Below are 112,928 nucleotides of genomic sequence, written 5' to 3'. Positions count from 1 at the left end.
GCCCTGGCCCGGGATCTGCGCCGGGATCCCATGTGGTTGCGCAAGCGCCTGTCCGAGTCCGTGATGAACCGTGCGGTGCGCCATGCCGTCGACGAGTACGGGCACCAGAAGTTCACCCTGGTCACCCGGGAGAGCACGGATCCGCACACGGCCCAGTTCCAGGCGGTGGACGCCACGGCCGCCGGTCAGCCGATCTACGCCCCGCAGAACGGGCAGAACGGGCACACCAGCCGGAGTCGGAAGAAGGAGAGCAACCCGTCCTGACCGAGCTGCCGGACCGGGGCACCGGACCGGCCCAGCACTTCCACGCACCACTCCGGCCGCCGAGACCGCTCGGCGGCCGGAGTCATGCCCGGAGCACGAAATCCGCTATTGGCTACCATGGAGTCATGTCCTCCTCCGATCCCAGACCCCTGATCGCGTCCGATGCCTCGAAGGAGCAGACCACGACCGACGGCGTGACCCCCGGCGGAGTCCAGTCCGTCGACCGCGCCATCACGGTGCTCGAGGTCCTCGCCCGCACCGGCGGCTCGACGGTGACCGAGGTGGCCGCGGAGCTGGGCGTGCACAAGTCCACGGCGTCCCGGCTGCTCGGCGCGCTGGAGCTCCGGGGCCTGGTGCACCACCCGAGCGACGGCAGCCGGTACGAGCTCGGCTTCGGCATCCTGCGGCTGGCCCACGCGATCCCCGGCCGTCTGAGCGTGGTCGCCGAGGCACGCGACGAGATCCGCCGCCTCGCGAGAACCCACTCCGAGACGGTCAACCTGGCGGTCCTGCGCGAGGGGCAAGCCGTCAACGTGGACCAGGAGATCGGGCCGTCCTCGCTCGGGACCCACGACTGGATCGGCAGCCTCACCCCCCTGCACGCCACGTCCAGCGGCAAGGTGCTGCTGGCCGGCCTGCCGTCCGACGAGCGAGCCCGTATCCTCCGCGCCCAGGGAATGCCCACGCTCACCGCCCGCACGATCACGTCGCGGAAGCAGCTGGAGCGGCAGCTGATCGATGTGGCCGCACGGGGCTACGCCACCGTGTGCGAGGAGTTCGAGATCGGGCTGAACGCGGTCGCCGTGCCGGTGCGCGACCATCTCGGCTCGGTCATCGCCTCGATCAGCGTCTCGGGTCCGGCCTTCCGGTTCACCGAGGAGAAGATGGCCGAGCTCGTCGAGGACCTCAAGCAGGCGGGCGAACGGGTCAGCAGGCGCATGGGATACGTCCCCGTCGACAACCCCGAGTAGGAGGGCCCGCGTCGCGGAGGATCGTGACGATCTGGCCGCGTTGTCCTGCATCACGCGTGGTGAGCGGCCCGCCCGTGCTTCCCCGGACGTCGTCGACGCCCGGGCCGCCGGCGGGCCGGAACCCGTCCACGGCGAGGAGGCCATGGCGTGGCTGCGGCTGCGCGACGGGGCCGCGCCTCGCACCGCGGAACCGCTGCGGGGATCCGGTGCCGAGCGGATCGCCCGGCACCGGATCCCCGTTCCGTCCACGTGGTCGACGAGTTCCCCATGACCCTCACCGGGACGGTCCGCGAGGTGGAGACGCGGGAGGCCCCGGTGCGGATGCTGGATCCGGAGGGCCGGCCCTGCCGCCGTCAGCGGGCCGCGGCGGGACCGCTCACCGGGTAGTCGAGCACCACGGCCCCGCCCGTGGCGTAGTTGGCCACGTCCGCGCCGACGGCGGCGCCCTCCGGCGAGGCCAGGGCCTCGCCCATGGCCTCGGCGTCCGCGAAGTCGGCCTCGAACACCGCGAAATACGGGGAGCCGCCGGTGGCGGCCTTGACGTCCACGCTGTAGCGCCAGTCCAGCAGCCCGGGCAGTTGCTGCACCAGGGGAAGGTGGGTGGACTCGTAGTAGCTCACGAATGCCGCCCGGTCCTCGGGCTCGGGGTAGAGAACGATCATCTTGTGCACGGGGAGGGCCTCTCGGGTCACGGGGTGGCTGCAGTGCCACCGCCTGACCAGTGACCCTAGGCCATCCCGGGCCGCGAGGGGTCGGTGCGCGCCGGTCGCCCGCCGGCTGCCGAGGGCGTTCCGAAGCCGCCGGTCGCCCGCCGGCTGCCCGCCGGCTGCCGAGGGCGTTCCGGAGCCGCCGGTCGCCTGCCGGTTGCCGAGGGCGTTCCGGGGCCCGCCGGTCTCGTCCCGGCCGCGTGGCCACCGGTCCCCCGCGCGTTTCCGGGCTCAGGCGCGGAACGGGGCGATCATCGCCCGGACCTGCCGGTGCTCCTCCGTCGCGGCGTGCGCCTCGGCCGCCGCGGGGGAGGGGAGGTCGTGGGCGGAGCCGAGGACCACCGTGCGGTCGGTGATGCCGTTGGGCGCGTCCGCCCCGGTCTCTACCGGCCCCAAGCCGTGCATGACGAGCGGGGAGCATGACGGTGGGCGGCGGGACGTCGGCGTCGGTCAGCGAGGTCGTCAGCCGCACGTCGCCCTGCCAGCCGTCGGCGTCGTGCAGCCGGGACGCGTCGGTGAGGTCCATGGCGACGGAGCGCACCGCGGACGAGCTCGCCCGGCACGGCTCCGAGCACCGCGATCCACGCCGGCCGGGACACCGACGGCAACGGCCCGCGCGGCGGCGGCGTTTCCTCGTTGCCGGACGCGCATCCGGCATGGGGGCGACGACGACGAGGTCAGGCTCTGGGCGGTGTCGGGGCGGATCGGTACGCTCGGGGTCACGGCCCCGGCCCGGGCCCCTCGAGTGGGCGGGAGAACGACCATGGACCTGAACGACGCACGGATCCTCGTGGTGGGCGCGACCGGCGTCCTGGGACAGCGGCTGTGCGAGCGGCTGGGCGAGCACACCGGCAATCTCGTGGTGACGGGCCGCTCGGCCGCGGACGCGGAGCAGCTGCGCGCCCGGCTGGGGGCACGCGCCGCGCACGCCCTGGACCTCGTGGACCACGACGAGGCCGCCGCGGTGGTGCGCACGGCGGCGGAGGAGCTCGGCGGGTTCGACGCCGTGGTGATCGCGACGGGCGTCGCCGCGTTCGGCCCCGCTGCCGAGGAGGACGAGGCGGTCGTGGAGGAGCTGTTCGAGGTCAACGCCCTCGGTCCGATGGCCGTGATCCGCGCCGCGCTGCCGCACCTCGTGGACGGCGGCGCGGTGGCGGTGCTCACCGGGGTGGTCGCGGAGCTGCCACTGGCCGGGATGGGCGCCTACGCCGCGAGCAAGGCAGCCATGGCCTCGTGGCTGGGCTCCCTCCGGCGGGAGCTGCGGCCCCGCCGGATCGCCGTGGTGGACGCCCGCCTGCCCCACATGGACACCGGGCTCGTGGACCGGGCGCTGGCCGGGCTCCCGCCCGCGCTGCCTCCCGGCCACAACATCGACGACGTCATCGCAGCCCTGGAGCGCGGCCTCGAGCGCGGGGCCCGCGAGGTCCGGATCGACTGACCCACCCGGACCACCCGCCCCGTCACCCCTCCCCAGCACTTCCTCCCCATCACCTCCTGCTCATCGCCCAGTCCCCACCCCTCGGTCGTCCATGCCCCCGCCACCGCCGAGTCCCCATCACTCGGCCGTCCATGCCTTCCACCGCCGACTCCCCCACCATCCCCAGGCCCCCACCGCCGAGTCCCCCACGTGGCGGCCCAGTCCCCCACCTCATGCCAATCCCCCCAGAACGATCGAGGGGAATTGGCGCCTCATGGGGACTCGGCGCGTCGAGCCCACAGGGCTGGGGGACTCGGCGCATGAGGGGCCGGGACGGGAGGGGGGGGCGGCGGCGCCAGGTCACAGGAGCAGGCGCGGCCAGTGCCTGGTGTCCCGCAGGAGCTGCCGGTCGTGGGTGGTCAGCACCACTGCGGCGGCCGTCGCCGCGAGCGCCTCGGTGAGCTCGTCCACCAGGGCCATCGAGAGGTGGTTCGTGGGCTCGTCCAGCAGCAGCAGGTGCGGCCGGGCGGCGAGCACCCGGGCGAGGTCCAGCCGCCGCCGCTGGCCGGCCGAGAGCTCGGCCGCCGGGCGCTGCCGGTCCCGGGCGTCGAGCAGCCCGAGCTCGGAGAGGGGCAGCACCTCGGCCTCGGCCAGCCGGCCGGCGAGCACGAGCCGGACCAGCTCCTGCTCGTACACCTCCTGGGCGGGACGGGGATCGGGCCGCGGGCCGTCCTGGGCGAACAGGCCGATGCGCAGCCCGGGGGCGGCCGCACGGGAGCCGGCGTCGGGAACCAGGCCGCCGGCGAGGACCTGCAGCAGGGTGGACTTGCCGGCCCCGTTGGGACCACGGACCACCAGCCGGTCCCCGGAGCCCAGCGCCACGTCCACGGGCCGGGGCAGCCGCCCCGCCACCGCGATGCCCTGCGCCCGCACCAGCTCGGCGCCGGGCAGGGCGGGCAGCTCGGGCACGGACAGCACCAGGGGTGGCTCGGGGACGTCCACCCGGTGCCGGTCGAGGTCCTCCTGCCGGCGGTGCACCGAGCGCACCAGGCCGGGGGCCCGGGTGGCGCGGGTGTGCTTGCCCGTGCCCTTCTCCGGCCGCCACCCGTCGACCAGCCGGGACCGGGCGCGGGCGAGGTCGTCGCTGAGCCGGGCGTGCTCGGCCAGCTGCTCCTGGTGCTCGCGCAGCCACCGGGACCGCTCGGCCGTGCGCCCCGCCCGCCAGCCGGCCAGTCCGCCGCCGTACCAGCGCGGGCGGCCGTCCCGGCTGGGGTCGAGGTCCAAAACGGTGTCCACCACCTGGCCCAGCAGCTTGCGGTCGTGGCTGACCAGGACCACGCCGCCGCGGAACTCGCGCAGCGCCGCGCCCAGGTGCGCCAGCCCCGCGGCGTCGAGGTGGTTGGTGGGCTCGTCGAGCAGCAGGAGGTCGTGGACGGTGCCCAGCAGGCAGGCCAGGCGCACGCGGTAGCGCTGGCCCACGGACAGGGTGGCGAGCACCCGGGAGCGGTCGGTCACCGCCCCCAGGGCCTGGAGGGCGAGGTCCACCCGCCGGTCGGCGTCCCAGGCGTCGAGGGCCTGGGCGTCCGTCAGGGCCCGGGCGTAGGCCTCGTCGGCGCCGGGGGCTCCGGCGGCCAGGGCGCGGGACGCGTCCTGCACCTCGGCCACCGCGGCGTGCTCGGCGGCGAGCTCGGAATCGAGCAGGTCGCCCACGGTGGCCTCGGCGGGCACGGGCAGCTCCTGGTCCACCACCGCCAGCGTCCCGGTGCGGCGCACCGTGCCGGCGTCCGGGGCGAGGGCGCCGGAGAGCACGCCGAGCAGGGAGGTCTTGCCGCGGCCGTTCTCCCCCACCACCCCCAGCCGGGTGGTGGGGGTGACGGTGAGGTCGAGCCCGTCGAGCACGAGCCGGGGGCCGCGGCGCAGGCGGACGCCCGCGGCGACCAGCTGGGCCTGCTCGCCCGCGGGCAGGGGAGGACGGTGGGCGGGGGTCGTGGACATGCTTCCTCCAGGCTGCGGAGCCGCGCGGCCGGACGGGCCGGGCTCCTCGGGACGGGACGGGTGGGCAGGAAGGGGACCCGCCGCGGCACGTGCGGCGGCGGGTGCGCGGGACCCGTCAGCGGAAGAAGTGGTGATGCATGGTGGAGCCAGGATAGACCCGGATCAGTTCCGCGGCGAGGCCGCCGACCCGTCGCGGAGCACCCCGGCCGTCAGCGCCGCGACGAGGGCGAAGACCGGCACCACCACGAGGGCGGCCCGCAGCCCCACGGCGTCGGAGAGCATCCCGATGGCCGGGGACAGGCTCAGGAAGCTGATCCGCATCAGCCAGCTGACCAGCGCCAGGCCCGTCCCGGTGCGCAGTCCCGGGATGTCGTCGGCGGCGTGGAAGGCGGCGGGCACGAGGGTCGCACAGCCGAAGCCGGCCACCGCGAAGCCGGCCACCGCCACGGCCGGGACGGGGGCGAGCACCACCAGGAGCAGGCCGAGCGCGCTGAGGGCGGCGCCGGCCCGGGCCACGGCGACCCGGCCCCAGCGGTCGGTCAGGGGGTCCCCGAGCACCCGGCCCACGAACTGGGCAGCCATCAGCGCCACCAGGCCCAGCCCGGCGGTGGCCAGCGGGGCGCCCAGCTCGGCGTTGAGGTAGACCGCCGACCAGTTCATCCCCGCGTCCTCCACCATGACCCCCGCCATCGCGATCAGGGCCACGGGCAGGAGGCTGACGACGACGATGCGCCCGGCCGACCGGTGCCCGGCCCCGGCCCGCCGCCGCTCCGGCGCGGTGCCCGCCGGGTCCCCGGGCTCCGGCACCGCAGGGTCGGCCACCGTGCGCAGGGCCGTGCCCTCGGCCGGGGTCAGCGCGGAGCGCAGCGCCACCAGGGCGACCACGCTCCACACGAGCCCGCTCACCGGGAGGTGCCACCCGAGCGGGACGCCGAGGGCGAGCGCCGCGGCGCCCATCAGCCCGCCGAGCACCGCGCCCAGGCTCCAGAGGGCGTGCAGGGAGTTGATGACCGAGCGGCCCCGGGCCCGCTGCACCTCCATCCCCTGGGCGTTCTGGGCGGTGTCCACGTGGGCGTCCAGCGCCCCGCCCAGGAACATGGCCGCGAGGAACACGACCACCCCGGCCTGCGTGCCGGCGCCCAGCCCGGCGCCGGCCCCGGCGGCGGCCAGGCACACGGCGAGCAGCACGGTGCCCAGCGCCGCGACGTGCCCGGAGCCGAAGCGGCGGATGGCCCGGGCCGGGAGAGCGCCCACCAGGATCGCCCCGAGCGGGAACGCCACCACGAGGAACCCGTACAGGGTGTTGGAGAGGCCGAACGCCTCCTTGACCTCCGGCAGGCGGGGCAGGAGGTTCGCGTAGAGGGCGCCGTTGGTGAGGAAGAAGGCGGACACCGCGATCCGGGCGCGCCGGACCCGTGCGGGGTCGAAGGTGGTGGTCTGCAGGGTCACGCCCTGAACTCTATGGGGTGCCCGCCCCGGTGCGGACGCCATCCGGCCGGAAAGCCTTCTACCGTGGACCCATGAGCACCCCACCCATCATCAGCGCCCGGGGGCTGAGCAAGAGCTTCCGCGGGCCCGGCGGCCGGATCGTCGACGCGGTGCGCGACCTGACCATGGACGTGGCGCCCGGAACGCTGACCGCGTTCCTCGGGCCCAACGGTGCGGGCAAGTCCACGTCCCTGCGCATGCTCACCACGCTGCTGCGGCCCACCGGCGGCACCGCCACCGTGTGCGGGTTCGACATCGCCCGGCAGCCGGCCGAGGTGCGCGCGCGCATCGGCTACATCGGGCAGAAGAACGGGGCCGGGCAGTACCAGCGGGTGGGCGACGAGCTGCTCAGCCAGGGCGCGCTCTACGGGCTGGGCCGGGCGGAGACGCGGCGCCGCGCGGACGAGCTCGTGGAGGCGCTCGGCCTCGGGGAGCTCGTGCGCCGGCCCACGATGAAGCTCTCCGGCGGCCAGCGCCGGCGCGTGGACATCGCCCTGGGCCTGATCCCCGGCCCCCAGCTCCTCTTCCTCGACGAGCCCACGACCGGGCTGGACCCGCAGTCCCGGGCGAACCTTTGGGAGCACATCCTCGAGCTGCGCCGGCGCTACGGATCGACCCTGTTCCTCACGACCCACTACCTGGACGAGGCGGACCAGTTCGCCGAGCGGGTCATGGTCGTGGACCGGGGCCGGATCATCGCCGACGACACCGCGTCCCGGCTCAAGAGCGACCTCGCCGGCGACCGGATCACCCTGACCGTGGACGCCGCCCCGGACGCGGCGGCGGCGGCGGTCCGGGCCGCGGCCCGCGCCGCCGGGGCCGCCGGGGCCGCCGCCGAGCCGGAGGCGGCCGCGACCGGGGAGGGCACGCGCGTCGTCGTCGCCGTCGAGCACGGCGAGCGCGTGCTGCCGGGCCTGCTGCGCGAACTCGACCGCAGCGGCCACCCGGCGCGGACCGCGGAGCTGGCCCGCCCGACCCTCGACGACGTCTTCCTGCGGCTCACCGGCCGGAGCCTGCGCGAGCAGGACCCGAGCCCGTCCGAGGCCGGCCCGGCCGCCGAGGCCCCGAGCGTGGGAGCGGCCCCGTGACCACCGTCCCGCCTCCTCGCAAGGCGCCCGGCGCCCAGGCCCGCCCGGCCGGTGTGCTGCACGACTCCGTCAGCGTCTTCGTGCGCGAGCTGCGCCCGGTGGTCCGCGACCCCTTCAGCCTGGTGTTCTCGCTCGTGCAGCCGCTGATGTTCCTGGCCCTCTTCGGCCCGCTCCTGGGCGGGATGACCGGGCTGCCCCTCGACCAGGCGTTCCAGTGGTTCGTGCCGGGCATCGTGGTGATGATCGCGCTGTTCGGCACCGCCATGACCGGGTCGAACCTGCTGTTCGAGATCCAGTCCGGGGCGCACGAGCGGATGCTGGTGGCCCCGGTGTCCCGCTCGTCCCTCATGGTGGGGCGGGCGTGCAAGGAGATGGTGCCGCTGGTCCTGCAGGCCCTGGTGCTCTCCGGGGTGGCCGCGCTCGCCGGCTTCCGCCCGTCCCCGCCCGGCATGGTGGTGGGCCTGGCGATCCTCGCGGTCTTCGGGGTGGGGCTGGGCGCGCTGAGCTACGCCCTGGCCATCGTCTCGCGGAACCGGGACTGGATGTTCTGGACCGTGCAGCAGGGACTGCTGTTCCCGCTCATGCTGCTCTCCGGGATGCTCCTGCCCCTCGAGGCCGGCCCGCGCTGGATGCAGGCGCTCTCCCGGTTCAACCCCCTCACCTACATGGTCGACGCCGAGCGGGCCCTGTTCAACGGCCGGTTCGGCGACCCCTCCGTCGCGGCCGGCGCGCTCGCGGCGGCCGCACTGGCCGCCCTGGGGCTGGCCGTGGGGATCCGCGCGATGCGCCACAGCGTCTGAGACCCGGCGTCCGCACGCCGGGGCGCTCCCCCGGCGCCGCTCACAGCCACTTCTTCCACTTGAACACCCCGTAGAGCACCAGGCCCATGCCGAGCATGGCCAGCAGCGCGAACGGATAGCCCAGCGGCCACGCGAGCTCCGGCATGTGCTCGAAGTTCATGCCGTACACCGTGCCCACCAGGGTGGGGGCGAAGAGGATGGCCGCCCAGGAGGAGATCCGCTTGACCTCCTCGCTCTGCGCCAGGGCGGACTCGGTGAGCCGCTGCATCTCGTCGTTCTGCCGCTGGCCCACGAGGGTGGCGTGCACCGTGAGGGCGTTCTGCAGCAGCGCCCGGAACGAGTCGGCGCGGTCCGCGGCGCGGATGGCGTGGTCCTGCACGTCCCGCAGCCGGGTCTGCAGCTCCGCGTCCAGGCCGTACTTCTCGGAGCCGCGCTGCAGGGCGTCGAGCATGTGCACCAGCGGGTGCACGGCGCGCTGGAACTCGATCACCTCGCGGGAGAGCTCGTAGATGCGGCGGGAGACGTCCTGGTCCGCGGCGAAGATCTCGTCCTCGATCTCGTCGATGTCGTTCTCCAGCCCCGCGAGGACGGGCAGGTAGCGGTCGACCACCTCGTCGAGGATCCCGTACAGCACCGCCTGCGGGCCCATCCGCAGCAGCTCCGGCGAGGTCTCCAGCCGGTGGCGCACCGCGGCCAGGTCGGGGGACTCGGCGTGCCGGACGGTGACCACGAAGTCGGCGCCCACGAAGACGTGCAGCTCCCCGAACTCGACCTTCTCCACGTCGTCCAGGTACCGGGCCGGGCGCAGCACCACGAAGAGGGTGTCCCCGAAGCGCTCCAGCTTGGCGCGCTGGTGGCCCTTGAGGGCGTCCTCGACGGCGAGGGGGTGCAGGCCGAACTCCTGGGCCACGGACTGCACCTCGGCGGTCCCGGGGCGGTAGAGTCCGATCCACGCCATGCCGCCGCGGGCGCGCAGGGCCGCGTAGGTCTCGTCGAGGTCGCGCGGGCTGGAGGTCCGCACCCCGCTCACGTACACCGCGTTGTCCACCAGCGTCACCGCGCACCACCTTCCGTCCGTCCCGGGTCCCGCCCCATCATGGCAGGACCCGGCGTCAGCCCTTCACCGCGCCGCCGGTCAGCCCGGAGACGATGTAGCGCTGCAGGAACAGGAACAGCACGACCACCGGGATCGCCGCCAGGATCGCCCCGGCGGTGAACACGCCCCAGTTCTCCCCGAACTGCACGGAGACGAACTGGTAGAGCCCCACGGCCAGCGTGTACTTCTCCGGGTCCTGCAGCACGATCTGGGCGAGCAGGAAGTCCGAGAAGGACGCGATGAAGGACAGCATCCCGACCACCACGAGGATGGGGGTGACCAGCGGCAGGATCATGGTCCAGTAGATCTGGGCGTGGGAGGCGCCGTCGAGCTCCGCAGCCTCGTCCAGGTCCTTGGGGATCGTGTTGAAGAAGCCGTACATGAGGAACGTGTTGGCCCCCAGCGCCCCGCCCAGGTAGACGGCCACCAGGCCCAGCCGGGAGTTCAGGCCCAGGACCGGGTAGACCTCGGAGATCGCGAACAGCAGCAGGAAGATCGCCACGAACGCCAGCAGCTGCGGGAACATCTGGATCACCAGCAGGGCCAGCAGCCCGCCCCGGCGGGAGCGGAAGCGGAAGCGGGAGAACGCGTAGGCCGCGGCCGCGCCCATCAGCACCGTGCCCGCGGCCGTGCTGACCGAGACGAACAGCGAGTTGCCGAACCAGGTCAGGTAGGGGTTCTGCGGGTCGCTGAGCAGGTCGGCGTAGTTGGCCCCCGTGAGGTCCGAGAACAGCTGGTTGGACCCCAGCAGGGACCCCGAGGCGGACAGCGACGCGGAGAAGGCGTAGACCAGCGGGAAGAGGGCGAAGACGCACGCGGCGATGGCGGCCAGGTGCTTCCACCCGCCGCGGGCGAAGCGCCGGCCCGCCGAGGGCCGCCGGCGCGGGGACGTGGTGGGAGTCGTGGGGGTGGACATGTCAGCTGATCTCCTCGAGAGCCTTGCTGCGGCGGAACGTCAGCGCGGAGACGACGGCCACCATGATGAAGATGAGGATGGACAGGGCCGAGGCCAGACCGTAGTCGTTGGTGCCGCCGGCGAACGCGATCTTGTAGACGAACGAGATGAGGATGTCCGTGGCGCCCACCCCGGTGGTGGACTCCAGGTCCTGCGGGCCGCCGCCGGTGAGCAGGTAGACCACGTTGAAGTTGTTGAAGTTCATGGCGAAGGACGCGATGAGCAGCGGGCCCACGGCCACCATGAGCATCGGCAGGGTGATCGAGCCGAACTGGCGCACCGGGCCGGCCCCGTCCATCTCGGCCGACTCGTAGAGCTCCCCGGGGATGGCCTGCAGGGCCCCGGTGGTCACGAGGAACATGTACGGGAAGCCCAGCCAGAGGTTGACCAGCAGCAGCGAGAGCTTGGCCAGCCAGGGGTTCTCCAGCCAGGGCACCCCCGTCCCGCCCAGCAGGACCTCGTTGACGAAGCCGAAGTCCGTGTTGAGCAGGCCCGCCCAGATGAGGATGGACAGGAACGCGGGGAAGGCGTAGGGCAGGAAGACGACGGCGCGGTAGACGTTGCGGAACCTCAGCCTCTCGTCGTTGAACAGGATCGCCAGCAGCAGGCCCAGGAAGAAAGTCAGCGCCACCGACAGGACGGCGAAGGCGAAGGTCCACAGGGTCACGGCGACGAACGGTCCGCCCAGGACGGCCGGGTCGAAGATCGCCCCGAAGTTGTCCAGGCCCACGAACACCCGCCAGCCGGGGCGCAGGACCTCGCCGTCGGGGCCGGCGAACGCGCCCTCGCCGTTGTCGGCGTAGACGGTGCCGTCCGCGGCGACCATCGCGTCGGCGGCCTCGTCGTAGGCGAGCGTGGGCTCGTAGGCGTAGGCGGTGCGGCCGTCGTCGGTGCGCAGCGCACCGTCCTCGGCCTGCCCGCTCACCGGGACCCGCAGCTCCCCGAGCTCGTCCTGGGCGCCGACGACCTCCGCGTAGGAGAGGACCTCGTAGCCGGGCGCCTCGACGACGCGCCCCTCCGTGACCGCGGCCCCCTCGAGCGGGGCCAGCGGCCGGTCCGCAGCACCCACGAGCACCCGGTCGTCCTGCACGGCGGCCAGCGCCAGCCCGTCCGGGCCCTCGAGCACCGTGACGGCGTACGCCTCGGAGCCCTCGACCCGCTGCTCGTACGTGGTGGTGAGCTGGGTGATCGCCGCGTCCTTGGTGGCGTTGTGCCCGTCCCCGTAGTTCGTGAACGCCGTGGCGGCGGTGTAGACCAGCACGAAGACCTGGAAGACCAGCAGGAAGGCCAGGCCGGGGAACAGGTACTTGGCGGGCAGCAGCCTGCGGGCCGGCAGGAAGTACACGAGGTCGGCGGCGAGGAGGGCCGCGGCGAGGAACACCAGGATGCCCCAGCTGCCGACGGCCCAGGCCGCCAGGATGCCGAAGAGGCCGAAGGCGTTGATCAGCGCCATCAGGACCAGCTTGACCACGAAGCCCGGGCCGAACCCCCGGGAGTGGGCGTGCCGGCGCTCGCGGGGGGCACCGGGCGCGGTGTCCCCGTCGGCCGTCCCGGAGGTGGCCGTCCCGTCCCGGGTGGTGGTGCTCGTGCTCATGAGATCTGTCCTTCGATGTTGTCGATCATGCGGTCCCACAGCTCCACGGGATCCCCGCGGCCGTCCACGACGGCGTTCTCGGTGGTGCCCCAGAAGCTCCACACGGCGCCCATCTCGGGAATGGCCGGCATGGGCAGGCCCGACTCGGCGATCCGCGCGTAGGCCGAGCGCAGCGGATCACCCTGCATCCGGTCCACGGCCACCTGGCTGGCCGGCGGCCGTCCCGTGCTCTCGTACAGGGCCGTCTGGGCCTCGGGGCGGGTGAGGTAGTTGGCGGCGAAGTCCTGGGCGGCGACCGGGTTGGCGGCGTGGGCGTTGACGAAGAACGCCTGGACGCCCACGAACGGGCGGGACTGCTCGTCCCCGGCCGGGGGCACGGGCAGGACGCTCACGTCCATCCCGGCGGCCTCGACGTCGGTCAGCTCCCACGGCCCGCCCAGATGGAAGGCGGACTCCCCGGTGAGGAAGGACTCCTTGGCGATGTCCGGGCTCATGGACGTGCGCAGGTCCCCGCTCCGCCCGAGGTCCTGCAGGTAGCGGGCGAAGGCGTGCCCGTCCGGGCCGCCCATGGTGAGGGTGCCGGTGTACTCCCCCTCCTCGGTGCGCTCGAACACCTCGGCGCCGAAGGAGGTCTGCAGGGCGTACAGGTGGTAGGGATCCCCGGCCTCCGCGGACTGGCTGACCGTGAACGGGTACTCGATGCCCTGCTCGTCCATGAGCCGGTGGCCGACGGCCCGCAGCTCGTCGAAGCTCGCCGGGTCCTCGGTGGTGAGCTCGTTGTTGCGCAGCAGGGCCACGTTCTCGATCGCGTAGGGCACCCCGTAGCTGACGCCGTCGTAGACCACGGCGTCGCGGGCGTTCGCCGAGAAGTCCGCGGCGCGCTCGCCCAGCTCCACCGGGACCACCACGCCGTTGGAGGCCAGCTGGCCGAGGTTGTCGTGCGGGGAGACGATGATGTCCGGGGCCTGCCCCGTGGGCGCCTGGGAGATGAAGTTGGAGATCGCCTGCGCGTTGACCTCCCGCTGGACGAACTCCACCTCCACCCCGGAGTCCGCGGTGAAGTCCGCGGCGATCTCGCGCAGGGCCGGGATCTCGTCGTCGCCGGCCTGGATCCTGATGCTGCCGGGCCCGCCGGCCAGACCGGCGACTCCGGCCGTGGGCGCGGAGGAGCACCCTGCGAGCAGGAGCACGGCCGCGGCCGCGACGGCCGTCCGGGGGATGCGTTTCATGGTGGGGGTTCCTCGGGGTCGGGCGCGATCGGGGCGTCCGGTCGGCGGCGGGGCGGCGCGGGCCGGGAGCTGCCGGTCACCGGGGCTCCGGTGCGACGCCCGCACCGCGCTGAGTGAGACAGGTCACTACTGTAAGCGCTACCATTATCCCTGTCCACAGCGCTTGTTCGGCGGATTGGTCAGGGCGGAACGCGTGCAAGCGTTTCCACAACGGCGGTCCTGTCCGTAAGATGCCGCACATGCTGACGACCTCCGGCACACTGCCGTCCCTGCGCCTCACCCCTCTCCACGACCGCGACCGGGAGCCGAGGTGGTGGCGCTCCTCGGTGATCTACCAGGTGTACCCGCGCTCCTTCCGGGACCTCGACGGGGACGGTCTCGGCGACCTCGCCGGCATCACCGCCGAGCTGGGACAGCTGGCCGAGCTCGACATCGACGCCCTGTGGCTCTCGCCCTTCTACCCGTCCCCGCAGCGCGACGGCGGCTACGACGTGAGCGACTACTGCGACGTCGACCCCGCCCTCGGGACCCTGGCCGACTTCGACGCCCTGGTGGCCGCGGCGGACGAGCTGTCCGTGAAGGTGATCGTCGACCTGGTCCCCAACCACTGCTCCACCGAGCACGTGCTGTTCCAGCGGGCCCTCGCGGCGGGGCCGGGCAGCCCCGAGCGCGGCCTGTTCGTCTTCCGGGACGGCCGGGGACCGTCCGGGGAGCTGCCCCCGAACAACTGGCAGTCCCACTTCGGGGGCCCCGCCTGGACCCGGGTGACGGAGCCCGGCGGAGCCCCCGGCCAGTGGTACCTGCACCTGTTCGACTCCTCCCAGCCGGACTTCGACTGGGACAACGAGCAGGTCCGGCAGGAGTTCGAGCGGATCCTGCGCTTCTGGCTCGACCGTGGAGTGGCCGGCTTCCGGGTGGACGTGGCCCACGCGCTGATCAAGGCGAAGGGGCTGCCCGACTGGGGCGGGCGCGCCGACGGCGGCAGCGTCCCCGGCTACCCCTTCACCGACGCCCCGATGTTCGGCCAGCCGCAGATCCACGACATCTACCGCCGCTGGCGCGAGGTGCTGGCGGAGTACGACGGCGAGCGGATCCTCTGCGCCGAGGCCAGTGTGGAGCCGCTGACCCGACTGGCCGACTGGGTGCGCCCGGACCAGATGCACCAGACCTTCAACTTCTCCTACCTGGCCGCGCCCTGGGACGCGGCGGAGCTGCGGCGGATCATCACCTCCTCCCTCGAGGCGTTCGACGCCGTCGGGGCCCCCTCCACCTGGGTGCTGTCCAACCACGACGTGGTGCGCCACGCGACCCGTCTCGGCCTGGGCGCGAACCCCGCCCGGCCCGGCGACGGCATCGGCCCCGAGGACGAGCAGCCGGACCACGTCCGCGGAGCCCGGCGGGCGGACGCCGCCTCCCTGCTCATGCTCGGGCTGCCGGGCGGCGTCTACCTGTACCAGGGGGAGGAGCTCGGGCTGCCGGACCACACGGGCCTGCCCGCCGAGGTCCGCCAGGACCCCACCTACCACCGCACCGGCGGGGCGCGGCTCGGCCGCGACGGCTGCCGGGTGCCGCTGCCGTGGACCCGCTCCGGCGCGTCTCTCGGCTACAGTGCCAACGGCAGGTCCTGGCTCCCGCAGCCCCCGGGCTGGGCGGAGCTCTCGCGCGAGGCGCAGCGGGAGGACCCGGCCTCCACGCTGTCCCTCTACCGCGCCGCCCTGGCGCTGCGGCGGGCGCACGGGCTCGGATCGGGCTCGCTCGCCTGGGTGGAGGACCTCGGCGGGCCGGGCTGCCTGGGCCTGGTCAACAACGACGTCCTGGTGCTGCTGAACACCGGTGACGCCGCGGTGGAGCTGCCGGACCTGCCGGTGCTGCTGCGCAGCCGTCCCGGGACGTCCGCGCCCCACGTCCTGAACCCGGAGGAGTGCATATGGCTGCAGACGGAGGACCACGGCACGACGGGTCCGTGAGCCCACCGCGGCTCCAGGACGTCGCCGCCAGGGCCGGGGTGTCCACGGCCACGGTCTCCCGCGCCCTCAGCGGCAAGGGCCACGTGTCCTCCCGGGCCCGGGCACGGGTGCAGCAGGCCGCCCACGAGCTGGGCTTCGTGGTGTCCTACCACGCCTCCAGCCTGGCCAGCGGGCGCAGCCGCAACATCGGGGTGGTGCTGCCCTACGTGGACCGGTGGTACTTCTCCACCGTGCTCGAGGGCGTGGCCGGGGCGCTCATGGAGGCCGGCTACGACCTGTCCCTCTACAACTTCGAGGGCGACCGCTACCGGGAGACGGTGCTGACCGACTTCCTGCTGCGCAAGCGGCTCGACGCCGCCGTGGCGATCTCCCTGCATCTGAACCCGGCCGAGACGCAGCAGCTGCTCGCCGCCGGGATCCCCGTGCTCGGGGTGGGCGGGCCCCTGGTGGGCGCGCCCACCATCAGCATCGACGACCACGACGTCGGGCGCCGTGCGACCGAGCACCTGATTGCGCTCGGCCACCGCCGGATCGCCCACCTCGGCGGCGCCGAGGAGTTCGGCAGCCACTTCCCCATGTCCAGCGACCGCCGCGCCGGCTGGGAGGGGGCCATGGCCGCCGCCGGGCTGGCGGTCGGCCCGGCCTGGTCGGTCGTCTCGGACTACACCTTCACCGACGCCTACCAGCGGGCCAAGAACCTGCTGGCGGACCCGGCCGACCGCCCCACCGCGATCTTCGCGGCCTCCGACGAGATGGCCGCCGGGGCGGTCCTGGCGGCGCGCGACCTCGGCCTGACCGTGCCCGGGGAGCTGTCCGTGATCGGCGTCGACGCCCACCCCATCGGGGAGGCCTTCGGCCTGACCACCATCGACCAGCACGCCCGGGAGCAGGGGGTGCACGCCGTCGAGCGGCTGCTGGAGCACCTGGCCGGGACGAACCACGAGCCGGTCCACGAGGTGCTCCCGGCGCACTTCGTGGTGCGCTCCTCCACCGGGCCGGTCCCCGGCTCCGCCGGTCGTTCCTGACCTCGGCCGGACAACGCCCCCGCCGGGCCCGCCCGGCGGGGGCGTTGTCCGGTGGGCGGGCCCGGCGGGGGCGGTCAGGCCACCGTGAACGTCCGCTCGTGCCACCCGGAGGCCCCGTCCGGGGCCGGCGGGGCCTGCTCGGCGGTCTGGACGGTCCCGTCCCGGTCCACCGCCCGCACCCGCGCGGTGTGCCGGCCGCCGGGCAGCTCGGTGCGCAGCACCCACTGCCGCCACGTGTCGTCGGAGGGCACCTCGCCCAGGTCGGCCTCCTGCCACGGGCCCTCGTCCACGCTGACCTGCACGGCGGCGATCCCGGTGTCCTGGGCCCAGGCCGTGCCGGCGAGGACGACCTCTCCGGCGTCCACGCGGCCCCCGTCCCGGGGCACCTCGATCCGGGAGGCGGTCTTGATCGGCCCGCGCGCCGACCAGCCGCGGGGGGTCCAGTAGCCCTCGTCGCGGTCGAAGCGGGTGACCTTCAGGTCCACCAGCCACTTGGTGGCGGACACGTAGCCGTAGAGCCCGGAGACGACCATGCGCACCGGGTAGCCGTGCTCGAACGGCAGCGGCTCCCCGTTCATGGTCACGGCCAACAGGGAGTCCCGGCCCGGGTCCAGCAGCGCCTCGAGCGGGGTCCCGGCGGTGAAGCCGTCCTGGGACGTCGAGAGCACCATGTCGGCGCCCGGCTGCACGCCGGCCTCGGCGAGCAGCTCCCGGATGGGCACGCCCGTCCACACCGCGTTGCCCACCAGGTCCCCGCCCACGGGGTTGGACACGCACGCCAGCGTCACGGCGCGCTCGAGCAGCGCCCGGCCGGTGAGGTCCTCGAAGCGCAGCGTCAGCTCCCGGTCGACCATGCCGTGGATCCGCAGCTCCCACTCGGCCACGTCGATCCGCGGGACGGCCAGGGCGGTGTCGATGCGGTAGAAGTCCTCGGCCGGGGTCAGCCACGGCTCCACCCCCTCGATCCCGAGGTCCGTGCCGGCGGGGATCGTCTCCCGCACCGCCGGGGCGGGGATCCGCAGCATCTCCCGCGCCGCGGGCACCCGGGAGGCCGCGGCGGAGGCCCAGCGCCCGGCCACCCCGGCGGCGGCACCCAGCACGGCCACGGCCGCGGAGACCCGGACGAAGCCCCGCCGGTCGAGGCCGCCCCGGGTGTCCTCCGGCGCCTCGGCCCGGCGGGTGAGCACCGTGAGGAACAGCGCCCCGGCGGCCGTGCCGACGACGACGGGGACCGCGTCCGCGACGCCCGCCCCGGCCCGGGTGAGCACCGCCAGCAGGCCGACGAGCCCCAGCACGCCGAGCAGCACGGAGCCCATCGGGCGGTTGGCGCGCTGGGCGGCCCCGAGACCGGCGCCGATCGCCACGAGGCCGGCGGCCATGACGAGCAGGAGCACAAGCTTGTCCGCGGTGCCGAACAGGGCGATCGCCGCGTCCTTCACGGGGGCGGGGACGGCGTCCACGATCACCCCGCCCACGGCGGTGAGCGGCGCGCCGACCGGCCCGGTGACCCAGGCCAGCAGCTCCGCCAGCCCCACGGCGAGGGCCGTCGCGGCGACACCGGCCAGGACCCACGGGCCGGCGCCGGCGGAGCGCCGTCGTTCCGGTCCGGCGTCCGTGCGGGGGGAGGTGGTGGTCATGGGCCCAGGGTCTCAGCCGGGCCTGTGCCCCGCCTGGGCGAGCGCCGCCGCGAACCGTTCGAGGGCCGGCTCGCCCACCACGTCCCCCGGCAGCAGCGGGACCTGCAGCAGCGGGAGGTCCGGCAGCGCCTCGCGCAGGGCGGCCACGTGCGTCTCCTCGAGGGCGCGGCGCTCGGCGAGGAAGGCCCCGGCGTCGGCCGGGGAGCGCTTGTTGACCACCAGCGCCCCCACGTGCACCCCGGCGCGGACCAGCTGCCCGTGCAGCTCGACCGTCTCCAGCACGGGCAGCCGCTCGGCGGCCAGCACGATCACGAAGGCGCAGCGCCGGGGATCCACCAGGACCTCGCGCAACGCCTCGAAGCGGGCGCGCCGGCGCAGCAGGATGCGCCGGATCTCGAGGTCGCGCTCCTCCCGGGGGTCCCGGGGGCGCTCGGTGCCCACGATGCTCTCGGCCGCCTCGTCCCGGTCCTCGAGCCCGCGCAGCGCGGCGCCGAACCGCTCCGCCCGGGCCCGGCGCCGCAGCAGGCCCTCGGTCCAGGCGGACATGATCTCCGGCAGGGCCATGAGGCGGGCGGTGTGCCCGGAGGGCGCGGTGTCGAAGACCACGAGGTCGTAGTCCTCCAGGCCCGTCTCCACCAGCTGGGCGACCCGCTCCAGGACCGCGGACTCGTGGGTGCCGGGCGAGTCGCGGGCGAGCCGCATGTGCTTGTCGACCTCCCCGGCGAGGTGCTCGGGCATGAGCCGGCGGACGGTGGCGCCCACGGCGGCGAGGTGGGCCTCGGTGGTGGCGAGCGGGTCCACCTCGATCCCGTCGAGGTGGCCGCCGCCGGGAACCCGGACCAGCGGGGTGATCCGGTCCCCCACCGGGCGCTCCCAGAGGTGGCCGAGGTTGTGCGCGGGGTCGGTCGAGACCACGAGCACCCGCCGGCCCGACCGGGCCTGGGCGAGGGCCGTGGCGGAAGCGACGGCGGTCTTGCCGACGCCGCCCTTGCCGCCCACGAACAGGACCCGGCGGGCCGCGGCGAGCTCTAGCAGCATGAGATGTGCTCCAGGGGCGAGCGCTCCATGCCCATCCGCCGGTGCCAGTCGTGGAACCGGTCGTAGACCACGGGGAGCAGCTCCACGGTGTAGTAGCTGGCGGGGTTGGGCACCCCGAGGGCCTCGGAGAGCACCAGCATCATGAACAGGTCCTCCTCGTCGCGCTGGGCGCGGGCGAAGGTCCGGCGGTAGGGGGCCGCGTAGAACTCGCGCAGGCCCGCCCCGAGGCGGGCCCGCGCGGTGCGCCACCGCTGCGGGAGCGTCACCGGCTCACAGGGAGCGGTCCCGCCCGGCCGCGCTGGGCAGCGGCTCCTCGTCGAGCTCCGGCGGATTCTTCCGGGCGTGGGACATCGCGATCGCGGACTCGAAGATCACCCACACGGCCGCGATCAGGATGACGATGTCGAGCACGAGCAGGAACCAGTTCTCCGCGGCCCAGAACTGCCCCAGCTGCACGATCAGCGCGTAGACGGACATCACGAGCAGGAACACCAGCGGCACCAGGACGGGCAGGACCGGGCGGCCCTTGCGCAGCAGGATCACCGCGATCATGGACAGCGTCAGGCCGGCCAGCAGCTGGTTCGAGGTCCCGAACAGCGGCCAGATGAGCATGCCGCCCGAGCCGTCCGCGCCGGCGCTGAAGGTCAGCCCCATGGCCACCGCGAGGACGATGAGGGTGGCGACCACCTTGCCGATGGTGACGCCCATGATGTGCCCGGCCTCCTGCACCACGAAGCGCTGCAGGCGGATGCCGGTGTCCATGGTCGTGGCCGCGAAGAGCACGGCCATCGTCGCGAGGATGGTCGCGCTCAGCGACGGGGGGATGCCGAGGCCGGAGTTCACGACCGAGGCGCCGCCCTGGACGAACGCGGCCACGCCGCCCTGGCCGAACGCGCTGTACACGGCCTCCCAGTCGGCGATCGTGCGGAAGCCGGCGGTCGTGGCGATGATCGCGCCCAGCGCCAGGAGGCCCTCGCCGACGGCGCCGAAGTAGCCGACGAAGCGGGCGTCCGTCTCCTTGTCCAGCTGCTTGGAGGACGTCCCCGAGGCCACGATGCCGTGGAACCCGGAGATCGCCCCGCACGCGATGGTCACGAACAGCAGCGGCACGATGCTCGGGGTGCCCGCGGGCACGGACTCGTTGAAGGCCGGGGCCACCACGGTCGGGGCGGAGATCAGCACCGCGCCGTAGAGGATGCCCAGGGCGATGAACAGCTGCAGGCCGTTGATGTAGTCGCGGGGCTGCAGGAGCATCCAGACGGGCAGCACGGACGCGATGCCCGCGTAGACGAAGAGCACCACGATCCAGAACGCGTTGGCCGGCAGGCCCAGGACCGTCTCCGGCAGGACCACCGGGAAGCGGTCGCCGAGCAGGATGAGGGCGTAGAGGGCCACGACGCCCACCACGGACACGACGGCGAGGTTCCACTTGTAGCGGTAGACCGCCTGGCCGATGAGCAGCGCCACGACGATGGCGCCCCACGTGGGGATCACCGCGGTGGGCGTGCCGACCAGCAGGTTGGAGATCACCACGGCGAACGCGGCGTTGACCATGAGCAGCACGAGGAAGATCACGACCAGGAACAGGTTCCGTCCCCGGTGGCCGATGTACTTCCCGGACAGCGACCCGATGGACCTGCCCTGGTGCCGGTTGGACGCCCACAGGGCGCCGAGGTCGTGGACGCCGGCGAAGAAGACGGTGCCGAGCGTCACCCAGAGGAAGGCGGGCACCCATCCCCAGATCACCGCGATGGCCGGGCCGACGATGGGCGCGGCACCGGCCACGGAGGTGAAGTGGTGGCCCCACAGCACGTACTTGTTGGTGGGGACGTAGTCGACGCCGTCGCCCAGCTCGTGGGCGGGGGTGACGAAGGAGTCCTGGAGCTTGTAGATCCGGCGGGCGACGAACTTCGAGTAGAGGAGGTACCCGAGGATCATCATGGCCACGCCGACGACGGCGAGGACGATGGAATTCATCTCGATCCCAATCTGTGCGGAGGCGGGGTGGATGTCTGCTGGGTCACAATCCTACCGCCGCCCCGTCACTCCTCCGGGACCGGGCCCTGTCCGGGTGCCATGAGCGCGAAGGACTCCCGGTCCGGGCCCGCCACCACCGCGAGCCGCCCGTAGGCGAAGTCGAAGGGCTCCTCCACGACCGATCCGCCGGCGGCTCGAACGCGGTCGGCGGCCGCGTCGACGCCCTCCACCTGGAAGCACACGGACCACACCGAGGGCGCGTCCTGCGCGGCGGGGTCCGTCCCGCCGATCCCGCCCGCCGGGCGGTCCCCTCGCGGCACCGTGAAGGTGGCGTAGGGGACGCCGTCCCCGCCGGTCTCCTCGTAGTGGTAGCCGAACACCGCTGCGTAGAAGTCGCGGGCGGTGCGGTGGTCGGGCGTCGTGAGGTCGCACCACACCACGGCGCCGGGGACGTCGACGGCCTCGAAGCCGATGTGCTCACCGGACTGCCACATCCCGAAGACGGCTCCGGCGGGGTCCCGCCAGACGCCCATCCGGCCGAGCGGGCCGATGTCCGTGGGCCCCCTCAGCTGCGTGCCCCCGGCGTCCAGGACCCGCTGCGCGCCCAGCTCGATCCGGTCCGCGGCGAGGTACACCTGCCACACGGGGGGCGCACCGGCCCGGTCCGGGTCCGCGGGGGACAGCCCGGCCACGCGGGCCCCGTCCACGAGGGCGTTGCAGTAGCCGCCGTGCTCGGGCCGCGGGTCGTCGTACTGCCAGCCGAGGACCTGCCGGTAGAACTCCTGCGTCCGGGCGAGGTCGGAGGCCACGAGGTCCGTCCAGCAGGGCGTTCCCGCAGGCCACGGTTCGGTGTGCTGCGTCATCACGGGCTCCTTCCGACACGGTCAGGGTACGCCGGGCCCCGCGCCCCCCGACCGCCCCGCCCGAGGATCGTTATCCACCCGTCCCCGTCCCTCCCCCCTCACTCCGAGGCGCGAGGTTGCGGACCTCGGGGCCGGGGTCCGGGGGTCCGCGGACGGGGTCAGGGGCATGATGGGAGCGGACCGTCGTCGCCGAACGCCCGGGAGGCCTCCCATGACCACGCTGCACGACTTCACCGCCACCACCCTGGACGGGCGCGATCAGCCGCTGTCCGCCTACGCCGGGAAGGTGGTGCTCGTGGTCAACACGGCGAGCCGGTGCGGGTTCACACCGCAGTACGAGGGCCTCGAGCAGCTGTGGCGCAACTTCAAGCAGGAGGGCTTCGTGGTGCTCGGCTTCCCCTGCGACCAGTTCGGCCACCAGGAACCGGGCACCGAGGAGGAGATCGCCGACTTCTGCAGCCGCAACTACGGCGTCACGTTCCCGATGTTCGCGAAGGTCGACGTCAACGGCCCCGGCGCCCACCCGCTGTGGGCCTGGCTGCGGGAAGAGCGCAACGGGGTCCTGGGCGACGCCATCAAGTGGAACTTCACCAAGTTCCTGGTGGGCCGGGACGGCCGGGTGCTCCGCCGCTTCGCCCCGCGGACCGCACCGGCCCAGCTGGCCGGCAGCATCGAGTCCGCCCTGGCCCACGACGAGGCGCCCGGCCACGCCGGGTGAGCGCGCGGCTCAGGCGGCCGCCATCTCCCGGAGCACTGCGGACAGGGCGGCCAGGCCCCGCTCCAGCTCCTCCTCCGTGATCACCAGCGGCGGGCTCAGCCGCACGGTCGCGCCGTGCGTGTCCTTGGCGATCACCCCGTGCGCCACCAGCCGCTCGCAGCACTCGCGGCCGGTGCCCAGGCGCGGGTCGATGTCGATCCCGGCCCACAGTCCGCGCCCGCGCACGGCGGTGAGGCCCAGCGGCGCGAGCTCGGTGAGACCGGCGTGCAGCCTCTCCCCCAGCTCCCGCGCCGCCCGCTGGGGCTCCCCGGTGGACAGCAGCCCGACGACGGCGCGGCCGACGGCGCCGGCCAGCGGGTTGCCGCCGAAGGTGCTGCCGTGCTGGCCCGGCCGCAGCACCGACAGGACCTCGGCGCGCCCCACGACCGCGGAGACCGGCAGGACGCCCCCGCCCAGGGCCTTGCCCAGCAGGTACAGGTCCGCCTCCACGCCCTCGTGCTCGCAGGCCAGCGTCCGGCCCGTGCGGCCCAGCCCGGACTGGATCTCGTCGGCGACGAGCAGGACGCCGCGCTCGGCGGTGCACCGCCGGACGCCCGCCAGGTAGCCCGGCGGCGGCACGATCACCCCGGCCTCGCCCTGGATCGGCTCCAGCAGCACCGCCACGGTGTCGTCCGTGAGCGCGGCCTCGAGCGCGGCGAGGTCCCCGAAGGGCACGGTGTCGAAGCCCGGGGTGTAGGGGCCGTAGTCGCGGTGCGCGTCGGCGTCGTCGGAGAAGCTGACGACCGTGGTGGTGCGGCCGTGGAAGTTGCCCGCCGCCACGACGATCCGTGCCCGGCCCGGGGCCACCCCCTTGCGCTCGTAGCCCCACTTCCGGGCGACCTTGATCGCCGACTCGACGGCCTCGGCGCCGGTGTTCATCGGCAGCATCATGTCCTGGCCGAGCAGCTCGCACAGCTCCCGGGCGAAGGGCCCGAGCTGGTCGTTGTGCACGGCACGGCTGGTCAGCGTCACCCGCTCCAGCTGGGCCCGGGCGGCCGCCAGGACCGCCGGGTGGCCGTGCCCGAGGTTCAGCGCCGAATAGCCGGCGAGGAAGTCCAGGTACTCCCGGCCCTCCACGTCCGTGAGGGTGGCACCGTGCGCCCGGGCGACGACGACCTCCAGCGGGGAGTAGGTGCGGGCCGTGTACCGCTCGGCCGCGGCCGCGAGCTGCTGCGAGGCGGTCGCCCGGCCGGCGACGTGGACGGGGGCGTGGTTCATGGGGGTGTCTCCCGATCGCGTCCTGGTGTTTCCTTGAGCATGTGCGCTCCGGTCCGCCGGGACAACCCCCGCGCCGGGTCCTCCGGGCCCACCCCGGGGCGCGCTTCGCCGATCCGACCGCCAGGAGGAACCGTGCTCGCCGACTTCGCCCCCCAGGACGTCCCCGTCCCCGACGGCGTGGTCCACGCCCGCACGGGCGGCGACGGCCCGCCCGTGCTGCTGCTGCACGGCTTCCCGCAGACGCACGCGATGTGGCACGCCCTGGCCCCCGTGCTCGCCGAGGAGTTCACCGTGGTCGCCGCCGACCTGCGCGGCTACGGCCGCTCCTGGACGGACAGCGAGGACTTCACCTTCCGGGCGATGGCCGCCGACCAGGTCCGGCTCATGCGCGCCCTGGGGCACGACCGGTTCCACGTCGTCGGGCACGACCGTGGCGCCCGGACCGCCCACCGCATGGCCTTCGACGCCCCCGAGGCGGTGCTCTCGGTCGCCCTGCTCGACATTCTGCCCACGCTGGAGGTGTGGCGGTCGATGGACGCCTGGCTGGTGCAGAAGTACTACCACTGGGCCTTCCTCGCCCAGGGCGGCGGACTGCCGCAGACGCTGATCGGCCACGACCCCGTCCACTTCGTGCGCGCGACGCTGCAGGGCCTCAGCGGCACCGAGGTCGGGTTCCACCCCGCCGCGCTCGCCGCCTACGAGGAGGCCGCGCGCGACCCGTCCGTGGTCGACGCCTGGTGCCGCGACTACCGCGCCGCGGCCGGACCGGACGTGGAGATCGACCGGGCCGACGAGGACGCCCGGCTCGAGCTCCCCGCGCTGGTCCTGTGGGGCGCCCGCGGCCGGGTGGGCGCCCGGGAGGACCCGCTCGAGCTGTGGCGGCGGCACTTCCCCCGGGCCGCGGGCCGGGCCGTGGACGCCGGCCACTTCCTCGCCGAGGAGCGCCCGGAGGAGGTCACAGCCGCGGTCCTGGCGCACCTGCGCGCCGCGGAGGCGCAGCCGGGCCCCCGGCACGGCTGAGCGTGGCGGGGGCCCGGTGATGCCGGTGCGGGCGTGCGGTCAGTCGTTCTCGTACTTGGTGATCGCCTCGACCTTGGCCGCCGAGGCGCTGGCCGGGTCGAAGACGTAGCCGATCCACTCCTTGGCCAGGCGCCGGGCCAGCTCGAGGCCGACGACCCGCTGGCCCATGCACAGCACCTGGGCGTTGTTGGAGAGCACCGAGCGCTCCACCGAGTAGGAGTCGTGGGCGGTCACCGCCCGGATGCCCGGGACCTTGTTCGCCGAGATCGCCACGCCCAGGCCCGTGCCGCAGATCAGCAGCGCCCGGTCGGCCTCCCCGGAGGCGACCTTCCGGGCCGCCTCCACGGCCACGTGCGGGTAGTCGGTGTTCTCGGTCTTCGAGACCCCGACGTCCACCACGCTCTCCACGCGGTCGTCGGCCTCCAGGTCCCGGCGCAGGGCCTCCTTGTAGTCGAATCCGGCGTCGTCGCCGCCGATCACGATCCGCAGCTTCTGCTCGCTCATGGGGTGCTCCTTCATCTCGTCGTTCACTGTCCGATGGTCTTTTCCCGGGTGCGGTGGTCCGTGGGTCCGGGTGGTCCGTGGGTGCGGGTGCCGGAGGGGCCTCAGCGGCCCGCGGCGATCTCCAGCAGCCGCAGATAACCCTCCAGCTGCCAGGCGGTGCGGCCGACGAACAGGCCGTCCACGCCGGGAATGCCCAGCAGGTCGGCGGCGTTGTCCAGGTTCACCGACCCGCCGTAGAGCAGGCCCTGCACGCGTGACCCCCAGGCCGCCGCGAGGGCGGCGAAGGGCTCGGCCAGCTCCGCGGTGGTGGCCGGGCGGCCGTGCTCACCGATCGCCCAGACGGGTTCGTAGGCGATCAGCACCCGGGCCAGCTGGTCCTCGGCCAGGCCCTCCAGGGCCCGGCCGACCTGCTCGAGGATGTGCGCCCCGGAACCGCCCGCGGCCTGCACGTGCGCCGGTTCGCCCACGCACAGCAGGGGCACCAGTCCGTGGCGCAGGGTCGCGGCGACCTTGGCCCGGACGGTCTCGTCCGTCTCGGCGAAGTGCTCGCGCCGCTCGGAGTGGCCGATCTCCACGATCCGGGCCCCGGCGTCGGCGACCTGCGGCACGGAGACCTCCCCGGTCCAGGCCCCGGCGTCCTCCCAGTGGGCGTTCTGCGCCCCCACCAGCACCCGGGGCTCCTCGGCCAGGACCTGGGCCACCGCGCCGATCGCGGTGGCCGGCGGGATCACGAAGGGCTGCACGCCCCCCAGTTCCCGTCCGGCCAGGGCCTCGGCCAGGCCCTGGGCCCAGTCGGTGGCCTCGGCCAGGGTCTTGTTCATCTTCCAGCTGGTGCCGACCCACACCGTCACGGCCGCCCCCCTACCGTGCGTCCGGGCCCTGGGCGAGGAAATCGCCCAGGGCGTCCATGAGCACGGAGAAGGACAGCGCGCCGGGGTCCGGGGTGCCCAGGCTCTTGTCCCCGAGCACCTTCGAGCGCCCGCGGCGGGCGGTGATCTCCGCGGTGGCCTCGGCCGCCTGACGGGCCACCGCGGCAGCCTGCTTCACCGCGCCGGCCAGATCGGAGGAGGCCTCGAACTCCTCCAGCAGCCGCGCCCGGAACGGCAGGGCGGCGTCGACCATGGTCTTGTCCCCCGGCTGGGCCCCGCCCAGCCGCACGATCGCGTCGATCCCGGCCACGAGAGCGGCCACCACTTCCTCGGCTCCGGCGCCGGCGGAGTCGTCGAAGGCCCCGCCGGCGGCGGTCAGTGCCGCGCCCCACAGCGCCCCGGAGGTGCCGCCGGCCTCCTCGGCCCAGGCGTCACCGGCACGCACCAGGACCGTACGGGCCCCGGCGCCGGCCTCCGCGGCGGCCCGGGCGGCGGCGGCCGCGCCCCGGGTGCCGTAGGCCATGCCCTGGCCGTGGTCGCCGTCGCCGGCGATGGCGTCCAGGCGGCCGAAGTCCTCCTCGTGCTCGGCCGCGGTGGCCTCCAGCACCTGCAGCGCCGTCAGGATCCGCCCGGTGACCTCCTGGGACTCCGGCGCGGCGGCCGGCACGTCCTCCTGCCCCGGGGTGTGCACCCCGGTGCGCGCCGGCCGGTCGGCCGTGTCCGGCGCGCCGCGGCGGAAGGCCGGGGTGTCGGCCGGGGCCAGCCAGTACCGCTCCAGCTCCTCGTCCAGGAACACCACGGTCAGCGACAGCCCGGCCATGTCGAGACTGGTGACGTGCTCGCCGACCTCCGGGGCCACCACGGTCAGCCCCTGGCCGGCCAGCCGCTCGGCCACCCGGCCGTAGACCACGAACAGCTCCTCGTACTTGACCGTGCCCAGCCCGTTGACCAGCACGGCCACCCGGCCCTCGTAGCCGTCCTGCCCGCGCGCCGGCTCCTCCGCCAGCACGCCGTCGACCAGCAGGTCGGCGATCTCGTCGGCCGTGCCCATCGGCACCTCGCGCACTCCCGGCTCCCCGTGGATGCCCAGCCCGATCGCCATCTCCCCGGCCGGCACGTGGAACAGCGCCTCCCCGGCCCCGGGCAGGGTGCAGCCCTCGAAGGCCACCCCGAAGGAGCGCGTCGCGTCGTTGGCCTTCCACGCCACCCGCTCGGCCTCGTCCAGGTCGGCCCCGGCCTCGATCGCCGCACCGGCGATCTTGAACACCATCAGGTCCCCGGCGATCCCGCGCCGTTCCCGGTGCGCCTCGGCCGGGCCGGAGGCGATGTCGTCGGAGACCCGCACGATGCGCACGTCCACGCCCTCGGCGCGCAGCTTCTCGGCCGCCTGCCCGAAGTGCAGCACGTCCCCGGCGTAGTTGCCGAAGCCCAGCACCACGCCGCCGCCGTTCTCCGCCGAGCGTGCCACGGAGTACACCTGGGAGGCCGAGGGCGAGGAGAAGATGTTGCCGCACGGCGCGCCGTGGCCCATCCCCGGGCCCACCCACCCGGCGAAGGCCGGATAGTGCCCCGAGCCCCCGCCGATCACCAGCGCCGGCTGGCCCTCCGGGGTGTCGGTCGAGCGCACCACCCCGCCGTGGGCCAGGGCCACGTGCTCGGGATGAGCCGCCGCATAGCCCCGCAGCGCGTCGGACGCGAACTCCGCAGGATCGTTCACAAGAAAAGTCATCGTTCCAGCCTCGGTGGTCTCGGTGGGTCGGGGGCGGGACGGCCGCGTTCGACGTCGGGCGCCGCCGTCCCGCTCGGGGATCTCGGTACGGTGCGGCCGGCTCAGCCGGCGGGGGCGGACGCGCCGCCCTGCTGGGCGGTCTCCTCGTCGACCGGGCTGGGGCCCAGGTCCTCGAGCAGCCGGCCCATGGCCACGTAGGCCTTGTTGCGGTAGGCGACGAGGTCGTTCGAGCGTTCGGCGGGGATCTGCAGGAACCCGGCGCCGGACTTCGTGCCGAGCTTGCCGGCGTCGACGAGGTCCTGCAGGACCTTGGGCGTGGCGAAGCGCTCGGGGAACGAGGTCTGCAGGGAGGCGTAGCAGAAGGAGTAGACGTCCAGTCCCGCCATGTCCGCGATCGCGAAGGGGCCGAAGAACGGGAGGCGGAAGCCGAAGGTGGTGCGCACCAGCGTGTCGACGTCCTCGGCCGTGGCGATGCCCTCCTCGACCACCTGGGCGGCCTCGTGGAACAGGGCGTACTGCAGGCGGTTGAGGACGAAGCCCGTGACGTCCTTGACCACCGCCGCCTTCTTGCCGGTCAGCTCGACGATCTCCTTGGCCGCCTCGACCGTCTCGGGCGCGGTGGTCTCGTGGGGGATGACCTCCACGCCGGGGATGAAGGGCGCCGGGTTCGAGAAGTGCACGCCCAGGAAGCGGCCCGGGTGCTCGACGACCTCGGCGAGCTGGGCGATGGAGATGGTGGAGGTGTTGGAGCCGATCACGGCGTCCGCCGGGGCGGCGTCGCTGATCCGGCGCAGCGTGGCGTGCTTGATCTCGAGCTTCTCCGGCACGGCCTCCTCCACGTAGGAGGCGTCCGCGACGGCCTCCTCGATGCTGGGGGCGGCCCACAGGTTCTCGCGCAGGCGCTCGACCGCGTCCGCCGGGAAGAGCCCGTCCGCGACGAACTGCTCCGCCTCCCCGAGGAGCCGCTCGAGGTTCCCCTCGGCGATCTCCTGGGAGATGTCGGCGAGCGCGACCCGGGCTCCGCCGAGGGCCAGCACCTGGGCGATGCCCCCGCCCATGTATCCCGAGCCGACAACCGCTACTGAACGCTGAGCCATGATCCCCATCTCCTCCGGTGTGCACGTGTTCCGTCTGTGGACACGGCGGCGCCGGAGCGCGGATCGGGAGCGACCTCGGACACCGACTCAGGCCATACCGTGTTTCCTATAGGATCCACGGACGCAGATGTGGTGTCAACCACACCGCGGCGGGAGGGCAGGTCGGAACGTGGCTCAGGCGCTCTCGTCCCGGAGGTCGCGGTCGGCGCGCTCGTACTCGCTGATCGCCCGCTCCCGCACCCCGCAGATGTGCCCGGCCATGGCGATCCGGGCCGCCGCGGCGTCACCCCGGCGCAGCGCCGTGAGGATCCGCGCGTGCTCCTCGATGGCGCTGCGCGCGTCCTGCACGCCCAGGCCGCTGAACAGCCGGAACCGGTGCACGTGCCCGCCGAGGGACTCGTAGGCGCCCAGGACGAACTTGTTGTTCGCCTGCTCCGCGATGAGCCGGTGGAAGCGCTCGTCGGCCTCCCAGTAGGAGCGGTAGTCGGAGAAGTGGGGGCCGTTCGGCGCGCCCCGGAGGTCGTCGATGGAGCGCTCGAGGGCCTCCAGGAACGGCCGGTCCGCGTGGCCGCAGGCGAGTTCGGCGTTGTAGGGCTCGATGAGCAGCCGTGCGTCCATGAGGTCCAGCAGCTCCTCGTGGGTCAGCAGGGGCGCCACGCGGTAGCCGCGCAGCGCGGCCCGGACCACCAGGCTCGTGGACTCCAGCCGCGCCAGGGCCTCCCGGACCGGCGTGGGGGAAACGCCCAGCTCGCGCGCCGTGCCGTCGATGCTGATCGGATCCCCGGACTTCAGCTCCCCGTCCATCAGGCGCGCGAGGATCTCCTTGTACACCTGGTCCGCCAGGATGCTGCGCTGCACCCACGCTCCGCCCGGAACGTCGTTCGTCATGTCGATGCCCTCGCTCACTTCTGCCCTGACAGGAATTGTCCCACGCCCCACCCGGGCCGGCTCCACACCGCCCTCTCGACGACGGCCGGAGGAGGCTGGACACCGGAACAATATCCTATAGGGTATTGGCCAACGGCTCCTCGGATGTGGTCCACGCCACAGTGCAGAAGTGGCCGGCCCCGCGTCCCGATCAAAGGTGACTCAGCTATGCACATCCTCCTTCCCGCCGCCACGGCGGATGCACTCGTCCTGGCGGAGAGGCCCACCTGGGCGCTCATCGCCATCGCGGTCGTGGCCATCGCCGCGCTGCTCTTCCTGATCATCAAGCTGCGCATGCACGCGTTCTTCGCCCTCATCATCATCAGCGTCCTCACGGGACTGGCGGCCGGCATCGGCGTGGGCGACGTCATGGCGGTGGTCATCGCCGGCTTCAGCACCACGGTGGGCAACGTGGCCCTGCTGGTGGGCTTCGGCGCGGTCCTCGGCCGCCTGGTCGAGGTCTCCGGCGGCGCCCAGGTGCTCGCCGACGCGATGCTCCGCCGTTTCGGGGAGAAGCGGGCCCCGCTGGCCCTGGCGGTCGCCTCCCTCTTCTACGCGTTCCCGATCTTCCTCGACGCCGGCTTCATCGTGATGCTGCCGATCATCTACACGGTCGCCCGCCGCCTGGGCGGCTCCTTCATGCTCTACGTGCTGCCCTCGATCGGCGCCTTCCTGATGATGCACGCCCTCACCCCGCCGCACCCCGGTCCCACGGCCGCGGCTACGGTGATGGGCGCCGACGTCGGCATGGTGGTGCTGATCGCCCTGCTGGTGGGCCTGCCCACCTGGTACCTGGCCGGCTACCGGCTCGGCCTGGCCCTCGCCAAGCGCTATCCGGACATGCCCGTGCCGAACCTCCTCGGCGAGGTGGACCTGGACGAGGACACCCCCCGGCCGGGGTTCTGGACCATCATCTTCGTCCTCCTGCTGCCGCTCGTGCTCATCTTCTTCAACACCCTGTTCACCACGCTCGAGGCGAGCGGGGCCGTGGGCGAGGACAACGTCCTGTTCCGCCTCTCCCGGCTCATCGGCAACACCCCGATCGCCCTGCTCATCGCCACGCTGTTCGCGATGTACCTGCTCTACCTGCGCCCGCGCCGCGGCCGGGGCAGCATCGGCGGGGCCCTGGAGGACCTGGTCGACAACGCCCTGGCTCCGGTCTGCTCGATCATCCTGATCACCGGCGCCGGCGGCGCCTTCGGCCGTGTCCTCACCGAGACGGGCATCGGCGCCACCATCGCCGAGGGGCTCGACGCCCTGGGCCTCCCGGTCATCCTGGCCGGCTTCCTCGTGGCGATCGCCTTCCGCGTGGCCCAGGGCTCGGCGACTGTGGCCGCCACCACCGCGGGCTCCATCATGGCCCCGGCCGTGGCCGAGCTGGGCCTGTCCGGGATCGCGCTGGCCGCCATCGTGGTCGCCATCGCGGCGGGGTCCATCACGTTCTCGCACGTGAACGACTCGGGCTTCTGGCTGATCGGCAAGTTCTGCGGCTTCGACACCGTGACCACGCTCAAGACGTGGTCGGTGATCGGCACCGCGATCGGCTTCATGGCCTTCGCCCTCGCGTGGATCGTCTACGCCCTGGCCGCCTGATCCCTGCGGCCCGCACGCCCCTCCCCCGACATCCCCCCTGACATCGCAGGAGCACCCATGACGCACGGACAGTTTCCCGCACGACGCACGGCCGTCGTCACCGGCGCCGGAGCCGTCCGCGGCATCGGCCGCCACGTCGCCCGCCGGATGGCGCAGGAGGGCTGGGCCCTGGCGGTGCTCGACGTCGACGCCGACGGCGTCCGGTCCTTCGCCGACGAGCTCGCCGGGCGGACGGCGCAGCCCGTGCGCGGCATCGCGGTCGACGTGGCCGACCCGGACTCGGTCGACGCGGCGTTCGAGGAGATCGACGCGCATCTTCCGCCGGTGCTCGCCGAGGTGAACCTGGCCGGCATCGCCAGCCCGCACACGCTCTTCGAGCTGACGAAGGACGTGTGGACCCGTGTGCTGGACGTGAACGCCACGGGCACGCTGCTCATGATGCAGGCCGCGGCACGCCGCATGATCGAGGGCGGGCACGGCGGGCGGATCGTCAACACGTCCTCGATCACCGCCTACGACGGCGGTGGGACCTTCTCGAAGACCGGCTACGCCGCGGCGAAGGCTGCCGTCCTCGGCCTCACCCGGGGCGGTGCCCGGGAGCTCGGCGGGCACGGGATCACCTGCAACGCCATCGTCCCCGGGCCCATCGACACCGACATCATGGGCGGCACGCTCACGGACGAGCGCAGGGCCGCCATGTCGGCGGCCGTGCCCGCCGGACGCGTCGGGCGGCCCGAGGAGGTCGCCGCGCTGGTCAACTTCCTCACCAGTCACGAGGCCGGCTTCGTCAACGGCGCGTCCTACTTCGTGGACGGCGGCAAACACATGGTCTGAGCCCGCACCCCGCACGTCCTTCCGGCGCCCCGTGCGCCACCGACACCACCCACCAAGGAGAGCACCATGCCGCACACCCCGGAGAACTGGCCCATCGGGGCCGCCCTGCTGAACTTCACGGGCACCACTGCCGACGGCCGCGACCGCACCGCCGCCGGTCCCGAGGCCTGGAAGCAGACCCTGCGCGAGGTCCGCCTCGCCGGCTTCGACCACGTCGACCTCACCGACTCCTGGGTCCGCCCCGGCGACCTCGACACCGACGGCCGCCGGCGGCTGCTGGAGACGGCCCGGTCCTACGACCTCGCCTTCAGCGACATCGCGGTGACCCGCAAGAGCGTGATCACCCCGGACGAGGAGCAGGCGCAGCGGAACATCGCCTACACCAAGCGCACCATCGACGCGGCCGTGGACCTCGAGGCGCCCATGGTCTGCGTGGGCCTGCACGACCCGTTCACCGAGGCGCAGAAGGACGCCACCTGGTTCTGGCTGGCGCCGGGCGCCGAGGACGAGGACACCGCGGAGAACCGGGCGAAGGCGGCCGAGCGCTTCCGCGAGCTCGGCGAGTACGCCGGGGAGCGGGGGGTCGGCCTGTCCCTGGAGATGTACGAGGGCACCTTCCTGGGCACCGCCGACAGCTCGGTGGAGCTCGTCACCGCCGTGGACCTGCCCAACGTGGGCCTGTGCCCCGACATCGGCAACATCGTCCGCCTGCACCGCGAGGTGGAGGACTGGCGCGAGATGCTCACCAAGATGCTGCCGCACGCCAACTACTGGCAGCTGAAGAACTACTTCCGGGACCACGATCCCGCCACCGGGTCCTACGCCTCCGCCCCGGCGCCGCTGGCCCTGGGCTACATCGACTACCGCGAGGCCATCGGCATGGCGCTCGAGGCCGGCTTCGACGGCCCCATGTGCGTGGAGCACTACGGGGGCGACGGGCTCAGCGTGACGGCCATGAACCGGGACTACATCCGCGGCATCCTGGCCGCCAAGCTCCCGGAGGACTGACTCCCGCGGAGCCGGCCACGCCGGGGATGGCGCCGTTGGGGCGCCATCCCCGGCTCCGTCGTTCCGGTCGCCCGTCGCCGCGGCGCCCGCGCTGATCGTTCAGCCGACTTACCTTTTCGGGTCCCAACCCGTAACGTGGAACCGATACGGCCCCGCCGTGCACGCCGGCAGGCGTGCCGAGGGCCGCCCCGGACCGTCCCCGGCACCCCGGGACGGACCCGGGTCCGGACTAGGGAAGGAGCACCAGCATGCGCAAGATCCTCTTCATGGTCGGCACCGCCGTCTTCAGCCGCGTCATGGCGAAGCGGCGCGAGAACAAGGGCGGCCGCCGCTAGACGGCCGTGCCCGCCGCCCGCGGCCCCGGCAGGGAGCGCGGGCGGCAACGACGGACGGGCCCGCCCGGCATGATGCCGGGCGGGCCCGTCCGTCGTTGCGCTCCGCTACTTCAGCGCGTTGGAGGCCCGCCGCTTGTTGAAGACGTCGAAGCCGACGGCGAGCAGCAGCACCAGGCCCTTGATGAACTGCTGGTAGTCGATGCCCACGCCCATGAGCGACATGCCGTTGTTGAGCACGCCCATGATCAGCCCGCCGGTGATGGCGCCGATGATGGTGCCCACGCCGCCGGTCACGGCGGCGCCGCCGATGAACGCCGCGGCGATCGCGTCCAGCTCGAACAGGTTGCCGGCACCGGGGCCGGCGGAGTTCAGGCGGCCGGTGAACACGAGGCCCGCCAGCGCGGCCAGCACCCCCATGTTGACGAACAGCAGGAAGTCCACGCGCTTGGTGTTGACGCCCGAGAGCTGGGCCGCCTGCAGGTTGCCGCCGCGGGCGTAGACGTGCCGGCCGAAGACGGTCCGGTTCATGACCGCGCTGTAGGCGACCACGAGCACCCCGAGCACCACGAGCACGATCGGGGTGCCGCCGCGGGAGCTGGCGAGCAGGAAGGTCAGGCCCAGGACGACGACGACGCCGAAGACCAGCCGGGTGAGGAACCAGGCGCGGGGCTCGTCGTCCAGGCCGAGCTTGGCCCGGGTGGCCCGGCCGCGCAGCTGGCTGACGACCAGCAGGGCGGTGGCGAACAGGCCGAGGCCCACCGTGGTCCAGTCCAGGATGTTGGTCTCGGGCGGGAACAGGCCCGGGAAGAGGGACCCGCCGCCGAGCTGGCGGTACTCCGAGGGGAACCCGGTGATGCGCTGGTTCTCGAGCACGATCTGGGTCAGGCCGCGGAAGACGAGCATGCCCGCGAGGGTGACGATGAAGGCCGGGATGCCGATGTAGGCCACCCAGAACCCCTGCCAGGCCCCCACGAGGGCGCCGACCGCGAGGGACGCCACGAGGGCCACCCACCACGGCAGGCTCCAGTCCCGGATCATGATCCCGGACATGGCACCCACGAACGCGGCCACGGAGCCCACCGAGAGGTCGATGTGGCCGGCCACGATGATCATGACCATCCCGATGGCCAGCAGCAGGATGTAGCTGTTCTGGACGATGATGTTGGAGACGTTGTCCGGCTGGAGCAGGGCTCCGCCCGTGAGCACCTGGAACAGCGTCACGATGACCAGCAGGGCCAGGAAGATGCCGATCTGGCGCAGCCGGCTGGTGAGGAAGCGCCCGGCGTCGGCCACGGTCGAGGGCTTCTTCGGGCCCCTGGTGCTGAGGACCCGGTCCTCGTCGGCGAGGGTGGAAACCATGGTCAGTCCTTCTCCTTGGTCATGTGCTGCATGAGTCGTTCGGGGGTGGCCTCGGCGATGGGGACCTCGGCGGTGATCCGGCCCTCGGCGAGCGTGTAGATGCGGTCGCAGATCCCCAGGAGCTCCGGCAGCTCGGAGGAGATCACGAGGACGGCTTTGCCCTGCGCGGCCAGCTGGTTGATGATCGTGTAGATCTCGTACTTCGCGCCCACGTCGATGCCGCGCGTCGGCTCGTCGAGGATCAGTACGTCCGGGTCGGCGAACATCCACTTGGACAGCACGACCTTCTGCTGGTTGCCGCCGGAGAGCTTGCCGGTGACGGCCGCCACGGACGGCGCCTTGATGTTCATGCTCTTCCGGTAGTCCTGGGCGACCAGCGTCTCGCGGCCGCCGTCCACCCAGCCCGCGGAGGCCAGCTTGGGCAGGGCGGCGGCGGAGATGTTCCGCTTGATGTCGTCGATCAGGTTGAGCCCGTAGCGCTTGCGGTCCTCCGTGGCGTAGGCGATCCCGTGCCGGATGGCCTCCTGGACGGTCCGGCAGGTGATCTCCTGGCCGTTCTTGTACAGGGTCCCGGTGATGCCGGACCCGTAGCTGCGCCCGAAGATGCTCATCGCCAGCTCGGTCCGCCCGGCGCCCATGAGCCCGGCGATCCCGACGATCTCGCCGGCCCGGACGGACAGGTGCGCGTCGTCCACGACCACCCGGGAGTGCTCCTGGGGGTGGTGCACCGTCCAGTGCTCCACGCGCAGCACCTCCTCCCCGATCGCGGGGGTCCGCTCCGGGTACCGGTTGGTGAGCTCGCGGCCGACCATGCCCTTGATGATCCGGTCCTCGGTGACCGAGCCGTCGTGCAGGCTGAGGGTCTCGATGGTCCGGCCGTCGCGCAGGATGGTCACGGAGTCCGCGATCGCCCGGATCTCGTTGAGCTTGTGGCTGATGATGATGCAGGTGATCCCGTCCTCCCGCAGCCCGCGGACGAGGCCGAGCAGGTGCGCGGAGTCCTCGTCGTTGAGCGCGGCGGTGGGCTCGTCGAGGATCAGCAGCTTCACGTCCTTGGACAGCGCCTTGGCGATCTCCACGAGCTGCTGCTTGCCCACCCCGATGTCCCCGGCCCGGGTGACGGGGTTCAGGTCCAGGCCCACGCGCCGGAGCAGCTCGGAGGCCCGGACGTTGGTCTCGTTCCAGTCGATGACCCCGCGGGTGGCGCGCTCGTTGCCCAGGAAGATGTTCTCGGCCACGGACAGGAACGGGGACAGCGCCAGCTCCTGGTGGATGATCACCACGCCGCTGCGCTCGCTGTCCTTGATGTCGCGGAAGGAGACCGTCCGGCCGTCCAGGACGATGTCGCCCTCGTAGGTGCCGTGCGGGTAGACGCCGGAGAGCACCTTCATGAGGGTGGACTTGCCGGCGCCGTTCTCCCCGCAGATCGCATGCACCTCACCGCGGGCGACGGCGAGGTTGACGTCCTGCAGCGCCTTGACGCCGGGGAAGGACTTGCTGATCCGGCGCATCTCGAGCACGTGCTCGCTCATGCGGGTCTCCTTGTCTGGGGCTGGAGTGGTGGCGGGTCGGAGTGGTGGCGGGTCGGGATGGTGGCGGACCCGGCGGGAGAGGAATGCTGCGGCGGGACCGGCCGGGCGGAGGGGCCGCCCGGCCGGTCCGGGTCCCCTACTCGAGCTCGGAGGCCTCGTAGTAGCCGCTGTCCACGAGGACCTCCTGGTAGTTGTCCTTCGTGACGATCTGGGACTCCAGCAGGTAGGCGGGGACGACCTTCACGCCGTTGTCGTAGGTCTCCTCGTCGTTGACCTCCGGCTCCTCGCCCTTCATCAGGGAGTCGACCATCACGACCGCGCGCTCGCCGAGCTCGCGCACGTCCTTGAAGATGGTGGAGTACTGCTCGTCGTTGACGATCGACTTCACGGAGCCCACCTCGGCGTCCTGTCCGGTGACCACCGGCAGCTCGTCCTTGGAGTAGCCGCCGGAGCGCAGCGCGGAGATGATCCCGATCGACAGCCCGTCGTAGGGGGAGAGCACGCCGTCGAGCTGCTCGCCGCCGCCCACGGTGATGAGGTCCTCCATGCGGTCCTGGGCGGTGTCCGGCAGCCAGCGCAGGATGGCGGCCTGCTCGAACTCGGTCTGCCCGCTGGGCACGTTGAGGGTGCCGTCGTCCAGGTAGGGCTTGAGGGTGTCCATGGCGCCGTTCCAGAAGAAGGTGGCGTTGTTGTCGTCGGGGCTGCCGGCGAAGAGCTCCACGTTGAACGGGCCCTTCTCCCCGGTCGGCTCGCCGTTCTCGTCGAGGATCCCCAGGCCGGTGAGCAGCGAGGTGCCCTGCTGCACGCCCACCTCGTAGTTGTCGAAGGTCGTGTAGTAGTCCACGGTGTCGGACTCGTTGATGAGCCGGTCGTAGGCGATCACGGGGATGTCCTGGGACTCCGCGGTGTCGAGCACGCTGGTGAGCGTGGTGCCGTCGATCGAGGCGATCACCAGGGCCTTCGCCCCGCCGTTGATCATGTTCTCGATCTGGGAGATCTGGGTGGGGATGTCGTCGTTGGCGTACTGGAGGTCCACCTCGTAGCCGAGCTCCTCGAGCTCCGCCTTGACGTTCTCCCCGTCGGCGATCCAGCGCTCGGACTGCTGGGTGGGCATGGCCACCCCGATCCGGGCGCCCTCGTTGGAGCCCTCCTCCGCGCCGGCGCCGCGGCTGCCGCCGCAGGCGCTGAGGCCGAGAACGAGGGTCAGTGCGGTCACCCCGGTGAGGGTCCGCTTCAGGTGGGTCTTCGCGGTCATGGTCGTGCCTTTCGTCGGTCCGGTCCCCGGTGGCCGGAGGTCCGTGCTGGGTCCGTGCTGTGTGCGGTGGTGGAGGTCAGAGCTTCTGCGCCAGGCGATAGTAGGCGGAGTTCCAGCGCACCTCGCGCTGGAACTCGCGCAGGGTGGTGGAGTCGTCGATGAGCAGCAGCTCGGTGCCGGTGATCTCGGCGAAGTCGCGGATCACGTCCGCGCCCACCGCGGTGCTGAGCACCGTGTGGTGGGCGGCCCCGGCGGTGAGCCAGGCCGCGGCCGAGGTCGCGAGGTCCGGCTGCGGGCGCCACACCGCCCGGGCCACCGGCAGGTGCGGCAGCGGGGCGTCCGGGGGCACGACGTCGACGGTGTTGGCCGTGAGCCGGAACCGGTCGCGCATGTCGGACATCGCCACGACCACGCCCGGCCCGGCGTCGGTGTCGAACACCAGGCGCACCGGGTCCTCCTTCCCGCCGATGCCCAGCGGGTGCACCTCGAGGGAGGGCCGGGCCGTGGTGAGGGTCGGGCAGATCTCCAGCATGTGGGCGCCGAGGATCTTCTCCTCGCCGGGGACCAGGTGGTAGGTGTAGTCCTCCATCAGGGAGGCGCCCCCGGGCAGCCCGGCGCCCATCACCTTCGCGGCCCGCACCAGCAGCGCCGTCTTCCAGTCGCCCTCCGCGCCGAAGCCGTAGCCGCGGGCCATGAGCCGCTGCACGGCCAGGCCCGGCAGCTGGCGCAGCCCGCCGAGGTCCTCGAAGTTGGTGGTGAAGGCGCCGAAGCCGCCCTCTTCGAGGAACTGGAGCAGCCCGAGCTCCTGCCGGGCCCCGTAGCGCAGGGACTCGTGGCGCTCGCCGCCGCGGCGCAGCTCGGGGGCCACGTCGTAGAGCTCCTCGTACTCGGCGACGAGCTCGTCCACGCGGTCCTCGGCCTGGGCGTCCACCACGGCCACGAGGTCGTTGACCCCCCAGGTGTTCACGGAGACCCCGAACCGCAGCTCGGCCTCCGTCTTGTCTCCCTCGGTGACGGCGACGTTGCGCATGTTGTCCCCGAAGCGGGCGATCCGCAGTCCCTGGACCGCGGCCCGGCCGGCGCAGGCCCGCTGCCAGGCGGCGATCTGACCGGTGACCTCGGAGTTCGAGGCGTGGCCGACCACGGTCTTGCGCGGGACGTCGAGCCGGGTCTGGATGTAGCCGAACTCCCGGTCCCCGTGCGCGGCCTGGTTGAGGTTCATGAAGTCGAAGTCGATCTCGCCCCAGGGCAGCTCGACGTTGATCTGGGTGTGCAGGTGCAGCAGCGGCTTGCGCAGCGTGTCCAGGCCGGTGATCCACATCTTGGCGGGGCTGAAGGTGTGCATCCACGCGATCACGCCGATCACGTTGTCCTCGGCGTTGGCCTCCAGCGCGGTGCGGCGGATCGAGGCGGCGTCCTTGAGGGTGGGCCGCCACACCACGCGCACCGGCAGTCCGGCGTCGTCGAGCATCCCGACGATCGCGCGGGACTGCTCGGCCACCTGGCGGAGCGTCTCCTCGCCGTAGAGGTCCTGGCTGCCGGTGAGGAACCAGACCTCGTAGGGCTCAAGAGTGGTGCTGAGAGGGCTCAAGGGAGTGCGCTCCTGGGGTCGAGGGGGTGGTGGCGGGCTGTTGGCCGTAGACGTTCTGGTACCGGTCGAAGAGGGAGTCCACGTGGCCGGGGTCGATGGGCAGCGGCTCGCCCAGCTGGCGGGACAGGTGCACGGTGCGCGCGACGTCCTCGAGCATGGCGGCGGCCTTGACGGCGTCGCGGGCGTCCTTGCCGATCGTGAAGGGACCGTGGTTGCGCATCAGCACCGCGCGGGAGCGGTGCCCGGAGAGGGTCTCCACGATGCCGCGCCCGATCGAGTCGTCGCCGATGATCGCGAAGGGCCCCACGGGGATCTCACCGCCGAACTCGTCCGCCATGGCCGTGAGGACGCAGGGGACGGGTTCGCCGCGGGCGGCCCACGCCGTGGCGTAGGGCGAGTGGGTGTGCACCACTCCCCCGACCTCGGGCATGTGCCGGTACACGTAGGCGTGGGCGGCGGTGTCGCTGGAGGGCGAGCGCTCCGCGCCCGGGGTGCCGGGCACGGGCCGGCCGTCGAGGTCGCAGAGGATCTGGTTCTCGGGGCCGAGCTCGTCGTAGCTCACGCCGCTGGGCTTGATGACGAAGAGGTCGGTGCCGGGGACCCGCCCGGACACGTTGCCGGCGGTCCACACCACCAGGCCGTAGCGCACCAGCTCGGCGTGCAGGTCGGCGACCTCCTGCCGGGTGCGGGCCACGCGCTCCTCGAGCTCGGGCGTCAGGGTGTTCATGCGGAGACCTCCTGGGTGGATCGGGCCTGGCGGCGCAGCGCCTTGAGCCGGCGCATGACGTCGTTGCCGCCGCGGCCGAAGTGGTCGTGCAGCGCGGTGTACTCGGCGTACAGCGCGGAGTAGGCCTCGGTGCGGGCCGGGTCCGGGGTGTACGCGCCGTGCTCCAGCCGGCCCATCGCCCCGGCGGCGGTCCGGACGTCGGGATAGGCGCCGGCGGCCACGGCCGCGTGGATCGCGGAGCCGAGGGCGGGGCCCTGGTCGCTGCCGATGACGGAGATCGGCATGCCCAGCACGTCCGCGTAGATCTGCATCAGGAACGCGTTCTTGATCAGGCCGCCGGCCGCCACGAACTCGGTGACGGGGATCCCCGAGGCCGCGAACGTCTCGACGATGGTGCGGGTGCCGAACGCGGTGGCCTCCAGCAGCGCCCGGTAGACCTCGTGGGGGCGGGTGGCGAGGGTGAGCCCCACGAGCAGCCCGGAGAGCTCGTGGTCCACGAGCACCGAGCGGTTGCCGGACTGCCAGTCCAGGGCCACGAGCCCGTGGGCGCCCACCGGCTCCCGGCTCGCCTGCTCGGTGAGCAGCTCGTGCACGCTCAGCCCACGGGCGGCGGCCTCCTCGCGGAGGGTGCCGGGCACGAAGTGGGCGGTGAACCAGCCGAAGATGTCCCCCACCCCGGACTGGCCGGCCTCGTAGCCGTAGAGCCCGTCGATGATCCCGCCGTCCACCACGCCGCACATGCCGGGGACTTCCCGCAGGGTGGCCGAGCTCATGACGTGGCAGGTGGAGGTGCCCATGATCGCGACCATCTGCCCCGGGTCGGTGGCCCGGGCGGCCGGGGCGCAGACGTGGGCGTCGACGTTGCCGACGGCCACCGCGATGCCGGCCGGCAGGCCCGTCCACGCGGCCGCCTCGGCGCTGAGCGTGCCGGCCGCGGCGCCGAGGGCGCCGACGGGGTGGTCGACCTTCTCCTCGGCGAAGCCGGCGAAGTCCGGGTTCAGCGCGGCCAGGAACTCCCGGTCCGGGTACTGCCCGTCCTGCAGGATGCCCTTGTAGCCGGCCGAGCAGGCGTTGCGCACGTAGTTGCCGGTCAGCTGCCACACGATCCAGTCCGCGGCCTCCACCCAGTGGTCCATCCGCTGGTAGAGCTCCGGGTCCTCCTCGAGCAGCTGCAGGCCCTTGGCGAACTCCCACTCGCTGGAGATCAGCCCGCCGTAGCGGGGCAGCCAGCGCTCCCCCCGCCGGGCGGCGAGCTCGTTGATGCGGTCGGCCTGGGGCTGGGCGGCGTGGTGGCGCCACAGCTTCACGTAGGCGTGCGGGCGGTCCGCCAGTCCGGGCAGCTCGTTGAGGGGCGTGCCGTCGGCCACCACGGGGACCATGGTGCACGCGGTGAAGTCGGTGCCGATGCCCACCACGGCGGCAGGGTCCACGCCGGCGGCGCGCACCGCCGCGGGCACCGCCTGCCGCAGCACCTCGACGTAGTCGGCGGGCACCTGCAGGGCCCACTCGGGCGGGAGGGGCGCCCCCGTGGCGGCCAGGACGGTGTCCATCACGCCGTGCCGGTACTCGTGCACGGCGGACCCCAGCTCGGCGCCGTCGTGCACCCGCACGACCACGGCCCGCCCGGAGAGGGTGCCGTAGTCGACGCCGACGACGTACGTGGGGGTGGTGCTGCTCTGGCTCACGGTGGACCTCGTTGTCGCTCGAGCCGTTCCGCCCGGACCCGGCGGTCGGTTGCCGCCGGAGCCGAATGTGAACGGTCACATCTGCATGTCCGGGACAACGTACACCGCCATGGAGTGAGGTGCACCACAGTGTCACATAACGGTTTGGTAACGGACGGATCGGGGGGTCAGGCGGGCGGCGGCGCCGTGGAGCGGCGCCGCACGAGCTCGGGCACCACGTCCCCGGCCTGGACGGGGCCGTCGCCGCGCAGCTCCGCCAGGAGCACCGCCACGCAGCGCCGGCCGAGCTCGGGGAAGTCCTGCCGGACGGTCGTCAGCGGCGGCAGGAAGTGCGCCGACTCGGGGACGTCGTCGAAGCCGACCACGCTGATGTCCTCCGGCACGCGCAGCCCGGTCTCCGCGAAGGCGTGCACCAAGCCGAGCGCGATGTGGTCGTTGCCCGAGACCACGCCGGTGAAGTCCCGTCGCTCGCGCAGCACCAGGCCCACGCGGTAGCCGGACTCCGCCGTCCACTCCCCCGCGGTGGCGAGCGCGGGCTCGAGCCCCCAGGCGGCCATCTCCTCGCGGTAGCCCTGGCGCCGGGCGTCGGTCTCGACCCAGCCCTCCGGGCCGGGCACGTGCAGCACCCGCCGGTGGCCCAGCTCGAGCAGGTGCCGGGTGGCCTGCCGGGCGCCGGCCAGCTGGTCCACCGACATCCGGTGGTCCGTGCCGTGCAGGGAGTGCACCGTGACGAAGGGGATCCGGATGGAGAGCTGCTCGATCACCTCCAGGGTGGCCGACTGCGGGGCCAGCAGCACCAGCCCCTCGACCGCGTGGCCCATCAGCCGGTCGAGCGCCGCCTCGATGGAGGCCCGGTCCGCGTGGTCGATGTGCGCGGTGTCCACCACGTAGCCGGCCTCGGTGGCTGCGGTCTGGACCGCCTGCAGGCTCGCGGTGGGCCCGTACTCGGCGCCCGAGGAGACCAGGGCCCCGATGATCCGGGACTCGCTGGTGACCAGGGCCCGCGCGGCCCGGTTGGGCCGGAAGCGCAGCTCCTCCATGGCCTCCAGCACCCGCCGGCGCGTGGAGTCCCGCAGGTTCGGGTGACCGTTGAGCACCCGGGAGACCGTCTGGTGGGAGACCCCGGCCGCCCGTGCCACGTCCCGGATGTTCGGGGCGCGCTGAGGGCGCGCGGCGCGTGCGCCGTCCTCGTCGATCATGGCCGAAACGGTACTCCACGGGTTCGGCCGGGCACATCCGGGACGCCCCCGGCCCCCCGGCGGTGGGGCCGGGGGCGGCGGGGATGCTTGCGCGCGGAGGCCGCCGCACCGCATGGTTGACCCCGGTGCCACCCGATCGGCGGGGCGCCGTCCCCCGCGGAGGCGGAGGACTCCCACCGAACGCGGAACGGACGACACGACGCATGGAACACCGCACACTGGGCCGAACCGGACGCACCGTCTCCACCGTGGGCCTGGGCACCTGGCAGCTGGGCGCCGACTGGGGCGAGGTCGAGCCGGCCGAGGCCACCGCGGTCCTGGAGGCCGCCGTGGAGTCCGGGGTCGACTTCTTCGACACCGCCGACGTCTACGGCGACGGGCGCAGCGAGCAGACGATCGGGGCGTTCCTGCAGGAGCACCCGGAGCTCGACATCACCGTGGCCACGAAGATGGGCCGGCGCGTGGACCAGGTCCCCGAGAACTACGTCCTGGCCCACTTCCGGCAGTGGGTGGACCGCTCCCGCCGGAACCTGGGCACCGACACCCTCGACCTGGTCCAGCTGCACTGCCCGCCCACCCCGGTCTACAGCGACCAGGAGGTCTACGACGCGCTGGACACCCTCGTGGAGGAGGGGTCGATCCGCCACTACGGCGTCAGCGTGGAGCGCACCGACGAGGCCCTGGCCGCGATCGCGCGCGGGAACACCGCCACGGTGCAGATCATCCTCAACGCCTTCCGGCTCAAGCCACTGGACGCCGTGCTGCCGGCGGCGCGGGAGGCCGGCGTCGGGATCATCGCCCGGGTGCCCCTGGCCTCGGGCCTGCTCTCCGGGAAGTACACGAAGGACACCCGGTTCGCGGAGGACGACCACCGCAACTACAACCGCACCGGCAGCGCCTTCGACGTCGGCGAGACGTTCTCCGGGGTCGACTTCGAGCGCGGCCTCGAGGCGGTCCGGGAGTTCTCCGAGCTGCTGCCGGAGGGCACCCCCACCGCCCAGGCCGCCCTCGCCTGGGTGATCGCCCAGGAGGGCGTCAGCACGGTGATCCCGGGGGCGCGCAGCGTGGAGCAGGCCCGCGCCAACGCCTCGGCCGCGGACACCGGGTCCCTGGGCCGTGACCTCGACGAGGGGGTCCGCCGGATCTACGACGCCTACTTCCGCGAGAGCGTCCACCCCCGCTGGTGAGCGGGCCCGTCGTCGTGGTGCCCGGCCCCGGGGACGCGGCGGGACCGGCTGCGGCCCCGGGATAGCGTGGGCGGATGGGCTGGCACATCGGCACCTCCTCGACGGCGGGTGAGGACGCCGGCGGCGCCGGGGAACGACGGATCGCCGTCCTCCCCTCGGTGCCCGGCCCCGCATGGAGGTCCCGGCGCTATCCCACCGCCTGCGGCTCGGCCGCGAGCTCGGATCGGAGGGCCGCCACGAAGGCGTCGACGTCCCCGGCCGTGGTGTCGAAGCTGCACACCCAGCGCACCTCGCCCGTCGCGGCGTCCCAGTCGTAGAACCGGAAGCGCCGCCGGAGGCGGTCGGCGACGCCGCCGGGCAGGACGGCGAAGACGGCGTTCACCTGGGTCGGCTGGGTGAAGGCGACACCGGGCATCGACCCGTCGGCGGCGCCCGCCTCGATGCCGTCGCGCAGGCGCCGGGCCATCGCGTTCGCGTGACCGGCGGTGCGCAGGTACAGGTCCCCGTCCAGGAGCGCCAGCAGCTGGGCCGAGACGAACCGCATCTTCGACGCGAGCTGCATCTGGTGCTTGCGCAGATGGACCAGCCCCTGGGACGCGGCCCGGTTCAGGACCACCACCGCCTCGGCGCCCAGCGCCCCGTTCTTGGTGCCGCCGAGGTTGAGCACGTCGACGCCGGCGTCGGTGGTGAAGGCGCGCAGGGGTAGGCCGAGGGCGGCCGCCGCGTTCGAGAGCCGCGCCCCGTCCAGGTGGACGGACATGCCGTGAGCGTGCGCGTGGTCCGTGACGGCGCGGATCTCGTCCGGCGTGTACAGGGTGCCGAGCTCGGTGGACTGGGTGAGGTGGACCACGAGCGGCTGGGCGCGGTGCTCGTCCCCCCAGCCCCAGGCCTCCGCGGCGATCCGTTCGGGCGTGAGCTTGCCGTCGGCCGCGGGGACGGGCAGGAGCTTGATGCCGGCGGACTTCTCGGGGGCGCCGCCCTCGTCGACGTGGATGTGCGCCGTGTCCGCGCAGATCACGGCGCCCCAGCGCGGGAGCATCGACTGGAGGCCGACGACGTTGGCGCCCGTGCCGTTGAACACCGGCCACACCGACGCGCCCTCGCCGAAGTGCCGCACGATCACGTCCTGCAGGCGTGCCGTGTACTCGTCCTCGCCGTAGGCGGCCTGGTGGCCGCCGTTGGCCTCGGCCAGGGCGTCGAGCACCTCCGGGTGGACCCCGGAGTAGTTGTCGGAGGCGAATCCCCGCAGCTCCGTGTCGTGCAGCCTCGTCATGGGGTGCGTCGTCCTTCCTGGTCGAGTTCGATCGTGGAGTCGTTCAGTGCCGCGGCCTCGGCGCCCCACAGCCCGGCACAGGCCGTGGCGAGGCGCTCCTCCAGGCCGGCCAGGGCCCGCACCCGGAAGATCACGGCCGCGGCCCGCAGCGGGGTGCCGGCCTCGCGGGCGGACCTCGCGTACCCCTGGGCCACCGCCCGGGTCCACGCCTCGCCGGCGGCCTTGACCGCGGCGTAGTTGGCGCCGCCCGCCAGCGGACGGGCGACCGCGGTCGAGGACACGATCGCCAGCCGGCCCGCCGATGAGGCCCGCAGGTCCTCGTCGAAGGCGCGGCTCAGGTGCCGCAGCGCGGAGAACGAGGGCTCGAGCGCCCGGTAGTCGTCCTCCGTCTGCCCGGCCAGCCCGCCGCCGCCGCGCCAGCCGCCGACGAGGTGCAGGAGCCCGTCGATCGGCACACGGTCGTGGCGCAGCCGGCGGGCGAGCGCGAGCACCGCGGGCTCGTCCGCGAGGTCCAGCGCGTCCACGCGGGCTCCTTGGGCTGCGAGCGGCGCGAGCTTCTCGGCGCTGCGGCCCGTGGCGACGACGCGGGCCCCGGCGGCGGTCAGGACGCGGGTCGCCGCCAGCCCGGAGGCGCTGGTCGCGCCGGCGATCAGCACGGTGCGGCCGCTCAGGTCTGTCAGGTCGGTCATCGCTCAGCCGTCCGAGGCGCGGATGCCGGTCGTCGAGGCGATGACGGCTCGCATCCTCTTCTCGAGCGCCTCGAAGAACATCGAGAGGGGGAACTCGTCGTCCAGCACCAGGTCCGTGTACCCCTTCGGTGGTCCGGCGAGGACCTCGCGCGGGAGCCCCTGCGCCCACGCCGAGGCGGGGTGCGGGGTGACCACGGAGGCGACGAGCTCGTAGGCCTTCAGCCAGTGCACCGTCTTCGGCCGGTCGATCGACTCCCAGTACAGCCGGTCGATGGCGTCGCCGAGCCCGACCACCGCGTCGGCGACCCGGTCCCAGTCGATGCTGAGCTCGACGTCGCGCCACTGCAGCACGTGCCGGCGGTGGAGCCAGGCGAACAGCAGCTGCCCGCCCAGCCCGTCGTAGTTGCGGACCCGCGACCCGGTGACGGCGAAGCGGAAGATCCTGTCGAAGATCACCGCGTACTGCACGAGCCCGGCGTGCCGGCGGGTCTGCTCCTCGAGCCCGGTGAGCTCCTCGCCGGCCGCCGCGCGCGCCGTGAGCGCGCGCTCGATGGTGAGCGACTCGCGGAACGCCGTGAGGTCGCAGCGCAGCTCCTCCAGGGAGTACAGGAAGAACGGCATGCGCTGCTTGATCATGAAGGGGTCGAACGGCAGGTCGCCGCGCATGTGCGTGCGGTCGTGGATCATGTCCCACATCACGAAGGTCTTCTCGGCCAGGTCCTGGTCGGCGAGCAGCGCCGCGGCCTCGTCGGGCAGGTCCAGCTGGGTGATGCCGGCGGCCGCGGTGACCACACGGCGGTAGCGCGCCGCCTCGCGGTCCTGGAAGATGGCGCCCCAGGTGAACCGCGGGGTCTCCCGCACGGCGACCGTCTCGGGGAACAGCACCGCCGAGTTCGTGTCGTAGCCCGGGGTGAAGTCGATCAGCCGCAGGGACACGAACAGCTCGTTGTCGTAGTCCCCGGCCTCGAGCGCAGCGATGAACTCGGGCCAGATCACCTCGACGATCAGGGCCTCGACGTACCGGTGCGCCGACCCGTTCTGGGTGCACATCGGGAACACGACGAGGTGCCGGAGGCCGTCGACCCGGTGCCGCTGCGGCTGGAACTCGACCAGGGAGTCCAGGAAGTCCGGCGCCCCGAACCCCCCGTCCGCCCAGCGGGCGAAGTCGGCCGGCAGGGCCGTCAGGTACGCCGCGTCGTGCGGGAACAGCGGAGCCAGGTCCGCGACCGACGCCACGATCCGCCCGACGAGCTCGCGCGCCGCCGGGTGGTCGGAGGCCTCCGGAATCGATCCGTCCGCGATCTGCAGCGCCTGCAGGTCCGTGGCCGCCGCTCTGAGCCGCAGCCACGCGGGGTTCGACTCCACGGAGCAGGCGTCCTCCACGACCTCAGGCTCTCCGATGACGGCCGGCACGGTCTGCAGTGACGTGGACATGAAAACCCTCCCATCCGGGAAATCGACGGAAATTCTACGGTGACACCGCTCACATGCAGGAAGATTCACACGCACCGGGGGGACTGTCAACCCTCGCGCCCCGAGCAGCTGATACCGTTCGGCCCATGGACGACCCTGTCGACGTACGCCTGGCCACCGAGGTGTCCCACGACCCGCGCGCCACCCTCGCCCAGCTGTCCGAACGGGTCGGCCTCTCCGCCTCGGCCGTGCAGGCTCGCCTGCGCAAGCTCGAGAGCAGCGGTGTGATCGTCGGCTATCAGGCGATCCTCGACCCCGAGGCCGTCGGCAGGCCGCTGTCGGCGTTCATCGAGATCACCCCGCTCGATCCCCGGCAGCCCGACAACGCCCCCGAGCTGCTCCAGCCACTCACGGCGATCGAGGCCTGCCACTCGGTGGCCGGGGACGCCGCCTACATGCTGTTCGTCCGGGTGGGCTCGCCCAGGGAGCTCGAGGCGCTCGTCAACGAGGTCCGCCACACGGCCTCCGTCAACACCCGCACCACAGTGGTGCTGCAGACCTTCTACGAGCACCGGCCGATGCTCCCCGCCGCCGGGGCCTGAGGCCGGCACCGACACCGGCCCCCGCGAGGAGCCCGGACCGACCGGAGGCGCCGCCCGGAACCCGCCCGGACGGCGCCTCGCCCCGCCTCCGCGGCGGGCAGCCTGCACAGATCAGGAGCTCAGGAGATCTGCAGCCCGCCGTTGATGTCGTAGGTCGCCGCGGTGATGTACCCGGCGTCCTCGCCGACGAGGAAGGCGAGCAGTGCGGCCATGTCCCGCACGGTGCCCACGCGGCCCACGAGGATGTCCTCGGCCATGCCCGCCTTCCGCTCCTCGCTCAGCGTGCCGCCCATGATGTCGGTGTCCACGGGGCCGGGGGCGATGCAGTTCACCGTGATCCCGTACTCGCCCATCTCGCGCGCCACCGCCCGGGTGAAGCCGATGATCGCGGCCTTGGAGGCGCTGTAGGCGGACTTGGAGTAGGTGCCGCCCCCACGCTGGGCGGAGATCGAGGAGATGCTGACCACCCGGCCCAGCTTCCGCTCGATCATCCCGGCCAGGATCCGCTGGGTCACCAGGAACGTGCCGGTCATGTTGATCGCGAAGACCCGGTCCCAGGTCTCGCGGGTCTCGTCCATGAAGTCGGTGGGCGAGCTGATCCCGGCGCAGTTCACGAGGGCCACGGTCGCGGGCAGCTCGGCCTCCACCCGGGCCACGGCCTCGTGCACGGAGGTCTCGTCCGACACGTCGGTGCGCAGCCCGAGCGCCGGCACGCCGTGCCGGTCGGCGATGTCCCGGGCTGCCTCGGCGGCCGCGTCGCCGTCGATGTCCAGGATGGCCACGCTCCAGCCCTGGCTCGCGAGCAGGTCCGCGGTGGCGCGGCCGATGCCCCGCTCGGAGGCGGCGCCGGTGAGCACGGCGGTGCGCTGGGCGGGGAAGGCAGGGGTCTCGGTCATGTCAGTCATCTCCTGTGCTGTGGTGGTCGAGCGGGTTCGGGGTCGGGTGGTCGCGTGCGGGGGCGGCCGGGCGGCCGATGTAGTGCTCGTAGTCCTCGTAGGTCTGGTCCAGGTGCTCCTCCATCGCCGTGCGGGCGGCCGCGGGTTCGCGGGAGGCGATGGCCGCCAGGACCAGCCGGTGGTGCCGGATGGCGTGGCGCTGGACCTCCGGGAAGGCCGAGGTGGCCCGCCGCTCGGTGTAGAGCAGCTGGGAGAGCTGGCCCAGCAGCACGGGCACGAACGGGTTGCCGGAGGCGCGCAGCACGGCGTCGTGGAAGGCCATGTCCGCGGCGGTCACGGCCTCGAGGTCCTGCGCGGCGTGGGCCCGCTCCAGCTCCTGGACGGCGGACTCCATAGCGGCGAGGTCCGCGTCGGTCACGTGCTGGGCGGCCAGCTCCGCCGATCCGGTCTCCACCATGCGCCGGACCTCCAGCAGCCGCAGGGCCACCTGGTTCGAGGCCACGCCGCGGGAGGCCGCCTTCAGGATGGCCTCCAGGCCGGTCCACGCGTCCGGCGGGTTGACGAAGGTCCCGAGCCCGCGACGGACCTGGACGATGTTCTGCGCCTGCAGGGCCTTGAGCGCCTCCCGGACGGTGAGCCGGCTGACCTCCTGCTCCCTCGCGATCTGCGCCTCCGGCGGCAGGGCCTCGTGCGGTGCGATCTCGCCGCGCAGGATGCGCTCGAGCAGCTCCTCCGCGACCGACTCGACCAGCGACTTCCTAGCCATCGGCACGCCACCCCGGCCTGCGGGGGTCGGTCCGGCGGCCGGTGGTGCCGTCGCCGAGGACGAACGTTGGAGAAGTCACAGCAGCCCTGCCCCCTTGTCAGATGTCTTATCTGTGATTAGCCTCACATGAACCGTTCCGCCCGTCAATTCCCCGGCACCGGGCACCGCCGCCCGGGCGCCGCGCGTCCTCCACCGTCCGCAAGGAGCTGCATCACCGTGGATCTCCAACTCCTCCTGGCCCTGGTCCTGGGCATCGCCACCATCATCGTCCTGGTGCTGCGCACCCGCCTGGACGCCTTCGTGGCCCTCCTCATCGCCGCGCTCGTCACGGGTCTGGTCGCGGGCCAGCCCGTGCTCGAGATCGTCGACGCCATCACCACCGGATTCGGCAACACCCTGGCCTCCATCGGGATCGTGATCGGCCTCGGGGTGGGCATCGGCAAGATCCTCGAGGTCTCGGGGGCCGCCAACGCCCTGGCGCTGGCCTTCCTGCGCGTCTTCGGCCACGGCCGCGAGCCCTGGGCGATGGGCAGCGTGGGCGCGCTGGTCTCCATCCCGGTGTTCTGCGACTCCGGCTACGTGATCATGAACCCGCTGGCCCGCTCGATCGCCCGGGTGAAGCGCGCCGGCTACGTGACGCTCGCCCTGGCCCTGGGCTGCGGCATGACCCTGACCCACCACCTCGTGCCGCCGACCCCGGGCCCGCTGGCCGTGGCCGGCATCCTCGGGGCGGACCTCGGCACGCTCATCCTGGGCGGCCTGGTCTTCACCGTGCTCCTACTGCCCGTGGTGGTCCTCTACGCGCGCTGGATCGGCCCCCAGCTCGAGCCCCGGGTCGAGGAGCACGTGCGCGAGGCCGTCTACGGCACGGTGGCCACCGCCGGCGTGGGCGGGTCCGCCGCCGCCGGGACGGGCTCCTCGGGCGCCGGCACCTCGGACGCCGGGCTCCGGGACGGGCTGGACGAGGAGGCCCGGCAGCCGGTCACCGCCGATCCCGCCGTCGACCTCGGCGAGCCGCCGGCCGGGGCGAAGCCGCACCGGGTGGGCGCGTTCGTGGCGTCCCTGCCGCTGCTCATCCCCCTGGCCCTGATCATCCTCAACACCGTCACGGGAGCCATCGACCAGAACGCCCAGGGCGTCATCGGCGGCGACGAGTACGAGCCCTCCGCCTGGGCCGTCCCGTTCGCGTTCATCGGCAATCCCGTCGTGGCGCTGATCATCGGCATGGTGCTGGCCCTCTACGTCCTGCTGCCCCGGTGGACGCCGCGCAACAAGGCGCACGGCTGGTTCGCCGAGGCCGCGGCCTCGGCCGGGCTCATCCTGCTCATCACGGGTGCCGGCGGCGCGCTGGGCCAGGTGCTGCGCAGCTCCGGGGTGGGCGACGCCCTCGCCGAGGCCATCGCCGCGACCCCGCTGCCCGCCTTCCTGGTGCCGTTCCTGATCGCCACGCTGGTGCGCATCGCCCAGGGGTCCGGGACGGTCGCCATGATCACCGCGGCCTCCGTGTCGGCGCCGCTGGTCGGCACCCTGGGCATCGACCCCGTCGTCGCCGCCCTGGCGTGCACCGCCGGGTCCATGGTCTTCAGCTACTTCAACGACTCCTACTTCTGGGTGGTCACCCGCTTCACAGGTCTGCAGGGCACGGACGCCCTGCGCGGCTGGTCCGGTATCACCACCGCGGTGTGGGCCGGGTCCATCCCGCTGCTGTTCGTGGCGAACCTGATCCTCAGCTGATCCGCACGGACCCCGCAGGGGCGGCGCGCCGGGAGCGCGCCGCCCCGTACGCTGTCCTGAGATCCCCGCCTCCCGTTCCGAAAGGACGCACCGTGCTCACCGACGCTTCACCGGCCACCGCCCGGCGGGCCCGCCGGGGCCTCGGCTTCCTCGGCGTGCTGCTGATCGGGGTGAACCTGCGGGTGGGCTTCGTGACCGTGGGCCCGCTGCTCGAGGAGATCAGCCGCGACCTGGGCATCTCCGCCGGGCAGGCCGGGCTCCTGACCGGCCTGCCGCTGGCCATGTTCGCGCTGTTCTCCCCGGTGGCGCCCGCGGTGGCGGCCCGGACGGGCCTGGACCGGGCGCTGTGGCTGTCCCTGCTGCTGCTCACGGCCGGGATCGTCGGCCGTTCCGCGCCGGTGCCCGGCGCCGTGTGGCTCGGCACCGCCCTGGTGGGCATCGGCATCGCGTTCCTCAACGTGCTGCTGCCCTCGCTGGTGAAGCGGGAGTTCCCGCAGCGGGTGAGCCAGGTGACCGGGCTCTACACCTCGATCCAGGGCGCGGTCGCGGCGGCCGGCTCCGCCCTGGTGGTGCCCATCGCCCACGCCGGGACGGGCGGGTGGCGCCTGGCCCTGGCGGTGTGGGCGGTGCTCGCCGCGCTCGCGCTGCTGCTCCTGCTCCCGTGGCTGCGGCAGCGGCCCGCCGCCGCCGGCCCGCACGGGACGGCAGCGGACCGCTTCCGCTCGCCCTGGCGCTCTGCCCTGGGCTGGCAGGTCACCCTGTTCATGGGTCTGCAGTCGGTGGCGTTCTACGTCTACATGGCCTGGCTGCCCAGCATCGAGCGCAGCCACGGCGTCTCGGCGACCACCGCCGGCACGCACATGGCCCTGTTCCTGCTGGTCGGCATGGCGGCCAGCCTCAGCTCCGGGGCGCTGATGCACCGGTTCGGCGACCAGCGGGCCGTGGCGTTCGGCGGGGCCCTGCTGGCGCTGGTCTCCTACGCGGGCCTGGCCGCCGCCCCGGGCCTGGTGCTGCTGTGGGTGGTGCTCGGGGCCGCCGGCTGCGGCAGCCTCATCGTCGTGGCCCTGTCCCTGTTCAGCCTGCGCTCGAGCGGCCATCAGCAGGCCGCGGCGCTGTCCGGGATGGCCCAGTCCGTGGGCTACGGGCTGGCCGCGGTCGGACCCGCCGTCTTCGGCGCCCTGTACGACGCCGGTGGGCGCTGGGAGCCGCCGCTGCTGATCATGGCGGGCCTGATGGTGGTGCTGTGCGGCGTCGCGCTGCTCGTGGGCCGGGACCGCGTCATCGCTCCGCCGGCCTGAGGCGCGGCCGGACAGCGCAGCGCCGCCCGGCCGAGCGGCGGGGCGGCGCTGCGGTCAGGAGCCGGTGCGGCGGATCAGGCCATGTGCGGCCGGGCGAACCACTGCTTGATCGGGGCCTTGAACGCGGTCACGAGCCACAGGACGTTGACCACGACGAAGGCAATCGCAAGGATCAGCGAGACGATGCCGAGGCCTGCGATCGCCATACCGCCGACGAGCAGACCGAGGACAGTCGAGACGACGCTGATGATGCCCAGGACGATGCCCAGAATGCGGGCCCAGTTCTTGCCCTTCTTCAGGAACACGTAGATCAGGGCGTACAGGGCCATCGCGACGACGATCAGCACGATGGAGGTGATGGTCGCGGTGCCCTGGAGCGAGGCGATCTGGTCCGCGGATAGGCCCGACTCCTCGAGCACAGCTGTTTGGTCCCCGGAGAAGCTCGTGAACAGCGAGACGAGCTGGCTGAGCAGGTAGAGCCCCGCCGAGGCGAGGGTCAGGGTCAGCAGCCGGCCGAGCTCGGGCGGGGCCGCGGCGGGCCGGCCGCCGCCGTACTGGTCGCCGCCGGACGCGTTGTAGCTGGGCGGGCCGGAGGGCTGGCCGGGCCGGTCGGGATACGGATTGCTCACAGGGGTCTCCTTCGGTGGTACGGACAGAGCACGCCCTCCCATCCTCCCCGGGAATTCGCGACTGCACCTCCGCCGCGCGGCCGAGGCGTGCCCCCTTTTCTGCGCCGGGCCTCCCCCGGGAGAGGCAGCGCCGCTCAGGCGAGGAGCCGCGCGTAGACCACGTAGTTGTCGTCGAACAGCCCGGTGGCCGGGTCGTAGCCGTCGCAGGTGATCAGCCGCAGTTCCGCCCCCACGGTGTCGCCGTAGACCTCATGGGTGGGAAACGCATTCTTGGCGTACTGCTCCCCGCGCTCGACGGCGAAGACCGCCGTGCTGCCGTCCTCCCGCAGCACCTCGATCCGGTCCCCGGGCACCAGCCCGCGCAGACCGGCGAACACCCCGGGCCCGCCGTCGGTGGCGTTGACGTGGCCCAGCAGCACCGCGGGCCCGCGCTCGCCCGGGGTGGGCGAGCCGGTGTACCAGGACGCGGGTGCGCCGGGATGGGTGGGCGGCACCTCGAGCGAGCCGTCGGCGCGCAGGCCGAGGTGCAGCAGCTCGGAGAAACCGCCCGCCGACGGGATCCGGACCGACACGGGCGCGGAGGCCGCCAGGGCCACCGGACCCGGAGCCGGGACGGGAGCGGCCTCGGCACCGGGCGCCGGCGGTGCCGAGGGTGCGGCGACCGAACTCGGCGACGACCTCACCGGGGGTCCGGCCGGCTCGTCCGCCGGAGCGGCCGGCGAGGAGCGCGGGGAGGAGGTCGCGGACGCCGTCGGCGACGGCGCCGTGGGCTGCGCGGGCGCCTCGGCCGCGCAGCCGCTCAGCAGCAGCAGGAGGAGTGCGGCCGCCGCAGGGGCCAGGCGGCCCCTGCGGCGGCCGGTGGTCGGATCCGTCACGGGGATCGGCTCCCGGTGCGCCGGACGGGCTCGGGCTACGCCCGGGCGGTGCTGCGCCGGCGCACCGCCACCGCGGCTCCGGCGGCCAGTGCGAGGCCGCCGCCGAGGACGAGTCCGCCCGTCCCGGAGCCGTCCTGCACGGCCGCGCCGGTGTCGGCACCGCCCACGGGCACCCCGTCCATCTGGGTGTACGGGTCGATGCCGGGCACCTCGCCGGGCTGGGCGTCGGGGCCGGGACCCGCACCGGGGATCCAGTCGATGATGGTGTGGGTGTACCCGCCCTGGTCGTTCTCCACCGGGATGCGCGTGGGGTCGTAGGTCCAGTCGGCGCTCTCGCACACTACCCCGTCGCCGTCCTCGTCGACGAGGCTCGCGCTGTAGCTGACCGAGCCGACGGGGATGTTGTAGACGCCGTACTGGTTGGCCGTGGCGCAGTCGGTGAAGACCATCGGATCACCCGGCGCGGCCGTCGCCGGTGCCGCCGTCAGCGCCGAGAACCCGAGGGCCATCATCAGGGCCGCACCAGCTGTGTTCTTGTTCATGGAGTCCCCACAATCTCGCAGAGGAAGGGTTTGCAAAGGCATCGTAGGCAGGCGGGGAGTGCGGCGTCACGTGTCAAATCGTGATCCGTTCTCGGGCGCGCCGCGAGCACGCAGATGACGCCGCGGCATCCCCGATGTCCGGCCTGACCGGGCACTGTGTGACGCTCCCCGCGCGTGCATGACGCCCGACCCGCGCCGCCCGCCGCGGCGGCATCCCCCGGCCCGGGGACAGAGGTCCCGGGGCAGGACCCGCTCAGGCCCCGGTGTCGGGACGCTCGTACCCGCCGAGGGTCAGCCGGCTCGCGGCGGCCTCGTCCGCCACGATCGTGGTGCGGCGGTGGAACTGCAGCACCGACGCCGGGCACCGGGCCGCCACCGGCCCCTCCACCGCCGCGGCGACGGCCTGCGCCTTGCGCTCGCCCTGGGCGACCAGGAGCAGCTGCCGGGCCTCCAGGATCGTGCCCAGCCCCTGGGTGAGACAGTGCGTGGGCACGTCGTCGGGAGCGTCGAAGAACCGGGCGTTGTCGGCGCGGGTCTGCGCGGACAGCGCCAGGACCCGGGTGCGGGAGCTCAGCGCCGAGAGGGGTTCGTTGAAGCCGATGTGGCCGTTGGTGCCGATGCCGAGGATCTGCAGGTCGATGCCGCCGGCCGCGGCGATCGTCTGCTCGTAGTCCTGGGCCGCGCCCTCCAGGTCCGCGCGGACGCCGTCCGGCACGTGGATCCGCTCGGCCGGCAGGCCGAAGGGCTCCGCGACCTCCCGCCGCAGGTACGCGGCATAGCTGTGCGGGTCGTGGCCGGGCAGACCGACGTACTCGTCGAGGGCGAAGCACTCGAGGCGGGACAGGTCCAGTCCCTCCTCCCTGCGGCGGCGGGCCAGCTCCCGGTAGATGCCCACGGGCGAGGAGCCCGTGGCCACGCCGAGCACCAGGGCGGGCTGCGCGACGATCCGATCGGCCACGACGCCGGCCGCGTGCGCCGCGACGTCCGCGGGGGTGGGCAGGACGACCACGTCCACTCCGGGCCTCCTTCGCTCGGCGGGACCTCCATTGTCCCCCGGAGGCCGGGCCGTCCGCCGGACGCCCCGCGGGATCAGTCCACGAGCTGGGCGTAGACCACGTAGTTGTCGTCGAACTCGCCGGTGGCGGGGTCGTAGCCGTCGCACGTGATCAGCCGCAGCTCGGGGCCCTCGGTGTTGCCGTAGACGGACAGTGTGGGGAAGGCGTCCTTGGCGTACTGCTCCCCGCGCTCGACGGCGAAGACCGCCGTGCTGCCGTCCTCCCGCAGCACCTCGATCCGGTCCCCGGGCACCAGCCCGCGCAGACCGGCGAACACCCCGGGCCCGCCGTCGGTGGCGTTGACGTGCCCGAGCAGCACGGCAGGCCCCACCTCCCCCGGGGCGGGCGAGCCGGTGTACCAGGCGGCCGGCGCGCCCGGGTCACCCGGGGGGACGTCCAGGGAGCCGTTGTCGCGCAGGCCGAGGTGGAGCAGCTCCGAGTCGGTGCCGGCGGCCGGGATGCGGACCGAGACGGGCGCGGAGACGGCCGTGCCCGCCGGGTCGGCGGCGGGAGTCGGCGTGGCGGACTCCCGCGGCGTCGGGGCTGGGGTCTCCGGGGCCGTCGTGACCGACGGGATCGGTGCGGACGATCGGGCGGCGGACGCGCCGGCGGACGGCGCCTCCTCCGGCTGCGCGGGGCCGGTGCCGGCGCAGCCCGCCAGCAGGAGCACAGCGACCGCCGCGGAGGCCAGGTGGCCCCTGCGGCGGTCGCTGGACGAGCTCTTCACGGACGACAACCTATCCGATCGGCTCGACGTGCCGGGCGGTCTCAGACCCGGGCGGCGCGACGGCGCACCACCACGGCGGCACCGGCGGCCGCGGCCAGGGCCAGGCCGCCGCCGAGGGCGACACCGCCGGCCGGGGACTCGTCCTCGACGACGACACCGGTGTCGGCCGCGCCCGCGGGCACCTGGCCCATCTGGGAGTACTGGTCGGTGGCCCAGGACTCGGGCACCCAGTCGACGATGACCTCGGTCTGAACACCGTCGTCGGTGCCGTCGGCGTCGCAGCCGAAGCCGTCGCGGTCGCGGTCCAGGTGCAGGCCGTAGCGGGGGTCGGAGGCCGGGATGTTGACGGCGCCCACAGCGCGGGCCTCCGTGCAGTTGTCGAACACGCCGTCCGCGACAACCTGCTCTGCCACAGGCGGGACGGGCGTAACAGGAACGTTGGGTGCGCCGGGCGCGAGAAACCCGATGCCCGGACCGTTGGCCTCACATGCCCGACCGTCACCTTCGGAGTCGAGGTCAGGGCTGTACTCGGGCGTGCCCCGAAGGATGATGCCGTAACCGGCGTTCTTGGCCTCGGTGCAGTTCTGGAACACCGGCGCTGCCGTCGCCGGCGCCATGGACAGGCCGGTGAATCCGGCGGCGGCGAGCACGGCCGCTCCTGCTGCGATCTTCTTCATGGGGGTCCCCTTGGATCGTTCCGTTGTTTGCAGACGCATCGTATGAACGACAGGCCACCGTTGTGGGGACACGCCGCCGGCCGTGTCGCGCAACGGCCGAAAAGCCCGGGATTCCGGGCCTCACGCGGTCGCGCCGGCACGAACGCCGGGGTTTCCGACCGGTCGCCGACGCCACAGCGCCTGCCGGATATCCCCCAAGCAGGGGACACGACAACAAAGTCATCTGCCGGGGGACTCGGCCCACGCTCCCCGCATCGGTCCGCCCGGGCCGCGGCGTGGTCCCGGTGGCCGCCCGGGGCGGGCGTCGTTGGGCCTGCGGGCACGAACACGTGCCACAGGGGCTCCGCGCGCGGCGTCCCGGACCGTGCGCGCGATCCGGAGGCCCCCGCGCCCCGGTGGTCACCGTTCCAGGGTCCGCCTCGGCGGCACGCCGTAGACCGCCCGGTAGGCGCCGGCGAACCGCCCCGGGTGGGCGAAGCCCCAGCGCGCGGCGATCTCCCGCACGGTGTCCCCGCGCACGGGGTCGCCGGCGAGCAGGTCGGCGTGGGCGGCGGCCAGCCGGGTGGTGCGCAGATAGGCGGCCGGGGTGAGGCTGCGCGGGTGGTTGGCCCGGAAGGCGCGCACCAGGGCTTCGGTGGTGGTGCCGGCGGCGCGGGCGGCGTCCTCGACGGTGACGGGCAGGGAGGCGTGGTCGTCGAAGAAGGCCACCGCGATGCGGTAGACCCGTGTCTGGGCCGCCATGGACAGGGTCCGCTCCTGGCGATCCCCCACCAGGGGGAAGCACTCCAGCATGGCCACGGCCAGGTGGCGGGTCAGCTGCGAGCGCACCAGGGGCTCGGCGAAGGCCGCGGAGTCCACCATGTCACGGGCCATGCCGGCAAGGTCGGCCCAGTACCGTCCCAGCCGGTCGGTGACCGGCCGTGCGGAGGCGAAGGCCACGGGCGCCTCGGTGCCGTAGACGGTGTCGGCGACTCCCTGCAGCAGCGGACGGGTGAGGTTGATGGTGGTCGCCGCCAGGGCGTCCCCGACGACCAGAATGGGGTGACCGGGACGGAACAGCACCGGGGAGCGGAGGCCGGTGCCGGCCTCCGTACCGGTCGACCACTCGTAGCGGGTCGCGCGGCCGTCGGTGACGCCGAACACCTCGGTGTCTCCCCAGGAGGAGAACGGCCCGTCCAGGCCCAGCCGCACCACCGACAGGTGCTCGTCGCCGTCGTGGCGGTGCCGGTAGCAGAACTCCGGACGGGCAGGGGTGAACGAGAAGGGCACGCGCACCTCGGCGAAAAGGGACGCGACGGCCTCCGGCTCCCTGACCGTGACCTCACGGTGGAACAGTGCGCTCATCGGTGTTCTCCCCGTCGACTCGCTGTGCGCGGATGAGACGTCCGGGCGCTGCCCCCCCCCACCGGACCTCCCGCTCCAGTTTACGGCCCCTCCCCCCTGACCGGGACACGACCACGAGAACCCCGAGCCGGTCGCCACGGCCCGCCGCCGCGCTCCGGCCGCGCCCTGGCCCCCTGTGCCCCACGGTGAAGCGGAATAATCTGGACCCATGGGCTCATCAGAGGGATGGTCGGTCCTGACCACCCGTGACCCGGAGGAAGGCCGCGCCGCGCTCCAGCAGGCCTACCGCCGTCTGCGCCTGCCGCGACCGGAGGTGAGCAGATTCGAGCTGTCCCTGGCCGGCACCGCCTACGGGCCGCTGACCGCCCAGCGGCTGCGGCTGATCGGCTGGGACAGCACCGGCGCCAACGACAGCACCGGACTGCTGCGCATCGGCTGCGTGACCCACGGCCGATTCCTGGCCCGTTCCCACCGCACCGAGGTCACCGGGGGGCCCGCTTTCCTCTTCCCCTCCGGCCCCTACGCGGCCCGGTGGAAGGACCTGGGGCTGAACACCCTCACCGTCGAAGCCGCGTTCGTCGAGGACCACGCCCGGGCGCTGATCGGGCGCACCGACTTCCGGCTGGAGTTCACGGGGCACCACCCGCTCACCGAGACCCACCGGAAGTACTGGCAGGCCACGGCCGGGCACGTCGTCGAGCACGTAATGGTCAACCGGGTCGCCGCGGCCAGCCCGCTGCTGCTCGAGCAGAGCCTGCGCGGCCTGGCCACCGCGGTGCTGCAGACCTTTCCCAACAGCTTCCTCGAGCACGGCGAGGACCCGCACCCTTCGGCGCCGGTCCACCCCGCGGCGCTGCGACGGGCGATCGCCTACATCGAGACCCACCTGGCCGAGCCCATCGGCCTGCCCGAGATCGCCGCGGCGGCACGGCTGAGCCCGCGGGGCCTGCAGGCGGCCTTCCGCCGCCACCTCGGCACCACACCCATGGCCTACCTGCGCACGGTCCGGATCGACGCCGCCCGCCGCGATCTGCTCGCCGCCGCCTCGCGCGGGGACACCGTGGCCGCGGTGGCCGCCCGGTGGGGCTTCGCCCACCCGGGCCGCTTCTCCGCCGCCTACCGCGCCCAGTACGGGGAGGCACCCGGGGACACCATGCGCCGCTGACCCGGCCGTCCCGCGCGTGCTCCGACCCGGCGGCCGAGGGCCCGCTTGCCTCGGCGACCCGCGCACCGGCGACCTAGCGAGCCGCGCCGGCGGGACCGAGTTCACGGACCACGTGCGCGACGACGGGGCCGAAGTCCGGTGCAGCCTCCGCCGGGCCGGCCGTCAGCGCGGTCACGTACAGGGCGGCCCAGGCGGCGGCGCGGCGCCACACGTCGGCGTCGTAGTGCCCGGTGCCCTCGGCGACCGCCCGGAACGCGGCGCGCTGCGGAGCGTCGAGGACCAGCCACGCGGCGGCGAGGTCCGAGGCCGGGTCCCCGGCGCAGACGTCGCCGAAGTCGATGAGCCCGGCCAGCCGCCCGGCCCGGTGCACGAGGTTCCAGGGGTGCGGGTCGCCGTGCAGCCAGACCGGCGGCCGGGACCAGGGCGCGGCCCGCACCCCGTCCTCGACGACGCCCCGGAGCCGCTCGGCGGTCCCCCGCCCGAGCGCGGCCGCCGTGGCCGGCCAGGAGACGGGCACGGTGCGGAGCCGCTGGGTGAGGGGGACGCCCCGGTAGGGATTGTGCGGGGCCTCCGGCGGCGCGGGCGCGTGCAGGGCGCTCAGCGCCCGGGCCAGATCGGTGGCGAGCCGGGCGCGGCGGGCCACGGGCAGCAGCGCGACGGCCTCCCCCTCGACCCACCGCGTGAGCAGCCAGGGCCAGGGGTACCCGGCGCCGGGCCGGCCGGCGAACACCGGCACCGGCGCCTCGATCCCGAGGGCGCCCAGCGGAGCGCTCGCGGTGGCCGTCCAGCGCTGCTCGTGCACCAGGCAGGGCACGGCGGCCTGCCGGACGGGCAGGCGCACCGCGTGGGCGGACCCCAGCCGGAACATCGCGTTGTCCCAGCCCTGAGAGGTCGGCACCGGCGGCAGCTCGGCCAGCGCCCGCAGCGCGGCGGGCAGCTGCTCCTGCAGGAGGCGGCGCACCAGCGTCGTCGTCGGACGGAGCTCGGGTGCGGACACGACCTCAGGGTACCGACGGAGGCCCCGGCCCGGGCGGGCCGGGGACGGTCAGGACTGGGCGGGCAGCACGTACCGGCCGGTCTTGTCGGTGGCCAGGGCGAGGGAGGAGATGTACTGCTTCTCCCCGTGCGGGCCGGGCTCGGCGGAGAGCAGCATGTCCGGGCGCTCGAACTCCAGGCCGCTGACGTGGCAGAGGAGCTTGGCGTCGGAGGGGTTGCCGTCGGCGTCGAACATCGGCAGGTCGATGCCGTCGTCGGTGCGCCGCAGGTAGTACTTCCCGCGGGTCGCCACGGCCAGCAGGGGCGGGCAGACCAGCGCCAGGCCGATCGCGAACATGGGCGAGTACGGCTGCACGGCGGCGCCGAACGCCCCGAAGAACACGGCGATCGAGATGCCCGCGGAGAGCAGCATCGAGACGAAGCCGACCGGGTTGACGGCGTAGAGCATGCCGCGGCGGAACTCGGGGGCCTTGGGCGAGAGCTTGAGCAGGTACTTGTTGACGGCGATGTCGGTGGCGACCGTGACCACCCAGGCCATGGCGCAGTTGGCGTAGAAGCCGAGGATCGTGTTGAGGAAGTCGAACATGTTCGCCTCCATCAGCACCAGGGCGATGGCGAGGTTGACCAGGACGAAGACCATGCGGCCCGGGTAGTGCCGGGTGAGGCGGGTGAAGCTGTTGGTCCACGCCAGGGAGCCGGAGTAGGCGTTGGTGACGTTGATCTTCAGCTGCGAGACCACCACGAGGACCAGGGCCAGGGTGAGCGCGAGCCAGGTCGGCATCATCTCCTCGTAGACGCCGAGGAACTGGTGGACGGGCTCGGTGGCGGTGGCGGAGGCGGCCGGGTCGAGCTTGGCCAGCAGCCAGACCGTGATGAACAGGCCGGTGGCCTGCTTGAGGGCGCCGAAGACCACCCAGCCGGGCCCGCCCAGGACCACGGCGGTCCACCACGCGCGGCGGTTGGCGGCGGTCTTGGGCGGCATGAAGCGCAGGTAGTCGATCTGCTCGGCGATCTGCGCCATCAGGGACAGGCACACGCCGGCCGCGAGCATGACCGCGGCCATGCTGACCCCGCCGTCGCCGCTCTCGCCCCGGTAGGCGAAGAAGGTCTCGACCGAGCCGGGGTTGGTGAGCACGAGGAAGGCGAGCGGGAAGACCATGAGCAGCAGCCACAGCGGGGTGGTCCACACCTGGAGCTTGGCCAGGGTGTTCATCCCGTAGATCACCAGGGGGATCACCACGAGCGTGGAGATCGCGTACCCGATCGCCTGCGGGATGCCCAGCACCAGCTCGAGGCCCTGGGCCATGATCGAGCCCTCCAGGGCGAAGAAGATGAAGGTGAACGTCGCGAAGATGATGTTCGTGACCACGGACCCGTAGTAGCCGAAGCCCGAGCCGCGGGTGATCAGGTCCAGGTCGATGTTGTACCGGGCCGCGTAGTAGGCCAGCGGCAGCCCGGTGGTGAAGATGATGACCGCGGCCACGAGGATGCCCAGCAGGGCGTTGGCCGTGCCGTGCGCCATGCCGATGCTGGCGCCGATGGAGAAGTCGGCCAGGTAGGCGATGCCGCCCAGGGCGCTGGTGGCCACCACGCCGGGGCCCCACTTGCGGTAGGAGCGCGGGGCGAAGCGCAGCGTGTAGTCCTCGAGGGACTCCCTGGTCGCCTGGCTGACGTCGCGGTCGGGGGTGCCGGGGGCGTGCGCCCCCGCAGGGGCGGGTGCTCCCGCGGAGGGATCGGCAGGCGGCGGGAGGAGCTTCTCGGACATGGCGGCTTCCTTCGGTCGAGGGGTCTCGCCTGCGAACCTAGGGAGGCCGTGCGGCCGGGCCGTGTCAGCGCTGTTTCACGGCCGTAAATGCGGTGCCCTGCCCGGGCGCCCGGCCCGTCCGCCGCGCGTCGCTGTTGCTCCTGCCCGTTCCCCCGGGCGCATCACATCCCTAGGCTGTGACCATGGCCACACCACGGACCCGCACCCGGCCCACCGTCAACTCCGACATGGGCGAGGGCATCGGCCTGCACCGCTTCGGCAACGACCCGGAGCTGCTGCAGGTGGTGGACCTCGCCAACGTCGCCTGCGGCTTCCACGCCGGGGACCCGGACATCATGTCCGCCACGGTCGCCGCGGCCGTGGCCCACGGCGTGCGGATCGGGGCGCACCCCTCCCTCCCGGACCAGTGGGGCTTCGGCCGCCGCGCCATGGTGCTCACCCCGGAGGAGGTCGAGTCCCTGGTCCGCTACCAGGTGGGCGCCCTCACCGGTTTCCTCCTCCAGCACGGCGCGGAGCTGCACCACCTCAAGCCGCACGGCTCGCTCTACGGCATGGTCGCGAAGGACCCCGCGCTGATGGAGTCCGTGGCCGCGGTCGCCGCCGACTACGGCGTGGCGGTGCTGGGGATGGCCGGCACCGCCCACGAGACGGTGTGCGCCGAGCGCGGCGTGCCGTTCGTGGCCGAGCTCTACGTGGACCTGGACTACAACCCCGAGGGCGGGCTGATCATCCAGCGCACCCCGCACGCCACCGACCCGAACGCCGCCGCCGAGCGGGTGGCGCAGGCCCTGCAGCAGGGCACCGTGCGCGCACAGGACGGCACGGAGCTGCCCATGCGCTTCGAGTCCGTCTGCGTGCACTCCGACGCCCCCGGGGCGCCGGCGGTCGCCCGGGCGGTGCGGGAGGCGATCGACGCCCACGTCCCCGCCGGCTGACCCGGCGGAGGACCCGGAGGACCACCCGTCAGAACCAGCAGCACCGACCGAAAGGACCGACATGGCCGAGATCCAGTCCCCGCTCCCCGGCGTCTTCTACCGCCGCCCCTCCCCCGACAAGGACCCGTTCGTGCAGGACGGCGAGCGGGTCGAGGCCGGTCAGGTCATCGGCCTCATCGAGGTGATGAAGCAGTTCTCGGAGGTCCAGGCCGAGTCCGCCGGCACCCTCGAGGGCTTCCGGATCGACGACGGGGACATGGTCCACCCCGGGGACGTCATCGCCGTCGTCGCGGAGAGCTGAGCCGTGGCGATCTCCACGCTGCTGGTGGCCAACCGGGGCGAGATCGCGGTCCGGATCCTCCGCTCCGCCCGCAGTGCGGGCCTGCGCACGGTCCTGGCCGTCAGCGAGGCCGACCAGGACTCGATGGCGGCCGGCCTCGCCGACGCGGTCGCCGTCGTCGGGCCCGCCCCTGCCCAGAAGTCCTACCTGAACGCGGAGGCCCTCGTGGCCGCGGCCCGGGAGCACGGATGCGACGCGGTGCACCCCGGCTACGGCTTCCTCTCCGAGAACGCCGCGTTCGCCCGCCGCGTCCAGGAGGCAGGACTGACGTGGGTGGGCCCTTCCCCCGAGGTCATCGACCTCATGGGCCACAAGACCCGCGCCCTGGAGGCCGCGATCGCCGCCGGGGTGCCCGTGCTCGCCGGGTCCAACGGGCCCCTGGAGGGCGACGACGACGCCGTCCTGGCGCTGGCCCGGGAGGTCGGGTACCCCCTGGTGATCAAGGCCTCGGCCGGCGGCGGCGGGCGCGGCATCCGCCTGGTGCGCGCCGAGGAGGACCTGCTGCGCACCGTCGACACCGCCCGGTCCGAGGCCGGGGCGAGCTTCGGGGACACCACGGTGTACCTGGAGCGCTTCGTGGAGCGGGCCCGGCACGTGGAGGTCCAGGTGCTCGGGGACGGCGAGACGTACCTGCACCTGGGCGACCGCGACTGCTCCCTGCAGCGCCGCTCGCAGAAGATCGTCGAGGAGGCCCCCGCCCCGGACCTGCCGGACGCGGTCCGCGAGCGCATGCGGGACTCCGCCGTGGACCTCGCCCGGCTCTGCCGCTACACCGGGGTGGGGACGGTGGAGTACCTCTACGACCCCGTCCGGCACGAGGCGGCGTTCATCGAGATGAACACCCGCCTGCAGGTGGAGCACCCGGTCACGGAGTTCGTCACCGGCGTGGACCTCGTGGCCGAGCAGCTGCGGATCGCCTCGACCGGGCGGACGCGGCTGCGGCAGGATGACATCACCTTCACCGGTCACGCCGTGGAGTGCCGGATCAACGCCGAGGACCCGGACAGGAACTTCCTGCCGAGCCCCGGGACCATCAGCCGGCTCGACTGGCCCGAGGGCGAGCAGTATCGCGTGGACAGCGGGGTGCGCGCCGGGGACACGGTGGCCCCGTACTACGATTCGCTGCTGGCCAAGCTGATCGTGCACGCGGAGGACCGAGAGACCGCCGTGCAGCGGATGGGCGCGGCCCTGGCCGCCACGCACATCGAGGGGGTCCGGACCACGGTGCCGCTGCTGCAGCGGCTCGTGCTGGACCCGGTGTTCGCGGCCGTGGAGCACCACACCACCTGGATCGAGACCGAGCTGCTCGGCGGACCGCCCCGCCGAGAGCGCAGCGAGACGCCCGGCGAGGGGAGCACACCGTGACCGAGACCCTGCACCTGCCCACCGCCCGCTACACCTGGGGCGGGGACGAGTTCCTGTTCGTGGAGTTCGACGAGGCGATGAACCTCACCGCCAACTACCTGGCCACCACGGTGGCCCAGGGCCTCACCGGGCTCGAGCTGGAGGGCGTGGTGGACGTCTGCCCCGCCAACGCGTCCCTGCTGGTGCGCTTCGACCCCGACGTCCTCCCCCCGGAGGAGCTCAAGCGCCGCACCCAGGAACTGGAGAGCCTGGCCCGCACCTCCACCCAGCACCGGGTGCACACCCGGATCATCGAGGTCCCGGTCTGGTACCAGGACCCCTACACCGCCGAGGTCGTCCAGCGCTTCCGCGAGGGCTACCACCAGGACCCCTCCGGCACCGACCTCGACTACGCCGCCCAGGTCAACGGCCTGGCCGACGCCGCCGAGTTCATCCGCCGCCACCACGGGTCACCGTGGCTGGTGTCCATGGTCGGGTTCGTGGCCGGCCTGCCGTTCATGTACCAGCTCGTCCCCCGGGAGCAGCAGCTGGAGGTCCCCAAGTACCTCAGCCCCCGCACGGACACGCCCCCGCTGACCGTGGGCCACGGCGGGTGCTTCGCCTGCATCTACTCCGTGCGCGGCGCCGGCGGCTACCAGATGTTCGGCATCGCCGCCGCCCCCATCTACGACCCGGCCCAGGAGCTGCCCGACTTCCGGGACTTCCTCATCCTCTTCCGGCCCGGGGACCTCGTGAAGTTCCGGCCGGTCGACGAGGCCGAGTACCGCTCCATCCAGGAGCAGGTCGAGGCCGGCACCTGGCGGTTCAAGCAGGCGCCCGTGACCTTCGACGTCGAAGCCGCGCTCGCCGACCCCGACACCTACAACCGCACTCTCCTGGAGGCCCTCGATGGCGCTGAGAATTGAGCAGCCCGGGCTGCTGACCACCGTCCAGGACCAGGGGCGGTTCGGCTACTACGACGTGGGCATCCCACAGGGCGGGGCCATGGACCAGGAGTCCGCCCAGGCCGCCAACAAGCTCGTGGGCAACTCCGCCGGAGAGGCCGTGCTGGAGTGCACCTACATGGGCCCCTCCTTCACGGTGGATGCCCCGACGACGATCGCGGTGGCCGGCGCCGACGTGCCCCTGCTGGTCAACGGACAGGAGCGCCCGCCCTGGACGCGGATCGAGCTGGCCGAGGGGGACGCCGTGAAGTTCGGGGTGATCCGCGGCGGCGCCCGGTTCTACCTGGCGGTCCGCGGCGGCATCGACGTGCCGGAGGTGCTCGGCTCCCGCTCCACCTACGCGATCGGGCGGCTCGGCGGGCTGCACGGCCGGAAGCTGGAGGCCGGGGACGTGGTGCCCGTGGGCGAGCCGACCGGCCTGCTGCCCTCGATCGAGGAGATCCCGCCGGCCCACCGGCCCGCGCTCGGCGGGCCGCTGGAGCTGCGGATCGTGTGGGGGCTCTACGATCACCTGCTCACCGAGGAGGGCCGGCGCCGGCTGGTCGAGGAGGAGTGGAGGCTCACCCCGGTGGCCGACCGCATGGGCCTGCGCTTCGAGGGCCCCGGCGTGGAGTGGATCGAGCGGGAGCAGCCCTTCGGGGCCGGCTCGGACCCCTCCAACATCGTCGACGCCGGCTACGCCGTGGGCTCGATCCAGATCCCCGGCGGCACCCAGCCGATCGTGCTGCACCGGGACGCGGTCTCCGGCGGCGGCTACGCGATGGTGGGCACCGTGATCTCCGCGGACATGGACCTGCTGGCCCGGGCCACCCCCGGCACGGTCACCCGGTTCCGGGCGGTGGACCTGGAGCAGGCCCATGCGGCCCGGCGGGAGCGTGCGGAGCGGCTCGAGGCCCTCTGGGGGCTGTGACCGCCCGGTCCCGGGTCCCCCGCTGAAGGGGGGGACGGGCCGGCCGGATCAGGTCGATGTCGGGGCGGCTATCCGAGGGGAGCCGCCCCGACGTCGTCGTCAGCCGGTGCTCACACGGTGTCGGCGCTGAGGAGCAGCGCCCGCACGAGCCGTCCCGCGTCCAGGGGCGGGGCGCCGTGGTGGTGCCCGCCCTCGAGGACGCGCTCGAAGTCCCCGCCGCCGTCGTCCGGCAGGGCGCTGCGGTCGACGAGGCGCTGGTCGACCAGGGCGTCGGCCAGGGATTCCACGTCGGGGAAGATCTGCTGGCGGCCCGTGCGGGAGCCCAGCACCCACTGGTCACCGAGGACGGTGATCCTCGCCCGGCGCCCCACGCACCGCCGCAGCTCCGCGAGGACGGCCGGCTTCATCCTGTGCCGGTTGACGTAGGCGGTCACCGTCGAAACCGCACGCCCTCCGGGGCAGCCTGCGCACATCGGAAACCCCTCCTCCCGGGTGGCTACGGCATCACGTCGCCGCTGTTGGGCCCGAGTGTCTGCCCGGTGTAGAGGTCCCCGCCGGGCGAGGAGGCCAGCAGCAGCGCGGTGGGCGCCACCTCGTGGACCTGGCCGAAGCGGCCGATGGGCAGTTCCGCCTGCTTGGCCGCCTTCCACTCCTCGGAGAGCCCCTCGATCAGCGGGGTGACGACCGGGCCGGGGGCGATCGCGTTGACCAGGATGTGGTGCTCGGCGAGCTCCAGCGCCATGGCCTTCGTCATGCCGATCACCCCGGCCTTGGCCGCGACGTAGTGCGTCAGGCCGGTGCCGCCCTTGATGCCCAGCTGGGAGGCGATGTTGATGATCCGCCCGCCGCCGCGCGCCACCATGTGGGGCGCGGCCCAGCGCGCGGCCAGGAACACGCCCTTCAGGTCCACGGCGAGGACCTTGTCGAACGTCGCCTCGGTCATCTCCAGCAGCGGCGTCTCGTCGAGGATGCCGGCGGCGCTCACCAGGACGTCGATCCCGCCGAGCTCCTCGGCGACCCGGTCCATCGCCGCCCGCACGGCCTCGCCGTCGGTGACGTCCGCCGCGAGCGCCGCGGTCCTCCCCCCGAACGCCCCGATCTCCTCGGCGACCGCCCGGGCGTGCTGCTCGTCGCGGTCCAGGACGGCCACGTCGGCGCCCTCCCGGGCGAAGAGCAGGGCGATCGCCGCGCCGATGCCGCTGCCGCCGCCGGTGACGACGGCGACCTTGCCGGTCAGTTGCTGTTCCATGTCTGCCTTTCCTGGACGGTTCAGCTCGGCCAGCGGACGGTGAGTCCGCCGTCGACGATCAGCTGCTGGCCGGTGACGTAGGCCGAGTCGTCGCTGGTGAGGAAGCGGATGGTGCGCGCCGCCTCGTCGACGTTGCCCACCCGGCCCCAGGGGATGATCGAACCCGCGGCGTCGAGCCCCTCCCGGCCCAGGGAGTTGACCGGGTCCAGGGACTGCGGGCTCTCGATCAGCCCCGGGATCACCGTGTTGACCCGGATCTTGCGCGGCGCCAGCTCCACGGCCAGGGACCGGCACAGGCCCAGCAGCCCGGCCTTCGCCGCGGCGTAGTGGGAGTGCTCCTCCCAGCCGTAGACCCCGCCCGCGATCGAGGACGTCGCGACCATGGCCCCGCCGCTCGTCATCCGGGCGCTGCAGGAGCGGAAGACCCGCAGGACGCCGGAGAGGTCGACGGCCATCATGTCGTCCCACGCCTCGTCGGTCATCTCCGCCAGGGAGGCCCGGCGGAGGATCCCAGCGGCGGCCACCGCGACGTCCAGCCGGCCGAACTCGTCGAGCGCCGTCTCGGCGAGCGCCTCGGTGTCCTCGAAGCGGCGCACGTCCATGGGCACGGCCGTGCACCGGCCGCCGGCGGCCTCCACGGCGCGCACGGTGTCCGTGGCGTTGTGGGGGTCCGCGGGCAGGTACCCGATGACGCTGTGCGCCCCGGCCCGGGCATAGGCCACCGCCAGGGCCCGGCCGATCCCGCTGCCGCCCCCGGAGATGACGGCGACCTTTCCCTCGAGCCCGTCGTCGCGGATCATGCGATCACCGTCGTCTTCAGGTGGGCGTCCTTGAGGGTGCGGGTCCCGGCCATGCACAGCGCCGAGGCGATCAGGCCCCCGGTGCCGGTGATGATCGCGGCCCAGACCGGGTCCACCCCGGCGGTGAGCAGGATGGTGAGCAGCCCGGAGCCGGCGATGCCGCCGAGCGGGGCCATCACGTGGGCCACGTTCGCGCCCATGCCGCGCACCTGGGGCGGGAAGGACTCGCCCATGTAGAACAGCAGGGCCGCGTAGGGACCGGTGAGGAAGAACAGCGTCATGGCGTACAGCGGGATGATGTAGGCGGAGGTGCCCGGGCCCAGCAGCATGGCGAGGCTGACGAGGCCGCCGGCGATCCAGCCGAGGACCACGGTGGGCTTGCGGCCGATCTTGTCGCCCAGCCAGCCGTGGAAGACGTAGCCCACGAAACCCACCGCGTTCGAGAGGACGAGGATGATCAGGGCGTTGTCGAAGGAGATGCCCTTGGCCTCGACCAGGATCGTGGTGCCCAGGACGGAGAACACCTGGATCGCGAACCAGTTGAAGAACCACGCCAGCGACAGGCAGGTCGTGTGCCGGCGCAGCTCCGGGGTGAAGACGTCCTTCACGCCGGTGGCGTGGTGGGCCCCCTCCTCGAGGTCGTGCTCCGCCGCGAGCGCGTGGGCGCCGGCCGTGTCACCGGCGGCCCGGCGGCGCCGGACCTCCTTCATGGCGGCGAAGGTCGGGGACTCGGGAAGGCGGGACGCCAGGACCACGACGATCAGCGACAGCACGGCTGCCACGACGAAGCTCCACCGCCAGCCGATGAGCGGCAGGGTCAGAGCCGACAGTCCCGCGGAGACCAGCGCGCCCACCGGCCAGCCGCCCTGCACGAGGGAGTACATGAGGCCGCGGCTCTTGGCCTCCTTGTAGATCTCGTTGAGGTAGACCGCGTTGACGACCTCCTCGGACATGGAGAAGCCGGAGAAGGAGCGGATGATCACCAGGCTGGCGGCACCGATGGCGGCACCGGTCAGACCGGAGGCCACGGCCCCGCCGATCATGAGCACCATGAGGGCCTTCTTGCGGCCCATCCTGTCGATGATGGTGCCCACGGCCAGGGCGACGAGGAAGACGCCGATCGTGGCGTAGGTGTTGATCGCGGTGGACTCGGCGGTGGTCCACCCGAAGTCCGCGGCGATGACCGGCAGAAGGGTGCCGAAGAGGGTGAAGTCGTAGACGGACGCCACCCAGGCGATGAAGGAGACCACCGAGACCTGCTTCACCACCTTCGGCGTGATGAGCACGTTCCAGGGCTCGACGCCGGAGGGCGTCGGGTTCGAGCGCAGAGAGGACATGGCGGTGTTCCTTCGTCCGTGCCGGATCAGCCGGCGTTGCGGGGACTGCGGGAGGCGAAGTCGCGGGCGACGTCCTCCATGAAGGCGAACTCCACCCCGTCGTGGCCGGCGATGTGGTCGAAGAGCCGCTCGAGCATGAGCAGGTTCTGCGGCCGGCCGGAGACGTCCGGGTGGATGGTGATCGGGAACACGGCGTAGTCCATCTCCCGGTAGACCCAGTCGAACTGGTCCTTCCACAGCTGCTCGATGTCCCGCGGGGACACGAAGCCGTGGCTGTTGGGGCTGGACTTGATGAACATCATCGGCGGCAGGTCGTCGAGGTACCACGAGGCCGGGATCTCGATGAGGTCCGTCTCCTCGCCCCGCACCAGCGGCTTCATCCACTCCCGGGCCGAGGCCGCGTCGTAGTCGATCTTGGTCCAGGTGTCGCCGACGCGGACGTAGTACGGGGTGTGGTCGTCGTGCATCAGGGAGTGGTCGTAGAGGAAGCCGCGCTCGAGCAGGATCTCGTTGGTCACCGAGGAGAACTCCCACCACGGGGCCACGTAGCCCACCGGCTTCTTCCCGGCGCGCCGGGTGATCAGGTCGGTGCAGTAGTCGAGGATCTCGGTCTCCTGCTCCCGGGTCATCGCGATCGGGTTCTCGTGGGAGTACCCGTGCACGCCGATCTCGTGGCCGGCGGCGACGGTCGCGTCGAACTGCTCGGGGAAGGTCTCGATGGAGTGGCCCGGCCAGAACCAGGTCACCGGCATCTCCCGGCGCTGGGCGAGCTGGAGCAGCCGCGGGACGCCGACCTCGCCGGCGAACAGGCCGCGGGAGATGTCCCCCGGGGAGTCCTCCCCGCCGTAGGAGCCGAGCCAGCCGCCGACGGCGTCCACGTCGATGCCGACGGACACGTAGATCTTCTTGGACATGTTGTCTCCTCTGGTGATGGGTGGGTGTTCTAGCGGTGGGCGGTGAACGCCTCGGGGAACTCGGTGCTCGAGGTCCCGAGGGAGATCAGGAGGGCGGCGAGCAGGCGGGCCTGCAGGGGGTTGAGGTCCCCCGAGGGGACCGCGCCCGCGGCCACGAGGTCGGTGCCGCCGCCGTTGCCGTAGATCGGCAGCACGGGCCCCCAGGGGGCCCGGGTGCTGAGCACGACGGCGCACCCCGCCGCCACCGCCCGTTCGACCGCCTCGGCGAAGCCGGGGCCCGCGTTGCCGACGCCCGAGCCGGCCAGCACCACGGCGTGGGCGCCGGAGCGCACGGCGAAGTCGAACAGGTCCGGGGTGGCCCCGGTGTGGGCCGTGATGATCTCGACCCGCGTGGCGTCGAAGGAGGCCGGAGGCAGGGGAAGGGCCGGGCGGCGGACCGGCCTGGCCGTCACCACGAGCTCGTGCCCGGCCATGTGCGCCACCTCCGTCCCGCCGCAGAAGGGGCTGCTCGCGGTGGTGTGCGCCTTCCGGGCTCCGCGCGCCGCACGGACCGTCCCGTCGAAGGAGATCAGCACGCCGCTGTCGCGCAGGCTCGGGGACGCGGCGGCCAGCACCGCCTCCTCGACGTTGCGCGGCCCGTCCGGGGCGGCGCTGTCGGCCGGCTGCTGGGCGCCGGTGAGCACCGCGCTCTTGGCCGAGCCGTGCACCAGCTCCAGCAGGAACGCGGTCTCCTCGAGGGTGTCGGTCCCGTGGGTGACCACCACCCCGTCCGTACCCGGATCGGCCAGCGCCTCCTGCACGGCCTCGGCGATCAGCCGCAGGTCGGCCAGGCTCAGCCGGTAGCTGCCGGTGGTCAGGACGTCCCGGGACGAGACGGTCAGCTCCCCGTACCGGGCCCGGGCCAGCTCGGCCGCCGTGTCGGTGGCCACCGAGCCCCGGTCGCCGTGACCACGCGACGCGATGGTCCCGCCGGTGCCGAGCAGATGGACGTGAGCCACTGCCTGCCTCCCCTCCAGAACGGTCCGCCCGGGAGGACGGACACTGTATGCAAACGAATGCCGCAATCGATTGCGTAAGGTGTTGCCACCGACCCTAGAGTGGGCTTCACGTGATGCGCAACACATTCACGAGAATTTAACGTCCGTTACTGTGTGGAAACAGACGCGAGGAGATGGACATGGGCGCGCGACCGGCGGTCACCCTGAAGGCCCTGGCGGCCGAACTGGGTCTCAACCCCTCCACGGTCTCCCGGGTGCTCAACGACCCCAGGGGACTGGGCTCGAGGTGGGCCTCCCCGGACACCACCGAGCGCATCTTCGCGCTCGCCGAGGAGCGCGGCTACCGCAAGAACCCCTACGCCGCCTCGCTCCGCACGGCCAAGTCGCACATGATCGGGGTCGTCGTGCCCCGCCTGCAGGACTACGTCCTGGCCACGATGTACGAGGGCATCGACGAGGCCGCCTCCGAGCACGGGTACTTCACCGTGGTCTCCAACTCCCTGGACGACCCGGCGGCCCACCGCGCCAAGGCGGAGAAGCTGCTGGACCGCCGTGCCGACGGGCTGATCTTCGGCGACGCCCTGTTCGAGGACCCCTTCCTGGACGAGCTCGCCGACCGCGGCGTGGCCTTCACCCTGGTGAGCCGGCGCTCCCCCGGTCACCGGTCCGTGACCTGCGACGACTACACCGGGGGGAGACTGGTCGCCGAGCACCTCGTGGCCTCCGGGCGGAGGAGCTTCGGCCTCATCGCGGGCGATCCGCGGGCCTCGACCTCGATCGACCGCTGCGCCGGCTTCCTCGACGCGCTCGCCGAGCACGGTCTCGGCGTGGACCCGTCCCGGGTGGCCCCCGGGGGCTTCGACGCATCGGCGGGCAGCGCGGCCGCCGCCCGGATCCTCGCCGCCGGTCCGCTGCCCGAGGCGGTGTTCGCGGTCAACGACTTCGCGGCCATCGGCGCGCTCGGCGTGCTCACCCGGGAGGGGATCAGCGTCCCGGAGGACACGGCCCTCGTCGGCTTCAACGACACGCCGCTGGCCGGCAGCGTGGGGCTCACCACCGTGCGCTCCCCCATGCACCGCATCGGCCGGCAGGGCTTCGAGCTGCTCATGGACGTCCTGGACGGCAAGGACGTCGAGAGCGTGCGCCTGCCCCCCGAGCTGGTCGTGCGCACGAGCACTTGACCGGCACTGCTGGAGCCGAAATCCCGCCGGTGGCGGGCAGCGGCCCGTGCGGCTGCCCTCGCCGCGGAGACCGTCAGACGGGCATCCGGCGCAGCGTGAGGTAGGAGCCGGCCGCGAGCAGCGCGCCCAGCAGGACGGCCCACAGCGTCAGGCCCAGCGAGCCGGCGTCCTGGATCCACCGCCAGACGTCCGGCCAGGCCTGCTGCCAGGTCACCAGGGCGACGAGCCCCACGACGGCGAGGCCGAGCGCGAGCATGACGAGCACGAGCGTCGCCGTGCCGAAGCGCTTGAAGATCGTCGCGAACCAGAAGCCGACGACGAAGAACAGCATGGTCGCCACGAAGTACGCCAGGCCCGCCGCGAGCGGCCCCTCCGCCCACACCCATTCGAGGTAGGCGAAGTACCCGTTCATGCCGTACCCGTCCGTGGCCTGCTCGATCAGCCCGAGCAGCACGAACGCCAGCGACATCCCGAGCCCGCTCACCGCCGCGGCGGCCAGGGAGCCGAGATAGAACTCCCGGCGCGTGAGACTCATCGCCTGGGAGAACGGAAAGCTCAGCGTCATGGCCTGGACCCCGACGACGAGGAAGTACCACAGCGGGGCCTGCGAGCCCCCGCCGATCTTGGCGTCGGTGCCGCCGGCGCTCTGGATGATCCAGTAGATGAGCATCGTGATCACCCACGCGCCGCCGAGCACGAGAGCCGGCACCCAGACGAAGGTCTGCGTGTTGACGAACTGCAGGCGCACCACGTTGAGCGTGCGGTGGCGCGCGGCGGCAGGGCGCGCGGCGGCGCCGGCATCGAGGGCGGTCATCGAAGGGCTCCTTCCTGGGTGGCCGCGTCGAGCGCGTCGCGGCCGGGCGAACGGTGCTGCGTGAGGCGCACGATGAGCTGCTGCAGGGAGACGGGCGCCAGCTCGAGTCCCGCCGCGGTGAGGGCCGCGCGCTCGGTCTCGTCGAGACGGCCGAGGAACGTCACGGAGGCGACCCGGCCGAGGCTCTCGCGGTGGATGACCTCCCGGCCGTTCGCGGCCCGTTCGACCGCGGCGGCGTCACCGACGACGTTCGTGGCCTGGGCGCGGGCGTCCTCGGTGGACTCGTCCATGATGATGCGGCCCGCGTCGATCACGAGCACCCGCTCGAGCAGGTTGGACACCTCGTCGATGAGATGGCTGGAGAGTAGCACCGTGCGGGGGTGCTCGGCGTAGTCCGTCAGGAGGCGGTCGTAGAAGATCTGCCGCGCGACGGCGTCGAGGCCGAGGTACGGCTCGTCGAAGAAGGTGATCTCCGCGCGGGAGGCGAGGCCGATGATGACTCCGACGGCCGAGAGCTGGCCGCGCGAGAGCTTCTTGATCGTGCGCTTGACCGGCAGCTGGAAGTCCTCGACGAGCGCGTCGGCGAGCTGCTGGTCCCACCGCGGGAAGAACAGCCGCGCCGAGGCGAAGGCGTGCCGCGGGGTGGCGTCGTCGGGGTACTTCTGGCTCTCGCGCACGAAGCACATGCGGCTGAGGACCCGGGCGTTCTCGTAGGGGTCCTGCCCGAACACGCGCACCTGGCCGCTGGTGGGCAGGTTCTGTGCGGTGAGGATCGACATCGCGGTCGTCTTCCCCGCGCCGTTGCGCCCCAGGAGGCCGTAGATCGTGTCCTGCTGGACCTCGAAGCTGACGTCGTCGAGGGCGAGCTTGTCCTTGTAGCGCTTCGTGAGATTCCGGACCTCGATCACGGGGTTCATGCTGTCTTCCAATCCGGCGGAGTTGACGGTTCCGTGCGGGCGGCACCGGCACGGACGAGCTCTGCGACGTCGTCGGGTCCGAGCCCGATCTTGCGCGCCTCGGCGAGCAGAGGCTGCACGTAGCGCAGGGCGAAGGCCTCGCGCCGCTCCTGGAGCAGGAGTGCGCGGGCGCCCGGGGAGACGAACATCCCGATCCCACGGCGCTTGTACAGCACTCCCTTGGTGACGAGCATGTTCACCCCCTTGGCGGCGGTGGCCGGGTTGATCCGGTAGAAGGCGGCGAGTTCGTTCGTCGACGGCGCCTGCGCCTCCTCGGCGAGGGTGCCGTCCACGACCGAGTCCTCGACCTGCTCGGCGATCTGCACGAACAGGGGCTTGCCTTCCTCGATCAAGGCGACCTCCGAGTTCGTGGGTTCATTACTCCACTAATGAACCATGACACTGGGGCGTCGTCAAGGGGTTGCCCGCCGCCGGGAACGAGCAGGTTCGCCGGGCCGGGGGGTGAACGTCCGGCGCGAGCACGCCCGGAGCGCCCGGATCGGCCGGCCCGGCCCCGGTCATCCGGGGCCGGTGACGACTACACTGGGTGCTCAGGACTCGTGGTTCTCGGGGGGACCCACCATGAAGAACACTCAGGGCAGCAGCAGCGCGACCGGCTGGATCGTCCTGCTCGCCGTGATCGTCTTCCTCGGCCTGTTCCGCTTCCTGATCCTCGGCGGAGTGGTCGTCATCGTCCTCGCCCTGCTCGGACTGCTCGTCTGGCTGAGCGCGGGCTTCATCCGGAGCCAGCTCCGGGCGGCCCAGGGAATCGGGGTCCCGGACACCGGAGCCGGCCCGCCGCCCGCGGTGAACCGGCGGACCGGGCAGCGGGCGGTGGAGGAGGCCCGGGCGACCGGGGCGTCCAACATGCGCACGGCGTGGATCTCCTGGCACCTGCGCTCCCTGCCGCCGCAGGACGGCAACCGCGATCCCCGGCTCCTCGCCGGGACGCTGGCCGTGGTCCCGCAGGCGGACTGGAACGCGGACCGGCTGCGGCAGCACGGGCGGGCCCTGTGGTCGCTGCGCACCACCGCCCGGGTGCACCACCTGCTCGATCAGGTGGACGCCTGCCTGGACCGCACCGTCGCCATGATCTCCGACCGCGCCGACGACGAGTTCGACACCAGCCTCGGCCAGGTCAACGACCAGTACCTCTACCACCCGGACCGGCAGGTCCGCACCGCCTATCTGGAGGGCGGTGCCCTGGGCGTGGAGGCCATCATGGACGCCGTGACCGCCGCCCGGGCCCAGGCCCGCGAGGACGCCGCGACCAAGGCCGCCGCGGAGTCCCTGGCCCAGCAGCGCAACGCCGCGCTGCGGGCACTGCGGGAGACCTACTCCCCCATCGAGAACCGGGACGCCCACGCCGCCTGGGACGAACAGGCGCGGAAGATCGAGGAGTGACCGCTCGGCGCCACGGCAGCGGGATCGGCAGGCATCCCTCCTCCTCGAGCCACCGGCACCGGGTCCCCAGCGCGGCGCGGTGGTTCTCCGGAACCTCGACGCCCCGGTTGGTCCTCAGCGGGCGGAGACGACGAGCAAGCCGATGCGCCGGCGCCCCCGCACGGACAGGAGGCACGGAGTCGGCGAGGAGGCCCCGGAGCGGCGGACCGGGTGTGCGAGGCCTAGGCGCGGCCCTGGCGCAGGTGCTCCCGGAGGCCGGGGATGGCGAAGCGGACCAGCCCGTAGCCGGCCGGCTCGATCAGCCCGGCGTCGATCAGCCGGGTCCGGTAGTTGCCCACGGTGTTCGGCCGGGCCCCGATCCGGGCGCCGATGTCCCCGGCCGTGGACGGCCCCTCGTCCTCGGCCATGGCCCGCAGGACGTCCAGGTCCCTCGGGGAGGCCGTGGAGAGCGCCGTCTCGATGACCACGCGCTCGTTCCGGCGACGGGCGGCGGCGACCGCCTGGTCCACCATCGCGTCGGTGAGCACGGACGAGACCTTCTCGGCCTCCTGCCACAGGAAGTACCCGACCAGCTGGATCAGGAACGGGTAGCCGCCGGTGGCCTCGGCGGCCCGGCGCGCCTGGTCCTCCGTCAGGGTGAAGCCGCCCGCCGCGAAGGTGTCCGTGTAGGACTGCCGGACCTCGTCGACGGCGGCGGCGTGCAGGTCGATCCGGTCGGCGCGGCGCAGGAACGTGGCCACCCCCTCGTTCAGCAGGTCCGAGACCGCCGCCGGCAGACCGGCGAAGAGCAGCGCGATGGGCAGGTCCGCACGGATGAAGTGCTGCACGTCCGCGGCCAGCTGGGCGATCTCCTGGCGGTCGGCGGCGTGGATCTCGTCCACGGTGATGACCAGGCCGGTCCGCTGCTCCTCCAGCAGGTGCAGCAGGCGCAGGCCCTCCTCGCGCCACTCCAGCTGCTGCTGGGGCGGCAGCTGGGTGGTGAAGCCGAAGCCCGCCGCGGAGACGGCGGTGAGCCGCCGGCCCTGGGGGCCGCTGCCGAGCTCCTCGGCCAGCCGGCGCATGGCGTGGCCGATCCGGCCCAGGAAGCCCTTCGTGGCCGTCTCGGAGACCACGGCCCAGCCCTGCGTGCGGGCCAGGTCCTCGGCCGCGCCCAGCATCACGGTCTTGCCCACGCCCCGGGCGCCCGTGAAGATGGTGAGCAGTCCGGGCGCCCCGGAGCGCAGGCGCAGCCCGTAGGCGAACTCGTCCAGAACCCCGGCCCGGCCGATGAGTTCCGGAGGAGAGGCCCCGGCGGTGGGCCGGAAGGGATTGTCCACGGTGCCACCTGTGTATGTCGATGAATCTTGTGAATCTTGTGTATCCAGGGTACCGGCCCGGGACGGCACCGGTTCCCGGGATCACTCGGGCCAGGCGTTCTCCCGGATGATGCGCACGAAGTCCTCCCGGTGGAAGTCGGGGTCGAAGTGGGCGAGCACGTCGTCGTTCATGGTGCCGAAGGTGGTCTCCGGCCGGTCGGCCATGCCGTCGTAGAACGCACGGAGGATCCGGTTCTTGAAGTCCGGCCGGGGGTGCGCGGCGACGACCTCGGCGCGGTGCTCCTCGGAGATCTGGTCCAGGTCGAGGCCCAGCACGTCGGTCTCGACGCCGAGGGTGACCACGGCGACCTCCGGCTCGAGGTGCAGCGGGATCTCCGGGGTGGTGTGCAGGGCGATCGCCAGCCACACGCGGCGGGCCTCCTCGGCGGAGCGGCCGTGGTCGCGCAGAAAGGCCTGTGCCGCTGCGGCGCCGTCGATCTCGAAGCGCTGGTCCCGGGTGCGGTACTCGTCGGTGAGGCCGAGGTCGTGGAACATCGCCCCGACGTAGGCGAGCTCCGGGTCCACCTCGAGCCCGCGGGCGGCGGACTTGAGCATGCCGAAGAGGAAGACCCGGCGGGAGTGGTGGAACAGGCTCTCGTCGGCGGCCGCGCGGACCAGCTCGGTGGTCTCGCGGGCGAGGGGCGAATCGGGAACGGTGATGCCGGCGATGGTCTCGGGCACGGTGTCTCCTCTGCTCGGGTGGGGTGGTGGCGTGCGGGAGCGGCCCGTGGCCGCTCCTCCCCCACTCTCTCAGGCAGAGGTGCAGCGGGACCGCAGGATGGGGACGCCCTCACCCGTCAGGTCGTCGCAGTACGCCGAGCGGCCGGCCATCGCCAGGGTGAGCGCCAGCGTGGTCCCGCGGACTCCCGGGCCGGAGCCGGTCTCGAACGGGCCGTCGGTCGCCACCAGGTGCAGGCCCTCGGCCGCGCTGCGGCTGGCCACCGCGAAGTCCCGGCTCGCGAAGAACCGCGCCACCTCGGTCACCGTGCCGACCGGCGGGGTGCGGGGCAGCCCGAGCGGGCGGCGGATGTCCTGGGCGTGCACGACGACCTCGCCCAGCCACGCCGCGGTGTCCTTGGAGGGTGCTGTGGTGCTCCCGATCACGGCCTCGAACCGGCGCAGCGTCCCGGCGGGCGTGGCGCCCCGGTGCTCGGCCAGCCGGCGCCGGTTGTGCAGGTCGGCGTCGAACCGGGCGCCCAGCATGCTCCGGAGCCAGCGGAACCGGCCGAGGCTCGCGGCGGCGGTCAGGTGGGCGACGACCTCCTCGACCGACCAGCGCCCGCACAGGGACTGCTGCGCCCACCGGTCCTCGTCCAGGCCGGCCAGGTCCTCGGCCAGGGCCGCCCGCTCGGCGTGGACGGCGGACCACAGGTCACTCGCACTGGTGCGCAGCATGGCCCCACTCAAGCACATACCGGGGTGCCGCGCCTGCGGTGTCCGCCGGTCCCGCTAGCGTGGGAGAGGACCTGCACCCCGGGGCAGCACACCGGCCACCCACCGAGGAGCTTCGATGACGAGCACCCGCTTCCTCCACACGAGCGACTGGCAGCTGGGCATGACCCGGCACTACCTCGAGGGCGAGGCCCAGTCCCGGTACACGGGAGACCGCGTGGAGACGATCCGCCGGATCGGGGAGCTGGCCCGCGAGCGGGGATGCGCGTTCGTGGTGGTGGCCGGGGACGTCTTCGAGCACGCCAACCTCAGCCGCCGGGACGTCGGCCGCGCCCTGGACGCCATGGGGGCCGTGCAGCTGCCGGTGTACCTGCTGCCCGGCAACCACGACCCGCTGGGACCGGGGTCGATCTACGCCCAGGACGCCTTCCGGGAGCTCGCGCCGGACAACGTCGTGCTCCTGGACGACGTCGGCCCCTGGCCCGCCGCCGAGGGCGTGGAGCTGGTGGCCGCCCCCTGGCGCAGCAAGCGGCCCGACACGGACCCGGTCGCCCCGGCCCTGGAGGGCCTGGCGGCGGACGGCACCCTGCGGATCGTGGTGGGCCACGGCATGCTCGACGAGCTGGACCCGGACCAGGACTCGCTCACCACCGTGCGCCGGGCGCCCCTGGACGAGGCGCTGGCGCGCCGGGCGATCCACTACGTGGCCCTGGGCGACCGGCACATCCGCTGGCCCGAGGACGGCCGCGGCGCCGTCCACTACTCCGGGACCCACGAGTCCACGAGCTTCCGCGAGCACGGCCGCGGGCAGGTCCTGGAGGTCGCCCTCGAGGACGCCGACGCCCGGGTCACCGCGCACGAGGTGGGCCGGTGGGAGCACCGGCGCCTCCAGCGCCGGCTCGACGGCCCCGAGGACGTCGACGCCCTGCGCGCCGAGCTCGCCGCACTCACGCCCAAGGAACGGATCATCCTGCAGACCGTGTTCACCGGCACCCTGAGCCTGTCCGCCTCCGCGGCACTGGAGGACCTGCTCGCGCAGCAGGCGGAGGTCTTCGCGAGCCTCAACGCGTGGGAGCGGCACACCGACCTGGTGGTCGTCCCGGACGAGCACGAGTTCGAGGACCTCGACGTCGGCGGCTACGCCGCGGACGCCGTCGTCGAGCTGCGCGGGAAGGCCGCCTCCGACGCCGAGGACGCCCCCGCCGCCGGTGACGCGCTGCGGCTCCTGTACCGCCTCGTGGGAGGAGCGACCCGATGAAGCTGCACCGCCTCAAGCTGGAGAACTTCCGCGGCGTGACCGCCCGCGAGATCGAGTTCCCCGACGCCGGGGTCGTGGTGGTCACCGGCCGCAACGAGATCGGCAAGACCTCCATGATCGACGCCCTGGACGCGCTGATCGCCCTGCCGGACAGCAGCAGGAAGCGCACGATCCTCGACGCGAAGCCCGCCGGCCGGGACGTGCCCGTGCTGGTGGAGGCGGAGTTCTCGATCGGGCCGACCCGGGTGGTCTACACCAAGCAGTGGCTCAAGAAGCCGACCACGATCCTGCGCCACGTCACGGGCACCTCGGCCGGGCGCACGGTCACCGGCCGCGAGGCCCACGACGCCGCCGAGCAGCTGTGGGCCACCGCCGACACCACCCTGTGGCAGGCGCTGCGCTATCTCCAGGCCAGCGGCCTGGACCAGAACGCCCTGACCGACAGCGCCGCGCTGCGCCGGGCCCTGGAGTCCCGCGCCGGCGAGGCCCAGGGCGACGACCGGGAGGTCGCCACCCTGCTGGAGCGCGTGGGCGCGGAGTGCGACAGGTACTGGACCTCCACGCGGAAGAGGAACGCCAAGTTCGTCCAGGCCGAGACGGACTGCCGGGAGGCCGAGACCGCCGCCGCCGCGGCCGCCGAGGAGCTGCGCGGCATCGCCGGAGTCGAGGACGAGCTGGCGGAGCTCACCGAGGAGATCACCGACTCCGGGCGCAAGCTCGCCGCGGCCCGGGCCGAGCGGGAGGAGCTCGACCGGGCCGCCGAGCAGATCGAGGCCGTCCAGCGGCAGCAGCAGGAGGCCCAGCGTCGCCGGGACGCCGCCCAGGGCCAGCTCGACCGCGCCCGTGAGCGCGCGACCCGCCGCACGGAGCTCGTCGCCGCCCTCGCCGCCGACGAGGAGCGCAGCTCCGCCCTCGCCGACGACCTGAGCGCGTGCGAGGAGGACCTCGCGCCGGTGCGGGAGCACGCCGAGGAGGCCGAGCAGCGCCGCGCCGCGGCACAGGCCGCGGTGCAGGAGGCCCGGGCCGCGCACCGGTCCGCGCGGGAGGACCAGAAGCACCTCGACGACGTCGAGCGCCACCGCCGCGCGAGCACGGTCCTGGACTCGCTCGAGACGGTCCGGGCGCGGCTGACCGAGCTGCGGTCCCGTCCCGCCACGGAGATCGACGAGGACGTCCTGGACGACCTCGACCGGGCCCAGCGCACCGCGGAGCGGGCCGAGGCCGAGCTGGCCGCCGGCAGCGCCCGGGTGGAGCTGACCGCGATCGGGCACGCGCGGTCCATCGAGCGCTGCGGCGCCACGGAGGAGGTCCGCCCCGAGGAGCCGTGGTCGGTGCCGGTGACCGACGAGGTCGAGGTCGAGATCCCCGGCGAGTGGCGGGTGCGGATCTCCCCGGAGCAGGGCATCGAGACCCGCCGGGACGCCGCGCAGCAGGCCGCCGAGGCGTTCGCCGCACTGCTGGCGCGGCACGGGGTCGAATCGGTCGCCGAGGCGCGGGCCGCCTGGCGCGACGCCCAGGAGCTGGACCGGCAGGTGCGCGAGGCCGAGGCCGACCGCGACCGGCTCCTCGACGGCGAGGACGAGAGCCGGCTGCGCGACGAGCGCGACCGCCTCGCGGCCGCGATCGAGCAGTACGGCGACCGGCGCAGCGGCGACGCGCCGCTGCCGGAGTCGTCCGGCGCGGCGCAGGCAACGGTCGAGGCCGCCGAGACCGCCCTCACCGAGGCCGAGGACGCCGCCCGCCGCACGGAGGCCGCCGCCCAGGCGGCACGCGCGAACCTGGAGAAGGCCCAGACGCGGCTGCACTCCCTGCAGGGTGCGGCCCTGGAGCAGGAGCGGGCCCTCACCGCCGCCCGGGCCCGGCTCGAGGAAGCCCGCCACGAGGTGCCGGACGAGGACCTCGACCACGCCGTCACGCACGCCGGCGAGGCGCTGGCCGCCGTCCAGGAGGAGATCGACGCGCACGAGGCGCACCTGACGGGTCTCGACGCCGAGCGGGTGCTCGCCGACCGGGAGCTCGTGGCCGACCAGGTCGCCGGGCTCGAGCGGCTGCTCGCCGACCGGCAGGGCCGCCGCAGCTCCCTGCTGGGCAAGCTCGAGGGCATGGGCCGTGACCGGGTGCAGCTGGAGCACGACCAGGCGGAGACCCGGCTCGAGGCGGCCCGGCGCCATCTGGCCGCGGTCGAGCGGCGGGCCGAGGCCGCCCTGCTGCTGGAGCGCACCCTGCTGGCCCACCGCGAGCGCGCCCACGCCCAGTACGTCCAGCCCTTCCGCAGCGCGGTGGAGCAGCTGGGCCGGGCGGTCTACGGCCCGGAGTTCGAGGTCCTGGTGAGCGGCACCCTGGAGGTGGAGCAGCGCAAGCTCGACGGCGACTGGCTGCCGTTCTCCGCCCTCTCCACGGGCGCCAAGGAGCAGCTGGTGATCCTCATCCGGCTCGCCACCGCCCTGCTGGTGGACCCGGAGGACGGGGTGCCGGTGCTGCTCGACGACGCCCTGGGCCACTCCGACCCGCAGCGGCTGCGCCGGCTGGCCTCGGCCATCGCCACCGCCGGGGAGCGTACCCAGGTGATCGTGCTGACCTCCAACCCCGAGCGCTTCGCGAACCTGCGGGAGGCGCGGCGGATCGAGATGTGAGCGGCCCTGTGGTTCAGGAGGTCGGCCCTCCACCCACGGGTGGCATCGGGCCCACCACGTCGTAGGTCGCGCAGACGAACGCGCGGTTGCGGGCCACGTCCTTCAGCTCCAGGTCGAACCTGCGGGGGAACAGCGGCCGGCCCGCCCCGAGGGTGATCGGCGCGATGGAGACCATCAGCCGGTCCAGCAGCCCGGCCTCGGCGAACTGGGCGGCCAGGTCACCGCCGCCGACCACCCAGATGTCCTTTCCGCCGGCGGCGTCCGCGAGGTCGGCGTGGATCGGTGCCACCTGCCCCTGGGCGAAGCGGATGTCCGCCCCGGGAATGCCCGGCAGCTCCGCGTGGGAGACCACCCAGGCGGGCATGTCGTAGGGCCACTCCTCACCGGAGGCGTGCAGGTGCGCGCGGACCCACTCGTAGGTGGTGCGTCCCATCACGACCGCCCCGATCCCGGCGATGAACTCGTCGTAGCGGTGCGGACCCTCGGGGTCGGAGTCCTGCCGGAACAGCCACTCCAGGGAGTCCTGCTCGTCGGCGAGGTAGCCGTCCAGGGTGGCGGCGGTGTAGAAGACGGTGCGGGTCATCGGAGGCCTCCGGTACGTCGTTGCAACCATTCGATCGGGTCCCCGGCATCGGGGGTGACTCCGGCGCGGCGCAGCATCAGCCGGCCCAGCTGGCGCCGGTGCGCGGAGAACGTGAGCACGTGGGCGATCACGCTGCTGACGACGAAGCTCTCCGGCGGGTCGCACAGCGCGTCGATGATCCGGTCGCCCCACGCGGCTCTGCGGTCGATGTCCCGGACCATGGCCAGCCACCTGGGGGCGATCTCCCGGTGGCGATCCGCCAGTGCCACCGGATCGTCGTCCCCGGTGTCCGGGGCCTCGTGCCCCTCGATGGCCGCCAGCCAGATCTCCTTGGCCGTGACGAGGTGGCGCAGCACGTGGGCCAGCGACTCGTCGGGGCCGTCCCAGCCCAGGGGCGCACTGTCCGGCACGTGCACCCTGCGGTACTCCTCCTCGGACACCCCTTGTGCCCGCGTCAGCAGGTCGCTGACGTCCTCGACGTCGTGGTGCAACATCAGTTCCGTCACGTCGGCCGCCGCAGGCCGGGCCGTTGCGGCTTCGTGGGTGTCGACCCACAGGGAGGTCGGAGGGTGGAAGTGGATGCCGTTGGGAGCCGGCAGCCAGTGGCTCGTGCCACGCTCAGCGGTGGTGCTGGGGGGATGGCCGAACGCCCTGGTGAAGGCGCGGGCGAAACCGTCGACGGACTCGTACCCCGCAGCCCACGCCGTCTCGGTCACCGACCGGCCTGACCCCAGTTCCCACGCCGCCCGCTCCAGCAGAACCCGGCGCCGCATCGTCACCGGCGGCTCCCCGGTGCCGCGGGTCAGCCGGCGGCTGAAGTGGTAGGGCGAGGACCAGGCCCCACCGGCCATGTCCTCGAGAGTGCGGTTGTTCTCGTCGAGCACCGCGTCGAGCAGCTCGCGTAGTCGGTCACGGTCTTGATCCTGCATATCCCCAGTCTGGCCGGACCGAGCCGCTCAGCGCCCGACCGTCCTTGCTCTGTGCAGCGCCGCGTTGCGGGCGGCACGCCCTTCCGGACGTCAGAGGTCCGTGCTGCAGGCGGGCGTACGGGTGCTCGTCCTCCGTCGTCGATGGCCGATGACACACAAGCACGGCTGGCGGTCCGCCCTTGCCCCGGCTTCCTCGGGGGCGCACTGTGAGTGGCACACCCCAGGGCCGGCAGCGGCGAGTCAGATCCTGGAGCCAGGCCGGAGGAGATCAGCCCATGGGCCGCCGTTCCGATCCACCCCGTCGGCCGCCCGGCGCCGCGTGGGAACCCGATGCGGGAGCCGGTGCCGTGCACGGCCTGATGTCGGTGCTGGTCTTCGGCGCGCTGATGGTCGTCGTTCGCGCCCGGGGACGGCTGGGCCTGCCGTCCCCGGGCACGGACGACCTGCACCGGTCGGGAGGAACCCCATGACCCCGTCGACCCCGGCCCCCAGGGACACCGGCCGCCGCTCCCGGGATGGTTCCCCGGCCCGGCGCCGGCCCGTGACGGTCTTCCTCCTCCTGGCCCTGGGCCTGGGGTGGGCGGCGCTGACGGTCCCCGTGGTCATCGGGGCTCCGGTGGAGTCCTTCCTGCTGGCCATGACCTTCGTCGCACTGCTGGGCTCGGCCCTGCTGGTGACCCGCCTGGCGGACGGTCCGGGCGCGGTCCGGCGGTTGCTGGGCCGGGCCTTCGCCTGGCGCTTCGGCGCGGCCCGCTGGGCGGTGGTCCTGCTGGGCATCCCGGTGCTCACCCTGGCGCTGGCCGCGGTCACCGGTACCCTGCGCGCTCCGCCGGCCGGCTGGGCGGCCGAGGCGGGGTGGTACCTGTTCACCACCCTCGTCGTCGGGGCGCTGGTGCTCAACCTGTGGGAGGAGACCGCGTGGGGCGGGTTCCTCCAGTCCCGGCTCACCGCCCGCCACGGACTGGTGGTCGCCGCGCTGCTCACCGGCCTGCCCTTCGCGGGGATCCATCTGCCGCTGTACCTGGCCGAGGGCTGGAGCGGGGAGACCGCCCGGGACCTCGTGCTGCTCTTCCTGCTCGTGCCCGTCTACCGGTACCTGCTGGGCATGCACCTGCTGGACACGGGCGGCAGCGTGCTGGCCATCGGTGTCCAGCACGCCTCCTGGAACGCCGCCGGGAGCCTCGGCGCGGTCGAGGGCGAGTGGCAGGTGATGGTGGCCGTGGTTCTGCTCACCCTCCTGATGGCGCTGGAGCGGCACGTCAGGGGCCGGGACGCCCGGCCCCTCGGCCGTGCCGCCGAGCGACGGGCCGCCGCCGGGTGGATCAGCCGGCGCGGGCCCGCCCCGGGGACCGCGGACGACGGTCGAGGATGACCGGGCAGTGCGGCGTCAGGCGGGCCCCGCCGCGTCGCCGGGCCGCCGGGCCTCCAGCAGGCCGACGAACATGGTCCGGTGCAGCCGGTCCACGTGCTGGTGGGAGACGTCCACGGCCGTCCGGCAGTCGCGGGCGGCCAGGGCACGGACCAGCCCGATGTGGTCGTGGTTGGACAGGTGCAGCTGGTCGATCGGGTACGGGATGAAGTAGCCGTAGAGCTGCTCGAGCACCCTGAGGTACTCCTCCGCGGCGTTCCCGACGGCGGCGGCCTCGGCGACCGCCCGGTGGAACTCGTCGTCGGCCTGGTGGTAGACGGACCAGCTCCGGGCCTCCGCCATCCGGCGGGTCAGTTCCTCGAGGTGCCGGAGGTGCTCGTCCGTGGCGCGGAGGGCGGCGAAGTGCGCCAGCGCGCACTCCATGAGCAGGCGGCGGTCGATCAGGCCGTGCACCTCCACGGTCTCCGCCGCCGGGACGACGAGCCGGCGCAGCGCCTCGGCGGAGGGCTGGTCGGCGACGAACGTGCCGCCGCTGCGCCCGCGCCGCCGGACCAGCACACCGTCGTCGGCGAGGCTCATGAGCGCCCGCCGGGCGGTCATCGGACTGACGGAAAGCCCGCGGGCGACCTCCTCCTGGTCCGGCAGCCGCTCGCCGGGCTGGAGCATGCCCAGCGAGATGGCCACGCCGATCCGCAGGCGCACCGCGTCGATGGCGTTGCGCCGCCCGAGGCCGCCGAGCACCCCGGCGCCGAGGGCGTCCGCAGGTGCGTCGTCGTGGGCCACGCCGTCCACTGTACGGCTCGGCATCGCGCCCCTTCCTTTATTGGATCAATTGGATCTAATATAGCTCGCGTATCCCGGACCAGCAGATCGGACCCCACATGCACCGCACGCTCTCCCTGGTCGCCGCACAGGCCGCTCCGCGCCTGATCGGCGAACCGGTGTCCGCCTTCGCCGACGAGGTCGGCGAGATCCTCCGGACCCGCCCGGACACCCGGCTGGTCGTCTTCCCGGAGCTGCACCTGTTCGGGGACGGGGACCCCGACCGGCAGCGCACCGAGGCCCTGCAGGACAGCGCCCAGCCGCTGGACGGCCCCCGCACCCAGGAGCTCCGGCAGCTGGCCGGGGACCTCGGGATCTGGCTGGTGCCCGGCAGCGTCTGCGAGCGCGGCCCGGAGGGCCAGCTGTTCAACACCCAGCTCGTGCTCTCCCCCGAGGGCGAGCTCGCCGGCCACTACCGCAAGGTCTTCCCGTGGCGCCCCCACGAGCCCTACGACCCGGGCGACCGGTTCACCACCGTCGACGTCGACGGCGTCGGGCGGCTGGGGCTGAACATCTGCTACGACGCGTGGTTCCCGGAGGTCACCCGCCAGCTGGCCTGGATGGGCGCCGAGGTGGTGCTCAACGTCGTGAAGACCACCACCCCGGACCGCCGCCAGGAGGTGGTCCTGGCGCAGGCCAACGCCATCACCAACCAGGTGTTCATGGTCAGCGTGAACTGCGCCGGCCCCGTGGGCGCCGGGCAGAGCCTGATCGTCGACCCGGAGGGACGGATCCTGGCGTCCTCCACCGACGACCGGCCGGAGCTGCTCGCCGCGGACCTGGACCTCACCCACGTCGAGCGCGTGCGCGCCGAGGGCACGGAGGGGATCAACCGCATGTGGTCCCAGTTCCGCGCCGGCGAGAGCCCCATCGACCTTCCCGTCTACGGGGGCCGGATGGACCCGGCCACCTGGACCCCGCGACCCTTCACACCCTGAGGACCTCAGCATGGAAACGACGACCCTGACCCGCACGCTGCGGCTGCCCTCGCTGGTCCTCTTCGGACTGGCCTACCTCACGCCGATCATCGTCCTGGGCATCTTCGGCGTCATCGCCGAGACCTCCGGCGGCGCCGCACCGGCGTCCTACCTCGTGGCGCTGGCCGCGATGCTGCTGACCGCGCACAGCTACGGCCGGATGGCCGCGGCCCACCCCGTGGCCGGCTCCGCCTACACCTACGTCCGCCGCTCCATCGACTCCCGCGCCGGGTTCCTGGTCGGCTGGGCGGTGCTGCTGGACTACCTGTTCCTGCCCATGGTGATCTGGCTGATCGGCGCCTCCTACCTGGACGCCCAGTTCCCCGGTGTGCCCTTCGCCGCATGGATCCTCGGGTTCGTCGTGATCACCACGGTGCTCAACGTGCTCGGGATCAAGGTCGCGGACAAGGCCAACTACCTGCTGATGGCCTTCCAGCTCCTCGTCCTGGGGTTCTTCGTCGTCCTGTCGGTCGGCGCCGTGGTCTCCGCGGCCGGGCCGGGCGGGCTGGTGAGCGCCGAGCCGTTCCTCAGCAGCACCTCCGACCTCGGGATGGTCACGGCCGGCGCCGCCATCGCCGCGTACTCCTTCCTGGGCTTCGACGCCGTCACCACGCTCACCGAGGAGGCGGTCGAGCCGCGCAAGAACATGCCGCGGGCGATCATGCTCATCGCCCTGATCGGCGGCGGCATCTTCGTGGTCGTCTCCTACGTGACGCAGCTGGTCCACCCCGGCGGCCGGTTCGAGGACACCGCCTCCGCCGCGTCCCAGATCGCCTTGCAGATCGGCGGTCAGCTGTTCGGGGCGGTGTTCCTCGCCGGTCTCGTCGTCGCGCAGTTCGCCTCCGGCCTCGCCGCGCAGGCCAGCGCCTCCCGGCTGCTGTACGCCATGGGCCGGGACGCCGTGCTGCCCAAGGCCGTGTTCGGCCGGCTGGACCCGCGCTTCCGCACCCCGGTCCTGAACCTGGTCATCACCGGCGCCGTGGGGCTGATCGCGATCTTCCTGGACGTGGCGACGTCCACCTCGTTCATCAACTTCGGGGCGTTCACCGCCTTCACCCTGGTGAACCTCGCGGTGATCTTCCACTTCGTGCGCGAACGCCGCGCCGGGCACCGGCTCAACGTCCTGAGCTACGTGGTGGTGCCCGCCGGAGGCGCCCTGGTGTGCGCCTTCCTGCTGTCCCAGCTCGACGCGAACGCCCTGACGCTGGGCTCCCTCTGGCTGGTGTGTGGGATCATCGCCCTGGCCGTGGTCACCCGCGGCTTCCGCGCCGCGCCGCCGGAGATGGCCGCCACGGAGCAGCAGGTGACCCACGAGGTCGCCTGACTCCCCTGCTGCGGAAGGAACGACGGAATGCGGATCGCCGTGGGCCAGCTCCGGTCCGGCACGGACGTGGGCGCGAACCTGGCCGCGATCGCGGCCCTCGTCGAGGACGCCGCCGGCCGCGGCGCCCGGATGGTGGTGCTGCCGGAGTACGCCGCCTACCTGAAGAAGGCCGTCGACGAGACCTTCCCGCAGGTCGCCGAGCCGCTCGACGGCCCGGTGGGCACCGAGCTGGCCCGCCTCGCCGCCCGCCACCGCGTGACCGTGGTGGCGGGCGTGGTCGAGGCCTCCGAGGTCCCCGGGCGTGCGCACAACACCCTGGTGGTCCACGGCCCCGACGGGCAGCGGATGGCGCGCTACCGCAAGATCCACCTCTTCGACGCCCAGGGTTACGCGGAGTCCCGCTTCATCGAGGCGGCACCCGCCCCGGAGCCGGTGGTCTTCGACGTCGACGGGCTGCGCTTCGGCCTGCTGACCTGCTACGACCTGCGCTTTCCGGAACTGGCCAGGGCGCTGGCCGACGCCGGGGCGCAGGTCCTGCTGAGCTGCGCGGCGTGGGTGCCCGGGGAGCACAAGCTGCGGCAGTGGCAGGCCCTGTCCACGGCGCGGGCCATCGAGAACGGGGCCTACGTTGTCGGGTCGTGCCAGGCGGAGCCGATCTCGATCGGCCACTCCCTCGTGGTCGACCCCATGGGCGCGACCGTGGCCGAGCTGGGCCCCGACCCCTCCCTCGCCGTGGCCGAGGTCCTGCCGGAGCTGATCAGCTCCGCACGGCAGCGCTTCCCGATGGCCGCGCAGCGACGGCTTCCCGCCCCCGGATGACGCGCGGTCAGGCCCGGAGCACCACCTGCGTGAGGTGGCTCACCTAGACTCGGGGCCACGGAGACGAGGGACGGACATGAGCATCGAGGACCAACGGCGCTCCCGGGCGGCGGCCACGGGATCACAGGAGCCGACGTCGGACGGTCGCGCCCGTGCCGAGGCCGTGGCCCGGGAGGCCGCGGCACCGAACGCCGACCTGGAACAGGCGCTGGCCGAGGTGCGGAAGGTCGGGGTCGAGGCGAGCGAGCTGCTGCGCGCGGAGGGCTTGAAACCGGCCCGGCTGGTGCACTTCCCCCCGGGCGCCCGGGCCTACCCCCTGATCGGTCGTGCGCTCTCCGGGGTCCGGTGCGGCTACGGATGGCACGTCGTCCGCGGCCTGGTCGTGGCGACGGACGGCCGGCTGTGGGCCCGCACCCCGGGCCCCGACGCCACCCCGCCGCAGGACCTGGGTGCCTGGCGGCTGGAGGTGGAGCCGCCCGGCGGCCCGGGGAAGCTGCCGCCTCCCGTGGCGTTCGACGGCGCCTCCCTGCACACCGTGCGCCGGATCTCCGAGGACGAGTACCTGAAGGTCGACCTCATCGACCGCCTCACGGACGGCTATGCCCGGTTGCTCATCCTCCACCACCGGCAGCGGTCCTGAGGGGGCGAGTCGTGGACCGGACACGGCCCGTCCCGACGGGCGGACGCATGGCCTCTCCACACCGTCGTGCCGCGCAGTGCGTCACCGACGGCGGCCTGCCCTCCTCGGGCTTACAGTCGAAGCTGTGATTGCAAAAGGAAACGGACCATCCGAGGTGCCCTTCCCCGGCCGGTGGCGGCAGGTGATGACGCGTGAGCACGCAGCCCACTGACTTCAGCCTGCCCAACCTCCCGCTCAGCGCCCCGCTGCAGGCGGATCCGGGCCGGGAGCGCGGCGTCTACTCCTGGTGGCTGGACACCACCCGCTGCCCCACCCCCGAGGCGGCCGGCCTGCTGCAGCTGCCGGACGTGCCGCGGCTGGTGCACGCCTCCGGCGGGGCGGAGCTGCTCTACGTGGGCCGGGCCCGCCGCAATCTGCACCAGCGCATCGTGGGCCAGCACCTGCGGCGCACCCGGTCCTCGGCGCTGCGGCGCACCCTGCTGGCGGTGCTGCTGCCGGGCGACCCGTCCTGGCGGGAGGGCGCGGCCCTGGACGGGCGGGGCCGCGTGGTGCTCGGCGAGGCGCAGGAGCAGCGGCTCACGAACTGGATGCAGGAGCACCTGCTCCTCGGCTGGGCGGTCTGTGAGACCAAGGACGACGTCGACGCGCTGGAGCAGCGGTGGATCGCCGAGCACCGGCCGGTGCTGAACACGGACGGCACCGATCACGGCGCTCAGCTGATCGAGCTGAAGCAGACCTTCCGCGAGGGTCTGCCCCGGCGGGCCTGACCTCAGCACACAGGAGACCGCAGGCCACGAGCCCCACGTTCCGGAGCTGCTGCGGCGCCCCCACGGATCGCACGGCAGTCCGCCGCCCCGGCGGCTCACCACTTACACTCGGAGCGTGCCGAGAACCCCCAGCACGCACCGCTCCAGAGGGCCGAAGCACCCCACGCTGGCCGACGTCGCCCGCGCCGCCGAGGTCGACCCGTCGACGGTCTCCCGCACGCTCCGCCGGGGCGAGGACAGCGCCCGGACCGAGCGCGCCCGGCGGATCTGGGCGGTCGCCCGCGCCCTCGACTACCGCCCCAACCTCGCCGCCGCAGCGCTGCGGACCAACCTGACCCGCCTCATCGCCGTCTTCATCCCCCGGCTGCGGGACGAGGTGCTCGCGCTGATGTACGAGGGCATCGAGGAGACCCTGGAGTCCGCGGGCTACCAGTGCGTCGTGCTCGCCACCGGTGACGACCCCGACGTCCAGCTGGCCAAGCTGCAGATCGCCCTCCAGCGCCGCGTGGACGGCGTGCTGGTCGGCGACGCCGTCATCGGCTCGCCGTTCCTGGCGCGCGTGCGCGCCGCCGGGATCCCCTGCATCCTGTTCAACCGGCCCCGGCGCGGCTACCGCTCGATCACCATCGACGACCGGGCGGGCGGACGGATGGCCGCCGAGCACCTCCTGGCCCGGGTCGAGGGGCCGCTGGCCGTCTACGGCGCCATGGACCACGCCCAGAACCTGATCCACCGGGTCGACGGCTTCCTCGACGCCTGCCGCGCCGCCGGCCGGGCGGTCGATCCGGAGCTGGTCTTCCACGGCGGCCTCTTCGCGGAGGACGGGCTCGGGATGGCCGAGCGGCTGCTCACGCTGCCCGACCCCCCGCGGGGCATCTTCGCCGTCAACGACGCCGCGGCCGTCGGCGTCCTGGGCGAGTACGTGCGCCACGGCGCCCGCCCCGGGGAGGACGTCTTCGTGGTCGGGTTCAACAACGTCTTCCTCGCCCGGGTGATGTCCGTGCCCCTGACGACGGTCGCCAGCCCCATGCGGGAGCTCGGTGCCGCCGCGGCCACCGCCCTGCTCGAGCTCATGGCCGGCGGCCGCCCCACCTCACGGGTCATGCCCGTCGAGCTCCTCGTGCGCGCCTCGACCGGCGGACCCGGCCGACGGGCCAGGACCGAGGCGCTTCCCGGGGCCTGAATCTGCCCGCCGCCGGAGACCTTCCCGTCGACGACGAAATGCAATCGATTGCGAAAACCGTTGACCCCGGCCGCCCCACCCCCTAGCGTTCGAGACATGGCTCACGTCCGCGGCGGAGCCCGGCCGGCACCCGACCGGCCACCTCCGCGGCGGACCACGACCGGCACGCCGCCGGACGGAGCCGCCGCCCGGTGACACGTCGCCGGGGACGGGCGCCGTCGGAGACCCTCCGGCACCGCACCGTTCCCCACCGACGTGCCGTGACCCCCGACGAGGGAGGACCCCGATGCCGTTCGACGTGGTGGAGGCGACCCAGCGGGTCGAGGAGCAGATCGACCGGCTCTCCCGGCTGCGCGCCGAGGACCGGCCGGGCTGGACCCGGCAGGTCTTCGGCGAGCCCTACCGGGAGTCCCGTGAGTGGGTCGCCGCGACGATGCGGGAGGCGGGCCTGGAGGTCCACCGGGACGCCGCCGGGAACATCGTCGGCCGGCTGACCGGCACGAGCACCTCCGCCCCGGCGTTGATGACGGGCTCCCACACGGACACCGTCGACGGCGGGGGCCGCTTCGACGGCGTGGTCGGCGTGCTCGGCGCGATCGAGGCCGCCCGCAGCATCCGCGAGTCCGGCACCCCGCTGATCCGGGACCTGCTCGTCGTCGACTTCCTCGGCGAGGAGTCCAACGAGTACGGGCTCAGCTGCCTGGGCAGCCGGACCGTGGCGGGAGAGCTGACCGCCGCCGACCTGGACCGGCGAAATTCCTCCGGGCGGTCGCTGGGCAGCGCGTACGAGTCCTTCGGCCTCGACCCCTCCGCCCTGCTGGACCCCGCCCGCACGGCCCCGGGGCCGCTGCACGGGTACGTGGAGCTGCACATCGAGCAGGGACCGACCCTCGAGCGGGAGGGCGAACAGATCGGCGTGGTGACCTCGATCTGCGGGATCGAGCGCTTCGTCGCCCACTTCGCCGGCCGCGAGGACCACGCCGGAACCCGCCCGGTCGCGGACCGGCACGACGCCATGGTCGCCGCCGCCGAGGCCGTCCTGGCCGTGCGCAGCGAGGGGTGCGGCGCCCCCGGCGTCGCCACCACCACGCACGTGCGCAACCGCTCCTCCTCCCCCAACGTGGTGCCCAGCGCGGTGGACGTCTCAGGGGAGCTGCGCAGCATCGACCGGTCCTGGCTGACCGGGGCCAAGCGGCGCCTGGGCGCCCAGATCCTCAGCGCCTCCCGGGGCTACGGCGTGGACGTGGACTTCGACTGGACCTCGGACAACGAGATCGTCGAGGCCCACCCGCGCGCCTACGACCTCGTCGCGGCGACGACGGCGGAGCTGGGCTACTCCTGGCGGCCCGTGCCCAGTGGCGCCACCCACGACGCCGTGCACCTGGCCTCCCTCGCGCCGATGGCGATGATCTTCGTGCCCTCCCGCGACGGCCGCAGCCACTGCCCCGAGGAGTGGACCGACGCCGCGGACATCGGCCGCGGCGTCCATGTCCTGGCCGAGACCCTCCGCGCCCTCGACGCCGCCCGGCTGTGACCGTGCGCCCCGTACCGGGTGCGCTGCCCGCCCCGACCCTCGAGCTCCCGTTCCGTCATCCCGTTCTGGAGGGACCCGCATGAGACCGCTGTCCGAGTACGTCAACCTCCCCTTCCTGTGGGTCTGCGCCCTCGGCGTCTTCGCCGTGATCATCCTGCAGACCGTCATCTACGTGCGGGCCGCCCGGACCGCCGGGCCGGACCTCGGGTTCACCAAGGAGGACCTGCGCCGGTCCTTCAAGTCCGGCGGCATCGCCGCGATCGGCCCCTCCCTCGCGGTGGTCGTCGTGGCCATCGCGCTGCTGCCGCTGTTCGGGGCGCCCGCCGTGCTCGTGCGCATCGGCCTCGTCGGCTCAGCCGCGACCGAGACCTCCTCGGCCAACCTCGCGGCCGGGACGATGGACGCCGAGCTCGGCGGCGCGGGCTGGACCCCCGAGGTCTTCGCCGTCGCGTTCCTGGCCATGAGCCTCTCGGGCGGGCTGTGGATGCTGGCCACCCTGATCCTCACGCCCATGCTCAAGCGCGGGGACACGAAGCTGCGGTCCGTGAACCCCGCCCTGATGGCCATCGTGCCCTCGGCGGCCCTGCTCGCGGCCTTCGCCTCCCTGGGCGTCGCCGAGCTGCCCAAGGGCAGCGTGCACGTCATCACCGTGGCCACCTCGGCGCTGGTGATGGCCGTGTGCCTGGTCCTGACCAAGCGCCTGGACGCCCCGTGGCTGCGTGAGTGGGGCCTCGGTATCTCCATCATCGTCGGGCTGATCGTGGCCTACTTCGCCCACGGCGCCGGCCTCGGTCCCGCCGCCTGACCCCCGTCGCGATCCCCAGGAGCTCCCATGGCCACCACCACCAGCTCAGCAACCGCCGCCTACGCGGCCTACGACCGCACCACGTCCCGATGGGGCCGGATCACCATGACCATGGGCCTGCTGCTGTCCCTGGCCGGCCCCGCCTACCTGCTGTTCTTCAGCGGTCTGGACATCCCGCTCTCCACCGTGGTCACCGCCTATCTGGCCGTGGCCGCGGTGTTCGCCGTGCTCGCGATCGTCGAGCCCCTCACCTACTTCCCGGTCCTCGGACCGGCCGCGATGTACCAGGCCTTCATGATCGGCAACATCGCCAACAAGCTGCTGCCCTCGGCGATCGTGGCGCAGGCCGCCATCGACGCCAAGCCCGGCACCCGCCGCTCCGAGCTGGCCGCCGTGATGGCGATCTGCGGCGCCGCCGTGGTGCACATCTTCTCGCTGCTGATCTTCGTCGGCATCCTCGGCACCTGGCTCGTCAGCATCGTCCCCGCCTCCATCACCGAGGTCGCCCAGCTCTACATCTTCCCGGCCATCATCGGCGCCGTGATCGTCCAGCTGGCCGCCTACGTCAAGCAGCCGCGGATCACGATCATCGCCCTCGCCGTCGGCGCGGTGGTCCAGCTGCTGCTCGTGCCCGTCCTGGGCCCGACGTTCCGCAACTTCGCGACCGCCGTGGTCGTGCTGCTGACCATGGTGCTGGCCTGGGTGCTGCGCAACCGGAGCACCCAGCACGCCGGTCCCGGGGACGAAGCCCTCCAGTGACACCACGACCCACCCGCCCTCAGCCCTCCCCACGAAAGGACGTCATGACCACCACCGTTCCCGAGGTCCCCACCGCGCTCCGCGACGACCTGCACGAGCTCTACCGCCACCTGCACCGGAGCCCGGAGCTGTCCATGCAGGAGCACGCGACCGCCGAGCTGATCCGCGCCCGCATGGAAACGCTGGGCTGCGAGACGTTCCTGTGCGGGGGCACCGGCGTCGTCGCCGTCCTGCGCAACGGCGAGGGGCCCGTCGTCGGCTTCCGCGCGGACACGGACGCCCTGCCCCTGGCCGAGGACACCGGCCTCGACTACGCCTCCACGGCCCGCGGCACCCTGCCCGACGGCACCGAGGTGCCGGTGATGCACGCGTGCGGCCACGACACCCACATCACCAGCGCGATCGGCGCCGCGACCCTGCTCGCCGGCGACCGCGACGCGTGGGCGGGCACGGTCGTGTTCCTCTTCCAGCCCGGCGAGGAGACCGCCGAGGGCGCCCGGGCCATGCTCGACGACGGGCTGTGGGACCGGGCTCCGCGCCCGGAGGTCGTCTACGGCCAGCACGTGTGGCCGGGCCGCGCCGGGCAGGTCGAGATCAGCACCGGCCCCGCCATGGCGATGGCCGACAGCTGGCGGGTCACGGTGCACGGGCGCGGCGGGCACGGCTCCCGCCCCGAGGACACGATCGACCCGGTCGTGCTGGCCGCCCACATGGTGGTGCGGATGCAGAGCATCGTCTCCCGCGAGGTGCCCGCCCAGCAGTCCGCCGTCATCACCGTCGCGACCTTCCACGCAGGGCTGAAGGAGAACATCATTCCGCCGACGGCGGTGTTCACCGTCAACGTCCGCAACCTCGACCGCGCGGTCCGGGAGAAGGTGCTCGCCGCGCTGCGCCGCGTGATCAACGCCGAGGCCGACGCTTCCGGGGCACCGGCTCCGGAGATCGAGGAGCTCTACACCTTCCCCCTGCTCGTCAACGACCCCGCGGAGACGGCCGCGCTCAAGCAGGCACTCGGGTCCGCCCTGGGCGAGGGAAACGTGCTGGACCGTCCCGCTCAGATGGGCAGCGAGGACTTCGGGCACCTGCCCGACGCCATCGGAGTGCCCGGCGTCTACTGGTTCTTCGGCGGCACGCCCGACGACGTGCTCGACGGCGGGAAGCCGGTGCCGACCAACCACTCGCCCTTCTTCGCCCCGGTGCTGGAGCCGACCCTGACCACGGGCGTGACCGCCGCGGTCACGGCGATCCTCTCCCGCGTGGGCGGGACCCGATGAGCGCCCCCGCGGACACCGCCCTGCTCGAACTCTCCGCCCGGGAGCTCTCGGCCGCGATCCGGCAGCGGAGCGTGTCCGCGCGGGAGGTCCTCGACGCTCACTTCGCCCGGATCGACACGGTGAACCCGGCGATCAACGCCGTGGTCACCCAGGTCCGGGAGCAGGCTTACGCGGCCGCCTCCCGGGCGGACGAGCTGACCGCCAGCACGCCCGCCGACGAGCTGACACCCCTGCACGGGGTGCCGATGACGCACAAGGACACCCACGCCACCGCCGGGATCCGCACCACCCTCGGCTCTCCGGTGTTCGCCGAGCAGGTGCCCGACCACGACGACCTGGTCGTGGCGCGCTTCCGGTCCGCCGGGGTGATCAGCACCGGCAAGAACAACGTGCCGGAGTTCGCCGCCGGCTCGCACACCTTCAACGAGCTCTTCGGCACCACGCACAACCCCTACGACCACACCCGCAGCGCCGGCGGCTCCAGCGGCGGGGCGGCCGCGGCGATCGCGTCCCGGATCCAGCCGCTGGGCGACGGCTCGGACATGGGCGGGTCGCTGCGCAACCCGGCGGCGTTCTGCAACGTCGTCGGGTTCCGGCCCTCCGCCGGGGTCCTGCCGCTGGTCCCCTCCCCCGACGCCTGGGCGTGGCTGGGCCGGTCCGGGCCGATCGCCCGCAGCGTCGACGACATCGCCCTGGCGATGTCCGTGCTCGCCGGACCCGACCCCCGGGTTCCCCTGGCCTGCCCGGTGGAACGGGCGGCGTTTCGCGCCCTGGCCGCCGAGGAGCTGCCCGAGCCCGACGCCCGGCCCCTGGCCGGGGTGCGGATCGGGCTGAGCACGGACTTCGGGGTGGGCGTGCCGGTCGAGGCGGAGATCGTGGAGGTCCTGAGGGCCCAGGCGCGGGTGTTCGAGGAGCTCGGGGCCGTGGTCGAGGAGGCCGTGCCCGACCTGACCGACGCCGACGAGGTCTTCGACACCACGCGGGCCTTCGACATGGCCACGATGCTGCGCACCGTGGTCGCCGAGCACCGGGAGCAGGTGAAGCCCGAGGTCGTGTGGAACGTGGAGAAGGGCCTGGCGCTGACCGGCCCGCAGCTGATGGACGCCGCCCTGGCGCGCACCCGCCTGCACGCGGCGACCCGGGCGTTCTTCGGCGAGCACGACCTGCTCCTGTGCCCCACCTCCCAGGTCCTGCCGTTCCCGTCCGAGGAGCGGTGGCCGCGCACCGTGGCGGGGGTGGAGATGCAGACCTACGTGGAGTGGATGCGCTCGGCCACGCTCGTCTCGGCCACGGGCTGCCCCGCGGTCTCGGTGCCGGGCGGGTTCAGCCCGGACGGGTTGCCGGTCGGGCTGCAGCTGGTCGCCGCCCACGGCCGCGACGTCGAGCTACTGCGGACGGCCCGCGCCTACGACCTCGCCACCCGCCACGCGGACCGGGCGCCCGTGCTCTGACCCCGCCGCCATTCGGCACAGACTCCCTCAAGACGGTGCCGTCCGGCCCGGCCAACCGCAGCCGGGTCTGAGCCTGTCGACGCTCGCAGACGAGACGGGACAGCGCTGGCCACGCCCACGGCCAGCACGGGGAGATCACCGCCTGGGCCCTGCTGGCCGAGGCGCTACCGCTGAGTGCTCCCGGTGATGAGCGCCGCCTGGTCCTGGACCTGGAGAGTTGGACGACCTCGAAAGGATGGTTCGGCGACGCCGGCAGTCTTGAGATCGGGATGCGCAACAGTGACCTCGAAGCCTGCCGGTTCGATAAGCGTGGTGCCTGATCCACACCGGCTGAACCAAGTCCACGAGCGTCACCCGGGACTCACTCCGCCTCGAGTGCCGCAGTGGCGTGGGAGCTCTGCGTGGGCGGCCGATACTCCACGGCCGGACCGAGTCCGGGGCGCCGCCGTAGCTGATGAGGTCGAAGTGAATGCACATAGGAACTATTGTCGGCGCCTAACCCGCGGGAGTTCTTGCAACTGGTAGAACTGCCGCTCGGCCGATTCCGCTGTGGTTCCGCGGCGTTCTGCGGCCTTCAGGGCTGCCCCGGACGTCGGATCGTTTACCCCGGTGTTGCCTCGGTGCTGGTCAATGGGACCATCCTGCATCAGATGCACGATTCCACGACGAGACGAGCTTCGGATAGACGCTGCAAAGGGACAGACATCGTTGCGATGGCCCGCTTACGGGAAAGCCACGACGGCGTCTACCTGGACTGCGGCGCCCAGCGGTAGTCCGGCGACCTGCACAGTGGTGCGCGCAGGGTACGGAACGCTCAGCCGGCGACCATAGACGGTGTTCAACGCACCGAAGTCGGCGTAGTCCGTCAGATACAGCACCGTGCGCACCAGGTGCTTAAGCTCGAGCCCCACTTCGCCCAGCAAGGCATCCACGTTGTCGAGCATCGCTTCGCACTGTGCCGTGACGTCGGCGGAGACCAGAGCTCCGTCATCGCGGTTCTGACCGATGATCCCCGAGACAAAGCCCAGATCCCCGACCCGCACGAGGTGGGAGAACGGTGCGGTCGACTGGTGCAGCTCATTGCTGAAGAAAGCTCGGCATTCCATCGCTTCATCCAACGCGGCCACAAGAACCCCGTCAAACGGGCGGAGGGCAGAACTCCCTCCTCATCAACATCCGTGCCTACCGGTCAGTAGGACGAGTAGAAACAGACGCGAGAACTCATCCCACCCTGCCTACGGGCGTCTGTCCAATCGGCGGCAAAAGGTTCGACGGTCTCATTTGGCCTCCATCTTCCCGGCATCCACTGGGTCCGTACGGATCACTGACCCGTCTTTTGCCGGAGGGTCGAATCGTACGGGCGGCTGGAACATGAGGTGGCTCTTCGATCCCGCCCCGGAGCTTCTTGTCAATGAGCGCGTTGCATAGCCGCTGGCCTCGGTCCTGGCGTCACTGGTGGACAGTCAGGCGGTCCGAGGCTCAGCTTGCCGGCGCAATAAGGAGTTGCTCGCCCCTGTTCAGCTCACTCCCGGTTTTGCCTCCGTCGACTGCGGCGGAGGATTTACATTCCTGTGACACAGCGACCCCTTTGCAAACACAGTTGCTGGATACACTTGCTGCAATTACCCTTGCAGTGTGATCTGGGCAACACAGGAGGTACCCGTGGCTACGACTGACAACTCACTGTCGAGGCCCTCCTTTCCTTCGGAGGCGGCATGGCTTGGCGACGCCTTGCCCGAGTCGTCCCTCTCGAAGGCGCAGCAGCGCGTCGTGGACGTGATCGTGCGCAATCCGCAGTTGTCGTCCTACGCCGAACTGGCCGAGATCGCGGCACGCGCCGATGTCAACAGTTCCACCGTGGTCCGCGCCGCGCAGTCGCTGGGATACCGCGGGTGGCCGGACCTGCAACGCGAGTTGCGAGCCCGCTACTTGGCCATGATCTCCACCGAGGACACCCTCGCCGAGCACGGCGAGCATCGCAGTCCGGTGCACGATGCCTTGAACCATGACATCGGCAACCTGCGCCTGACTCTTGAAGCCAACGCCCCGAGCGATGTCGAAGCTGCAATCACGGCTCTGGCTGCGGCGGACTCGATCACCGTTGTCGGACTGGGTTCTTTCGCCGGTCCGGCCACGGTCATGGCGCACCTGGGCTCGACCATGGGCTACCCCATCGCCCTCGAGAACCGAGGTGGAGTTCATCTCGCCTCGAGCACCAACAGTCTGGGTGAGGGCGACGTTCTGGTCGTGATCAACATGTGGCGGCCGGTCCGGCAAATTGTTGCCGTCACCGAAGCTGCACACCAGGCCGGTGTCGGAATTGTGGCCATCACTGACATGCGCCGAGGCCGCCTGGCCGCGGCGGCAGACCACCTGCTGGTCGTGCCCTCGGAGGGGATCTCCTTCTTCCAATCGATCACCGCAGCGACTTCGGTCGTCTACGGCCTGCTCGCCGGCATGGAAGCCGCCCACCCAGACCGCAGCCGTGCTGCGCTGCGGCGCACCCAGCAGCTGTGGAAGGACCTGGACATCTATATGGACTAGCAGGCCCCTGCCGCGTCCCTGCGCTGTCTACCACCCCGCCACGAAGATCCGCCCCACTGAAGGAGTGCTTGTGAAGACCAATATCGATCGCCGTGTTGCCGTCATCGGCCTTGGCGCCATGGGCGGCGCCATGGCCGCGACCTTGCACAAGGCCGGATGGCAGGTCACGGGCTTCGACCCCTCCGACGCAGCCCGGGACACCGCCGAAGCCGGCGGCATCCCAGCTGTTGACAGCATCGACGCTCTAGCTGGCACCCCTTACGTAGTACTGTCCTTGCCCTCGGCCGCAATTGTGGAGACCACCGTGCCGGCACTGCTCCAAGCACCCGGCACGGTGGCGATCGTCGATACCACCACCTCGGAACCCGAGGTCAGCGCGGCAATGGCCTCTCTCGCGGCGAAGCATGGGACCGCTTTCGTTGACGCTCCGGTCTCTGGAGGACGCGACGGGGCCGCAAGCGGAACCCTCAGCGCCTTCATCGGCGCCACCGATGATGCGCTGGCCGCGGCCGAACCCGTGCTGGTGGTGCTGACAGGTGGCAAGTACGACCACGTCGGAGGCCCAGGCAGCGGCAATGTGGTCAAGCTGCTCAACAACGTACTGGCCGCAGTCAATCTGGTGGCTGTCGGAGAGGCTCTGGGCGTGGCCAAGGCCTACGGCATCGACCCGGCAACAGCCTCTGCCAGCATCAGTGGCGCCTCCGGAGGGAGCAAGGCTTCGGAGCACATGTACCCAAAGTGGGTGCTGTCGGGCACTCACGACTCCGGGTTCGCGCTGGGACTGATGGCCCGCGACGCCGCCCTGGCCATCGACATCGCCCACAACAAGGGCGAGGACCCGCAGCTGCTGGGCACAGCCAGCGACCAATGGCAGGCGGCCCTCTCAACCCTGGGTCCACGAGCGGACTTCACCGAGATCGCCCGCACCGTCGCCCCGTCGATCACCCGCGCCGGGATGCCACAGGTCCCGGCCCACGACTAATTCGTCCCACCAAAGGATCGCCACAGCATGACCACCACCCCTGCTCCCACCACGTACTCCACCGATGCCGCCAGCACGGTTCTCCATTCCTGTTTTCCCCAAGGCCTCGGGTCTTTTGTCGGCGGCCAGGTCGTGTCCGGCAATGGCGAGTCCATCACCCTGACCGCCGCTGCCACCGGGGCACCATTCACCCACTACCCCGACCTCGACGCGGAAGGCATCGACGAGCTGCTGGACAACGCCTCGCGCGGCGCCCAGGTCTGGGGAGCTCTCAACGGGTTCGAACGCGCCGGGATCCTGCGCAATATTGCCGGCGTCGTGGCCGAGCACAGCGAGGAACTAGCAGTTCTTGAGTCGGCCACGACCGGCAAGCCCATCCGTGATGCACGCGCCGAAGTCGCGAAGGTGGTCGAAATGTTCGGCTACTACTCCGGGTGGGCGGACAAGGTCACCGGTCAGACGATTCCCGTTCCGGGCAATTGGCTCACCTATACCGAACGTGTTCCTTGGGGCGTGGTGGTGGCCATCACCCCGTGGAACGCCCCGGTCTTCACTGCCGGCTGGAACTCCGCCGCCCCGCTGGCGGCCGGCAACGCGGTGGTGCTCAAGCCGAGCGAGTTCACGCCGGCCTCCACCGTTCGTCTCGCCCAGCTGGCACACCAGGCGGGCCTGCCCGAGGGCGTCTTCAACGTCGCCGTGGGGCTGGGTAGCACCGTGGGCGCCGCGCTGACCACCGATCCCCGGGTCGGGAAGGTCAGCTTCATCGGCTCCGTCCCCACCGGGCGCCGGGTGGCCGTCGCCGCCGCCGGGGCCGGTATCCCGACGGTGCTGGAGCTGGGCGGGAAGAGCGCCAACATCGTCTTCGCCGATGCCGATCTGGACCGGGCCGCGGACGGGGCGGTCTCGGCCATCTTCTCCAACGCCGGCCAGTCCTGCGTGGCAGGATCGCGCCTGCTGATCGAGCGCAGTATCCACGAGGAGTTCATCGACCGTGTGGTCGAGCGGACCTCCCGCCTGCGTGTGGGCGACCCCTTCGACACCACCACCGAGGTCGGGCCGATCTTCACCGCCCCGCAGTTCGAGACGGTCACCTCCCTCATCGAGACCGGCATCCGGGAAGGAGGCCGGCGGGTGACCGAAGCCGCGCTGCCACCTTCCCTGGCCGGCTCCGAACTGGCCGGCGGTCACTGGGTGATGCCCACCCTCCTGGACGGAGTGCGCCCCGACAACAGTTTGGAGACCACCGAGGTCTTCGGCCCCGTGGTCGGCGCGGACGTGTTCGACACCGAAGCAGAAGCCATCGCCCGCGCCAACCACACCAACTTTGGGCTGGCCGGAGCAGTGTGGACCCACAACGTCTCCCGCGCTCACCACGTAGCTCGATCTGTGAAAGCCGGAACCTTCTGGATCAACGCCTACAAGACCATCCATGTCGCGGTCCCCTTCGGCGGGTTTGGCGACTCCGGACACGGTCGTTCCTCCGGCCCCGGTGTGCTCGATGAGTACACCCAGACCAAAGCGGTGTGGGTCCCCACCCAAGCCACCGGCACCCCGTTTCCGTCCCTGAGCTACTGAGAGGAGGCACCCTGATGAAGTTGACCGACATCGCGGCTGCCACCACCGGCGCACGAGCCGACCTTGCCGCGCAGCTCTTGCGGTGGCAGGACGACGTCCTGGCCCTGAGCCGCGACCTGCACGCCCACCCCAAGGTGGCGTTCGGGGAGGTCCGTGCAGCAGATGGCATCACCACCTTGCTGGAGGCAGGCGGGTTCACGATCGAACGCGGCACTGCCGGATTGTCGACCGCGTTCATCGCCACGGCCGGGTCCGGGGCACTGGTGATCGCCCTGTGCGTGGAGTACGACGCGTTGCCCGGCATCGGGCACGCCTGCGGGCACAACCTCATCGCCGGCGCCTCGGTCGCGGCCGCTCTGGCACTTGCTCCACTGGCCGACCGGCTGGGCATCACGATCAAGGCCATCGGCACACCCGCCGAGGAACACGGGGGCGGAAAGGTCCTGATGCTCGAGCGCGGCGCCTTCGACGGCGTGCACCTGGCGATGATGGTGCACCCCGTCCAGGAGGGGCAGACCGCCAACCCGGCCGGCACCAGCGCCCAAGCGGTGGGCCGGTACCGGGCCAGGTTCCACGGTCAGGCAGCCCACGCAGCAGCTGCCCCGCACCTGGCGATCAACGCCGCCGACGCTGCGGTGCTCAGCCAGGTCGCCGTCGGACTGCTACGCCAGCAGATCCCCGACGATCACCGGATCGCTCTGTTCGTGCGCGAGGCCGGGCACGTCACCAACATCATCCCCGACACCGCAGTGGTCGACTTCGAGTGCCGCGCCTTCACCCTGGCCGACTACGAGGCACTCGTCCCTCGTGTGCACCGGTGCTTCGAGGGCGCGGCCCTGGCCACCGGGACCACCTTGGAGATCACCACGACCTAACCCGTCTACGAGCCGCTCCTGCAGAACGACGTCCTGGCCAAACACTGGACACAAGCCATGGCCCTGTTCGGCCACGACACCTCACCGGCCCGAGGAATGTCGGGAGGTTCCACCGACATGGGCAACATCTCCCAAGTCATTCCCAGCCTGCACCCATGGATGAGCATCCCCGGGGCAACAGCCCCGATCCACTCCGAGGCCTTCGCGGCTATCGCTGACACTCCCGCCGCCTACGAGGCCATGTTCGAATCCGCCGCCGCCCTGGCCTTCACCGCCACAGCCATCGCCGAAGATCCCGACCACCACCAATTCATCCAGACCGTGTCCACCCGAACCTCCGTGACCGAGGACGCCCGACCATGACGCGCGCACCAGAAGGCGGAACAGAGAACAAAGGAGCCGCAATGGATTCCCTTCGCACCTTGGCGCAAGACTGGCGCCTACACCTGACCGTGCTCGTCGTGGCGGCCGTGTCGCAGCTGATCGGTGTCCAACAAATTCCCATCGGGATCGGCGCCATCTTGTTGTTGCCCCTGCTCTACGCGTTTATTTTGGCCGCCCTGACCAACCCCAACGTCGTCGGCCGCCTCGCGTTCTTCATCCGTGAGCGCGACGTCCAGAAGGCCTCGCCTGTCATCGTGATCGCGATCATGCCGTTCATCGCCAAGTTCGAAACCACGATCGGCCCCTCGATGCAGGACATCATCGAAGCAGGCCCGGCGCTGCTGCTCCAAGAGATCGGCAATCTCGGCACGATCGCCATCGCGTTCCCGCTAGGGCTCTATCTACTGCGCATGCGACGGGAAATCATTGGCGCTTCCTTCTCCATCGCCCGCGAACCCAACATCGCCATCATCGCCGACCGATACGGACTCAAAAGCCCCGAAGGGGCAGGAGTCATGGGCGTGTACGTCGTCGGAACGCTCTTCGGCACCTTCATCTTCGCCATCATGGCGTCGCTGATCGCTTCACTAGACATCCTCGACATCCGTGCCCTCGCGATGGCATGCGGGGTCGGCAGTGGATCCATGATGGCTGCCTGCAGCGGTGCGCTCGTGAACATCGATCCAGCGATGGAAGAAACCATCCTGGCTCTCGCCGGAGCCAGCAACCTCCTCACCTACGCCACGGGCATGTACGTCAGCCTGTTCGTTGCCCTGCCCCTGGTCGAGTGGATGTACCGCAAGTCCCAGCGCGACCGCCTCGACTCGGAAGGTGCCACCGCATGAGCCACGTAGACAATGTCGCAGTCCAAAGCGACGACACCGTCCCGGAGATGTCCCTGGGCAGGGAGTTCACCCTGCTGCTCATCGCGACCGCGATCGCACTTCCCCTCCAGCTCATTGCGGTCGACATCACGGTCACCGAGGCCGCAGCCGGCCTGGGCGTTCTCGCTTTGATGTGCGTTGGCGGAATCCTCCTCGGGCGCTACATTCCGATCCCCATACCCAGCGTCGCGTGGATCTCCCTGATCGGCATCGCCCTCACCCTGCCCTTCACCCCATGGGGGCCATCCATCGTGGGACTGGTGGAGCAGATCGACTTCCTCGCACTCGCGGTGCCCTGCCTCGCCTACGCCGGCATCGCCATCAGCCAGCTCGAGATCAAGGTCCTCAAGCGATCCGGCTGGAAGCTGCTGGTGGTGGCCGTGTTCGTTCTCTTCGGCACCTACATCACCTCAGCAGTGATCGCACACTTCATGCTCGGCGTCTCATAATCCTCCACCGGGTCTCGCATCAACAGATCGACTAGTAACGCCACCCGATGAGGATCACAGAGCGCACCCCCGTCTTTTGACGGGCAATCCAACCTCATAAACATGAACGCGGGCGGCCACCACACGGTGGCCGCCCGACTTTGTGGCAACGCCCATAAGAACGGCCATGCCTGTTGGGGGCTACTGCATCAGTAGGTGTCATCAAAGCTGGCTTGATGTCCGCTATCCGGCCATATGTAAAGCAGGGGGACGGAATTGCGCCTGCAGGTGCTGTCCATGGGCCAATCCGCGCCAGGATCGCATGGGACTCAGGATGCGCTTGATTTCCGATGGGTATGCCATTCCCACAGCCGTGGTCGCGATGTCGTCAGGATGAAGATTCGGTGGGCGCGTGTTGACGGGTGTTTCAGGCGTCTGTGGAATCGCGCTGCGGCCTGGGGGTGGCTGGGCCGTTCAGCGGGAGCGTTTGGGATCAGCTGCCGGCTGCTGCAGGGCGGTCTTGCGCAGGAGCTGCAGGCGGAGCCGGCGGGCGGTTTCCATGTGCTCGCGGGCGATGGTGCGTGCGGTCTGTTCGTCCTGGTCCTCGATGGCGCGCACGAGTCGTTCGTGTTCGTCCAGGGCGGCGTCCCACCGGTTATCGGTCGACAGGGTGGACTTGGGTGCGTGGACTAGGTGGGTGGAGAGGCGTTCGAGCAGGTCCTGCAGCACGGGGTTGTGGGTGCAGGCCCATACGGCGGCGTGGAACTCCAGGTTGGTGGTGATCCGGGTGTGGTCGTCGGGGTCGACGAGGGCCCGATCACGTTCCACGAGGGCGTCCAGGCGCATCAGGTCGGTGAACTGGCGGGCGCGGGCGGCTTGGGCGGCGGCTTCTTGTTCGAGCAGGATGCGCATGTCGTAGATTTGGATGACCTGTTGCGGGTCAATCTGCGGGACTCGGAGTCCGCGGTGGACGCGTTCGAGCAGTCGTTCCTGCTGCAGGCGGGAGAGCGCCTCCCGGACGGGTGTCCGGGAGACGCCGAATCGCTGGGCCAGGGCCACTTCGCGCATGGGGGTGCCGGGCTGGTGGATGCCGGTGAGGATCTCATCGCGCAGGGCGAGGAAGATGGCGTCGCCGTCCGGGCGTGCCGACGTGGCGGTGTGCGTCACTGGGGTTCCCCTCGCGTGGTGTGGACCTGTGCTGGCCGGGTGGGCACCAACTTTACGCGAGGGCTCCGGCGCGGCGGCCGAAAACGCATCCGGCGGCCAGCCCGGAACCGCCGGGGTAGTTGGTGGAGAACAGTCCGCCGAGCATCTCCCCGGCGGCGTAGAGACCTTCGATGTGCTGGCCGTCGGCGTCGAGGACTCGTCCGTGGGTGTCGGCCTTGACTCCGCCGAAAGTGAAGGTGATCCCGCAGGTGACCCCGTAGGCGTAGAACGGGCCGGTCTCCAGCGGGGAGGCCCAGTTGCTCTTGGGCGGGGTGGTGTCGGCCTTGCGGCCGTCCTTAATCGTGGGGTCGAACTCGACGGTTCGGTCGATGGAGGCGTTGTAGTCCTGGATCGTTTGGGTCAGTGCGGTCGGGTCGAGCCCGATCTTGGCCGCGAGCTCTTCGATGGTGTCGGCGGTGGCCACGGAGATGCCGGGCATGTCGTACTCCTCGGTGCGCAGCATGGGGCGCAGGGTGGCGTCGAAGATCTGGTAGGCCACCGAGCCGGGCTGTTTGAGGATCTCCTTGCCGTACTTGGCGTAGGTGTAGTTGCGGAAGTCCGCGCCCTCATCGAGGAACCGCTTCCCCTCGGTGTTGACGATGATGCCCAGCGGGTAGCTCTGCCGGGTGAGCCGGTTGGTCAGCTCGCGGTTGGACTCATTCGTGGCGGTGAAGGCGTCCCACTGCACGGAGTGGCAGGTGGACCAGTCCCCGCCCTTGGCTGCCCCGACGTTCAGGGCGGCGGCGATCATGTCCCCGGTGTTGTACGGGGTGCCGCGTACCTTGGCGTTCTCCCACCCCTTCCCGAGGTGTTCGCGGCGCCAGGAGGGGTCGGACTGGAAACCGCCGGCGGTGAGGATCACGGACTCGGACCGGATCACCTTGCGCCCCCCGCTGGTTTCGACGGCCACACCGACGACGCGACCGTCCTCCACGCACAGTTCGGTGGCCCGGTGCCCGTAGCGCACCTGCACGCCCAGCTTTCCGGCGACCTGGGTGTGGTCTTCGATCAGGCCTTCCCCGCCGCCGACGTTGCCCACGTGCAGCCCGCCCCAGAACAGGTAGGACCCGTCCGCCCGCTCGTAGGCCTGGCGTTCGTACATCAGCCGGTACTTCAGCCCCAGGCTGTTGAGCCACCGCAGGGTGGACTGGCTCTCGGTGACGAGCACCTGGGTCAGCTCCGGGTCGTTGCGGCCCTCGGTGACCTTGGCCAGGTCGGCGGCGTACTCCTCGGCGCTGTAGGGCGGGACCACGGTCGTGGCGTGGCGGTCGTCGGGCTCGATGAAGTCCCGCAGGTCCTCCAGCCCGTTGTGGGCGATGCGGGTGGCGCCGGCGGTGTAGAAGCTGTTGCCCCCAGCCATGTCCTGCTCACCCTTCTCGAGCAGCATCACCGACCGGCCCCGCACCGCGGCCGCGTGGGCGGCGGTGAACCCGGCGTTGCCCCCGCCCACGACCACGACGTCGGTGGTTTCGGTGGTGACCTCGGTGTTTTGGGCTGTCATTGCTACCTCCTGAAATCATTTGTACACAACTGTATACAGCAACTGCACCGGAGTCGCCAAGACGTTTCTAGGAAAGATCTGCGGTTCTGAACGACTGATGACGCTTACTGATCGGCCCGCGGTGCGACAGGTCTTGCGGTGATGGGAGTCACACCGTATAACTGTATTCCAATGTGTACAGCGGTATGCACCTGTGGGGTGATCCCCTCGGTCCTACCGTGCGGGACGGTGGTCGTGGAGCATCGGCCCGAGCAACGGACGACGTCGTGAGGGAACGAGGAGCATGAAAAGGACCATCCGTGCAGGCCTGTTCAGCCTGCTGGTGGCGGTGGTGACCGTGCTGGCCTTGGTCAACGCGGCCTCCTCGGGAGGTGTGAGCACCGCCCGCAACAAACTGACCCTGATCGCCCCGGCCGCCCCGGGGGGTGGCTGGGACGGATTCGCCCGCGAAGGTCAGCAGGCCCTGCGGGCCCAGGGGATCGTCAACAACCCGCAGATGGTCAATATCCCCGGCGCCGGTGGCACCATCGGGTTGAGTCAGTTCGTCCAGGACCCCGGGCGGGAGGACGCGCTGATGGTCACCGGCGGGGTGATGGTCGGGGCGATTGAGCTGGCCGACAACCCCGAGTCCTTCGACGACGTGGTCCCTATCGCCCGGATGGCCGACGACTACGCCGCCCTCGTGGTGCCGGCCGACTCGAAGTTCCAGACCTTGGAGGACTTTCTCGCCGCCTGGAAGCAGGACCCCGGGGCCAACTCCATCGGCGGCGGATCCCTGGGTTCTATCGATCACCTGCTCAGCGGCCTTCTGGCCAAGGAGGTCGGCATCGACCCCCTCCAGGTCAACTACGTGGCCTACTCCGGCGGCGGAGAGGCCCTGAACTCCCTGCTCTCCCACACCACTGCGGCCGGGATGTCGGGCTACAACGAGGTCAAGGACCAGGTCGAGGCCGGCAACCTCCGGGCCCTGGCCATCTCCTCCCCCGAACGCCTCGAGGGCGTGGACGTGCCTACCTTCCGCGAACAAGGTGTCGACGTGTCCATGTCCAACTGGCGCGGCGTCGTCGCCGCCCCGGGCATCACCGAGGAGGCGAAGAACGAGTTCATCGACATCGTCACCGAGTGGCACGCCACCCCGGAGTGGCAGGACGCGCTGGCCCGCAACAACTGGGACGACACCTTCTCCACCGGCGAGGAGTTCGAAGACTTCATCGACGGCGAAGTGGCCACCGCCCAGCAGATCGTAAAGGACCTCGGACTATGAGCATCACCGACACCACCACCCACACCGGGGACCCCACCACGGGCACCCCACTGCGGAAGAGCTTCTGGACCGGCCGCAGCGAGTTCGCCCTGGTGGCGCTGCTGTACGTGCTCGCCGCCATGCTCACCATCGGCACCGTCACCATGAACGTCCAGGGCGAGGCCGTGCCCGGGCCGACGTTCTTCCCGATCATCGTGTGCGTGCTGCTGTACACCACGGCCACCCTGCTGGCCATCCACCTCATCCGCCACCCGCACCTGCCCGACACCGACCCCCACCCCGGGCGCGGCGACTTCTCCGCCGACATGCTCGACGACCTGGCGCACATCTCCTGGGAGCACACCGCCGCCCGCGGACCGGGCATCTCCAGCCGGTGGAAGACCTACTCGGACTGGAAGACCCTCGGGATGATCCTGGGCGCAGCGGCGGTCTTTATCGTCCTGCTCAAGGTGGTGGGCTGGGTCCTGTGCGCGGCCTTCCTGTTCTGGGTCGTCTCCCGCGCGCTGGGCAGCAAACGGCCACTGTTCGACATCGGCGTGGCCCTGCTCTTCTCCTCGGTCATCCAGCTGGCCTTCAACGCCGGGCTCGGCCTGCCCCTGCCCTCCGGATTCCTGGAAGGACTGCTCTAAATGGAACAGCTCACCCTCCTGCTCGAGGGATTCAGCAACGCCCTGACCCCCATGAACCTGCTCTGGGTGCTCATCGGCGCGATCCTGGGCACCGCCGTCGGCGTGCTACCCGGCCTGGGCTCGGCCATGGCCGTGGCCCTGCTGCTGCCCATCACCTTCTCCCTGGACCCCACCGCAGCCTTCATCATGTTCGCCGGCGTCTACTTCGGCGGGCTCTTCGGCGACTCCACCTCCGGGATCCTGCTCAACACCCCCGGCAACTCCTCCGCGATCGCCTCCACCTTCGAAGGCCACCGCATGGCCAAGAACGGCCAGGCCGCCAAAGCCCTGGCCACCGCCGCCCTGGGCGCCTTCTTCGGCGGGCTCGTCGCCACCACCCTGGTCGTGTTCTTCGCCCCCACCCTGGTGCGGCTGGCCACCGTCTTCGGCCCGGCCGAATACTTCGCGCTGGCCGTGTTTGCCTTCCTAGCCATCTCCGCCGTGGTGGCCGAATCCGTCATCCGCGGCATCGCCGCCCTGGGCATCGGCCTGGCTCTGGTCCTGGTCGGGGTGGACGGGCCCAGCGGCACCGCCCGCTTCACCCTCGGACTCCCGCAGCTCTTCGACGGAATCTCCATCGTCGTAATCACCGTCGGACTGCTCGCCCTCGGGGAAGTCCTCCACGTCGCCTCCCGCATCCACCGCGACCCCGTGGCCACCCAGATCCGCCCCAAGGGCAAGACCTGGCTCACCGCCGGCGACTTCCGCAAAGCCCTGCCCGCCTGGATCCGCGGCACCGCCTTCGGCGCCCCCTTCGGCCTCATCCCCGCCGGCGGAGCCGAAGTCCCAACCTTCCTCGCCTACGGCACCGAGAAACAACTGGCCAAACGCCGCAACGACCCCGAGTTCGGCACCACCGGCTCCATCCGCGGCCTGGCCGCCCCCGAAGCCGCCGGCAACGCCACCGCCGGCACCGCCATGGGCGCCCTGCTCGCCCTGGGCCTGCCCACCTCGGCCACCGCCGCGATCATGCTCGCTGCCTTCCAGCAGTACGGCATGCAACCGGGACCCCTGCTCTTCGAACGCAGCGGCGACCTCGTCTGGGCCCTGCTGGCCTCCCTGTTCATCGGCCTGGTCATCCTCGTCATCCTCAACATGTCCTTCGCCCCCGTGTGGGCCAAACTGCTGAGAATTCCGCGCCACTACCTCTACGCCGGGATCACCGTGCTGTCCATGCTCGGGGTCTACGCGATCAGCGCCTCCCTGATCGACCTATGGCTGCTGCTGGGCCTGGGTGCGCTGGGCTTCATGATGCGCCGCTACAACGTGCCCGTGGCCCCCGTGCTCATCGCCGTCGTCCTGGGCCCCCTGGCCGAGACCGAACTGCGCCGCGCCCTGGCCGTCTCCGAAGGCGATCCAGGCATCCTCGTGGACAGCCCCATCACCATCACCCTCTACACCATCCTGGCTCTCGGACTGCTTATCAGCGCCGTCCAGCACCTGCGTCACCGCCGCGACCACGACCACACTCCGACGAAGGAGGACGTGGTGGCCTAAATGTGATGTCCAGGGAGGTTGGTCAGGCGGGTGACCGGTGGCTGGCCTCCAAGTGCGGAGTGGGCTCGATGATGATTGTAGAAGTGCAGCCAGCCCGGTAGGGCATCGTCGCGCTC

107 protein-coding genes and 1 pseudogene (1 of these 108 running past the window's edge) are annotated in these 112,928 nt (G+C 72.4%); 49 read left to right on the top strand and 59 right to left on the bottom strand.

Annotated elements, in window-relative coordinates:
- Positions 1–264, top strand: partial view of a BCCT family transporter gene (locus PU704_RS14360; RefSeq protein ID WP_277551800.1) — the 3' portion only. Its footprint begins 1,701 nt before the window's first position; the window shows 264 of its 1,965 coding nt (coding positions 1,702–1,965); its start codon lies off the left edge, out of view; the stop codon is at positions 262–264.
- Between the two features lie 125 nt (positions 265–389).
- Positions 390–1,235: an IclR family transcriptional regulator gene (locus PU704_RS14355; protein WP_082157588.1), complete on the top strand. Its 846-nt coding sequence runs from the start codon at positions 390–392 to the stop codon at positions 1,233–1,235.
- A 353-nt stretch (positions 1,236–1,588) separates the two neighbouring features.
- On the opposite strand, the gene PU704_RS14350 is transcribed toward PU704_RS14355, so the two are convergent.
- Together PU704_RS14350 and PU704_RS14345 are read right to left on the bottom strand one after the other, a co-directional pair.
- On the bottom strand, positions 1,589–1,927 hold the full coding sequence (locus tag PU704_RS14350; protein WP_277551799.1) for an EthD family reductase: 339 nt from the start codon (positions 1,925–1,927) through the stop codon (positions 1,589–1,591).
- 246 nt (positions 1,928–2,173) lie between these two features.
- Positions 2,174–2,347 carry a hypothetical protein gene (locus tag PU704_RS14345; RefSeq protein ID WP_277551798.1) on the bottom strand — a complete coding sequence of 58 codons (174 nt, stop codon included), beginning with the start codon at positions 2,345–2,347 and terminating at the stop codon, positions 2,174–2,176.
- A gap of 358 nt (positions 2,348–2,705) precedes the next feature.
- Here PU704_RS14345 and PU704_RS14340 point away from each other — a divergent pair, with 358 nt between their 5' ends.
- A complete protein-coding gene (locus PU704_RS14340) occupies positions 2,706–3,380 on the top strand; it encodes an SDR family NAD(P)-dependent oxidoreductase (protein WP_075873112.1) in 675 nt (224 codons plus the stop codon).
- A gap of 339 nt (positions 3,381–3,719) precedes the next feature.
- On the opposite strand, the gene PU704_RS14335 is transcribed toward PU704_RS14340, so the two are convergent.
- Together PU704_RS14335 and PU704_RS14330 are read right to left on the bottom strand one after the other, a co-directional pair.
- Complete coding sequence (locus tag PU704_RS14335) at positions 3,720–5,354, bottom strand: ATP-binding cassette domain-containing protein (protein ID WP_277551797.1); 1,635 nt, start codon at positions 5,352–5,354, stop codon at positions 3,720–3,722.
- Positions 5,355–5,516: 162 nt separating this feature from the next.
- Positions 5,517–6,803 (bottom strand): MFS transporter, encoded by a 1,287-nt coding sequence (locus tag PU704_RS14330; RefSeq protein ID WP_277551796.1) that lies wholly within the window; start codon positions 6,801–6,803, stop codon positions 5,517–5,519.
- Positions 6,804–6,874: 71 nt separating this feature from the next.
- On the opposite strand from PU704_RS14330, the gene PU704_RS14325 reads away from it, so the two are divergent.
- Together PU704_RS14325 and PU704_RS14320 are read left to right on the top strand one after the other, a co-directional pair.
- Positions 6,875–7,930, top strand: a complete 1,056-nt coding sequence (locus tag PU704_RS14325; RefSeq protein WP_277551795.1) for an ABC transporter ATP-binding protein — start codon at positions 6,875–6,877, stop codon at positions 7,928–7,930.
- A complete protein-coding gene (locus PU704_RS14320; protein ID WP_075871512.1) occupies positions 7,927–8,730 on the top strand; it encodes an ABC transporter permease in 804 nt (267 codons plus the stop codon). Before PU704_RS14325 ends, PU704_RS14320 begins: the two co-directional genes overlap by 4 nt.
- 40 nt (positions 8,731–8,770) lie before the next feature.
- On the opposite strand, the gene PU704_RS14315 is transcribed toward PU704_RS14320, so the two are convergent.
- The 4 genes from PU704_RS14315 to PU704_RS14300 are packed head-to-tail and all read right to left on the bottom strand — an operon-like array spanning position 8,771 to position 13,604.
- Positions 8,771–9,787, bottom strand: a complete 1,017-nt coding sequence (locus PU704_RS14315; RefSeq protein ID WP_047803562.1) for a magnesium and cobalt transport protein CorA — start codon at positions 9,785–9,787, stop codon at positions 8,771–8,773.
- 55 nt (positions 9,788–9,842) lie between these two features.
- The gene (locus PU704_RS14310) at positions 9,843–10,742 is read right to left on the bottom strand and encodes a sugar ABC transporter permease (RefSeq protein WP_075871511.1); all 900 of its coding nucleotides are present in this window, start codon (positions 10,740–10,742) and stop codon (positions 9,843–9,845) included.
- 1 nt (position 10,743) lies between these two features.
- On the bottom strand, positions 10,744–12,375 hold the full coding sequence (locus PU704_RS14305; protein WP_277551794.1) for an ABC transporter permease subunit: 1,632 nt from the start codon (positions 12,373–12,375) through the stop codon (positions 10,744–10,746).
- Positions 12,372–13,604, bottom strand: a complete 1,233-nt coding sequence (locus PU704_RS14300) for a sugar ABC transporter substrate-binding protein (protein ID WP_047803565.1) — start codon at positions 13,602–13,604, stop codon at positions 12,372–12,374. The genes PU704_RS14305 and PU704_RS14300 overlap by 4 nt, the downstream gene beginning before the upstream one ends.
- Before the next feature lie 239 nt (positions 13,605–13,843).
- Here PU704_RS14300 and PU704_RS14295 point away from each other — a divergent pair, with 239 nt between their 5' ends.
- Positions 13,844–15,571, top strand: coding sequence for a glycoside hydrolase family 13 protein (locus tag PU704_RS14295; protein WP_277551793.1), 1,728 nt, complete (start codon positions 13,844–13,846; stop codon positions 15,569–15,571).
- Complete coding sequence (locus PU704_RS14290; RefSeq protein WP_083664978.1) at positions 15,568–16,596, top strand: LacI family DNA-binding transcriptional regulator; 1,029 nt, start codon at positions 15,568–15,570, stop codon at positions 16,594–16,596. Before PU704_RS14295 ends, PU704_RS14290 begins: the two co-directional genes overlap by 4 nt.
- 74 nt (positions 16,597–16,670) lie before the next feature.
- Here PU704_RS14290 and PU704_RS14285 read toward each other — a convergent pair whose 3' ends face one another.
- The 5 genes from PU704_RS14285 to PU704_RS14265 form a co-directional block, all read right to left on the bottom strand.
- Positions 16,671–18,233: a molybdopterin-dependent oxidoreductase gene (locus PU704_RS14285; protein WP_075871507.1), complete on the bottom strand. Its 1,563-nt coding sequence runs from the start codon at positions 18,231–18,233 to the stop codon at positions 16,671–16,673.
- Between the two features lie 12 nt (positions 18,234–18,245).
- Positions 18,246–19,271: an ArsA family ATPase gene (locus PU704_RS14280; RefSeq protein WP_277551792.1), complete on the bottom strand. Its 1,026-nt coding sequence runs from the start codon at positions 19,269–19,271 to the stop codon at positions 18,246–18,248.
- Complete coding sequence (locus PU704_RS14275) at positions 19,262–19,537, bottom strand: cory-CC-star protein (RefSeq protein ID WP_047803570.1); 276 nt, start codon at positions 19,535–19,537, stop codon at positions 19,262–19,264. The genes PU704_RS14280 and PU704_RS14275 overlap by 10 nt, the downstream gene beginning before the upstream one ends.
- A 4-nt stretch (positions 19,538–19,541) precedes the next feature.
- On the bottom strand, positions 19,542–21,248 hold the full coding sequence (locus PU704_RS14270) for a carbon starvation CstA family protein (RefSeq protein WP_075871505.1): 1,707 nt from the start codon (positions 21,246–21,248) through the stop codon (positions 19,542–19,544).
- Between the two features lie 65 nt (positions 21,249–21,313).
- A complete protein-coding gene (locus PU704_RS14265; RefSeq protein WP_277551791.1) occupies positions 21,314–22,111 on the bottom strand; it encodes a VOC family protein in 798 nt (265 codons plus the stop codon).
- Positions 22,112–22,322: 211 nt separating this feature from the next.
- On the opposite strand from PU704_RS14265, the gene PU704_RS14260 reads away from it, so the two are divergent.
- Positions 22,323–22,829, top strand: a complete 507-nt coding sequence (locus PU704_RS14260) for a glutathione peroxidase (protein WP_277551790.1) — start codon at positions 22,323–22,325, stop codon at positions 22,827–22,829.
- Positions 22,830–22,838: 9 nt separating this feature from the next.
- Here the strand turns inward: PU704_RS14260 and rocD are convergent, their stop codons facing one another.
- Positions 22,839–24,086 (bottom strand): ornithine--oxo-acid transaminase, encoded by a 1,248-nt coding sequence (rocD, locus tag PU704_RS14255; protein ID WP_277551789.1) that lies wholly within the window; start codon positions 24,084–24,086, stop codon positions 22,839–22,841.
- A gap of 132 nt (positions 24,087–24,218) precedes the next feature.
- On the opposite strand from rocD, the gene PU704_RS14250 reads away from it, so the two are divergent.
- Positions 24,219–25,106, top strand: a complete 888-nt coding sequence (locus PU704_RS14250; protein WP_047803575.1) for an alpha/beta fold hydrolase — start codon at positions 24,219–24,221, stop codon at positions 25,104–25,106.
- A 39-nt stretch (positions 25,107–25,145) separates the two neighbouring features.
- Here the strand turns inward: PU704_RS14250 and PU704_RS14245 are convergent, their stop codons facing one another.
- The 5 genes from PU704_RS14245 to PU704_RS14225 all read right to left on the bottom strand — a co-directional run bounded on the left by PU704_RS14245 (position 25,146) and on the right by PU704_RS14225 (position 30,193).
- Positions 25,146–25,610, bottom strand: a complete 465-nt coding sequence (locus tag PU704_RS14245; protein WP_047803635.1) for a ribose-5-phosphate isomerase — start codon at positions 25,608–25,610, stop codon at positions 25,146–25,148.
- 101 nt (positions 25,611–25,711) lie between these two features.
- On the bottom strand, positions 25,712–26,461 hold the full coding sequence (locus PU704_RS14240) for a triose-phosphate isomerase (protein ID WP_338130232.1): 750 nt from the start codon (positions 26,459–26,461) through the stop codon (positions 25,712–25,714).
- 10 nt (positions 26,462–26,471) lie between these two features.
- Complete coding sequence (locus PU704_RS14235) at positions 26,472–28,208, bottom strand: dihydroxyacetone kinase family protein (RefSeq protein ID WP_277551788.1); 1,737 nt, start codon at positions 28,206–28,208, stop codon at positions 26,472–26,474.
- A gap of 101 nt (positions 28,209–28,309) precedes the next feature.
- Positions 28,310–29,305 (bottom strand): 3-hydroxyacyl-CoA dehydrogenase family protein, encoded by a 996-nt coding sequence (locus tag PU704_RS14230; protein WP_047803637.1) that lies wholly within the window; start codon positions 29,303–29,305, stop codon positions 28,310–28,312.
- 174 nt (positions 29,306–29,479) lie between these two features.
- Positions 29,480–30,193: a GntR family transcriptional regulator gene (locus PU704_RS14225; protein ID WP_047803638.1), complete on the bottom strand. Its 714-nt coding sequence runs from the start codon at positions 30,191–30,193 to the stop codon at positions 29,480–29,482.
- A 207-nt stretch (positions 30,194–30,400) separates the two neighbouring features.
- On the opposite strand from PU704_RS14225, the gene PU704_RS14220 reads away from it, so the two are divergent.
- From PU704_RS14220 to PU704_RS14210, 3 genes are all read left to right on the top strand, one after another.
- Positions 30,401–31,825: a GntP family permease gene (locus PU704_RS14220; protein ID WP_047803577.1), complete on the top strand. Its 1,425-nt coding sequence runs from the start codon at positions 30,401–30,403 to the stop codon at positions 31,823–31,825.
- 57 nt (positions 31,826–31,882) lie between these two features.
- Positions 31,883–32,659, top strand: coding sequence for an SDR family NAD(P)-dependent oxidoreductase (locus PU704_RS14215; RefSeq protein WP_277551787.1), 777 nt, complete (start codon positions 31,883–31,885; stop codon positions 32,657–32,659).
- 66 nt (positions 32,660–32,725) lie between these two features.
- Positions 32,726–33,667 (top strand): sugar phosphate isomerase/epimerase family protein, encoded by a 942-nt coding sequence (locus PU704_RS14210; protein WP_277551786.1) that lies wholly within the window; start codon positions 32,726–32,728, stop codon positions 33,665–33,667.
- Between the two features lie 440 nt (positions 33,668–34,107).
- Here PU704_RS14210 and mmsB read toward each other — a convergent pair whose 3' ends face one another.
- The 7 genes from mmsB to PU704_RS14175 all read right to left on the bottom strand — a co-directional run bounded on the left by mmsB (position 34,108) and on the right by PU704_RS14175 (position 43,350).
- Positions 34,108–35,361 carry a multiple monosaccharide ABC transporter permease gene (gene mmsB / locus PU704_RS14205; protein WP_047803580.1) on the bottom strand — a complete coding sequence of 418 codons (1,254 nt, stop codon included), beginning with the start codon at positions 35,359–35,361 and terminating at the stop codon, positions 34,108–34,110.
- Positions 35,362–35,363: 2 nt separating this feature from the next.
- Complete coding sequence (mmsA, locus tag PU704_RS14200) at positions 35,364–36,893, bottom strand: multiple monosaccharide ABC transporter ATP-binding protein (protein WP_047803581.1); 1,530 nt, start codon at positions 36,891–36,893, stop codon at positions 35,364–35,366.
- Positions 36,894–37,029: 136 nt separating this feature from the next.
- Positions 37,030–38,148 carry a multiple monosaccharide ABC transporter substrate-binding protein gene (gene chvE, locus PU704_RS14195; RefSeq protein ID WP_277551785.1) on the bottom strand — a complete coding sequence of 373 codons (1,119 nt, stop codon included), beginning with the start codon at positions 38,146–38,148 and terminating at the stop codon, positions 37,030–37,032.
- 76 nt (positions 38,149–38,224) lie between these two features.
- On the bottom strand, positions 38,225–39,739 hold the full coding sequence (araA, locus tag PU704_RS14190) for an L-arabinose isomerase (protein WP_277551784.1): 1,515 nt from the start codon (positions 39,737–39,739) through the stop codon (positions 38,225–38,227).
- Positions 39,714–40,466, bottom strand: a complete 753-nt coding sequence (locus PU704_RS14185; protein ID WP_047803584.1) for an L-ribulose-5-phosphate 4-epimerase — start codon at positions 40,464–40,466, stop codon at positions 39,714–39,716. The genes araA and PU704_RS14185 overlap by 26 nt, the downstream gene beginning before the upstream one ends.
- Positions 40,463–42,151, bottom strand: a complete 1,689-nt coding sequence (gene araB, locus PU704_RS14180) for a ribulokinase (protein WP_277551783.1) — start codon at positions 42,149–42,151, stop codon at positions 40,463–40,465. Before araB ends, PU704_RS14185 begins: the two co-directional genes overlap by 4 nt.
- Before the next feature lie 167 nt (positions 42,152–42,318).
- Entirely contained in the window at positions 42,319–43,350 is a 1,032-nt protein-coding gene (locus tag PU704_RS14175) for a LacI family DNA-binding transcriptional regulator (RefSeq protein WP_277551782.1), read from the bottom strand.
- Between the two features lie 203 nt (positions 43,351–43,553).
- Here PU704_RS14175 and PU704_RS14170 point away from each other — a divergent pair, with 203 nt between their 5' ends.
- Complete coding sequence (locus PU704_RS14170) at positions 43,554–44,537, top strand: aldo/keto reductase (RefSeq protein WP_047803587.1); 984 nt, start codon at positions 43,554–43,556, stop codon at positions 44,535–44,537.
- A gap of 187 nt (positions 44,538–44,724) precedes the next feature.
- Here PU704_RS14170 and PU704_RS14165 read toward each other — a convergent pair whose 3' ends face one another.
- From PU704_RS14165 to PU704_RS14155, 3 genes are read right to left on the bottom strand one after another with little or no spacing between them, the layout of a single operon-like run.
- Complete coding sequence (locus PU704_RS14165; protein WP_277551781.1) at positions 44,725–45,810, bottom strand: threonine aldolase family protein; 1,086 nt, start codon at positions 45,808–45,810, stop codon at positions 44,725–44,727.
- Positions 45,807–46,499: an SDR family NAD(P)-dependent oxidoreductase gene (locus PU704_RS14160; RefSeq protein ID WP_047803589.1), complete on the bottom strand. Its 693-nt coding sequence runs from the start codon at positions 46,497–46,499 to the stop codon at positions 45,807–45,809. Before PU704_RS14160 ends, PU704_RS14165 begins: the two co-directional genes overlap by 4 nt.
- Before the next feature lie 3 nt (positions 46,500–46,502).
- Positions 46,503–47,933, bottom strand: coding sequence for a DUF6421 family protein (locus PU704_RS14155; protein ID WP_277551780.1), 1,431 nt, complete (start codon positions 47,931–47,933; stop codon positions 46,503–46,505).
- 125 nt (positions 47,934–48,058) lie between these two features.
- Between PU704_RS14155 and PU704_RS14150 the strand changes: the two genes are divergently transcribed.
- A complete protein-coding gene (locus PU704_RS14150) occupies positions 48,059–48,514 on the top strand; it encodes an Lrp/AsnC family transcriptional regulator (protein ID WP_075871492.1) in 456 nt (151 codons plus the stop codon).
- 119 nt (positions 48,515–48,633) lie between these two features.
- Here the strand turns inward: PU704_RS14150 and PU704_RS14145 are convergent, their stop codons facing one another.
- On the bottom strand, positions 48,634–49,410 hold the full coding sequence (locus PU704_RS14145; RefSeq protein WP_277551779.1) for an SDR family NAD(P)-dependent oxidoreductase: 777 nt from the start codon (positions 49,408–49,410) through the stop codon (positions 48,634–48,636).
- Between the two features lies 1 nt (position 49,411).
- Positions 49,412–50,176: a FadR/GntR family transcriptional regulator gene (locus PU704_RS14140; protein ID WP_277551778.1), complete on the bottom strand. Its 765-nt coding sequence runs from the start codon at positions 50,174–50,176 to the stop codon at positions 49,412–49,414.
- A gap of 216 nt (positions 50,177–50,392) precedes the next feature.
- Here PU704_RS14140 and PU704_RS14135 point away from each other — a divergent pair, with 216 nt between their 5' ends.
- Entirely contained in the window at positions 50,393–51,910 is a 1,518-nt protein-coding gene (locus tag PU704_RS14135) for a GntP family permease (protein ID WP_075871490.1), read from the top strand.
- Positions 51,911–52,002: 92 nt separating this feature from the next.
- Positions 52,003–53,208 (top strand): MFS transporter, encoded by a 1,206-nt coding sequence (locus PU704_RS14130; RefSeq protein ID WP_047803595.1) that lies wholly within the window; start codon positions 52,003–52,005, stop codon positions 53,206–53,208.
- Between the two features lie 74 nt (positions 53,209–53,282).
- Here the strand turns inward: PU704_RS14130 and PU704_RS14125 are convergent, their stop codons facing one another.
- The 7 genes from PU704_RS14125 to PU704_RS14095 form a co-directional block, all read right to left on the bottom strand.
- Positions 53,283–53,837 carry a hypothetical protein gene (locus PU704_RS14125; protein WP_053004925.1) on the bottom strand — a complete coding sequence of 185 codons (555 nt, stop codon included), beginning with the start codon at positions 53,835–53,837 and terminating at the stop codon, positions 53,283–53,285.
- A 134-nt stretch (positions 53,838–53,971) separates the two neighbouring features.
- Entirely contained in the window at positions 53,972–54,712 is a 741-nt protein-coding gene (locus tag PU704_RS14120; RefSeq protein ID WP_075871489.1) for a class F sortase, read from the bottom strand.
- Between the two features lie 35 nt (positions 54,713–54,747).
- Positions 54,748–55,254: an excalibur calcium-binding domain-containing protein gene (locus tag PU704_RS14115; RefSeq protein WP_139318445.1), complete on the bottom strand. Its 507-nt coding sequence runs from the start codon at positions 55,252–55,254 to the stop codon at positions 54,748–54,750.
- A 253-nt stretch (positions 55,255–55,507) separates the two neighbouring features.
- Positions 55,508–56,269, bottom strand: coding sequence for a glucosamine-6-phosphate deaminase (gene nagB / locus PU704_RS14110; protein ID WP_047803598.1), 762 nt, complete (start codon positions 56,267–56,269; stop codon positions 55,508–55,510).
- Between the two features lie 74 nt (positions 56,270–56,343).
- A complete protein-coding gene (locus PU704_RS14105; RefSeq protein ID WP_075871487.1) occupies positions 56,344–57,036 on the bottom strand; it encodes a class F sortase in 693 nt (230 codons plus the stop codon).
- 41 nt (positions 57,037–57,077) lie between these two features.
- Complete coding sequence (locus PU704_RS14100) at positions 57,078–57,713, bottom strand: excalibur calcium-binding domain-containing protein (RefSeq protein ID WP_158041187.1); 636 nt, start codon at positions 57,711–57,713, stop codon at positions 57,078–57,080.
- Positions 57,714–58,112: 399 nt separating this feature from the next.
- A complete protein-coding gene (locus PU704_RS14095) occupies positions 58,113–59,057 on the bottom strand; it encodes a helix-turn-helix transcriptional regulator (RefSeq protein WP_277551777.1) in 945 nt (314 codons plus the stop codon).
- Between the two features lie 208 nt (positions 59,058–59,265).
- Here PU704_RS14095 and PU704_RS14090 point away from each other — a divergent pair, with 208 nt between their 5' ends.
- Positions 59,266–60,222: an AraC family transcriptional regulator gene (locus PU704_RS14090; protein WP_277551776.1), complete on the top strand. Its 957-nt coding sequence runs from the start codon at positions 59,266–59,268 to the stop codon at positions 60,220–60,222.
- 73 nt (positions 60,223–60,295) lie between these two features.
- Here the strand turns inward: PU704_RS14090 and PU704_RS14085 are convergent, their stop codons facing one another.
- Complete coding sequence (locus PU704_RS14085; RefSeq protein ID WP_075871483.1) at positions 60,296–61,219, bottom strand: aminoglycoside phosphotransferase family protein; 924 nt, start codon at positions 61,217–61,219, stop codon at positions 60,296–60,298.
- 48 nt (positions 61,220–61,267) lie between these two features.
- Positions 61,268–62,983, bottom strand: coding sequence for a purine-cytosine permease family protein (locus PU704_RS14080; protein ID WP_075871482.1), 1,716 nt, complete (start codon positions 62,981–62,983; stop codon positions 61,268–61,270).
- A gap of 182 nt (positions 62,984–63,165) precedes the next feature.
- On the opposite strand from PU704_RS14080, the gene PU704_RS14075 reads away from it, so the two are divergent.
- From PU704_RS14075 to PU704_RS14055, 5 genes are all read left to right on the top strand, one after another.
- Complete coding sequence (locus PU704_RS14075; protein WP_047803602.1) at positions 63,166–63,918, top strand: 5-oxoprolinase subunit PxpA; 753 nt, start codon at positions 63,166–63,168, stop codon at positions 63,916–63,918.
- 61 nt (positions 63,919–63,979) lie between these two features.
- On the top strand, positions 63,980–64,219 hold the full coding sequence (locus PU704_RS14070) for an acetyl-CoA carboxylase (RefSeq protein WP_047803603.1): 240 nt from the start codon (positions 63,980–63,982) through the stop codon (positions 64,217–64,219).
- Between the two features lie 3 nt (positions 64,220–64,222).
- Positions 64,223–65,623: an acetyl-CoA carboxylase biotin carboxylase subunit gene (locus PU704_RS14065; RefSeq protein WP_047803604.1), complete on the top strand. Its 1,401-nt coding sequence runs from the start codon at positions 64,223–64,225 to the stop codon at positions 65,621–65,623.
- Positions 65,620–66,528, top strand: coding sequence for a 5-oxoprolinase subunit B family protein (locus PU704_RS14060; protein WP_083664975.1), 909 nt, complete (start codon positions 65,620–65,622; stop codon positions 66,526–66,528). The genes PU704_RS14065 and PU704_RS14060 overlap by 4 nt, the downstream gene beginning before the upstream one ends.
- Positions 66,512–67,477, top strand: a complete 966-nt coding sequence (locus PU704_RS14055; protein ID WP_075871481.1) for a 5-oxoprolinase subunit C family protein — start codon at positions 66,512–66,514, stop codon at positions 67,475–67,477. The genes PU704_RS14060 and PU704_RS14055 overlap by 17 nt, the downstream gene beginning before the upstream one ends.
- A gap of 110 nt (positions 67,478–67,587) precedes the next feature.
- On the opposite strand, the gene PU704_RS14050 is transcribed toward PU704_RS14055, so the two are convergent.
- The 6 genes from PU704_RS14050 to PU704_RS14025 form a co-directional block, all read right to left on the bottom strand.
- Entirely contained in the window at positions 67,588–67,911 is a 324-nt protein-coding gene (locus tag PU704_RS14050; protein WP_047803606.1) for a hypothetical protein, read from the bottom strand.
- 62 nt (positions 67,912–67,973) lie between these two features.
- Positions 67,974–68,726 (bottom strand): SDR family NAD(P)-dependent oxidoreductase, encoded by a 753-nt coding sequence (locus PU704_RS14045; protein WP_047803607.1) that lies wholly within the window; start codon positions 68,724–68,726, stop codon positions 67,974–67,976.
- 20 nt (positions 68,727–68,746) lie between these two features.
- Entirely contained in the window at positions 68,747–69,526 is a 780-nt protein-coding gene (locus PU704_RS14040) for an SDR family NAD(P)-dependent oxidoreductase (protein WP_277551775.1), read from the bottom strand.
- Positions 69,523–70,863: an MFS transporter gene (locus PU704_RS14035; RefSeq protein WP_277551774.1), complete on the bottom strand. Its 1,341-nt coding sequence runs from the start codon at positions 70,861–70,863 to the stop codon at positions 69,523–69,525. Before PU704_RS14035 ends, PU704_RS14040 begins: the two co-directional genes overlap by 4 nt.
- Positions 70,864–70,889: 26 nt before the next feature.
- On the bottom strand, positions 70,890–71,777 hold the full coding sequence (locus tag PU704_RS14030; protein WP_047803610.1) for a polysaccharide deacetylase family protein: 888 nt from the start codon (positions 71,775–71,777) through the stop codon (positions 70,890–70,892).
- Positions 71,778–71,806: 29 nt separating this feature from the next.
- On the bottom strand, positions 71,807–72,775 hold the full coding sequence (locus PU704_RS14025) for an asparaginase (protein ID WP_047803611.1): 969 nt from the start codon (positions 72,773–72,775) through the stop codon (positions 71,807–71,809).
- A 179-nt stretch (positions 72,776–72,954) separates the two neighbouring features.
- On the opposite strand from PU704_RS14025, the gene PU704_RS14020 reads away from it, so the two are divergent.
- The gene (locus PU704_RS14020; RefSeq protein ID WP_047803612.1) at positions 72,955–73,956 is read left to right on the top strand and encodes a LacI family DNA-binding transcriptional regulator; all 1,002 of its coding nucleotides are present in this window, start codon (positions 72,955–72,957) and stop codon (positions 73,954–73,956) included.
- Between the two features lie 73 nt (positions 73,957–74,029).
- Here PU704_RS14020 and PU704_RS14015 read toward each other — a convergent pair whose 3' ends face one another.
- From PU704_RS14015 to PU704_RS14005, 3 genes are read right to left on the bottom strand one after another with little or no spacing between them, the layout of a single operon-like run.
- Positions 74,030–74,770 (bottom strand): hypothetical protein, encoded by a 741-nt coding sequence (locus tag PU704_RS14015; protein WP_075871476.1) that lies wholly within the window; start codon positions 74,768–74,770, stop codon positions 74,030–74,032.
- Entirely contained in the window at positions 74,767–75,687 is a 921-nt protein-coding gene (locus PU704_RS14010; RefSeq protein ID WP_047803614.1) for an ABC transporter ATP-binding protein, read from the bottom strand. The genes PU704_RS14015 and PU704_RS14010 overlap by 4 nt, the downstream gene beginning before the upstream one ends.
- Positions 75,684–76,079 (bottom strand): GntR family transcriptional regulator, encoded by a 396-nt coding sequence (locus PU704_RS14005; protein ID WP_075871519.1) that lies wholly within the window; start codon positions 76,077–76,079, stop codon positions 75,684–75,686. The genes PU704_RS14010 and PU704_RS14005 overlap by 4 nt, the downstream gene beginning before the upstream one ends.
- A gap of 229 nt (positions 76,080–76,308) precedes the next feature.
- Here PU704_RS14005 and PU704_RS14000 point away from each other — a divergent pair, with 229 nt between their 5' ends.
- Positions 76,309–77,130 (top strand): hypothetical protein, encoded by an 822-nt coding sequence (locus PU704_RS14000; RefSeq protein WP_075871475.1) that lies wholly within the window; start codon positions 76,309–76,311, stop codon positions 77,128–77,130.
- Between the two features lie 221 nt (positions 77,131–77,351).
- Here PU704_RS14000 and PU704_RS13995 read toward each other — a convergent pair whose 3' ends face one another.
- The 3 genes from PU704_RS13995 to PU704_RS13985 form a co-directional block, all read right to left on the bottom strand.
- Complete coding sequence (locus PU704_RS13995; protein WP_075871474.1) at positions 77,352–78,446, bottom strand: AAA family ATPase; 1,095 nt, start codon at positions 78,444–78,446, stop codon at positions 77,352–77,354.
- Between the two features lie 81 nt (positions 78,447–78,527).
- Positions 78,528–79,166 carry an HD domain-containing protein gene (locus PU704_RS13990; protein WP_075871473.1) on the bottom strand — a complete coding sequence of 213 codons (639 nt, stop codon included), beginning with the start codon at positions 79,164–79,166 and terminating at the stop codon, positions 78,528–78,530.
- A 69-nt stretch (positions 79,167–79,235) separates the two neighbouring features.
- Complete coding sequence (locus PU704_RS13985) at positions 79,236–79,880, bottom strand: maleylpyruvate isomerase family mycothiol-dependent enzyme (RefSeq protein WP_277551773.1); 645 nt, start codon at positions 79,878–79,880, stop codon at positions 79,236–79,238.
- A 115-nt stretch (positions 79,881–79,995) separates the two neighbouring features.
- On the opposite strand from PU704_RS13985, the gene PU704_RS13980 reads away from it, so the two are divergent.
- Entirely contained in the window at positions 79,996–81,135 is a 1,140-nt protein-coding gene (locus PU704_RS13980; protein WP_075871472.1) for a metallophosphoesterase family protein, read from the top strand.
- Entirely contained in the window at positions 81,132–83,768 is a 2,637-nt protein-coding gene (locus PU704_RS13975) for an AAA family ATPase (protein WP_277551770.1), read from the top strand. Before PU704_RS13980 ends, PU704_RS13975 begins: the two co-directional genes overlap by 4 nt.
- A 13-nt stretch (positions 83,769–83,781) precedes the next feature.
- On the opposite strand, the gene PU704_RS13970 is transcribed toward PU704_RS13975, so the two are convergent.
- Both PU704_RS13970 and PU704_RS13965 read right to left on the bottom strand, forming a co-directional pair.
- Positions 83,782–84,351, bottom strand: coding sequence for a dihydrofolate reductase family protein (locus PU704_RS13970; RefSeq protein WP_277551769.1), 570 nt, complete (start codon positions 84,349–84,351; stop codon positions 83,782–83,784).
- Positions 84,348–85,280 (bottom strand): helix-turn-helix domain-containing protein, encoded by a 933-nt coding sequence (locus PU704_RS13965; protein WP_047803623.1) that lies wholly within the window; start codon positions 85,278–85,280, stop codon positions 84,348–84,350. Before PU704_RS13965 ends, PU704_RS13970 begins: the two co-directional genes overlap by 4 nt.
- A gap of 347 nt (positions 85,281–85,627) precedes the next feature.
- Here PU704_RS13965 and PU704_RS13960 point away from each other — a divergent pair, with 347 nt between their 5' ends.
- Both PU704_RS13960 and PU704_RS13955 read left to right on the top strand, forming a co-directional pair.
- On the top strand, positions 85,628–85,750 hold the full coding sequence (locus PU704_RS13960) for a hypothetical protein (RefSeq protein WP_255396137.1): 123 nt from the start codon (positions 85,628–85,630) through the stop codon (positions 85,748–85,750).
- A complete protein-coding gene (locus PU704_RS13955; protein ID WP_277551766.1) occupies positions 85,747–86,652 on the top strand; it encodes a CPBP family intramembrane glutamic endopeptidase in 906 nt (301 codons plus the stop codon). Before PU704_RS13960 ends, PU704_RS13955 begins: the two co-directional genes overlap by 4 nt.
- A 15-nt stretch (positions 86,653–86,667) precedes the next feature.
- Here the strand turns inward: PU704_RS13955 and PU704_RS13950 are convergent, their stop codons facing one another.
- Entirely contained in the window at positions 86,668–87,456 is a 789-nt protein-coding gene (locus tag PU704_RS13950; RefSeq protein WP_277551765.1) for a FadR/GntR family transcriptional regulator, read from the bottom strand.
- A gap of 74 nt (positions 87,457–87,530) precedes the next feature.
- Between PU704_RS13950 and PU704_RS13945 the strand changes: the two genes are divergently transcribed.
- From PU704_RS13945 to PU704_RS13895, 11 genes are all read left to right on the top strand, one after another.
- Positions 87,531–88,409, top strand: a complete 879-nt coding sequence (locus tag PU704_RS13945; protein ID WP_277551764.1) for a carbon-nitrogen hydrolase family protein — start codon at positions 87,531–87,533, stop codon at positions 88,407–88,409.
- Positions 88,410–88,419: 10 nt separating this feature from the next.
- Positions 88,420–89,772, top strand: coding sequence for an APC family permease (locus PU704_RS13940; RefSeq protein ID WP_277551763.1), 1,353 nt, complete (start codon positions 88,420–88,422; stop codon positions 89,770–89,772).
- A gap of 27 nt (positions 89,773–89,799) precedes the next feature.
- Positions 89,800–90,591 carry a carbon-nitrogen hydrolase family protein gene (locus tag PU704_RS13935; RefSeq protein WP_277551762.1) on the top strand — a complete coding sequence of 264 codons (792 nt, stop codon included), beginning with the start codon at positions 89,800–89,802 and terminating at the stop codon, positions 90,589–90,591.
- Positions 90,592–90,667: 76 nt separating this feature from the next.
- Positions 90,668–91,231: a hypothetical protein gene (locus tag PU704_RS13930; RefSeq protein WP_277551761.1), complete on the top strand. Its 564-nt coding sequence runs from the start codon at positions 90,668–90,670 to the stop codon at positions 91,229–91,231.
- A gap of 191 nt (positions 91,232–91,422) precedes the next feature.
- Positions 91,423–91,998, top strand: a complete 576-nt coding sequence (locus PU704_RS13925) for a GIY-YIG nuclease family protein (RefSeq protein ID WP_277551760.1) — start codon at positions 91,423–91,425, stop codon at positions 91,996–91,998.
- A 115-nt stretch (positions 91,999–92,113) separates the two neighbouring features.
- On the top strand, positions 92,114–93,181 hold the full coding sequence (locus PU704_RS13920) for a LacI family DNA-binding transcriptional regulator (protein WP_277551759.1): 1,068 nt from the start codon (positions 92,114–92,116) through the stop codon (positions 93,179–93,181).
- Positions 93,182–93,467: 286 nt separating this feature from the next.
- Positions 93,468–94,715: a M20 family metallo-hydrolase gene (locus PU704_RS13915; protein ID WP_277551758.1), complete on the top strand. Its 1,248-nt coding sequence runs from the start codon at positions 93,468–93,470 to the stop codon at positions 94,713–94,715.
- A 79-nt stretch (positions 94,716–94,794) separates the two neighbouring features.
- A complete protein-coding gene (locus PU704_RS13910; RefSeq protein WP_277551757.1) occupies positions 94,795–95,520 on the top strand; it encodes a DUF5058 family protein in 726 nt (241 codons plus the stop codon).
- A gap of 27 nt (positions 95,521–95,547) precedes the next feature.
- Complete coding sequence (locus PU704_RS13905; RefSeq protein ID WP_277551756.1) at positions 95,548–96,279, top strand: hypothetical protein; 732 nt, start codon at positions 95,548–95,550, stop codon at positions 96,277–96,279.
- Between the two features lie 44 nt (positions 96,280–96,323).
- Positions 96,324–97,553, top strand: coding sequence for an amidohydrolase (locus PU704_RS13900; RefSeq protein WP_277551755.1), 1,230 nt, complete (start codon positions 96,324–96,326; stop codon positions 97,551–97,553).
- Complete coding sequence (locus tag PU704_RS13895; protein ID WP_277551754.1) at positions 97,550–99,004, top strand: amidase; 1,455 nt, start codon at positions 97,550–97,552, stop codon at positions 99,002–99,004. Before PU704_RS13900 ends, PU704_RS13895 begins: the two co-directional genes overlap by 4 nt.
- 722 nt (positions 99,005–99,726) lie before the next feature.
- Here the strand turns inward: PU704_RS13895 and PU704_RS13885 are convergent.
- Positions 99,727–100,131, bottom strand: coding sequence for a RidA family protein (locus PU704_RS13885; RefSeq protein WP_277551753.1), 405 nt, complete (start codon positions 100,129–100,131; stop codon positions 99,727–99,729).
- A 535-nt stretch (positions 100,132–100,666) separates the two neighbouring features.
- Here PU704_RS13885 and PU704_RS13880 point away from each other — a divergent pair.
- The 7 genes from PU704_RS13880 (at position 100,667) to PU704_RS13850 (ending at position 106,697) form a co-directional block, all read left to right on the top strand.
- Positions 100,667–101,548, top strand: a complete 882-nt coding sequence (locus tag PU704_RS13880) for a MurR/RpiR family transcriptional regulator (RefSeq protein WP_277551752.1) — start codon at positions 100,667–100,669, stop codon at positions 101,546–101,548.
- A gap of 70 nt (positions 101,549–101,618) precedes the next feature.
- A complete protein-coding gene (locus PU704_RS13875) occupies positions 101,619–102,530 on the top strand; it encodes an NAD(P)-dependent oxidoreductase (protein WP_277551751.1) in 912 nt (303 codons plus the stop codon).
- Between the two features lie 27 nt (positions 102,531–102,557).
- Positions 102,558–104,105 carry an aldehyde dehydrogenase family protein gene (locus PU704_RS13870; RefSeq protein ID WP_277551750.1) on the top strand — a complete coding sequence of 516 codons (1,548 nt, stop codon included), beginning with the start codon at positions 102,558–102,560 and terminating at the stop codon, positions 104,103–104,105.
- Between the two features lie 14 nt (positions 104,106–104,119).
- Positions 104,120–104,980, top strand: coding sequence for an amidohydrolase (locus tag PU704_RS13865; RefSeq protein WP_277551749.1), 861 nt, complete (start codon positions 104,120–104,122; stop codon positions 104,978–104,980).
- Between the two features lie 57 nt (positions 104,981–105,037).
- Positions 105,038–105,343 carry a hypothetical protein gene (locus tag PU704_RS13860; RefSeq protein ID WP_277551748.1) on the top strand — a complete coding sequence of 102 codons (306 nt, stop codon included), beginning with the start codon at positions 105,038–105,040 and terminating at the stop codon, positions 105,341–105,343.
- Between the two features lie 41 nt (positions 105,344–105,384).
- Positions 105,385–106,209 carry a DUF3100 domain-containing protein gene (locus PU704_RS13855; RefSeq protein ID WP_277551747.1) on the top strand — a complete coding sequence of 275 codons (825 nt, stop codon included), beginning with the start codon at positions 105,385–105,387 and terminating at the stop codon, positions 106,207–106,209.
- Positions 106,206–106,697 (top strand): hypothetical protein, encoded by a 492-nt coding sequence (locus tag PU704_RS13850; RefSeq protein WP_277551746.1) that lies wholly within the window; start codon positions 106,206–106,208, stop codon positions 106,695–106,697. Before PU704_RS13855 ends, PU704_RS13850 begins: the two co-directional genes overlap by 4 nt.
- A 453-nt stretch (positions 106,698–107,150) precedes the next feature.
- Here the strand turns inward: PU704_RS13850 and PU704_RS13845 are convergent, their stop codons facing one another.
- On the bottom strand, positions 107,151–107,843 hold the full coding sequence (locus PU704_RS13845; protein ID WP_277551745.1) for a GntR family transcriptional regulator: 693 nt from the start codon (positions 107,841–107,843) through the stop codon (positions 107,151–107,153).
- A gap of 52 nt (positions 107,844–107,895) precedes the next feature.
- The gene (gene tcuA, locus PU704_RS13840; RefSeq protein WP_277551744.1) at positions 107,896–109,383 is read right to left on the bottom strand and encodes an FAD-dependent tricarballylate dehydrogenase TcuA; all 1,488 of its coding nucleotides are present in this window, start codon (positions 109,381–109,383) and stop codon (positions 107,896–107,898) included.
- Between the two features lie 283 nt (positions 109,384–109,666).
- Here tcuA and PU704_RS13835 point away from each other — a divergent pair, with 283 nt between their 5' ends.
- From PU704_RS13835 to PU704_RS13825, 3 genes are read left to right on the top strand one after another with little or no spacing between them, the layout of a single operon-like run.
- Positions 109,667–110,647 (top strand): Bug family tripartite tricarboxylate transporter substrate binding protein, encoded by a 981-nt coding sequence (locus PU704_RS13835; protein ID WP_277551743.1) that lies wholly within the window; start codon positions 109,667–109,669, stop codon positions 110,645–110,647.
- Positions 110,644–111,276, top strand: a complete 633-nt coding sequence (locus PU704_RS13830) for a tripartite tricarboxylate transporter TctB family protein (RefSeq protein ID WP_277551742.1) — start codon at positions 110,644–110,646, stop codon at positions 111,274–111,276. Before PU704_RS13835 ends, PU704_RS13830 begins: the two co-directional genes overlap by 4 nt.
- Positions 111,277–112,812 (top strand): tripartite tricarboxylate transporter permease, encoded by a 1,536-nt coding sequence (locus tag PU704_RS13825; RefSeq protein WP_277551741.1) that lies wholly within the window; start codon positions 111,277–111,279, stop codon positions 112,810–112,812. It abuts the gene before it with no gap.
- Here the strand turns inward: PU704_RS13825 and PU704_RS13820 are convergent.
- Positions 112,809–112,928 (bottom strand): annotated as a pseudogene (locus PU704_RS13820) (IS481 family transposase); the annotation flags it as partial. The gene PU704_RS13825 and the pseudogene PU704_RS13820 sit on opposite strands and share 4 nt — an antisense overlap.

The organism is Kocuria oceani, assembly GCF_029524215.1.
Taxonomy (GTDB): domain Bacteria; phylum Actinomycetota; class Actinomycetes; order Actinomycetales; family Micrococcaceae; genus Kocuria; species Kocuria oceani.
Note: the sequence above shows the minus strand (reverse complement) of the source record. Positions and strands in the feature narration are given on the sequence as shown.

What these genes read in the sequence shown, in the direction of transcription:
- PU704_RS14355 (WP_082157588.1), top strand. Translation starts at nt 390, where the DNA reads ATGTCCTCCTCCGATCCCAGACCCCTGATCGCGTCCGATGCCTCGAAG.
- PU704_RS14345 (WP_277551798.1), bottom strand. Translation starts at nt 2,347, where the DNA reads ATGCACGGCTTGGGGCCGGTAGAGACCGGGGCGGACGCGCCCAACGGC.
- PU704_RS14340 (WP_075873112.1), top strand. Translation starts at nt 2,706, where the DNA reads ATGGACCTGAACGACGCACGGATCCTCGTGGTGGGCGCGACCGGCGTC.
- PU704_RS14335 (WP_277551797.1), bottom strand. Translation starts at nt 5,354, where the DNA reads ATGTCCACGACCCCCGCCCACCGTCCTCCCCTGCCCGCGGGCGAGCAG.
- PU704_RS14325 (WP_277551795.1), top strand. Translation starts at nt 6,875, where the DNA reads ATGAGCACCCCACCCATCATCAGCGCCCGGGGGCTGAGCAAGAGCTTC.
- PU704_RS14310 (WP_075871511.1), bottom strand. Translation starts at nt 10,742, where the DNA reads ATGTCCACCCCCACGACTCCCACCACGTCCCCGCGCCGGCGGCCCTCG.
- PU704_RS14305 (WP_277551794.1), bottom strand. Translation starts at nt 12,375, where the DNA reads ATGAGCACGAGCACCACCACCCGGGACGGGACGGCCACCTCCGGGACG.
- PU704_RS14300 (WP_047803565.1), bottom strand. Translation starts at nt 13,604, where the DNA reads ATGAAACGCATCCCCCGGACGGCCGTCGCGGCCGCGGCCGTGCTCCTG.
- PU704_RS14295 (WP_277551793.1), top strand. Translation starts at nt 13,844, where the DNA reads ATGCTGACGACCTCCGGCACACTGCCGTCCCTGCGCCTCACCCCTCTC.
- PU704_RS14285 (WP_075871507.1), bottom strand. Translation starts at nt 18,233, where the DNA reads ATGACCACCACCTCCCCCCGCACGGACGCCGGACCGGAACGACGGCGC.
- PU704_RS14280 (WP_277551792.1), bottom strand. Translation starts at nt 19,271, where the DNA reads ATGCTGCTAGAGCTCGCCGCGGCCCGCCGGGTCCTGTTCGTGGGCGGC.
- PU704_RS14270 (WP_075871505.1), bottom strand. Translation starts at nt 21,248, where the DNA reads ATGAATTCCATCGTCCTCGCCGTCGTCGGCGTGGCCATGATGATCCTC.
- PU704_RS14265 (WP_277551791.1), bottom strand. Translation starts at nt 22,111, where the DNA reads ATGACGCAGCACACCGAACCGTGGCCTGCGGGAACGCCCTGCTGGACG.
- PU704_RS14260 (WP_277551790.1), top strand. Translation starts at nt 22,323, where the DNA reads ATGACCACGCTGCACGACTTCACCGCCACCACCCTGGACGGGCGCGAT.
- rocD (WP_277551789.1), bottom strand. Translation starts at nt 24,086, where the DNA reads ATGAACCACGCCCCCGTCCACGTCGCCGGCCGGGCGACCGCCTCGCAG.
- PU704_RS14245 (WP_047803635.1), bottom strand. Translation starts at nt 25,610, where the DNA reads ATGAGCGAGCAGAAGCTGCGGATCGTGATCGGCGGCGACGACGCCGGA.
- PU704_RS14235 (WP_277551788.1), bottom strand. Translation starts at nt 28,208, where the DNA reads ATGACTTTTCTTGTGAACGATCCTGCGGAGTTCGCGTCCGACGCGCTG.
- PU704_RS14230 (WP_047803637.1), bottom strand. Translation starts at nt 29,305, where the DNA reads ATGGCTCAGCGTTCAGTAGCGGTTGTCGGCTCGGGATACATGGGCGGG.
- PU704_RS14225 (WP_047803638.1), bottom strand. Translation starts at nt 30,193, where the DNA reads ATGACGAACGACGTTCCGGGCGGAGCGTGGGTGCAGCGCAGCATCCTG.
- PU704_RS14220 (WP_047803577.1), top strand. Translation starts at nt 30,401, where the DNA reads ATGCACATCCTCCTTCCCGCCGCCACGGCGGATGCACTCGTCCTGGCG.
- PU704_RS14215 (WP_277551787.1), top strand. Translation starts at nt 31,883, where the DNA reads ATGACGCACGGACAGTTTCCCGCACGACGCACGGCCGTCGTCACCGGC.
- PU704_RS14210 (WP_277551786.1), top strand. Translation starts at nt 32,726, where the DNA reads ATGCCGCACACCCCGGAGAACTGGCCCATCGGGGCCGCCCTGCTGAAC.
- mmsB (WP_047803580.1), bottom strand. Translation starts at nt 35,361, where the DNA reads ATGGTTTCCACCCTCGCCGACGAGGACCGGGTCCTCAGCACCAGGGGC.
- mmsA (WP_047803581.1), bottom strand. Translation starts at nt 36,893, where the DNA reads ATGAGCGAGCACGTGCTCGAGATGCGCCGGATCAGCAAGTCCTTCCCC.
- chvE (WP_277551785.1), bottom strand. Translation starts at nt 38,148, where the DNA reads ATGACCGCGAAGACCCACCTGAAGCGGACCCTCACCGGGGTGACCGCA.
- PU704_RS14185 (WP_047803584.1), bottom strand. Translation starts at nt 40,466, where the DNA reads ATGAACACCCTGACGCCCGAGCTCGAGGAGCGCGTGGCCCGCACCCGG.
- PU704_RS14175 (WP_277551782.1), bottom strand. Translation starts at nt 43,350, where the DNA reads ATGATCGACGAGGACGGCGCACGCGCCGCGCGCCCTCAGCGCGCCCCG.
- PU704_RS14170 (WP_047803587.1), top strand. Translation starts at nt 43,554, where the DNA reads ATGGAACACCGCACACTGGGCCGAACCGGACGCACCGTCTCCACCGTG.
- PU704_RS14165 (WP_277551781.1), bottom strand. Translation starts at nt 45,810, where the DNA reads ATGACGAGGCTGCACGACACGGAGCTGCGGGGATTCGCCTCCGACAAC.
- PU704_RS14160 (WP_047803589.1), bottom strand. Translation starts at nt 46,499, where the DNA reads ATGACCGACCTGACAGACCTGAGCGGCCGCACCGTGCTGATCGCCGGC.
- PU704_RS14155 (WP_277551780.1), bottom strand. Translation starts at nt 47,933, where the DNA reads ATGTCCACGTCACTGCAGACCGTGCCGGCCGTCATCGGAGAGCCTGAG.
- PU704_RS14150 (WP_075871492.1), top strand. Translation starts at nt 48,059, where the DNA reads ATGGACGACCCTGTCGACGTACGCCTGGCCACCGAGGTGTCCCACGAC.
- PU704_RS14145 (WP_277551779.1), bottom strand. Translation starts at nt 49,410, where the DNA reads ATGACCGAGACCCCTGCCTTCCCCGCCCAGCGCACCGCCGTGCTCACC.
- PU704_RS14140 (WP_277551778.1), bottom strand. Translation starts at nt 50,176, where the DNA reads ATGGCTAGGAAGTCGCTGGTCGAGTCGGTCGCGGAGGAGCTGCTCGAG.
- PU704_RS14115 (WP_139318445.1), bottom strand. Translation starts at nt 55,254, where the DNA reads ATGAACAAGAACACAGCTGGTGCGGCCCTGATGATGGCCCTCGGGTTC.
- PU704_RS14100 (WP_158041187.1), bottom strand. Translation starts at nt 57,713, where the DNA reads ATGAAGAAGATCGCAGCAGGAGCGGCCGTGCTCGCCGCCGCCGGATTC.
- PU704_RS14095 (WP_277551777.1), bottom strand. Translation starts at nt 59,057, where the DNA reads ATGAGCGCACTGTTCCACCGTGAGGTCACGGTCAGGGAGCCGGAGGCC.
- PU704_RS14090 (WP_277551776.1), top strand. Translation starts at nt 59,266, where the DNA reads ATGGGCTCATCAGAGGGATGGTCGGTCCTGACCACCCGTGACCCGGAG.
- PU704_RS14080 (WP_075871482.1), bottom strand. Translation starts at nt 62,983, where the DNA reads ATGTCCGAGAAGCTCCTCCCGCCGCCTGCCGATCCCTCCGCGGGAGCA.
- PU704_RS14075 (WP_047803602.1), top strand. Translation starts at nt 63,166, where the DNA reads ATGGCCACACCACGGACCCGCACCCGGCCCACCGTCAACTCCGACATG.
- PU704_RS14070 (WP_047803603.1), top strand. Translation starts at nt 63,980, where the DNA reads ATGGCCGAGATCCAGTCCCCGCTCCCCGGCGTCTTCTACCGCCGCCCC.
- PU704_RS14055 (WP_075871481.1), top strand. Translation starts at nt 66,512, where the DNA reads ATGGCGCTGAGAATTGAGCAGCCCGGGCTGCTGACCACCGTCCAGGAC.
- PU704_RS14045 (WP_047803607.1), bottom strand. Translation starts at nt 68,726, where the DNA reads ATGGAACAGCAACTGACCGGCAAGGTCGCCGTCGTCACCGGCGGCGGC.
- PU704_RS14040 (WP_277551775.1), bottom strand. Translation starts at nt 69,526, where the DNA reads ATGATCCGCGACGACGGGCTCGAGGGAAAGGTCGCCGTCATCTCCGGG.
- PU704_RS14035 (WP_277551774.1), bottom strand. Translation starts at nt 70,863, where the DNA reads ATGTCCTCTCTGCGCTCGAACCCGACGCCCTCCGGCGTCGAGCCCTGG.
- PU704_RS14030 (WP_047803610.1), bottom strand. Translation starts at nt 71,777, where the DNA reads ATGTCCAAGAAGATCTACGTGTCCGTCGGCATCGACGTGGACGCCGTC.
- PU704_RS14020 (WP_047803612.1), top strand. Translation starts at nt 72,955, where the DNA reads ATGGGCGCGCGACCGGCGGTCACCCTGAAGGCCCTGGCGGCCGAACTG.
- PU704_RS14015 (WP_075871476.1), bottom strand. Translation starts at nt 74,770, where the DNA reads ATGACCGCCCTCGATGCCGGCGCCGCCGCGCGCCCTGCCGCCGCGCGC.
- PU704_RS14010 (WP_047803614.1), bottom strand. Translation starts at nt 75,687, where the DNA reads ATGAACCCCGTGATCGAGGTCCGGAATCTCACGAAGCGCTACAAGGAC.
- PU704_RS14000 (WP_075871475.1), top strand. Translation starts at nt 76,309, where the DNA reads ATGAAGAACACTCAGGGCAGCAGCAGCGCGACCGGCTGGATCGTCCTG.
- PU704_RS13985 (WP_277551773.1), bottom strand. Translation starts at nt 79,880, where the DNA reads ATGCTGCGCACCAGTGCGAGTGACCTGTGGTCCGCCGTCCACGCCGAG.
- PU704_RS13980 (WP_075871472.1), top strand. Translation starts at nt 79,996, where the DNA reads ATGACGAGCACCCGCTTCCTCCACACGAGCGACTGGCAGCTGGGCATG.
- PU704_RS13975 (WP_277551770.1), top strand. Translation starts at nt 81,132, where the DNA reads ATGAAGCTGCACCGCCTCAAGCTGGAGAACTTCCGCGGCGTGACCGCC.
- PU704_RS13970 (WP_277551769.1), bottom strand. Translation starts at nt 84,351, where the DNA reads ATGACCCGCACCGTCTTCTACACCGCCGCCACCCTGGACGGCTACCTC.
- PU704_RS13965 (WP_047803623.1), bottom strand. Translation starts at nt 85,280, where the DNA reads ATGCAGGATCAAGACCGTGACCGACTACGCGAGCTGCTCGACGCGGTG.
- PU704_RS13955 (WP_277551766.1), top strand. Translation starts at nt 85,747, where the DNA reads ATGACCCCGTCGACCCCGGCCCCCAGGGACACCGGCCGCCGCTCCCGG.
- PU704_RS13950 (WP_277551765.1), bottom strand. Translation starts at nt 87,456, where the DNA reads ATGCCGAGCCGTACAGTGGACGGCGTGGCCCACGACGACGCACCTGCG.
- PU704_RS13945 (WP_277551764.1), top strand. Translation starts at nt 87,531, where the DNA reads ATGCACCGCACGCTCTCCCTGGTCGCCGCACAGGCCGCTCCGCGCCTG.
- PU704_RS13940 (WP_277551763.1), top strand. Translation starts at nt 88,420, where the DNA reads ATGGAAACGACGACCCTGACCCGCACGCTGCGGCTGCCCTCGCTGGTC.
- PU704_RS13935 (WP_277551762.1), top strand. Translation starts at nt 89,800, where the DNA reads ATGCGGATCGCCGTGGGCCAGCTCCGGTCCGGCACGGACGTGGGCGCG.
- PU704_RS13930 (WP_277551761.1), top strand. Translation starts at nt 90,668, where the DNA reads ATGAGCATCGAGGACCAACGGCGCTCCCGGGCGGCGGCCACGGGATCA.
- PU704_RS13915 (WP_277551758.1), top strand. Translation starts at nt 93,468, where the DNA reads ATGCCGTTCGACGTGGTGGAGGCGACCCAGCGGGTCGAGGAGCAGATC.
- PU704_RS13910 (WP_277551757.1), top strand. Translation starts at nt 94,795, where the DNA reads ATGAGACCGCTGTCCGAGTACGTCAACCTCCCCTTCCTGTGGGTCTGC.
- PU704_RS13905 (WP_277551756.1), top strand. Translation starts at nt 95,548, where the DNA reads ATGGCCACCACCACCAGCTCAGCAACCGCCGCCTACGCGGCCTACGAC.
- PU704_RS13900 (WP_277551755.1), top strand. Translation starts at nt 96,324, where the DNA reads ATGACCACCACCGTTCCCGAGGTCCCCACCGCGCTCCGCGACGACCTG.
- PU704_RS13895 (WP_277551754.1), top strand. Translation starts at nt 97,550, where the DNA reads ATGAGCGCCCCCGCGGACACCGCCCTGCTCGAACTCTCCGCCCGGGAG.
- PU704_RS13870 (WP_277551750.1), top strand. Translation starts at nt 102,558, where the DNA reads ATGACCACCACCCCTGCTCCCACCACGTACTCCACCGATGCCGCCAGC.
- PU704_RS13865 (WP_277551749.1), top strand. Translation starts at nt 104,120, where the DNA reads ATGAAGTTGACCGACATCGCGGCTGCCACCACCGGCGCACGAGCCGAC.
- PU704_RS13860 (WP_277551748.1), top strand. Translation starts at nt 105,038, where the DNA reads ATGGCCCTGTTCGGCCACGACACCTCACCGGCCCGAGGAATGTCGGGA.
- PU704_RS13855 (WP_277551747.1), top strand. Translation starts at nt 105,385, where the DNA reads ATGGATTCCCTTCGCACCTTGGCGCAAGACTGGCGCCTACACCTGACC.
- PU704_RS13850 (WP_277551746.1), top strand. Translation starts at nt 106,206, where the DNA reads ATGAGCCACGTAGACAATGTCGCAGTCCAAAGCGACGACACCGTCCCG.
- tcuA (WP_277551744.1), bottom strand. Translation starts at nt 109,383, where the DNA reads ATGACAGCCCAAAACACCGAGGTCACCACCGAAACCACCGACGTCGTG.
- PU704_RS13835 (WP_277551743.1), top strand. Translation starts at nt 109,667, where the DNA reads ATGAAAAGGACCATCCGTGCAGGCCTGTTCAGCCTGCTGGTGGCGGTG.
- PU704_RS13830 (WP_277551742.1), top strand. Translation starts at nt 110,644, where the DNA reads ATGAGCATCACCGACACCACCACCCACACCGGGGACCCCACCACGGGC.
- PU704_RS13825 (WP_277551741.1), top strand. Translation starts at nt 111,277, where the DNA reads ATGGAACAGCTCACCCTCCTGCTCGAGGGATTCAGCAACGCCCTGACC.